The following is a 111,181-nucleotide window of genomic DNA, read 5'->3' on the forward strand; positions in this document are numbered from 1 at the left end:
GCGGCCGCTGCTGCGCCACCCGCACCCAAAAGACCCAACCCGGCGATGGCCCACGCCGATGTCGCGCCACTGACCACGCCGGTGCCGGCGATCAACTCATCAATCGAGGTGATTTCGTCAAAGGTGAAGCCATTGAACGACTCAGCGCTGTACTGCGCCTGCCAGAGCGCGCCGTCCTCATCTTGAAAGACCATGTCGCTGGCCAGCCCGTCCGGGCCGGTATTGAAGAAATGGGCGACTTGAATCTGCTCGCCGTTTTTGAGGTGGACGATCAAGTCCTGACCATTTCGGGTGACCGATGCCACCTGATTGGGTGCGACCGGCATTTGAACGACAGCGGGATCTTTCAGTTGCAGATTGCCCCAGGCACGGGCGTCGATTTGAGAGGTGACCTTGTCAGCAACGACGATGTTTTCCATTTCCAAATCCCTTTTCTGCTTTACGAAAAACAACTACGCGACAACATCTCGGGCGTTGGTGTGTTTTCGGAAGCTGCACGTCAGCTCACGTCCAGATCTTCTTGTCGTCCGGAGCAGGTGCGTCCTGCTCCTGTGTGGCAAAAACATTAGTTTGGATCCACGCGACTTCAACGCAGAGGTTTTGGCGGGGTAATGGACGACCTCTGAAAACGGCACGTAACCGGTTGTCTGTAAAGGGACTTCGTCGACAGACCGTGAAGGTGCCATTAGTCGACTCGAAGGATGGCTCCGCTGGAGTCCATCCGAACGATGGGTTCGCTTCGGATGGGTGTACCCGTATGGTTAATGCGCGAAATCCGGATCGGCCCGACCTTTGATGCGTTCAATGGCCGTTCGCGCCGACTCGTGTACAGGCCAACCTTGAAGAATTGCAAAGGTCACCTCAAAGAAGGTGAACCCTAACAGCAGAACGCTGGCGCCCTGTATGACTGCATACAGTTGCCAGATCGCGAACAGGATTCTGGCCACCGGCCTGGTCGCGCCGACCTACGGCCGTGGGCTGGCATTGGCCCGCGGCACTTGGTCAATCCTGACGGGGCAAACTGGCGGACCCTAACCCCAACTCATCCAGAAGCCACTTCTTGAACACCTCCGCCGCCTCGTGCCGGGTTCTTCGTTTTGGATAGACGAGGTAGTGGCCGATGTACTGCACGTCATGGGTCACGGCCCGCAGCGGTGCGACCAGGGTGCCTCTTTCCAGCTCGGTCTGGGCCAGCAGGGTCGACTCCAGGACCACCCCCATGCCGTTGCTGGCGGCGGCGATGGCCATGATGCTGCGGTCGAAGCGCAAGGCGTAGTGGTGCGGGGACATGAGGTGGTTGGCCTCGAACCAGCCTTTCCACTGCAGCATCTGTACATCGCACTGAATCAGCCGATGCTCGTAAAGGTCTTGCGGGGTGCGAATGCTTCGGGCCAGTTCCGGGCTGCACAGTGGCGTGAGGTGCTCGACGGCCAGCGGGACTTTCTCGATAAGGCTCGATCGCGGCTCGCCATAAACGATGTCGAGGTCGAAGTCGTCGTTTTCGAATTGCGCGTAATCGGTGCTGGCCGAGAAGCGCAGGTCGATGGTCGGGTGGGCCTGGACGAAACGGGCCAAGCGCGGCATCAACCATTGCATGCCGAAACTGGGCGCGGTGTGCAGGCGCAGAGGCGGGGGTTCATCGCTGCTGGCCAGGACAAATCCACGCTGCATTTCCTCCAACCCCCGTTGCACGTGCTCCATCAGCAGTCGGCCCTTGGCCGTGAGGTTGACTTCGCGGGTGGTGCGTTCGAACAACTGCAGGTCGATGGATGCCTCCAGCTTGCGAATCGAATGGCTCACGGCGCTCGGGGAAATGCCCAGCTCCTGGGCCGCCTGAATGAACGACCCTGACCGGCCTGCAGATTCGAACACCCGCAGCGCTGACAGCGGCACCCGGCGAAGCTGCTGAATTAATGAATTCTGCTCACTCATTGCTGCAAAAATGTCCTTTGTAAGGGGCTATTTGCCGATGATAGGTTGATTGCACATCGCTTGCAGGCCATTTGATGAATTCGAAACATCAATTGGTTGCCTGCTGACGATGGTGTCACCCCTTAATAAAAATAAGCAGGACTCACGCATGACAACACGTTCTCAGGCCGCCGACGCAGGCGCAGCGTCGCTGCATCGCGTCGCCCGGCACGCCTGGCGCATCCGGCGTTTCGCATTACGCATGGGCGAAGTTCAAGGGCAGGGTTATGTCGGGCAGGCACTGGGCTGGGCCGATGTACTGGCCACTGCCTATTGCTACGCCATGAACGTTCGCCCCGGCGAGCCGTCATGGGAGGGCCGTGACCGCTTTCTCTTGTCACACGGCCACTACGCGATTGCGCTCTACGCCGCGTTGATCGAAGCGCAAATCATCCCCGAAAGCGAATTGGAGACCTACGGCTCCGACGACAGCCGCCTGCCGATGTCGGGCATGGCGAGCTACACCCCCGGCATGGAAATCTCCGGCGGTTCCCTCGGCCAGGGCCTGCCGATCGGCGTGGGCATGGCACTGGGGCTGCGCATGAAAGGCAATCCCGCGTGGGTCTTCAACTCGATGTCCGATGGCGAACTCAACGAGGGTTCGACCTGGGAAGCCGCGATGTCGGCGGCCCACCATGAACTGGGGAATTTGATCGCCCTGGTCGACCTCAACCAGCAGCAGGCGGACGGCAATTCCCGCGAGATTCTGGATTTCGAACCGCTGGCGGACAAATGGCAGGCATTCGGCTGGCATGTGCAGCGGGTCGATGGCAACGATCTTGCGGCGGTCATCGCCGCGTTCGATCAAGCCATGGCAGTCAAAGCGGCCCAGCCGCGGGTCATCCTGTTCGACACGCTGATGGGCAAGGGCGTGGACTTCCTGGAAACCCGCGAAAAAAACCATTTCATCCGTGTCGAGCCGGAGGAGTGGCAGGCCGCGATCAAGGCTCTCGACGCGCATTACGAATCGAGGAGTGCCTGAATGAACCTGCCAACCGCTCAAAAACCGCGCCTGACCACTTCGGCGATGATTGCCTCGATCGCCAGCGAAGGCCAGCGCACCGAAGCCGCACCGTTCGGCCACGCGCTGGTGGCCGCCGCGCAAAAAGATCCTCGGATTGTCGGCATGACCGCCGACTTGTCGAAATACACCGACCTGCACATTTTGGCTCGCGAGTTTCCCGAACGGCACCTGCAAATGGGCATGGCCGAACAACTGCTGATGGCCGCCGCAGGGGGGATGGCGAAGGAGGGGCTGATCCCCTTCGCCACCACCTATGCGGTGTTTGCCACGCGCCGTGCCTATGACTTCATTCACCAGGTGATCGGCGAGGAGCACCTGAACGTCAAGATCTGCGCCGCGCTGCCAGGCTTGACAACCGGCTACGGCCCCAGCCACCAGGCCACCGATGACCTGGCGCTGATGCGCGCGGTGCCGGGCCTGACCGTGATCGACCCCTGTGATGCGCTGGATACGGCCCAAGCCGTGGCCGCCATCGCCGAATACACCGGCCCGGTGTACATGCGGTTGTTGCGGGGCAAGGTGCCCATGGTGCTGGATCAGTACGACTACCGGTTTGAACTGGGCAAGGCCAGCCTGCTGCGGGATGGAAAAGATGTGCTGATCATCTCCAGCGGCATCATGACCATGCGTGCGCTGGAAGTGGCCGAACTGCTGGACGACGGCAGTGCCGAGGTCGCGGTCTTACACGTCCCGACCATCAAGCCGCTGGACGAGGCCACGCTTGTGCGCGAATGCCAACGCGGCGGGCGCTTGGTGGTGGTGGCCGAGAACCACAGCACGGTCGGCGGCCTGGGTGAAGCGGTGGCGCTGGCCCTGCTCAAGGCGCGGATCAGCCCGGTGTTTCGCCAGATCGCCTTGCCGGACGCCTATCTGGACGCCGGTGCGCTGCCGACCCTGCATGATCGCTATGGCATTTCCACTCAAGTCATGGCGGAGAACATCCGCCAGTGGCTGGTATAAGGAGCGCGAAAATGAACGTTGCTTTTATTGGCCTCGGGGCCATCGGCCTGCCTATGGCGCGGCAGATCCAGCAAGCTGGCCATGGGCTGATCGGCATCGAGTTGAGTGAAGCGAACCGCGCGCTGGCGCTGACGCATGGCATCGAATCCAGCGCTGACTGGCAAGCGGCCAGTGATGCCGATGTCGTCGTGGTCATGGTTGCCACCCCCGCGCAACTCGACGCGCTGGTCAGTCAATGCGGCCCACTGAAGCCTGGGCAGCACTGGGTGGTGATGAGTACCGTCGGCCCGGCCTCGGTGCGCGAGCAGGCCGCGCGTCTGCGAGAAAAAGGCGTGCAGGTGGTCGACGCTCCCGTCACCGGCGGCGTCGCGCGGGCACAAACCGGTAGCCTGTTGATATTTGCGGCCGGTCCGGCGGCCGCGGTCGCCCATGTCGAACCGGTGTTGCGAAGCATGGGCAAGGTGCGCAACGCCGGGCTGGAGATCGGCGATGGTCAGGCCATCAAGGTGGTCAATCAGCACCTGTGTTCGGTGCACCTGGTGGCGGCTGCCGAGGCGTTGAGCCTGGCGCGATCGCTGGGTCTGGACCCGGGACGGGTACTGGATCTGGTGCAGCAGGGCGCAGGGGGATCGTGGATGCTGTCCGACCGTGGCCCGCGCATGCTCGAAGGCACCGACACCCAAGTCACCAGCATGGTGGACATTTTCGTCAAGGACAGCGGGCTGGTCGCTGACGCCGCTCAAGGCTGTGGCGCGGCCGTACCGCTACTCGACACCGCTCACGCGCGGTTTTGCCAAGCGGCCGAGTCGGGCCTGGGCAAGCGTGATGACAGTCGAGTGATCGAAACCTGGGCGCCCTAGCCGGTACCGCAAGACAGTACGTTTCAACGCAGCGGGCAGGCCCGTTCTGCCCGTCACTACAACAATAAGATCCCGGAGTTTGCCATGAGCGAATCCACCCAAGCCTCACCCGAGCAGAACAATGCGGGAAAAGTCTCCTTCGCCTCCATGATCGGTTCGGCCGTGGAGAGTTATGACTTCTTCATCTACGGCACCGCCGCCGCCGGCTGGTTTGGCCAAGTGTTCTTCCACACCACAGAGCCGATCGTCGGTATTCTGGCCGCGTTCGCGACCATGGCGGTGGGCTTTTTCATGCGCCCTCTGGGTGGCTATCTGGCGGGGCATTACGGCGACCGCCTCGGGCGCAAGACCGTGCTGCTCTGGTCGTTGCTGGCCATGGGCGGGGCGACGGTCCTTATCGGTGCCTTGCCCACCTATGCACAGGCCGGCGTGATCGCGCCGATTCTGTTGATCTTGCTGCGGATGATTCAGGGCATCGGCTTCGGCGCGGAGTGGGGCGGTGCCGTGCTGATGGCCTGCGAACACGCGCCCGCCCATCGTCGCGGCTTCTTCGGCGCGGTGCCCCAGATCGGCATTCCCCTGGGGCTGCTGATGGCCAACGGGGCCTTTCTGCTGTCAGCCATGGTGTTCGAAGGCGACTGGGTCTGGCGCGCGCCGTTCCTTGCGTCGGTGGTGATGGTCGCGGTGGGCATGTGGATTCGCCTGAGCGTCAGCGAGTCGCCTGAATTCGAAAAAGCCAAGGCGCAGAATGCGCTGATCAAGCAGCCTGCACTGGAAGTCATTCGCAAGGACTGGCGCAAGGTCTTGCAAATCGCCGGCCTGCGCCTGGCGGAAACCGGCGGCTACTACCTGGCCACCAGTTTCATGCTGTCCTACGTGTTGCTGGCGGGGATTGCCACCAAGCAAAACGTGCTCTGGGGCACGATGATCGGTTCCGCGATCGGGCTGGGCAGTCACCTGTTCTACGGCGCGTTGAGCGACCGCATCGGACGCAAACCGGTGTTTCTGATTGGCTCGCTGTTCACCATCGTGTTCGGCATCCCGATGTTCATGATGATCAACACCGGTATCGTCCCCCTCATCATTGTGGCCGTGGCCATGGCGTTGATTCTCAGCCATGACCCGATCTTCGCGGTCGAGGCCAGTTGGTTCACCGAGCAGTTTCCGGCCAACGTGCGGTCCTCCGGGATTTCCCTGGGCTATAACTGCGCGTCGCTGGTGGCCGGTACGCTACCGTTCATCGCCACCGCGCTGTACGCCAAAGTGGGCTGGATGGGACCGGCGCTGCTTTTCAGTTCGCTGGGCGTGGTGTCCACCTTGTGCGCGATGAAGATGCGCGAGACGGCCCCGGCGGTGGCCAAGGAGCTGCCCACCGCGCGCACCAATCCGGTGGGGTCTCAGGCGCTGCAATAAGCGTTGCTTCGCCGCTTCGGCGCGGGTGCCAACATCTCTCGCGCCGTTCGGGCCCGCCGGGCAAAGATCATCGGAACGAATGCCATCCAGCCCGTGTCAACCCAGTTCCATGACCCCAAAACGGAACTGCCATGAGCCAGATCAACAAGGTCAGCGACTCCCTGACGGACGACCTTTACCGCAAAACCCGCGATCAACTGAACACCTTCATCAATGAGACCAACGCCTTGCTCGCCGCGGGCGATGCCTTGCATCAGGATCGAACCGCCCTGGCGCACAAGCGGCTCACGGCGTTCCTCGAGCAGGCAGAGCGCTCCGTAACCGAACCGGCGTCCGCCCCTTCACCCGTCGCCCACTGGCTTGAGACGGGCCGTGACTACGTCAAGGCTCATCCCTGGCAGGCGGTCGGTGTGGCAGCCGGGCTGGGCATTCTGGGCAGCCTCTTGCTGCGGCGTCGCGGCTGAGTCGTGCTGAGGAGACTCGGTCATGCGACGTCGTGGCGTCCCCGTAACGCGTCCAGGGACGGGCAGGCGGTTCTGGCTGTCTACAGCCTTCACCGCCCCCACGGAGGCGCTCGGATTTCATCCTCAGGATCAACTGAATGACGGTCTGGCCCATGCCGTGGGCATCGAAGGGTTGGGGCTCGGCTCGATGTCGGCGGCGTGGTGGGTCAGCAGGCAAAGGGGGGCAGGCATGAGTGTGGACGAAGACGCAGTCCGCCAACTGGCACAACTGATTTGGGAAACCGAGGGCAGGCCTGAGGGACAAGAGGCCCGACACTGGGAGATGGCGACCAAACTCGCGGAATCGGCCGCGATGGCCCCTGCGCGTGGCCTGCACCGACCGCGGGTGGGCGTGATGTTTCCCGACCCGGGCAACAGCGACGACGATCCGCCCATCGATCCGTGAGTCGGCGCAGCGGCTCTTGAAGCAGAGCTTTACGCCCGGTCCGCTTTCAGCGCCTGCAGCAGCGCGTCGGCGAACCCTTCCGAGGCGATGAAGTCCAGTGCCTGGCGCAGCTTCACCGTCTCTTCGGCGCCGAAGGTTTTGTCGAACATCTGCGAAACCCGCTCCGATACCTTGCGGGCCTCCTGATATTTGCGCTTGCCGGCAGCGGTCAGCAGCACGCGCCGGCTGCGGCGGTCGGCCTCATCGACCTGCAACTCCACCAGGCCATCGCGCACCAGCGGCTTGAGCGTATGGCCCAACGCCGACAAGTCCATCACCAGAGCCTGCGCCAGGTCGCGCATGCGCGGCTCGTCGCTGCGGGCGATCTGTGACAGAAGTGAATACTGGGTGGCCTTCAGGCCGCATGCCTGAAAGGCTTCATCGTAGATTTGGCCCAGCCGACGGGACGCCCGGCGTACCGAGCCATTGGCGCAACTGCTGGCCATGACGGGATCTGAACAGAATGTCGCGTGTCTCAAGGCCGTAACGCTCTTCACTGGCGGTGGATAGCGGGGATTATGCCTGCCCCTGCGCAACGGACAAGGTTTTTCAGGCCGCCGCTAAGTGACACGGTGACGCACCGCGTCAGGCCCGCTGCTCGGCGAACGGCGCCTGCTGGCGGCGCGCGTCCACCAGCGCCCAGTACCACATGCCCAGCCCGCCAAAGGTCAGCGCGGCCGCCGCATAGCCGGTGGCCGGAAGACCCAGGCCCAACGAAATCACGATGCCGCCGACCCATGGGCCAATGGCGTTGGCCAGATTGAACGCACTTTGCACCAGCGCCCCGGCCAGTGACTGCGCGTGCGGGGCAACGTCCATCAGACGCGTTTGCAGGATCGCGGCCAGGCCCACGCCACAGCCAATGAAAAACACCAGAGGGATCAGCAGCCAGAGGTTTTCGGTGGCGGCGGGGTAGAGCATCAGCACCACCGCGGTGAAGCCCAGGGAAATGCCTGCCGCGCGCATCGTTGCGCGGTCCGCCGCCCAGCCGCACACCAGATTGCCGACCGTGGTCCCGAGCCCGAACACGGCCATGACCAAGGGAATCATGATCCCCGAGGTGCGGGTCACTTCGATCAGCGTCGCCGCCAGGTAGGTGTACACGCAGAACACCCCGCCGAAGCCAATGCCGGCGATACCCAGCGTCAACCAGACCTGACGCGAACGCAAAGCGCCCAACTCGCGCAGCGGGCTGGCGTCGGCCTGCGCCGGTGAAAGCGGTGCCAGTGAGCGAATCAGCAGCGCGGTGATGGCCGCCAGCCCCGCGACGATGCCGAGGCCCCAGCGCCAGCCAACGGTCTGGCCGATCCAGGTGGCGAATGGCACGCCGACGATGGTGGCGATGGTCAAGCCGAGAAATACCCTCGAGACCGCCTGTGCCCGTTGATTCTTGGGCACCAGCGAGGCCGCCAGCAGCATGGCGACGCCGAAATAGGCGCCATGGGGAAAACCACTCAAAAAGCGGAAGAACACCAGCCAGGGCAAGGAGGGGGCGATTGCGCTCAGGGCATTGGCGACGCCAATGAAAGCGGCCAGCATGACCAGCAAAGCCCGGCGCTCCAAGCGGACCCCCAATACCATGATCACCGGCGAGCCCACCACGACCCCCAATGCATAGGCGCTGATGGCATGGCCGGCCAATGGCTGGGTGCTGTGAAACTCGCCAGCGATGAACGGCAAGAGCGTCATCGACGCGAATTCGGTGGTACCGATGGCGAAAGCGCCCATGGCCAGGGCAAACAGCAGCCAGCCCATGTGGAAATCGTGGGGAGCATCAGTCTGGGTCATAAAAAGGTCAGGAGGATGAGTTCGAGGGTCGGTGCTTCGTTATACCTGAAACCGGTTACAGATCCATCCGCCACCGGACACCAGGTTGGGATTCGCCGTTGATGCGCTCAGGGGGCAGATGCCATGCGTGTTCGCAGGAGCGCTTTCACCGCCGGCCATTCGTCGCCGATGATGCTGAACCGCACCGAGTTGCGCTTGCGACCATCGGGCATGATGCGTTCGTGGCGGACGATGCCTTCCTGAGTGGCGCCGATGCGCAGAATGGCCGCCCGGGATTTCTCGTTCAATTCGTCGGTGGTGAATTGCACGCGCACGCACTCCATGACCTCGAAGGCGTAGCTCAGCATCAGGTATTTCATTTCTGTGTTCAGGCCCGAGCGCTGGACCGATTGCCCCAGCCAAGTGTGACCGATCTCCAGCTTGCGGTTCTTGCGGTCGATTTTCCAGAAGCGGGTGCTGCCGACGATGCGACCGGTGTCGCGGCGCACGATCACGAACGGCATCACCGAACCCGCCGCGCGTCCCGCCAGGGCGGTGGCGATGTACTGCTCGACGGTAGCGGGGCCGGGAATGACCGTGACCTTCATGTCCCATAGATTGCCGTCCGCGGCAGCTTCCAGCAGCTCCCCCGCATGGGCGGTCTGGAGCGGCTGCAACGCTACGGCGCTGCCGGTGAGGGTGATCTGTTCAGTGGGTATCACTTCAGTGCTCATGGGCCAGGGGGTCCTGTCTTCAACTTTTGGGCTTGTTGTCTGGCAAGGGGGCTCCCTTGGGCCACAGCATCCAGATCTGCCCTTGCTGTTTCATTTTGCCCGCCAGTTCGCCCGCGGCATCGCCGGTGCCCCAGAACATATCGGCGCGCACTTCGCCCGCAATCGCGCCCCCGGTGTCCTGGGCGGCCACCGGACGCACCAGCGGCGACCCGTCCGGACGGGTCGACGACAACCAGAGCAGGCTGCCCAGTGGAATCACCTTGCGATCGATCGCCACGCTGTACCCGGCGGTCAACGGCACGTTGAGCGAGCCGCGCGGCCCTTCGTCGCTGTCCGGGCGCAGGGTGAAGAACACGTAACTGGGGTTGCTCCCCAACAGCTCGGGCACGCGCTCGGGGTGGGCAATGGCCCAATCGCGGATACGACCCATGGACACTTCGTCCTTGGTCAACTGGCCCTGTTCCACCAGCCAGCGGCCCACGGGTTTGTACGGGTAGCCATTCTGGTCGGCATAGGCGATGCGCAATTGCCGACCGCTTTCGAGCTGAACGCGGCCCGAGCCCTGGATTTGCAGGAACTGCAGGTCGATAGGGTTTTCCAGCCACGCGAGGACCGGGGCGTTGACGCCTTTTTCGCCGATGGTGGCTGCATCGTCATAAGGACGCAGGACACGACCGTCGAGGCGACCGCGCAGGCGCTTGCCTTTGAGCTCGGGGTACAGGCTGTCCAGGTTGACGATGATCAAGTCCTCGGGGACGCCGTAAATGGCGACCGGGTGTTGGTCATTGCGCTGCTCGCTGCCTTTGTAGATGGGCTCGTAGTAGCCGGTGATCAGCCCGTTGGCGCCGTGCTCCGACGAGCGCAGGCTGTAGACCTGAAGCGTGTTCTTCAGAAAGTCGCGCACCGCCGCCGGGTTCTGCGGCACCTGCGCCGCTTGCGCGCAGGTGGGGCCCCAGACCGCGTCCTTCGCCAGCCGCTTGCAGGCCGAGAACCAACTGTTGAAACCCGCCATCAGGTCGACGTCGTTGACGGCGGGCAGTTTGTCCCACTCGACGCTGACGTAGGTGGTGGCCTCGGCAGGCTTGGGTTTGGGTGCACCGCCATCGCAGGCTGCGAGCAAGGCGATCAGCGGAGCGAGGCAGAAAAGAAAGCGGCGCCAATGCGGGCTTGGGGTCATCACGCGGAGCGGTCCTGGAAACATGTGAAGTCGGCTAGCTTGGTGAAAGGCGACGGCGCCGTCAAATCCGCGCGCCACTCCGGGCCGGAAAACCGAATGGCGGGCAGCCGTGTTCAGCGCGGATTGACTCCGCTCGCCGCACTTTTTTCCGATTTGCCGCTCTATGCAGGGCGGGGACGCTGCGATTGACGCGGGTCCAGTGGGTTGAAGCGTGTGATCGATGGTGTGTGTTGCTTCTGGGTTCTTCATGCGTTCGCGCTCGCGGGCGCTGCTCGCGTTCGGGCTCATGGCGCTTTGCGCGGTCGGTTGTACTCGACAGGATGGGCGCGACGTGGCGACGCAACTCAGTGAAACCCGGCCTCAGGAATTTTTTCAGACCAGCGTCGACCGGATGGCCACCCTGGCCATGCACGACAACCTGGAAAGCCTTTACCTGTTGATGAGCAAACTGTATTTGCGCAATCCGGCACAGTGGCGCAAATCCGGCTTCGTCGACGCGCGCGCCGCTGAACGCAATGTGCGCTTGGCCATTGAACAGCAGAAGCCGTTGCCGCAGTTAGGCAACCGTCGGGACCTGGCAGCCCTCAGCTACGCATTGAGCCCTGAGTTCCTGGGCGATCGGGTCGGCGCCTTCATCTACGCCATTGGCAGCATGCTGGTCACCGCCCATGGCGGACGGCTCGAATTCTTCATGACTGACCAGATCAACCCGACCTTCGTCAACAACGCCGCCCGCAACATCGAGAAGGCCACGTGGTTGCTTGGCCAGCGACAAAACGCGAACGGCGAGTTGATGCTGTTCTCCAACGAAATCACGGAAGAGGGCAGCAACCTGAGCTTTGCCACGGAATTTGGAAAAATCGTCGCGCGGCTTGACCTGCTGACCCAAATGCTCGACGAGCGCTATCGGCGAATTGGCCTCAATTACGCGCAGAGCCTGTTGTTCCTCAACTTCCTGCCGGTGCAGTGACAGTCGGTGCGTCGTGTGGATCAATAACTCTCGCCGCGGATGTATTCCTGCATTTTCTCGATCAGGCGTGCCTGTTCGGCGATGGCTTCCTTGACCAGGTCGCCGATGGACAGCAGTCCCACCAACTGACCGTTCTCCACCACGGGCAAGTGGCGCAAGCGGTTATCGGTCATGATGCCCATGCACGCATCCACTTTGTGCTGCGGGGTGATGGTTTTCACATTCCGGGTCATGATCTCGCTGACCGGCGTGCCGACCGACGCGCGTCCTTCCAGTTCCATCTTGCGGGCGTAATCCCGCTCGCTGACGATGCCGACGATCACCGCACCATCGACCACCGGCACGGCGCCGATGTTCTTCTCGGCCATGAGCTTGATCGCGTCGATGACCATCTGATCCTGTGTGACGGTGTGAACTTCACCCTGGTGCTTTTCTTTGAGTTTCAGTAGTTCGGCTACGGTCGTCATGCTGGCCTCTCCGGCGCGTATTTGTGAGCGCGGCCACGCCAATCGGGCCGTGTGTACAGCATCGTAGAGAGATCGGATTCCAGCAAGTTTGGAAGCGCCGCGCAGATGGCAAAAAGCGTCATCGCACGACACCCGGGTGTCGCCGCTTGAAGCCTATAGGCTACGGGCCAGCCCCGGCATCGCCGAGCGTTTCGGCGGCGTGACCGTTTTCAGCAGATGAGGCATTTCCCGCGCCTGGCGGATGAAGCCCTGAACACCGTGCACGAATGCAGCTTCCGACAGGCCCTGAAGCGCCATGTGCGTGCATAGCCGGAGGTCGTTGCGGGGGGCCAGTGCCAGCCAGCACCCGTGCAGCGCGTCCGTGTCGAAGTTCAAGCGCAGCAGATGTTCATACGTGTCGGGCGTCGAACGTAGCGGCAGCTTGCAGTGCAGCACCGCGACATCGCCCGCGGGAGGCATTTCGATGATGGCGACTTCACGGTCCTGATCGAACAGCGCGCAAACGCCATTTTCCAGACCCAGTTCGGTATTCAAATGCCTGCCCAGTGCGGCAAGCAGGGTGTCCGGTGTGCTCATGAGGCTGTCCTTGTGCGGTCGGTTCGTTCCTGAGTGGTCTCACCGGCCCACGGGTTCCCATTCCCAGGCCGTCAGATGGCCCGACGCCTCACGGGCGCGGACGTCGCGGCCGGGACACCACCGATTCGATATTCTTGCGCCCGATCAGCAGCGGGCTCTTGGCCCTCCGGGAGGCCGGCATCTCGGCCAGCCATTTGAACATCACCAGGCAATCCACCAGACCATGGCGCGCATGGCGATAGGCGCGAGGCAGGCGACCGACCGTCTCGAAGCCGAGCTTGGTCCACAGCGCCACGGCCACGTCGTTGGTCGACACCACCGAGTTGAACTGCATCGCGCTGAAGCCGCTGTCCACCGCCAGTTGCTGCGAGTGTTCGCACATCGCCCGTGCTACGCCACGACCGCGGGCCTGGTCGGTGACCATGTAACCGCAGTTGCACACGTGGCTACCGGGGCCGGCGGCGTTGGCCTTGAGGTAATAGCTGCCGAGCAAGACGCCGTCTTCTTCAGCGATCAGTGTGTGCGGCGGGTATTCGAGCCACAGGTGCTGGGCTTGCTCGTACGTCAGGTCGGGATCATAGGCGTAGGTTTCCTGCGCCTTGATCACGGCCTGGAAGGTCGGCCAGAAGCGTTCGAAGTCTTCGGCCGTCATGGGGCGAATCTGGATCATGGAGGGTCCGGTCGGTCGAGGTAATAACACAAGGGGGCGAGCGACGGGGGCCTGCGGCCAGAGAGCGGTGGCCATGCAACTCGCCACCGCCGGCCCGTGGACCACCTATAAACGCATCACGGTCGCGGCTCAGGACACCACGCGGTAACAGGGCACATAGGCCGCGCCGCCCGGCAGCTTCATCCGGTGCTGCTCGACGAACGCCTGCAACAGCTTGTCCAGCGGCTGCATGACTTCGGCATCGCCGTGAATCTCGTATGGGCCGTGCTCTTCGATCAGGCGAATGCCCTTGTCCTTGACGTTGCCCGCCACGATGCCTGAAAACGCCCGGCGCAGGTTGGCCGCCAGTTCATGGGGCGGCAGGTCGCGGCGCAACTGCAGGCTGGCCATGTTGGCGTGGGTCGGGTCGAACGGACGCTGGAAGCTTTCCTCGATCTTCAGCAGCCAGTTGAAGTGAAAGGCGTCGGCCCGCTCGCGTCGGAACTGGCGAACCTCGGCCAGCCCGGCAACCATTTGCCGCGCGACTTCGGCCGGGTCGTCGATGATGATCTGGTAATGCTTGTGCGCTTGCGCACCCAGGGTCGCGCTGACGAACGCGTGCAGTTGCTCCAGGTAGGGCGCGGTGCTTTTCGGGCCGGTGAGAATGACGGGGAAGGGCAGGTCCTGGTTGTCGGGGTGCATCAGGATGCCCAGCAGGTAGAGGAATTCTTCCGCCGTGCCGGCGCCCCCCGGGAAGATGATGATGCCGTGGCCAACCCGGACGAAGGCTTCCAGGCGTTTTTCGATGTCCGGAAGGATCACCAGCTCATTGACGATCGGGTTCGGCGCTTCGGCGGCGATGATGCCCGGCTCGGTCAGCCCCAAGTAGCGGCCACCGCTGATGCGTTGTTTGGCATGGGCGATGGTGGCGCCTTTCATCGGCCCCTTCATCACGCCCGGGCCGCAGCCGGTGCAGATGTCCAGCTTGCGCAGGCCCAGTTCGTGGCCGACTTTCTTGGTGTATTTGTACTCCTCGGTGTTGATGGAGTGGCCACCCCAGCACACCACCATCTTCGGCTCGACGCCCGCCCGCAGGGTGCGAGCATTGCGCAGCAGGTGGAACACGTAGTCGGTGATGCCTTGCGACGATTCCAGGTCGATGCGCTGGCTGTCCAACTCGCTTTCGGTATAGACGATATCGCGCAGGGCGCTGAAGAGCATTTCCCGCGTGCTGGCGATCATCTCACCGTCGACGAAGGCGTCGGCGGGCGCGTTCAGCAGCTCCAGGCGCACGCCGCGGTCCAGTTGATGAATGCGCACCTCGAAGTCCTGGTAGGCTTCGAGAATGGTTTTGGCGTTGTCGACATGCGCGCCCGTGTTGAGGATGGCCAGGGCGCACTGGCGGAAAAGACTGTACGTACTGCCTGAGCCAGCAGCGCTCAGTTGTTGGACTTCACGTTGTGAAAGCGTCTCCAGGCTACCTTTTGGACTGACCGAAGCGTTGATTACCTGTCTTGGAGCCATTCTGAATTCCTTGAAAGCAATGCCCCCCGCATGAGTCGGCGGAGGCATGTGGACAGTGAATGAAAACGCCATTCACCCTGGCGGCCATTTTTCACATCGGTCGGTCAGGAAAGCAAATGTTGTGCGGAAAATCTTTGGCGACCTTGTGAACGGGCAGGTGCGCGGTGACGATCCGTGACTTTTGATTTTCCACGCCCCCCGGTATGCTGCACCTCGACGTCAGACGCCCGTGACCACGCCGCCCTTATGATTTTCAACTTCGCGATTTTCCTCTGCACCCTGATCGCCATGGAGGGTGTCGGTTTTCTTGCGCACAAGTACGTCATGCACGGCTGGGGTTGGTTTTTGCACCGTTCTCACCACGAGGAGCACCTGGGCGCGTTCGAAACCAATGACGTTTACCTGCTGGTGCTCGTCGTGGTGGCCGTCGGTCTGATCGTCCTCGGCCACAACGGCCATGACCCGCTGCAGTGGGTCGGCGCGGGCGTCGCCGCTTTCGCGCTGATCTATATTCTGGTCCACGACGGCATCGTTCACCGCCACTGGCCGTTGCGGCCCCAGCCTCGCAATCGCTACCTGCGCCGGCTGTACCAGGCCCACCTCATGCACCACGCGGTCAAAGGCCGTCGCAACAGCGTTTCGTTCGGCTTCCTCTACGCGCCGCCCGTCGCCACGCTGCAACGGCAACTGCGCGAAATGCGTCGGAAGGAGCCAGCCCCTACCGGCGAGCGCACAGACCGCCGCGGTACGCCCATCCACCTTTTCATCGCTTCGGGAGACTCACGTGACGCCATCGAAAGCACAACAGGCAACCGCTAAAACGATCACTTACAACCGTCCGGACGGCAAGTCGGTCAGCGGTTACCTGGCTAGTCCGGCGAACAGTCAGGGCGCCCCGGCCATCGTGGTGATCCAGGAATGGTGGGGCCTCAACGATCAGATCCGCGGCGTGGCGGACCGATTGGCCGCTGCCGGTTACCTGGCGCTGGTCCCGGACCTGTATCGGGGCGAAATGACCGTCGAGGAAGAAGAGGCCCATCACCTGATGAGCAAGCTCGACTTCGCCGATGCCGCCACCCAGGACATCCGCGGCGCGGTGCAGTATTTGAAGGACCACACGCCCAACGTGGGCGTCACCGGCTTCTGCATGGGCGGTGCGCTGACGTTGCTGGCGCTGAACTTCATTCCGGAGCTGTCGGCAGGGGTGGTGTTCTACGGCATGCCGCCGCTGGAGTACCTCGATCCGCAAGCGATCAAGGTCCCGGTCCAGGCGCACTGGGCCACTCAGGACGAGTTCTTTCCGGCCGAAAACGTCGACGCGCTGGAGGCGAAGTTGGGCGAGGGCGGGGTCGACATCGAGTTCCATCGGTATCTGGCCCACCACGCCTTCGCCAATGAAACCGCCGTCGGCCCGGGCCGTATTGCGGGCACCCAGTACGACCCGGTGTGGGCGCAACTGGCTTGGGACCGCGCATTGACCTTCTTCGGCCGTACGCTCTGGAAGTGACCGCAACGCGGTGCCTATCCATGAGCGGTTTGCACCTGGATACGGCGCCGCCCGCCTCAAGCGGGTTCACTGAGGTGCGGTAACGCGCCTCATCGCAGGTGCTCTGGCGGAATGGCGTAGGTGCCGACCACATGCGCCACGGCGTCGGGCGACCCCTCGGCGTACAGCGAGACCTCGCCAATGGCCAGGGTCTTGCCGACTTTCATCAATTGGCACTCGGCGATGATCCGGCGCTCGGCTTGCGGTTTGCGCAGGAAGTTGATGGTCAAGCTGGTGGTGACCGCCAACGGGACGATGCCGATCGCGCCAAGCACCGCAACGTACAACGCCACATCGGCCACGGCCATCAAGGTCGGGCCTGACACCGTTCCCCCTGGGCGCAGATCCGAGTGATCGATGGCCTGGGAAACGGTCGCGCTTTGCTCGCCGACGTCCTCCACCACGATCCGGGTCTGCGGAAATTCCCGTGCGATGAATGCCGCGATTTCGTCCTTGCTCGCCATGGGCCTCTCCCGAATGAGTCGAAGCCGCAAGATTTGATGAGGCCCAGGGCAATTGTCAACGAGGGCGAGCGTGAAGAGGGTGTGACAGGCTTTGCGGCTCAGCCGCCAGGGGAAGCCACCTTCGTGCGACAGGGATCTTTCGGCGGATTTCGGCTAGTCTAGCCGTTCGATTCGACGGGTCACGGGCGGTGACGGAGCAGGGTGCATGGGCAAGCTGGTTATCGGTATCGATCTGAGCACGACCACCTGCAAGGCCATCGCCTGGGATCTGCAGGGGCGGCTGGTGGCTCAGGCGCGGGCGCCTCTGGCCCTGGCTCGGCCTGGCGTGAGTGCCTACGAGCAGGACCCTCATGACTGGTGGCGAGCGACGCAACTCGCAGTCAGGCAACTGCTGCCCCTGATCGCGGACCACGCCATCGCGGCGCTATCGGTGGTCAACCAGCGTGAAACCGTCGCGGTCACCGACGCGGACGATGGCTTGCTGCGCCCGGCCATTCTGTGGCTCGACGAGCGCCGCAAGCATGAGGTGGCAGCGCTGTGCCAGCGGGTGGGCCACGACCGTTTGCACCGCATCACCGGCAAACCCCACGACTGGGCGCCAGCCATCTACAGCCTGGCCTGGTTGGCGGAGGCCGAACCCGAGATGTTCGGCAGGATCCGCCACGTGTACGAACCGCATGCGTGGCTGGTGCGGCAGTTTACCGGGCAGTTTGTGACCAGTTGGGCCAGCGCCGATCCGTTCGGCGCGTTCGACATTCATCAGCACCGCTGGGCCGACGATGTCCTGCAGGCGTTGCCCATCGCGTTGAGCCCCGAGTGTTTCCCCCTTGCGCTGGCACCCGGTTCAGTGCTGGGCGTGGTGTCTGCCCATGCCGAGGCGTGCACCGGGCTGCCGGCTGGCACGCCGGTGGTCGCGGGCGGGGGCGACGGTCAGGCCGGTGGCCTGGGAATTGGCGTGGTCAGCCCCGGCACGGCGTACCTGAATCTCGGCACGGCGATCGTGTCCGGGGTGTACGCCAGCCAACCGAAGGTCGACGATGCTTTTCGCACCCTGTGCGCCGTGGATCGTGAAGGCTACGTTCTTGAAACGTCCCTGCGCTCCGGCACGCTGCTGATCAACAGCCTGCTCAAGCAGTTCTTCGACATCGACGTGGGCGCCCACCCCGAAAGCCTCGTGCGGCTGGAAGTGGAGGCGTCACGCGTGCCGCCCGGCAGCGCCGGTTTGATTTTGCTGCCGTACTGGAACGGCGTGATGAATCCGTACTGGGATCAGGATGCGCGAGGCTGCCTGCTGGGCCTGTCGCCCGATCACGGGCGTGCCGAGATCTACCGTGCGGTGCTGGAAGGCATCGCGTTGGAGCAGGCCGTCGCGACCCAGCGGATGGTCGAAGCCACCGGCGAGCCGGTGCACACCTTCGTGGCGATCGGTGGGGGAGCGGCGAGTCGGCTGTGGTGTCAGATCATCGCTGACGTGACGGACCGGCCGGTGATCCGCGCCAGCACTCAGGAAGCTTCAAGCCTGGGCGCAGGCATCGCCGCTGCAGTAGGCGCGGGTAGCTACCCCGATTTTGCCAGTGCCGCACGGGTGATGACCCAGGGCGGCGAAACCTTCGTACCCAACCCGGGGTTGCGTGAATTTCATCGCGAACTGCTGAGCCTCTACCGCGAGTTATACCCCCGCCTGCGCGACCTCTATCCGCGCCTGGCTCGACTCAACCTGCGCTGAAGCCGCCGTCCACGGTCAGGGTCACACCATTGACCATCGCCGCGTCGTCGCTGAGCAAAAAGGCGATGGCCGAGGCGATTTCGTCGGGTTGGACGAAACGTCCCAACGGTATGCGCGAGAGCATCGAAGCGGATTTGGCCGGGTCACTCCAGGCCTTTTCGGCCATTGGCGTCAAGGTCACCACCGGGTTGACGCTGTTGACCCGAATGCCATGACGCCCCAGCTCCACGGCCATGACCCGGGTCATGGCGTCCAGCGCGGCTTTGGACGCGCAATAGGCCAAATGATCGGGCGTTCCCACGGCGGCGGCCAAGCTCGAGACATTGACGATGGCGCCGGGCCGACCCCGGCGGATCAGGTCGCGCGCCACCGCCTGAGCGACCACCATGGGGGCTCGGGCGTTGACGGCCATCAGGTGATCGAAGGTTTCGACCGACGTGTCGAGCACCGATTCCAGCTCCACCACTCCTGCGCAGTTGACCAGCAGATCGATGGGCAGCGTGTTTTCGACTGCCGCTTGAGTCGCTGCCGCGTCGGCCAGATCGACCACCAGGGTGCGTTCGCAGTACGCCAAATCCGCCGGGTTGCGGCCCGCCGCTATGACCTCGGCGCCGCAGCGGCTGAGCCACTGCACCGTTTCCCGGCCAATGCCTTTGCCGGCGCCGGTGACCAGAATGCGTTTGCCCGTGAAATCGTGGGTTGCCATGAACATCTCCCAAGGGTCAGTTGTCGTGCGATCCGCTGGCAGCGCCGAGCAATTCGAGGGCAGCGCTCTCATCGATGACCAGCTCATGCACCACGTTGCGCAGCAAGACGGCGCGAATGATCTGCGCCTTGTAGGGCCCACCCGATACCAGCACGACCTTCTTGATCTTGCGCAGGTCTTCCGGGTCCAGCGAAATCGCACGGCGGTTCAGCGGGTGGTTGACCTCGATCCCGTCGCGGTCCAGCCAATGTCCGAGCAAGTCGCCCACCGCACCCGCGGCCCGCAGCGAGCGCGCGTCCTGTGGGTTGACCAGCCCCAGTTCGAGCATCAGCGAACGCTCGCTGAGGTCGCCCACGGTCAGCAACGCCACGTCGGCGTTGCGCGCTTTGCCCAGGACGTCCTGAACCGAAGCCTCTTCCAGGATCATCCCGCGATAGGCCTCGGAGGGCGCGAACAGCGGCGCGGCGAGGTAGTAGTAGGAGCCGCCGAACAGGGTGGCGAGGCTGGACGCGATCTCCACCGTGTTGTTCGCCGAGCCGTAATGCAGGCCCCCCAGCAGCGAGACCACCTTCATGTTCGGCAGCGGTCGGCCCTGCAGCTCACGCACCGCCTGACGCAAGGTACGGCCCCACCCGACGGCGATGGTGCAACCGTCTTGAAGGTACTCCTCGATGCTGGGCGCTACGCCAACGCCGAGCACGCGGAAGATGGTCGATGGATCGTCCGGGGAGGGCACGACGGTCACGCGTTCCAGCCCGAAATGCGCCTGCAGCCGGTCTTCCAGTTCGATGCAGGATGCCAGCGGCGAGTTGATCCGAATCTGGACCACGCCGGTTTCGCGGCAAGTCGCCAAGGCTTTGTTGACCCGCACGCGGGTGATCCCCAGGCGATCGGCAATCTGCTGTTGGGTCATGTTGTTGACGTAGTAGTACCAGGCGATGCGAATGTTCAGTTGATCCTCGGCGCTGACCGGGTCGGCGTCGGGGATCGTTTCCGGGTAGCGATTCTGCACGGCAGTGTCCTTGGCGCTCGAAGCGAGGGCGCCTACTTTACAGCGCCCATGGTCAGACCTTGTACCAAATGCTTGGAAACCATCAACGCGAAGATGATGACAGGGAACACGATCAAGGTTCCGGTGGCCATGATCTCGCCCCAGGGCAAGTCGTAGCCGCTCATGAAGCTGGTGGCGGTGACCGGCGCCGTGCGTGCGACATTGCGGGTCAACACCAGGGCATAGAGCAGCTCGTTCCAGGAAAAAATGAACGAGAAAATGGCCGACACCGCAACGCCGGGCATGGCCAGCGGCAGGGCGATCCGCCAGAAGATAGTAAAGCGCGAGGCACCGGAGAGACGCGCGGCTTCGTCCAGGTCCTTGGGTACGCCGCGAAACTGGTCGGTGCAAATCCACACCACAATCGGCAGGTTGAACGTCAGGTAGACCAGGATCAGCACCAAGTGGGTGTCGATCAGGCTCAGGCTACGCGCCATGAGAAAAATGGGCAGCGCCACGACAATCGGACTGAGCATGCGGTTGGTGATGAACCAGAACCACAGGTCCTCCTTGCCGCGGAATTCAAAACGCGCCAGCGCATAGGCGGCCGGCGTGCCGAGACCGATCGCCAGCACCGTGGTGCACACGGCAACGATCAGCGAATTGCCGAGACTGTGCAGCACGTCGCGCTCGAACAGCACCTTGACGTAATTGTCGAGGTGCGGGGTAAAGGCCCACACCGGAGGCGATGCCAGCGCTTCGGCCTGGGTCTTGAGGCTCGTGGCGACCATCCAGTAAAACGGAAATACCGCGAACAGCACGATGGCCAGCAGCCCCACGACATGCCAGGCGTTGACTTTCATGCCGGGGCGAACCTGCCCGGGGCGAACCTGCTCGGGCGCAGCCACGGTGTGTGCAGCGGAAACGGTGGCCATGTCAGATCTCCCGGTAGACGAATTTGATGTACAGGCGCGCAAGCACGATGGTCAGGATCAACAATAGAATCGCCTGGGCCGAGGCGATGCCCTGATCGAACACACGGAACCCCACCCGCTGAATGTAAACGCTCACCAGCTCGGTCGCCGCACCGGGGCCCCCTCGGGTCATGGTGAATACGGTGTCGAACATCTTCAGGATGTCAGCGGTGCGCAAAATCAGAATAACCGTGGCGCTGGGCAGCAAGAACGGCAGTTGAACGTAGCGCACGATCTGCCAGCGGCTGCGGGTTTCCAGGCGGGCAGCTTCTTCGATTTCGTTGGGCACCATGGTCAGCCCGGCCAGCAGCACCAAGGCGCAGAACGGCGTCCACTGCCAGATGTCCATCAAGGCCACGGCGATGAAGGCGTTGGTGGTGTCTCCCAGCCATTCCACCGGACCCGCATCGAGCATCGCCAGCAGGGCATTGGCCACGCCGAAGTCGCGATTGAAGATCAGCCGCCCGATCAGGCCCGCCACCGCAGGGGCGGTGGCCAGCGGAATCACCAGGCTCATGCGCGCGAGCAGCTTGACCCCGGACAGGCCGGGTTTGTGCAACAGCAAGGCGATGATCAGGCCGAGGGCGAGTTGGATCGGCACCACCGTGATCAGAAACAATCCGGTGCGCCCCAGCGCGCTCCAGAAGGAAGCATCTCCCAAAACGGTGAGGTAGTTATCGAACCCGATGAAAGGGGTCGCATCCTTGGGGCGGGCGAGGTTGTACTGGCGGAAGGAATTGACCAACGCGAAGACGGTCGGGAAGATCCCGATCAGCGCCAGGGCGACGGTGGCCGGCGCCAGAAAGGAAAACGCTGCCCGGGTGTTGTTCCACAACGTAGGGAACACCGGTTTTTTAGGGCTGGACATACAGATGGGTTTCTCCGGAGATCAGCTTCAGCCGCAGACATAGGGGCATGGGTGGCCCGCGATCGAGTGCCTGGCAACCGAACGCAGGCCTGCCACGCGCCGACGGCCTCTTGGCCGAAGGGCGGGGCGTGCACCGGTTATTTCAATAGCTTGACCTTGCCATCGTAGTAACCCGCTTTCTTCAGGATGTCCTCCATCTTCGTCCCGATGGCCTTGGCCCCGGCTTCGACGCTGGTCTTGCCCAGCATGATCGCCGTGCCGTTTTCGCCGACCACTTCGGAGATCTCCGGCCACTGCGGGAAGCGCGGACGGTAGTCAGGCACGCCGCCCTCCCACGACGTGACCATGGGCTGTACGAACGGGTATTTCTTCTGCACGTCCGCGTCTTTGTAGACTGACATCCGGCCACTCACGCCACCGGCTTCCAGGTACGGTTTGGCCATCGCCTCGGAGGTCACCCACTGAATGAACAGCCAGGCCGACGCTTTCTTTTTCTCGTCGGCGCTGGCATTCACCCCCAGGGAGAAACCGCCCAAGGCTGGCTTGAGGCCCGCAGGCCCCTTCGGTTCGGTGGCCACCCCCAGGCAATCCGTGATTTTCGACTTGGCCGGGTCTGCCAGGGTGCTGTAGAACGCTGACCATTCAGTGATCATCGCGACCTTGCCTTGGGCGAGGGCGTTGACCGCTTCGATATGGTCATAGTCGACGATGCCCGGTGGCATGAACTGCATCAGGTCCTGGCGGAATTGCAGACCTTGCTGTGAGGCTTTGGAGTTGAGGTTGGATTTGAAGCCGGCGTCCAGCAGCGAACCCCCGAACGGCCAGAGGAAGCGCATGAAGCTGTCGGCGGACTGGGTTTCACCTCGGCGCGACTGCAGTGCGTAGGCGTAACGGTCCTTGGCCTTGTCGGTGAGCTTGGGCGCGTAGTCCTTGAGCAATTCGTCCCAGGTCGCAGGCGGCTTGTCGAAGCCGGCTTCCTTGAGCATGCACTTGTTGTAGAACAGCAGGCCTGAGTAGTTATCGAACGGCAGGCCGTAGGTCTTGCCGTCCCAGCCGCCAAAGGATTCCAGCAGGATCGGGAAGAAACCGTCGAGCTTCAAGTTCGGGTCGGCGAGCTTGGCGTCCTGAGTGAACGTGGTGATCGGTTCCAGCCAGCCATTGCCCGCGAACTCGCCGATCCAGACCACATCCGTGAGCACCACATCGAGCGGCTCACCGCTGGTGAACCTCAGCACTTCCTGCTCGCGGGTGTTTTCGTACGGGACGATTTCGTAATTGACCTTGATTCCGGTCTTTTTCTCGAATTCGGGCAGCAGTTTGATCGCCGCTGCGTATCCGGGACGGTCGAGGAAAATCGCCTTGATTTCGGTGCCCTTGTAAGGGGCCGAGGCTTCTTCCAGGGTCCAGGCCTGCGCGGCGTTCGAGCCTGCCGCCGCACTCAGGGCGACGGTCAAGGCAAGGGCATTCCATACCAGCTTCTTCATTACGTGACCTCTTTATTGTTGTTGATGAGGGTTACGCGGTGTCTGCGCTGACGCGCGTGTTCAGTCCGGGTGAGGCAGCACTACGGTTTTCAGTGCTCCATCGAGAAAGGCTGCGGGATAGCTGAAGGCTTCGCTGGCCTGTTCCAGGTCGAAGCGATGGGTGACCAGGCAATCGACGTCCACCGCGCCCTGGGCCACCAGTTGGATGGCGCGCTCGTAGACATGGCCCATGCGTCGGGACAGGCGAATGTCCAGCCCCTTGCGCCGCAGCACGGAGGCGCTCAGGGGGGCGTATTGATCGCCGTCGGGAATGCCGACCAGCACCACCCGGCCACCGATGCGGGCCGCGTGCGCGGCAATCTGAAAACCTTCAGGGGCGTTGGTCGCTTCCAGCACCAGATCGACGCCACGGCCACCGGTCCATTCGGCGATCGCGGCGTGATCGGCAGCAACCTGGTCGGCCCCCAGTTGCCGGGCCTTCTCGGTGCGGTAGTTGATCGGGTCGATGGCATAGACGGCTTTCTTGCCCAGCATCCGGGCCAGTTGCACCAGGCACAGGCCGATGGGGCCACAGCCGATGATGGCCACCGTTTCGAAGAGTTTCTTGCTGCCTGCCAGGTCCATGGCGTGAATCGCCACGCCCAAGGGTTCCAGCATGACGGCTTGAACCGGGGTGAAGTGATCCGGTACAGGGTAGACCTGACCCGGCGAGACGACGATGTACTCGGTCATCGCGCCGTGGGTGTGGGGCGGGGAACCGAGAAACTGCACGTTGGGGCACAGGTTCACATGGCCGCGCTGGCACCATTCGCAATGGCCGCAGGGTTTGGCCGGATCCACTGCGACCAGTTGCCCGGCCTTCAGGCCGAGCGTCGGGTGGTCGTCGACGACGCGTGCGGCGAACTCGTGGCCTGCGATGAATGGCTGAGTGATGCGGGCGTGGCCAATCGCGCCCTCCTTGAAGTAATGCAAATCGCTGCCACAGACGCCGACAGCGCTGACGCGAAGCAGAATCTCGTCGCCAACCGGCACCGGCACCGGCTTTTCGCCGATGCGGATGTCGCGGATGCCGTGGATGTAGGCCGCGCGCATCGCTTCACTCCTTGACATTTGTATTTTTAGAATTACAAATGATCCTAGAGCGAAACTTCTGGCTGTCAAGCAGGACGACGCAATCCGACCTGACTCCGGCGCAGTCGGTCCAGGCGGAGACACGAATGTTCGGACCCACACAACAATAATTCAGGGGACACGATTTTGACTGAGCTCAGTTTGAGTGGCGTCGAGAAAGCCTATGGCGACATCAAGGTGTTGCATGACATCCACCTGAGTATCGAAAGCCGCGAGTTCGTGGTCTTCGTCGGGCCATCGGGGTGCGGTAAGTCGACGTTGCTGCGTTGCATCGCGGGGCTGGAGAGCATCACCCAAGGCCGGATCCGAATCGGCACGCGGGACGTGACCTACCTGGAGCCTGCGGACCGTGGCGTGGCAATGGTGTTTCAGTCGTACGCGCTGTACCCGCACATGTCGGTGTACGACAACATCGCCTTCGGCCTGAAAATGCAGAAAACCCCTAAAGCGCAGATCGACGCCAAGGTGCAGCATGCCGCGCGGATTCTTCAGCTCGAACCGCTGCTGGCGCGCAAGCCCAAAGCGCTGTCCGGCGGGCAACGCCAACGCGTGGCGATCGGGCGCGCCATCGTGCATGAGCCGGAAGTCTTTTTGTTCGACGAGCCGCTGTCGAACCTCGACGCCTCCCTGCGGGTACAGATGCGCATCGAAATCGCCAAACTCCACGCCGACCTCCAGGCCACCATGGTCTATGTGACCCACGATCAGGTCGAAGCCATGACCCTGGCCGACAAGATTGTGGTGTTGAACAAGGGAGGCATCGAGCAGGTGGGTTCGCCACTGGAGCTGTATCACCATCCGCGCAACCGCTTCGTTGCGGGGTTCATCGGCTCGCCGCAGATGAGCTTTCTACCGGTTCAGGCGCTCTCAGCCACAGCCGAAGGCGTTCAGGTCGAACTGCCGGGGGGCGGGTATTTACGGGTGCCGGTCAACGGCGAGAGCGTCAAGGCAGGGGATTCGCTGACCCTGGGGTTGCGTCCGGAGCACCTGTCCGAAAACGCAGCGGGCGATGCGCAGATTCCGATCAAAGCGTTGGTGGTCGAGCACTTGGGCGGAGAGACGTTCATCCATGGCCAGACGCCTGGCGGTCACGATTTGATGATCAAGGGTGACGGCCTGTCACAGGTTGCCGTCGGGCAGGCGTTGTCGATCGGCGTGGCGGGTCCGCGCTGTCACCTGTTCGACGGGCAAGGCCAGGCGCTGACGCACCTGCGGCATTTCACCGAGCAGGGCCCGGAAACCGAGCGACACAGCCCTGCCCGGGTATTTCCCTGAAGGTCAGCATTGTGGTCGGCCCGGTTCAGCCGACGACGGAATCCCAGCGTATTTTCCGTTCGATGTGGCAGGGTCAAAACGAGTGAGGGGTGATCGGCGGGGCGTTTGCATGAGCGTCGCCGAAGGCCGATTACTCACTCGTGGAAAAATGGAGTTCGGCCGTTTCTCCGCCACGCGCGGCGCGCTATGCTTCACGGCGATTCCTCAGCGTTTCCCGACACCACTCCATCACTTGTCGACGGTCACTTGCGTTGTTCCGACTCTGCCGCGGGCGCGGTCTTGGCGCTGCGAAGCCGTGAGCGGGTGCAGGGCCGCTCGCCTTACGCAAAAGGTTCGACGATGCGTTTCATCTACCTTTCGATCTGCCTGGGCATCGCCAGTATCCCGACCCACGCCATTGCCATGGAAACCCCGCCGCAGCCCGAGGCCGTCGTCGACAAGGCCCAGGCGCTAGAGGAGAAGGCTGCCGAAAAAGACGGCTCGCCGCCGGCCGTCCCCAGAAGCGAAACCATCAGCCGGGCCGAAGCCCAGATCGTGGACCCCGCCGGTGCGCAGCCGGTGGATGATGCGCTCGTTTGCCTGTCGCGCACCCTCTATTGGGAGGCCAAGGGCGGTACGGACGCGGACATGGAAGGGGTGGCCGATGTGGTGCTCAACCGCCTCGGGCATGAGGGCTACCCCAGTACCATTTGCGCGGTGGTCAAGGAGGGTGCGGATAAAAAAGCCTGCCAGTTTTCCTGGTGGTGTGACGGCAAATCCGATCAGGTCAAGGAAGATGACCGTTATGCCGCCGCCAAGGAAATTGCCCGCAAGGCCCTTAACCAGCAATTACCCGACCGCACCCGGGGAGCGATGTATTTCCACGACCGTCACGTGAAGCCCGCTTGGGCGTCGACGTACGTCAGGACGGCCGAGACCGAGAAATTCCTGTTCTACAAACCTCAGGACGGAAAGGCGAAATGATGCGGCAAGGTGCAGCGGGGGGGCTCCGTCGCTAAACCCTTTTTACGCGCGAGGAGGCGGAGTCCGTGGGGGGCGGGCCTCGAAGGCGGCCCTATTGCTGCACGCCGAACAGGGCCGTCCAGTAGATCCCGGCATCGCTCTTGGGGTCCACCGCGTAAGCCGCGCCCAGTTCCTTGAACGCGGGATTCATGATGTTGGCGCAATGCCCGGGACTGGCCAGCCATCCTTCCACGACCTTGCGCGCACTGTCCTGGCCGGCGGCGATGTTTTCACCGATGGCCTGGCCGATGTAGCCTGCCAGTTCGGCGCGGTCCCCTGGCGTACCGCCGTTGCGGCCTTTGTGGTCGAAGTAGTTGTTGTTGGCCATGGAGCGGGTGTGGCCTTCTGCTGCGCTCGCCAGTGCGTCATTCCAGCTCAGCGGTGAGGCCGGGCCGTAAGGCTGCCCGCCGCATTGATGAGGGACACTGCGGGCAGCATTGATCAGGCCGAGCATTTTCTGCCCTTCGGCCTGAGCATTGCCGAGGCCGCCGGCCAGCAGCGGCCGGGCCAGCACGATACGCCAGTCGCGGTCGTTACGGCTGACGCCGATGTCGACGAACTGTGGATTGAGCACCACTTGGCAGAAGCTTTCCTGTATCGCCTTCATCGCCGCCGGTGCATCACGCGGGCCGGACAGGCTGATGGCTTGCACCGAGACCATGGGGTAGGAGGCCCGGGCCAGCATGGGTTGCAGGTCCACCGCGCCGCTGGCCGGCAGGTTGAGCCGGGGGTCGATGTTCAGCGGTGGAAGCTCCTGGGACACCACGTTGGCGCAGGGCTGGGCCTCGCTGCGATAGGTGTTGATGGTCTGAATCAACTGGGATTCTTCGCTGGCCAACGCCGTCCCGGTCGCCACCAGCAGCCACGAAACCGTCGCCAGGCGAATGAATGATGTGAAGCGCATGAAGATCTCCCTTGAACTGGCTGCCGCCATGATGCGCGATTTTGCCTGAGTCGAAATAGTCTGAGCCGAAGATTCGGCGGAGGTTGCAACGCGATGGCCGCTTTTTGCAATCCCGACCGAAAAACGCCTGTGAAGGGAGGTGCGCCAACGGGTAGCGGTTCATCTTCGCGCCCACTTGCATCGCCATTCCCGGCAGGCATGACTGATATGGCCGTCGGCTGTCTACTGGGGGTAGCCGGGACTTGAGAGGATGAACTCACCACCTGTTCATCACCCACAAGGAATACATCATGACCCTGCAAGCCACCCTGGACGCCTTCAAAGCCGATTTCGTCGCTGGCAAGCCTCCGTACAACGCACCGCCTGAAGTGCACGCAATCATGAAGCGTGCCACCGACCAGTTGATCGCGTCGGGTCAGGCCGAGCGGGCGTTGGGCGTCGGTGACAAGGCACCGGTGTTCACACTGAACGACCCGGATGGCAACCCGGTGTCCTCCACCGACCTGCTGGCCAAGGGACCGCTGGTCATCAGTTTTTACCGGGGCGTCTGGTGCCCATACTGCAACATGGAACTGCAGGCCCTCCAAGCGGCGCTTCCCGAGTATCTGGCCCTCGGCGCGAGCCTGGTGGCGATCTCTCCGCAGGTGAAAGCCAACAGCCGCAAATCGGTACGCCAGAATCACTTGACGTTCCCGATCCTCAGCGACATCAAGAGCGAGGTCGCCCATGCGTTCGGCTTGCGCTTCAACCTGCCGGATTACCTGATCGATCTGTACAAGGGCTTTGGCAATGACTTGCCTACGTTCAACGATGACCCGGCCTGGGTGCTGCCGATGCCAGCGCGTTTCGTCATCGGTCAGGACGGTCTGATCAAGTATGCCGAGGTCAATCCGGATTACACTCAGCGCCCTGAACCCACGGATCTGCTGCCTGCACTGCGCGGCTGATCATCACCTTCGCGCAACGCCGTCACCGTGGGTGGCGGTGTTGTGCGTTGAGCTTCTGGCTGAGAAGGAGCCTGAATGGATCGTCTGGCGGCAATGGAAACCTTTATCTGCGCGGTGGAAACCGGCTCGTTTTCGGCGGCGGCCAAACGTCTGGGGGTGGGCCAGCCTGCGGTGTCCAAGTCCATCGCTTCGCTGGAAGAGGCGCTTGGCACGCGCCTGTTGTTGCGGACCACCCGTGGCCTGACGCCCACCGAAGCCGGACAGACCTATTACGAGGCGGCGTTGCTAGCCGTCGACCAAGCCAACGCCGCCGATGCCGCGGTTCGCGGAATCGGTGCGGGGTTTTCGGGACGGCTGCGGGTCAGCGCGCCGGTGACCTTCGCCAGCCTGCGGATCATGCCATTCCTGGGGCCGCTGCTTCAGCAGCATCCGCAACTGACCATCGAGATGGTGCTGGACGACCGAAGCGTCGATCTGGTGGAAGAGGGGATCGACGTGTCGCTGCGGATGGGCGTGCTTGCGGACTCCTCGATGACCGCGAAGAAAATCGCGCAGGGGCGACGGAGGATCCTCGCCACCCCGGCGTATTTCGAATGCCATGGCTTGCCGAAGCATCCCGATGACCTCGCCAGCCATCACGCGATCCTCTATCACCGCGGCGGCGGTGGCGAGACCTGGGCAATGGGCAACGGCGATGAACAGCGCACCGTGACCATGGCGGGGCGCCTGAAGGTGTCGGCGGCCGAGGGCGTGCGCGCCGCGGTGAAGGCCAACCTCGGTCTGGCCATGGCTTCGGAGTGGATGTTCGCTCCCGAACTGGCCCGCGGTGAGGTGGTGACGGTACTCGATGACTGGTCGCTGCCGCCGATCGACCTCTGGGCCGTGTTCCCCGCAGGTCGCATGACCAGCGCCAAGGCCCGGGTGTTCGTCGATTATGTGGCGACGTTGATGGCGCATTGAGCCGAGACAGGCGCCAGGCTTCTGTTTTCCTCGAATGCCCCATGACAAGCGCTCGCGCTTGTGCGCAAATGCCTGCTCCGGGCGACTACCGTGGGCAGAGCGAACGATGCAATTGGAATGGCTGGAAGACTTCATCGAACTGGCGCGCACCCGCAGCCTTTCCCGGGCGGCGGAGATTCGTTGTGTGACGCACCCGGCCTTCGGGCGGCGCATTCGTGCGCTTGAAGATTGGGTCGGGGTCCCGCTGATCGAGCGTAAGCAACCCCTGTCGCTCACCCCCGCGGGGGTATTGTTTCTGGACGCCGCCACCCAGTCGATGGAACTGCTGCTGGCAGCGCGCGCGCAGTTCCGCCATCTGGGCATGAACCGTGACGAGCCGCTGCGCATTGCCACGGGGCGAACCTTGGCCCGGGTGTTTTTCCCGGACTGGTACCAGTCGCTGCACGATCGGATCGGCGCCTTTCCCGTGTCGTTGGTCACCGGCGGTGCCCAGGAGGCGATCGCCAAACTGACCGCCGGGGAAGTTGACCTCCAACTGATTTTTTCCAGCCCCTTGACCCGGATCCTGATCGACAGCGAACGTTTCGACTCTCGAGTGCTGGCTCAGGAAGAACTGCTCCCGGTCAGCGCACCGGATGCGCAGGGCCGCCCCTTGTTCTCGATCCAGACGGACAGCGAGCTGTCGAGCATCCCTTGGCTGGGTTTTTCGCCGACGCTGTCGTTGCGAGGCGTTTTGGCCCAGCACCTGGCACGGCTGCCTCACCGGTTGGCGTTGCGGATGATCTATCAGGCCGATTCCTACGAAGCGATCCTGGAGATGGCACTGCGCGGTGGCGGGTTGGCGTGGCTGCCGGGCATGGTGGTGAAGGAGGCATTGGCCGCCGGCGAGTTGCTGATCGCAGGTGACCCGGAGATGCGCATCGGTTTCGACATCTCGCTGCATCGGTTGCGCTCGAACCGCAGTGAGCGGGTGATGAGGGTCTGGGAGGCATTGAGCCCGGAGCCTCAAACGGCCTAGGCCTCCGCTTCAAACAGGCGGATGCCGCCGACCCGCACAGCAGCACGGTGCACTGTTCTTGTGCGGGGCAGAACAATCGACATGCCCTCGGCCAGCGCCGACCCCCATCGCTGCGGCCCCGTGCCGAATAAGCTCAAGCCTGTGCCCAATCGGCAATTGTCCTGCTTCCACGTCTGATTCACTGTGGCCTTGGGCCGGATGGCCAATGAAGGCGCAGACCTTCAATCGCCGTCCGGTTGTTTTCACCCAATAAAAAACTGCCATCGGTTCGCATGCCCTGCGTTCGCGAACGTGATCGTCAACAGTGAAACAGACCCGGAAGCCACTTTCATGACCCTCCATTCCTCTACCGTGAATACCGTTGCGAGGCCCGCTCGACGAGGCCCGTGGAAAGAAATCGTCGCGGCCAGTTTCGGCAACGCACTGGAATTCTACGACTTGCTGATCTACGGCTACTTCGCGGTGGTCATCGGTAAGTTGTTCTTTCCGTCGGACAATGAAACCACCTCGCTGCTGCTGGCCGTCGGCTCGTTCGGCATCTCGTTTCTGATGCGACCGCTGGGCGCCCTCGTGTTGGGTTCCTACGCGGACCGCGCCGGACGCAAGGCGTCGTTGACACTGTCCATCCTGATCATGCTCGTTGGCACCGCGCTGATTACCTTCACCCCGTCGTACCAGCAGATCGGTCTGGCGGCGCCTTTGCTGATCATCGTTGCCCGGATGTTGCAGGGCTTCTCCACCGGCGGCGAATTTGGTGCGGCGACGGCCTTCATGGTCGAGCACGCCGATGCCAGCCGACGCGGCTTCTTCGCCAGTTGGCAGTTGTCGACCCAAGGCCTGGCGACGGTATTGGCCGCTGGGGTCAGTGCGCTGCTCAGCCATGTGCTGACTGACGTGCAGCTCAACGATTGGGGCTGGCGCGTGGCCTTCGGTATCGGGCTGCTGATCGGGCCGGTCGGGTTCTACATCCGCAGCCAGATCGACGAAACCCCGGATTTCCAACAGGTGGCGACCCGATCCGAAGAGAAGACCCCGTTGCGCGATGTCTTGACCAAAGGCCGCGACAGCCTGCTGCTGGCCATTGGCGTGGTCGCAGGCGCAACGGCGTTCAACTACGTGCACAAGCTGTACATGCCGACCTATGCCCTCAAGCAACTGCAGATCGCGGCCACTTCTTCGTACCTCGGCGCGTTGGTCACGGGGGTGACGCTGATGTTGATGGCGCCGGTGTTCGGCAGCCTGTCGGACCGCTACGGGCGCTTCCGCGTGCTGACCTTGGCGTTACTGATCACCGGGCTGTCGTCGTACCCGATGTTCCTCTGGTTGAACCACTTTCCCAGCGTTTCGACGTTGCTGTGGGTCCAGGCGGTGGTGGGCGTCTTGATCGCCGCGTGTCTGGGGCCGATCCCGGCCATGCTCGCCGACATCTTTCCCACCCGTATCCGCGGCACGGGCCTGGCGCTGAGTTACAACTTCTCGGTCACGCTGTTCGGCGGTTTTGCGCCGCTGATCGTGACCTGGATGATCGAGGCCACGGGCAGCAAGCTGGCGCCCAGCTTTTATGTGATGGCCACGTCGCTGGTCAGTGTCATTGCCGTGATCCTCCTGGGCCGTCGCATGCATCGGCACGCGCCAGCCTGAACCCCCTGACATCTTTCAACGATCCACGCTGCCGACGGCCCAGGCGAGGCCCCGGTCTGCGTCAGCCATTGCCTGCTGGAGACTGATATGAAAACCCTTGAACACGTACGTGCCGCGTTGAAGCCTTACCCGATCGAGGTCGAGTTTCCCGATATTCGGCGGTGGGAAGCCGGGACTCACGGCGTCGATTACGTGCATACCTTCGACAGCGGTGTCGCCGGGCCCCACGTAATGATCATGGCACTGACCCACGGCAACGAGGTCAGCGGCGCGATCACCGTGGACGCCTTTCTCAAGCGTCAGTTGCGTCCAATCAGGGGGCGTTTGACCCTGGCCTTCGGCAACGTCGAGGCGTACCACCGCTTCGATCGGCGCGACATCGACGCGACCCGTTATCTGGACGAAGACATGAACCGCGTCTGGCTGCCCGAGAAACTGGACAGCGACCAGGATTCGATCGAGCTGCGTCGGGCGCGGCAGTTGCGTCCTGTGGTGGAGACGGTCGACCTGCTGCTCGACATTCATTCGATGCATGAGGAAGCCCCACCGGTGATGATGTGCGGTGCTCAGCACAAGGGCCGCGCGTTCGCCGCGACCCTGGGTGTTCCGCAAACGGTGGTGGTCGACGCCGGGCACGCCAATGGCCGACGCCTGCGGGATTTCCGGGGGTTCGATGATCCGGCCAGCCACAAGAATGCGCTGCTGATCGAAACCGGCCAGCACTTCTCCCGGCGCAGCCAGGACGTGGCGCTGGACACCGCGGCTCGCTTCCTGTCGACGACCGGAGCGGTGCGGCACGAGGACGTCGTCGAATTCCTGGGGCCGGAGAATCCGGGGCCACAGCGTTTTCTGGAGGTCACCTGCCCGGTGGTGGCGCGGAGCATGGATTTCAGTTTCGTCGAGGACTTCCGCGGCCTGGAAGTCATCGAAAAGGCGGGGACCGTCATCGCCTGGGACGGCGAAACCGCCATCGTCACGCCCCATGACCACTGTGTGTTGGTCCAGCCTTCCTTGCGGCATCTCGGGGTGGGGGTGACGATGGTACGGCTGGCGAGGATCCTGGATGAGCAGCCACCGCGGCTGACGTTCTGACGCCATGTGCTGAACGGACCGTGGCTCGGCAGGCCGTGCCGCATCGGTATACCGATGGTTTGGCCGGAACAAGGTATGATGTGCACGCTCGCCATCCATCAACGGGATGTCGGGCTGCCTTTACCGAAACAGGAATGCCATGTTCACCCTCACTCGCCTCGACACACCTCCACCGGAATTCATCGACAGCCAGATCATGCAGATGGTGGTCGATTACGTGACCGACATCAGCATGGTCGGCATTGCTCCGAGCAATCCGTTGTATCCGCTGTATCAATACGGCGTCGGGCATGAGGTGCACCAGTACCTGCAGGCCATGGACGGTTCGCGGGGGTTTCCGGTGGAGCTGATCGTGGCGCTGGACGCCGAAGACCCTTCGCAGGTTTCGGGCTTTCTGCTGTACCTGCCGACACAAGGCGATCCCGAGGCCTGTTCGGTGGCCTACATGGCCGTCAGGGCCGATCGGCGCCGTCAAGGCATGGCACGGGCGATGCTGGCAGACATGCAGAGGCGTTATCCCCACGCCGAACTGGCCTGCTTCGTTCACAAGGTGCCGTATTTCGAAGCCATGGGTTTTCAGGTGCTCAGAGCGCGCGGCCCGCAGGTGCTGATGAATACCCGGCACTATCAGAGCGAAGGGCAAGTGGCCGTGTTGGACACCGCGCCCATTTACACCTCCGTGGAAGTGCGACAGATCCACGCCTACCTGCTCAACCAGCACGGAAAGCGGGCGATGACCGACGCGGAGAAACAGCGCGATCGGCACATGGACCAGTTGACGCGCCAGGCCCGCGTGTTCGTGCAGGAGCGCTCGGGACGCTGAAGCGTCCAACGGCCTGCGCGGTTTTGTCGCACCCGGTCATCATGCCCCCTTCCATGAGCCTGCCTGCGACGATGTAGAATGTGGCCCCATGAAATTCGTTCGAACTCACCAACCGCTCATCGCCTGGATCCTGTACGGCTTCATCCTGTTCAGCGGGATGGTGTGCAGCCTCAGTCATGGGCAGATGCTGCGCGCCTTCAACCAGTTGCCGCCCGGTGTCGATTGCAGTGAGCACCACGCGGTGGCGGGGCAGTCGGATCTGGCCAGCATCGGTGAGCATGCCCAGTTGATGAAGCTGTCGATGACCGACTGCGCGTTCGCCGGCACCGTGGCGCTGGCGGTGGTGTTCTTCCTGGGTCTGGGGCGTTGGGCGCGTAGACCCAACGCATCGATGCCGCGTTCGGACCATCGTCTACGCAGGCCGCCCCGAGACGCTTTCCCCGGGTGGGCACCCCAGGCGCCCTGAACCTGCCGCCGCGCTTGCACGCCATTTAGCGTCATCCTGCGTGCCCCGTTCTGAAGGGGCAGCGGGGTGGTCAAAGGTCGGCATCGACGCCGACCGCTTCAGAGAGTTCGTCACATGAATCAATTATTGACCCGTCGTCAGGTGCTGGGTGGCATGGGCATCGTCGGCCTGGGCCTTCTCGCAGGCTGCGATGGTTCCACCACTGCGCTGAATTTCAAACACGGCAAGGATCTGAGCAACGAAATCCGCGGCCGCACTTTCAAGCTCACGGACACTCAAGGCGAGGTCAAGACCTTGTCCAGCTTCCGTGGCTTGATGCCAATGGTGTTCTTCGGTTTTACCCAGTGCCCATCGGTCTGCCCGACCGCACTGGCGCGTGCCGCGCAGATCAAGAAGATCATGGGTGAGGACGGCCGCACCCTGCAGGTGATCTTCATCACCGTCGACCCTGAGCGTGATACCCCGCAGATCCTCGACGCCTACGTGAAGCAGTTCGACCCGAGCTTCGTTGCCCTGCGGGGGACGCTTGAACAAACGCAGCAGGTCGCCAAGGAATTTGGCGTGTTCTACGAGAAGGAACCGATTGGCGACACCTACACCATGTCCCATACCGCCACCAGTTTCGTGTTCGATTCGCGGGGTAATCTGCGTCTGGGGCTGTCACCTTCGCTGTCCGCCAAGCAATGCGCGGAAGATTTGCTCACTGTCATGGAGGTCTGCTGATGACCGGTTTGTTTTCATCCTTCGTTTCCGGCCGTGCCGCGCGCCGCGCTTTGGCTGTGTCGTTGTTGGCCGGAGTGAGTCTTTCCGCCATGGCCCAGACCCGCGTGGAGGATCCCTGGGTGCGCACCACGGTACCAGGGCAGCCGTCTTCCGGCGCTTTCATGCGCATCACGGCGCAGACCGACAGCCGCTTGCTGAGCGTAGCGTCGCCGGTCGCCAGCGATGTGCAGGTGCATGAAATGAGCATGAGCCATGACGTGATGCGCATGGGCCCCGTGGATTCGGTTCCGCTGCCTGCGGGCAAGACCGTGTCGCTCGATCCGGACGGTTATCACGTCATGCTCATGGGCTTGAAGGGGCAGATCAAGGAGGGCGACCAAGTGCCCCTGATCCTGACCATCGAAAGCGACGGTGGCGTGCGGGAAACCCTGCAGGTCAGCGCCCCAGCCCGGTCGATGCACGATGCGATGAACATGGGGCACGATCACGGCGACAGCCATTGAGCGCAGCCTGAGCGCGGACGGCGGCGGGCCCTGCACACGCCTGCCACCGCCCGCGTGTCGAACGCTGTCGAGGCCCCGGGGGCTCGACGTCAGTCCGAGAACATTCCTAGCAGCAATACGCCGTTCAAGCCCACGATGAGCAGGGCGATCGCCCACGCCAGGGCGGTCAGCACCGGCCCCGTGACGAAATTGCCCATCAGCTTGCGGTCCGAGACGAAGTTCACCAACGGAATGATGGCGAAAGGCAGTTGCATCGATAGAATCACCTGACTCAACACCAGCAACTTGGCGGTGCCCTCCGCGCCGTACAGGCTGGTGATGACAATCACCGGGATGATCGCCAGGCCCCGGGTCAGCAGCCGCCGCACCCAGCCGGGCAGGCGCATCTTGAGAAAACCTTCCATCACGATCTGCCCGGCGAGGGTGGCCGTTACGGTCGAATTGATGCCGGAGGCCAACAGCGCCACCGCAAAGAGCGTTGAAGCAATGCCGACCCCGAGCATAGGCGACAGCAGGTGATAGGCCTCCTCGATTTCCACCACATCCGTTTTGCCCGCCTTATGAAACACCGTGGCGGCGGTGATCAGGATCGCCGCATTGACGAACAACGCCAGTGTCAAGGCGATGGTGCTGTCGGTCACTGACCAGCGCAAGCCGAGACGGCGGCCTGCTTCAGTGCGCGGGTAAGCCCGAGTCTGGACGAGGGAGGAGTGCAGGTAGAGGTTATGGGGCATGACGGTGGCGCCGATGATGCCGATCGCCAGATACAACGCCGCCGGGTTGGTGACGATTTCGGCCTTGGGAATGAAACCGCCCAATAGCTCGGCCATGTCAGGCTGGGCGAGCACCATCTGGATCGCGAAACAACTGAAGATGATCAGCAGCAACGCGATGACGAAGGCCTCCAGGGCGCGGAAGCCTCTGCCCATGAGCAGGAAGATCAGGAAGACGTCGACCGCCGAAATGACCGCGCCCCACACCAGGGGAATACCGAACAGCAGATTAAGGGCAATCGCGGTACCAATGACCTCGGCGAGGTCGCAGGCGATGATGGCGATTTCGCAGGCCAGCCACAACGCAATGCACACCGGACGGCTGTAGCGTTCGCGGCAGGCGCGCGCCAGGTCCCAACCGGTGACGATGCCCAGGCGAGCGGAAAGGGCCTGCAGCACGATGGCCATGAGGTTGGAAAGCAGGATGACGGACAGCAACAGGTAGCCGAACTTCGAGCCACCGGCCAGATCGGTTGCCCAGTTGCCAGGGTCCATATAGCCCACGGCAACCATGTAACCGGGCCCGGTGAATGCCAGCAGGCGCTTGAGCCAGTTGCCCGTCTTGGGCAGAGCGACACTCGCGCCGGGCATGCCGCCACCCAGGGTGTCATCGCCGGGTTCGGCCCGGTGTTTGATCGGCTGCATTGCGTGTCTTCCGCTCAGATAAAGCTGGTCAGGCGCTCACGCATTCAGGCTGAGCGAGTGGTTCGATGGGGAAACGTCATGGGGTTGATCCGAAGACGTTTGAGTCCTCCTCGCGTTTAGTCAGGTCGCTGCTCCGTTCCGCGGCGAGAGCCCAGTACGCCTCAGGGATCTCCGGAGTGCCCGCGGAACCGGCAGAAGCCGTTGCGACTATCGATGTCGACTGGCGTCGGTGAGCGTTGGTTTCAAGTATTTGCTACGCCAACGGACCGGCTGCAACGACCGTCAGGCCGCTGCAGCTTCGCGCCGCGCAGGTCGCGCCGCACAGGTCAGGCGGACTGGAGCGACTTGGCGATGGCTTCGCTGAACGGGGGCAGGTCGTCCGGATTGCGCGATGTGATCAGCGTCCAGCCGTTGGCACCGCATTGTTTGACCTGTTCATCGACCCATTCGGCGGCGCCGGCGTTGAGCAGGTCGGGGCGCACGCTCGGGTAGGAGGTCAGGGTCTTGCCTTTCACCACGCCAGCGTCGATCAACAGCCAGGGGCCGTGGCAGATGGCAGCGATGGTCTTGCCCGAGCTCGCAAAGTCACTCACCAAGCGCTGTGCGTCGGCGTCCTGACGCAAGGTGTCGGCGTTGACGGTGCCGCCAGGAATGACAAGTACGTCGTATTCACCGGCAGACAACCCGGCCAGACGTGTGTCGGACGTGACGCGGGTGTCCTTCTCGGTGTCCTGAACGAAGGTCTGGGTTTCTCCACCCTCGATGGAAGCATGGGTGACGGTGGCGCCCAGGTCCTTCAGCGTGTTCAAGGGTTTGAGCAACTCGTCCCGCTCGATGCCAGTGTTCGAGGTGATGATCAGGACTTTTTTGCCAACCAATTGCGTGCTCATGGGGTGTCTCCTCTGATTGAACCGTGACCCGACGAAACGGGCGTTGTCGGATTTCAGAGGAAGGGGCAGAGGTGAAGTTCACCCTGATTGCATCACCGGTGTGCAGAGCCGTGCCAGCCTACAGGCAGTCGCGGGCGGCTTTTTCCAGCGCGCTCTGCCCGAAGGCCGATGCCAGCGGGGCGCGCTGGTACAGAAATACCCGCGTATTGGGGTTACCTTTGAAAACCTCGAGGATGTCGTCCTGCGCGACTTTGCCCGAGACCAGCAATTTGTAGTGGCCTTTGCTTTCGGTCAGGGTCGTTGAAGGTTTCAAAGCCTGCCATTTGGGCAGGACGCATTGCGCATAGTCGCTGGCGGTCTTGGGCGTTTCCAGATCGACAGACGGGTTGTTCGGGGTGGAGCCGCAGCCGGCGAGTGACAGGGCCAGTGCGCTTGTCAGCAGTTGAATTCGCATCTCTTTCATCCTGAAAAAATAAGGGGCGCATCAGGAACACGCAAAGGTGAATAACGCCTGTCCACGGGTGTCAGGCATGACTATTCCGCCAGTGTTCTACAGCGATCGATGTAAGAGGGGGGCATCGTTATCGGGTGCAGGAAGTGCGCTCATTGGCAACCCTGGAGTGCCCACCTTCAGTGTTTGGCGCGTATGTTGACGAGGTCGCTGGAAAATGAAAAGAGCGCCCAGGAAATATCTTCGGCGGAGGCGTTTGCCGACCGATCCTGAACGCTGCAGGGGCGCGGGATGCCTGTTCGCCCCGACCGGCTTGCTCAACGATCATCTGGCTGTCGAGAGCAGCCGGCCAGGGTAGGTCCTTTTTACCGATTGCGCGTGACCCGCCAGACGGTGTTGGCCAGGTCGTCAGCGATGATCAACGCGCCGCGAGGGTCGACCGTAACCCCCACGGGCCTGCCACGCGTCTTGCCGTCGGCCCCCCGGAATCCTGTGGCGAAGTCAACTGGCTCGCCGGTCGCCGCGCCGTTGTGGAAGGGTACGAACACCACCTTGTAACCCACAGGATTGTCACGGTTCCAACTGCCGTGTTCGCCCACGAAGGCTCCGTCACCGAATGCGCCACCCATGGCAGGCGTGGAAAAATCCAACCCTAGCGCGGCCACGTGTGAGCCCAGGCTGTAGTCCGGTTTGATGGCCGAGGCGACCTTCGCCGGGTCTTGCGGCTGGGCGCGGGTATCGACGTTCTGGCCCCAATAACTGTATGGCCAACCGTAGAAGCCGCCTTCGCGAATGGAGGTCAGGTAGTCGGGCACCAGATCTTCACCCAGCTCGTCACGTTCGTTGGCGACCGCCCACAACCGCTCGGTGCCCGGCTGGATTTTCAAAGCTGTCGGATTGCGCACGCCGGTCGCGTAAGGTTTGTGCGCGCCACTGCGGGCGTCGATCTGCCAGATTTGCGCGCGGTCCAATTCGACGTCCATCCCGCGCTCGGTCACGTTGCTGTTGGAGCCAATGCCCACGTACAGCGTCTGACCATCCGGGCTGATGGCCAGTGACTTGGTCCAGTGGTGGTTGATCCTGGACGGCAGCTCGGTCACGGTCGTCGGGGCGGCGCTGGCCTTGGTCTGGCCTTCGGTGTAGTCGAAGCGCACCAGAGCGTCCTGATTGGCCACATAGAGCTTGCCTTGCGCGTAAGCCAGGCCGTAGGGCGCGTTGAGATTCTCCGCGAACACGGTGCGCAGCTCGTACTTCCCATCGCCATCGGCGTCACGCAGCAACGTCAGGCGGTTACCGCCTTTGACTTGCGTGTTGCCATGGGCCTTGATGTAACCGGCGATGACGTCCTTGGGGCGCACCTTGGGTGCATCGGCACCGCCACGACCTTCGGCGATCAGAATGTCGCCATTAGGAAGCACCAGGGTCTGCCGTGGGATGCGCAGGTCCGTGGCAATGGCCGAAATGCTGTAGCCGTCGGGAACCGTGGGTTTCTGATCGCCCCATGGCGCCGGCTCGGCGATTTTCATGCTGGGCAGCAGACCGCGTTCGGCCTGCGGCATTTTCGGGTCGGCACCGTGGGTCTGAACCGTGTCCTTCTCACTCCCACATGCGCTCAGCAGCAGCGCCGAACTCAGGGCTGTCAAAACCAATGCGGATTTCATTGCGCACCTCCCACGCGGGTCGCGACCGCGTTCGGACGAGAAAAGCCGATCCAGGCGGACGCAGCCGCGAGCACCGCCACGACCACCGACAGCATCAGGCCCGTTGGCATCACGGCCCAAGCGTCCTTGGCGTGTTCGAACGCATTGATCCAACCCAGTGCCCATGTCGCCAGCAGCACCAGGAAATACGTCATCGGCTGCCCCGACTTCGGGGTGGCGCGCAGCAGGTTGATCAACGCGAACAGCAGCGCCAGGCCACCGAGCAACATGCCACCGGCAATCAACCACGCGGCAAAGTTGCTCCATTGAATGAGGTAGGTGTTGTAGTAAGCGATGTCACTCAGTACGGCACCGAGAAACAGCGCAACGGTGCCTCCCAGCAGGATTGAGTGCAGCGGGCCGGGTAGGCGTCGGTAGGGTAGCAAGGCGGTATCGGTCACGATGGCTCCTTATCGTTCAGTCACCTCGGGCAGGGTCGGCGCGAAGACGCCACTCCCACTTGCGCGGACTGCGCGATAAAACTGATCGTGAGCTCAAAGCGATAGTTCAAAGAGATTGCCACGTCGGGCAAGAGGCTGCGTCGATCAATGCCTGGCCGACTCGGGGTTCGAGAAGCCCGTGTCTGCCAGGCGTCGATTCAAGCGCCGCTGTCAGCTTCCGGAGCTGCCTGCGCCCGAAGGGGTCTTGTTGCCAGGGCTCGAGTTGCCGCCACTTCCGGCTTCCCCTCCGGAGCCCGGCAGGGCCGTGCCGTTGGTATTAGCACCGTTGGTGCCTTCAGGACGGGAGGATTTGTCGGAGTGGGTCGAATGGTCCGTCGACGGCGCGCTCATGGTGCTTTTGGACGTGTCACTCGATCCGCTGTCGTTGGTGGCGGCCATCACCGGCAGCGACAGCAGGCAGGTCAATCCGGTCATCGCGACCGCGTAGCTCAGTTTCTTGTTCATGTCGTACGCCTCGTTCACACAGGGCAGATAAGAAGATGGCTGACGGGGCCGCCAGCCGCTCCTGCCATGTGACCCGGCGCCGTACGGGGCTGATCGAAGAAAATGAAATCGGGGCGATAAACGGTCATGTGCGGTCGGTGCGCTGAAAGAATCAGAACGTCGCAGGGGTGTTGATCCACAGGATGCGCACGACCCGATCCGTCGCATTGCGATAACCGTGAGGCACGCTGCTGGGGAAATGGAAGGAATCGCCCTCATTGAGCGTGTAGGTCGCTTCGCCGAGCGTTAGGTCCAGGCTGCCTTCGATGATGTAGCCCATTTCTTCGCCCGCATGCTCGATCATTTCACTGACCATGCCTGGGGAGACGATGTGGATGTCGCCCTGCAGCAAGCCGCCTTTTTGCGGGTGGGTGATGCGCTCCAGGTCGATATAACCCTTGCGCGCTTGAGCGAAACGGCTGACCTGACGGGCACCGGCGCGCAGCACGGGCTCTTCGGACACCCACTCTTCCGAGGTCAGCTCCGACACGTTGCTGCCCAAGGCGATGGCCAAGCGGTGCAGCATGGCAAGGGAAGGCGATGCGGTGTCGTTTTCCAGTTTGGAAATCAGGCTTTCCGAACAACCAGCGGCTTCTGCGACCTGCTTGAGGGTCAACCCGGCGACCTTGCGGGCGTGGCGAAGGCGGACGCTCAAGCTGGGCAATCCCGCTGAATGCAGAGATTTGGGGGCTGGCGGATGGCTGGCTTTGGACATGCATTCCTCGATGAGCACAATCGCATGAAGTGGGCGACAGGCATCCTAGGGGGACGGATGCCTGCCGTCTACTGGGGGGCTGATCAGGCGTGAACCGAGAAGCTCACCTCGACCGGGTTCAGGTCGTTGATCGGCACGATGTCCTGCGGGCAGGCGGACATGACCACGACCACGTCCATGTTGGCGCGGATTTCGACGTAGTCGCCCGCTTTCGAAACCGGCGGCAGCCACTCGATGGTGTAGTCGGGTTTGACCGGGATGTTCATCCACAGATTGAACGGTTGCGGGACTTCGTGGGAGCGCAGGCCGATGGCTTGCAACGCCAGCCGCATGTTGTCGGCGCAACTGTCATGGTAACCCTCGACGCCCAGGTTGGTGTAACGGTGCAGGTCGCACGCAGCGATCAGCGTGTCGTGGATACCCGGCGAGGTGTCGGTCAGCAGGGTGCCGATGGTGCGGCGGCGGTTGCTGAACAGCTCGTCACCGACCTTCGGAATGATGCCGTTGATGTGGGCGCGGGCGTGCTCCATGGACAGGAATTCGCTCATGTCCTCGCTGTTGAACAGCCAGGTGTCGCAGACCTGGGTGCCGTGGGTGTTGACGATCTTGATCACTTGCCCGGCCTTCAGGCGCACGGCGCGGCCGCAACGGGCGGGCACCGTGTAGCGCTGGTCGAGGACCGGAGTGCCGTCCGCCGATATCGGCTCCTGCAAGGTTGCGTTGATGCCCAGTGAAGTGCCGTTGTCGGGCTGGCAGCAGGCAGGGAAGTCATGGCTATGGGTGATGGGGTTCATCTGGGTTTCCTTATGTCTTGAATCAGCGTTCAGTTCAGGGTTGTTCAGCCAGTGCAACGAGGCTCCAGGCGAGTGCCCGGACGCCCGCTTCCAGTTGCGCGGGTTCGGTGTATTCCAAGGGGTTGTGGCTGATGCCGTCGCGGCTGGGCACGAACAGCATGGCCGTGGGGCAATGCTCAGCGAGGTACATGGCGTCGTGGAACGCGCCGGAGCGGATCGGCTGCCAGGCCAGACCCGTGGCGTTGCAGCCGTGTTCGAGCACTTCGATTACCCGGCTGTCGAAGGTGGTCGGCGCATGGTCGAACAGACGCGTCAGTTCGGCATCGCCGGGCAGGCACGCGCCCAGATCGGCATCGAAAGCATCGAGCACCGCCGGGTCGGAATGCCGAAAATCGATGCTGAAGGTCACTTCGCCGGCGATGGTGTTGATCGCGTTGGGATGAACGTTCCAGCGTCCGAACGTGAGGCGCTTGTTCTCGCCGGCCAGCCGCTCGGCCAATGCGTCGATGGGGCCGAGCGCGGCGGTCGCCATCAGCAGGGCATCGCGGCGCAGCGCTGTCGGCGTGGTGCCAGCATGGGCCGACGCCCCCCGGCAGCGCACCTGGTACCAGCGCACGCCCTGAATCCCGTGTACGACGCCGAGCGGGACACCTGCCTGTTCCAGGACCGGGCCTTGCTCGATGTGCAGTTCGACGAAGGCGTGCGTCGCGATTTTTGCCCGATGTGGCAAATCGGCGAAGCGTTGCGCGTGGGCATCGAGTGCGGCGCCAACAGTGACACCGGCGGCGTCCTGGTGGCCGCGATAGTCCGTCAGCCGTGCCGGCTCGACATAGGCACTGGAACCCATGGCCCCTGGGCTGAAGCGGCTGCCTTCTTCGTTGGTCCAGACCACCAACTCGATGGGGCGGAGGGTCTGAACGTTCGCATCGGTCAGCGCATGAAGGACTTCCAGTCCGGCCATCACGCCATAACAACCATCCAGCGTGCCGCCGGTGGGTTGGGTGTCGATGTGGCTGCCGGTCATCACCGGCGGCAGGTCCTCGCGGCCTTCGCGGCGGATGAACAGGTTGGCGCAGCCATCCGTCCAGACCGCGCAGCCGAGCTTTCTCGCTTCGGCAATCAGCCAGGCTCGGGCCTGAAAATCGTCTTCCGAGAGTGCCTGGCGATTCATCCCGCCGTGGGTGCCGGGGCCAAAGGTGGCCAGAGTGTCCAGCCAGTGTTGCAAGCGCGTGGCCGACACGGCTTGCAAGGTCTTGTCAGCGATCATGGGATGACCTGCGCGCGAGGGGTGAGGCTGCGGTTGAACCACGGTTTGAGAAATTGCTGCAGACGCTCGGTCTCCGGGGCGTTGAACAGCGGTTCGGGGGCGCCGGTCTCGACGATGCGTCCGGCCTCCATGAAGACCACCTGTGACGAAATCTGCGCCGCGAAGCTCATTTCGTGGGTCACCATGACCATGGTCATGCCGTCGTCGGCCAGGCTGCGAATCACCTGCAGCACTTCCTCGACCAGTTCCGGGTCCAGTGCCGACGTCGGTTCGTCCAGTAGCATCAGACGGGGCTTGACCGCCAGCGCTCTGGCAATCCCGACCCGTTGTTGCTGGCCGCCGGACAGCCGGGCAGGGTAGGCGTCGGCCTTGGCGCTCAGGCCGACCCGACCCAAGGCCAGATCGGCCAGGGTGCGGGCCTCATCCTTGGCCATCTTTTTGCCCAGCACCAAGGGCGCCATGACGTTTTGGCGCACCGTCATGTGCGGCCACAGGTTGAATTGCTGGAACACCATCGATACCGGATGGCGGACTTCGTCGACCCTGGCCTCGCTGTCACAGTCAGCGGCCGCACGCCCGGTGCCGCTGTAGCCCAATAACTGGCCGTCGATCCAGACTTCGCCTTCATCGTAGCGTTCCAGAAAGTTCATGCAGCGCAGGGCGGTGGTCTTGCCCGAGCCAGAGGGGCCGATCAGCGAGACGATTTCTCCGGGGGACACCCGCAGGTCGAAGCCGCTGAGCACGCGATGGGCGCCGTAGGATTTGCCGACACCGCGCAGCTCGAGAAGGGGCAGGTTACTCATAGGTCAACCTCGCAAATGACGGGTCATGCGCTGGCCCAGGGCGCGAGCCAGGGCGGCGACGGTGGACGTCAGCAGCCAGTAGCTCAACACCAGCAAGGCGTAGGGCATCACGTAGGAAAAAGTGGTGGAGACGATGCGCCCGGCCGTCAGGGTCAGCTCGGGAACGGTGATGATCGACGTCACCGCGCTTTCCTTGATCGTCAGGATCACCTGATTGCCCAGCAGGGGCAGGGCGAAGGCCATGGCCTGAGGCGCCTGGATGTGCCAGAACACCCCGCGCTGGGAAATGCCGTGGGCCCGCGCCGCTTCCACTTGGCCGAGGGGAACGCTGGCCCAGGCCGAGCGAAACAGCTCGGCGAAATAAGCGCCGCTGTAAACCGCCAGGGACAGAATGCTGGCTTCCACCGCCTCCAGCCGCAGGCCGATGACCGGCAGGCCGAAGTAGATGATTGCCAGTTGAGCCAGAAACGGCGTGCCTCGGACCAGCCAGACATAGGCACGGTAGAGCGCGGCGAAACCGGGCAGCGCCAAACGCAACGCGTTGAACGCGAACCCCAGGACCAGACCGGCTCCGGCCGCGGCCAAGCTGATGCCCAGCGTCACCAGCAAGGCTGTGCCGAAGTCCGGTAGGTAGCTCATTAATTCATGCATCAGGTGCGCTCCCGCCAACGGCGTTCCAGCAGGCTGCCCAGCAGGCTCAACAGGCTGGTCAGCGCCAGGTAAAACACGGCCATCACCAGGTACACCTCAAGCGGGCGGTAGGTTTGGGAGACCAGTTGCTGGCTGACCCGCATCAGGTCGGTGATGGAGATGACCGAGACCACCGCAGACACCTTGATGACGTCGATCAGTTCGGAGATCAGCGCCGGGGACGTTAGCCGCAGGACTTGGGGCAGCTGAATGTGAACCAGCGTGTTGAACCTGCCGAGGGCGAATACGGAGGCAGCCTCCATCTGGCCCTTGGGGATGGCCGCAAATCCGCTGCTGAGGATCTGCGACTGATAGGCCGCCGTGTTCAGCGCCAGCGCCGCTGCGCCAGCCACCATCGGCGGCACGTCCAGGCCGAGCGCCGAGGGCAGGTAGAACAGCAACAGCAGTTGGGCGAGCACGGGCGTTCCGCGAAAGAAACTGACGTACACCCGGGTAAAGGCCACGCCGCCGCGACTGCGCCCGTGGGCCAATAGATGAAGCAGAACCCCGAGCACGAAGCCCAGCAGCATCCCGACGGTGCACAACCACAGAGTGGTCAGCGCGCCGTCAAGCAAGGCGGGCCCATACAACGCCAAACGGCTGCCGAAATCGTTCATCATCGGCGGCTCAAATGGTGGGGACCGGCATGGCGTCGGTCGGCAAGTCCATGGTGAAGCCGAACCATTTTTCCTGAAGCTTCTTCAGCGTGCCGTCTTGACTGGCCCGCGCGATGCCGTCGCTGAACAGTTTGACCAGCGACGCGCTGTCCGCGTCTTTGCGACCGACCCAGCCGAAATACGTGGTCGGGCCGACCATTTCTGGCAACGTGGCGAACAGCCCTGGCCGTGCTTTCATCAACGGGCCCAGGTTGGACAGCGACTGTGCGACGCCGTCGAGGCGGCCGTTGGCGAGGTCGGCATAGGCTTCGTCGAAACTCACGTATTCCTTGATGCGCTTGATGCCCGGCTGGCCTTCACCCTTGAGTTTGACGTCCAGCGCTTGCAGCACGGCCAGTTGGCCGGAACCCGCCTGCGAGCCGATCACCCGGCCATTCAAGTCGGCCAGGGTGTTGATGTGGCTGTCGTCGGCGCGCTTGAGCAGCGCCACGGTGGATTCGGCAATCGGCACGGTGAACGCGAACTGATCGAAACGGGCCTTGTTAACCGTAACCGAAGTCACCACGAAGTCGAACTTGCTGCTGTCCAGCCCCGGCAGGATGCCCTGGAAGGGCAGGTCCAATTGCCGGACTTTCACACCCGGCAGGTCCGCATCGAGGACGTAGTGCATCAGGTCGGCGCCGTAGCCGACGATCTTGCCGTTCTCCACCGATTCGAAGGGCGCAAAGCGCGCCTCGGTGGCCACCACGATTTCATGTTTCTGCTTGATCCGTTGCAGCAGATCATCGGCATGGGCCATGGACAGGGTGCACAGTGTGACCAACGATAAGGACAAGGCTTTGAGCGTGAAACGAATCATTCGGTAATCCCCTTGAATGGACCGTATTTTTATTCAAGTAACTTGAATGAAATTACAAAGGCATGAAGCATGCCAACCCGTCAGGGCCGTTGAACTGGGGTTAAGGGAGGTATGCGCGGGCCGCCGTTGCCCCGAATCTGCGCAAGGAGCGGGGAATTGCGTCGATGTGGTGCATCGGTGAGCCAGAGGTCCGGCGCGCGACGCGCCGTGCCGCCGGGACGAGGTGGGATCAGTTCAGGCAGTTGACGTGCTTTTTGAGCGTGCGGCGCACGTAGTAGTCGAAAGCGGCGCTATGACGTGTGGGACGGGATACCCAATCGTGGGCTTCACGGCCCAGGTGCGGGGGGATGGGGCGGATCTGCCCTGCAGCCATCGCCAGCAGTTGCAGCTTGGCTGCCCTTTCCATCAGGATCGACAGCACACAGGCCTCTTCGACGCTGACGCCGGTCGAGAGCTGGCCGTGGTGGGAGAGCAGGATCGTGCGCTTGTCACCGAGGGCACCGGAAATGATTTCACCTTCCTCGTTGCCCACGGGCACCCCCGGCCAATCCTTGAGAAACGCACAGTCCTCGTACAGGGGAGTAAGGTCCATGTGCGACACTTCCAGCGGCACCTCCAACATCGACAATGCCGCGACATGTGTCGGGTGGGTGTGAATGATGCACTGCGCATCGGGCCGCGCGCGGTAGACCCACGTGTGAAAGCGGTTGGCCGGATTGGGCATGCCGTGGCCTTCCACGACGTCGAGGTCTTCATTGACCAACAGCAGGTTGCTGGCGGTGACTTCATCGAAGCCCAGCCCCAATGCTTGAGTGTAAAAGGTGCCGGGTATCGAGCCGCGAGCGGTGATCTGCCCCGCGAGGCCCGCGTCGTGACCGTTTTCGAACAGAATGCGGCAGGTCAACGCCAGCTTCTGGCGCAGGGTCCAGTCGCCGGCTTTTAACGTACTATCCATCTGCGCGTTGGAGCGCGTCATCAGTTGTGCTTTGGAGAGGTCCAGTGTCTTGGCCATGGGCATGCCTCGGCGCGAATGTTCATATGAAGCGCGTTCGAGTCGAACGCTGCGTGAATGACACAAATTCATACTAATGACACAAGGTGTCATTGACAACGCACCCGTTTACCGTCTGACGGAAAAGATCGATCCATGTCCATCCGCTTGAAGCTGCTGCGAAAAAAAATGGGCGTCACCCTCGAAGCGTTGGCCGAACGCTCGGGCATGACCAAAAGCTACCTGTCCAAGGTCGAGCGGGGGCTCAACACGCCGTCGATTGCCACCGCGCTGAAGCTGGCCAGAGCGCTGCACGTCAATGTCGAAGCATTGTTCAGCGAGGCCGATGCTGACCCGGACGCTTACAGCCTGGTGCGCCGCGACCAGCGCCAACTGCTCGGACGCCCCGAGCAGGACGCGGCTTATGCGATGTTGGCCCGCCCGATGAGCGACCACAACTTGCTGCCGTTCATGCTGTGGCCCCCCTTCGACTTTGCCGGCACCACTTTCAAGGAGCATAGGGGCGAGGAATTTCTGTTCGTCCATGAGGGGCGGGTCGAAGTGGATTTCATGAGCGAAACCGTGATTCTCGAGCGCGGCGATGCCTTGCACTTCAATGCACAGAAACCCCACCGCCTACGGTCACTGGGCGACGTCCAGGCGCAGTTGCTGGTGGTGGTGCACAGTGAACCGGACGATTCGGCCACACGGTGAATCCCGGCTTCAGGCCGGGTTCCGGCGCTCCATGACTTCAGCCAGCACGGCCAGATCCTTCTCGCCATCGCCCTCGGCGACCGCTTCACGCAGATGGCGCTGAACCACCTCAGCGCCGGGTAGGGTGACGTTCACCTGGCGGGCAGCGGCCAGGATCAAATCGACATCTTTGAGCCCGAGCACGGCCTTGAACGCGGCGGGCTCGTAACGGCGTTCACCGATCAGCGCGCCATAGCCCGAGTACACCGGGCCGGTGAAGATCGTGTTGGAGACCAGGTCCACCAGGTCCGCAGGTTTGAGCCCGTGTCGGCTGACGAGCACAGCCGCTTCGCCCATCGCCTCCACCGCGGCCACCAGCAGGAAATTGGTCGCCAGCTTCATGGTATTGGCGGCCGAGGCTTTTTCGCCCAGACGCCAAGTCTTGCGACCGATCAGATCAAGCAGCGGCTGCACCTTGTCGATGGCCTGTGCAGGGCCAGCAGCCAGGATGTTCAGTTGCCCAGCGGCTGCGACATTCGGGCGGCCCAGCACCGGGGCGGCAATGTAGTCAATGCCTTGAGCGCGGTGCAGTTCGGCCAGTTCATCGGCGAAGTCGACGGCGATGGTCGCGAGGTTGACGTGGATCAAGGGGCCTTTGAGCCGTGACAGCAGGCCCGAGTCCAGCACGACTGCGCGCAGGGCCTTGTCGTCAGCGAGCATGCTGAACACGACCTCGGCAGCGAATGCCTCACCCGGATCGGCGACTGCGTGGGCACCGAGCTCGACCAGCGGCCGCGCGGCGTCAGGGGAGCGGTTCCAGACCTGCACAGTGTGCCCGCCTTTGATCAGGTTGGCGGCAATCGCCTGGCCCATGTTGCCCAGGCCAATAAAACCAATGTTCATTCGCGTGCTCTCCAGTTGTGATGACGATGGGGACTGACTGTAGCACTGAGATCCGACGCGGGTGGTTTCGCGTGAGTGTAATGAAGGCGACCTCGAGTCATCGGTCAAAGCAGAACAGCAGGCTTTCCGGCTGACCGGGAACGTCATCCAGCACGCCGCACGGTTTCATACCAAGCTTCACGAGAACCTTGATCGATGCTGCGTGATCAGGGCGCACCACGGCCCACACACGCCGGACCTCGGGCCTGGCGAAGGCGTGGTCGAGCGCCTGCCTGCCCATCTCGGTGGCGTAGCCCTGGCCCCATGCTTCAGGGGCGAAGCGGTAGCCCAGGTTGAGACGCAGCTCGCCCAAATAATCGTAGTGCGCCACCCCACCGAAACCAATCACGTGCTCGGGGGTGTGTTGCACGGCGATCGCCCACCAGCCGAACCCGTGTCGTTGCCAGTGTTCAATCCAGTGGGCGAGCAGGGCGTGCGCTTGCTCGACCGATTTCATCGGCCCGGCGGGGTTGAATGACTGGGTGCGTGGGTCGCTGTAAATGGCGAACAATCGGGCGGCATCATCGGCTGTCGGCGGTCGGTAGATGAGTCGGGCGCTGGGCGTTGTCATGGGGAGGCTTCGAGTGGTGGGCAGGCCGCCCAACCTACCATTTCGTGAGGCCAAGCGGCACGGCCTTCGACCTAGGGGGGATGCAGTCAGAGTATTCGGCGCTCGCTTTGGATGGCCGATCCGATCTGCGGGTGATCGTCGCTGTCTCGGCATCTGAATCGGACGCGCCGGTAATTAGAGCATTGATTGAACGGCAGGGCTCTCGAAGCCCTGCCAGCGCGCCGCGCTTGCTTGAATGGAGAAGCCAGCGTCAATGCGTTGATCCAGCTGCATGCCGCAACCGTTAGCCGCCCGCTCCGCCGGCACTGGAGGAGCCGCCGCTTGAACCGCTCGAACCACTGCCTGTCGAGCCGCTGCCCGTGGTGTCCCCGCCAGGCAGGTCCACACCGTTGCTGCCGCCGGTGCCATTGCTCATCGAACTGGAATTCATGCCTCGACGGATCCCCATGGCCGGATCGCCCTTGTCCATGTCGGTGCCTTGGCGCTGGATGTCGTTGCCTTGGGTGCGTGGGTCGAGGCCGGTCTGAGAGGGGGGGGCGCCCATCTCGGGAGTGGCCGATCCGGCCAGTGCGGTGGCCGATCCACATACCAGAACGCAGCCCAGCGTCAGTGCAGCAAATGAGGTCTTCATCGTGTGATCTCCGTGTCTTGGGTCCTGTTCTCCGTTGGGCGTTCCAGGATCGGATTAAGTGCCATCACGGCGACAAGCGGCAGTCGTTGGAAGAACCCCCTGCAGAATTCACGTCTGCAACCGCAATGCGAGAAGGGAAGCTGGGCCGCGGAGGACGCTGTGCAAAAAATTTGCATATTCAGAGGCTTAGTGTGAAAAAAGCCGTTGACACACTTTGGAATATCCGTAGAATGCCGCCTCACAGCAGGCACGTAGCTCAGTTGGTTAGAGCACCACCTTGACATGGTGGGGGTCGTTGGTTCGAGTCCAATCGCGCCTACCAAACAAAATCCGCTCTGCTGGGCGGTGTCGAAAAGGGCGAATCCTATGATTCGCCCTTTTTTTTATTGCGGCGATTCGTGCCGTGCTCTCCCTTCCCAAAGCCCCACTCGTCGGGCTTCGACCGCGCCGTTCCGATCCTGAGGCGCTTTCTTCCATCGAAAAAAATCCTGAATTTTCAAGCTGTCGGCTGGACCTTTTGCCACGATGCGCGATCATGAGTGCATGGTTATCCAAAGGAGGTGCTTATGTTAAGTCGGTCACTGACCCTCGCCGCGCTGTTGGCCGTTGCCACTCCCCTGCTGGCGGCCGATGCCGATACACCACTGGCTCAGGAGCGCGGCAAGGCTCGTCCGTTGATCATCATTGCCTCGAGTTCGGTCGACCCGACGCTCACCAGCCTCAAAAAGCAGTTCGATGAACCGGCCAACAAAGAAGGCTTCGCCAAGCGCAGCATGGTGCTGTACACCGTCGTCGGGCTCGCCGGTCAGCGTAATGGCAAGGAAATGGACGCTCAGTCGACCATGGCACTCATTCGCGAGCTCAAGCTCGGCGTTCTGGACAAGGATCAGGCGCAAGTCATCCTGGTGGGCAAGGACGGCGAGAAGAAGATCGACCATAAAGGCCCCATCGATCCCAAGGAAATCTTCAGCACCATCGATCAGATGCCGATGGCCGAGAAGGAAGCGGCTGCACCGGCCCCCGCGCCTCCTGCCGCCGAACCCAAGGCCGCTTCCCAAAGTGGCAAGCCGACCAAGGCAGGCAAAGGTGCGCCCGCGGCACCCCCGCCTGGCCTGGATGACTGAATGTCGGCTAGCGTCTGGTCAGCATTGCCGCACCCTCGATCCTGTCGCGGAACTTCGGCGGGGTGCGCCTTGCTGTTAAGATCGCTCCTTTTCGAGTGAAAGGACTGTCATGAAACACTGGGCGGGAGCGGTAGCGCTGGCGATGCTGGCGGGTTGCACGAGCATGAGTGAAGTGCGTTCGGCCGGGCCGGCACAGGTCTATTCGAGTGAGAAGCCAGCCGCGGCTGTCGCCGAATGCATCAAAGTGAGCTGGGCCAACGTGCAGCTGTTTGGAGATGTTGCCGACGTGTTCATGGAAAATGGCAAAGCCGGTGATTTCACGGTGTACACCACGGAAAGCGAGTACTTTGCCGACGTCAGCGGCAAGGGGGGTGCGACGACGATCAACTTCTACGCCAAACCCGGCGCGAAGGTGATCGAGCAGCGCGGGGCGGTGGTCGCCACCTGCCTCTGATCCGCTGACTGAATGCCCTGAGGCGCCGGTGTACGGTGCGTCAGGGCTTGTTCAAACTGTCACATCGGCGGAGTGACGCCATTCTCTCCCGCGGAAATCGACAGCGCTGTCAGTGTGCCGTCAGCGTCTGGCTGGGCTTGCAGCACCACTTTTACCCCAGGCTTGAGCAGGCTGCGATCCGCGGGCGTCAAGCTGACGATGGGGACGTCATCCGGAATCACGATTTTCTTCTGACCCCCTTTGTAGTTAACGGTAATCGTGCGTCCGTTGCTGGTGACCAGATCGCCCACCGACCCGTTTGTCATGGTGCTGTCCTTGCCCAGGTCAAACGCGCGGTGGCCGTCGCCGGTGCCTGCCATCTCGGGCGGGAAGACGTGAACTTCCAGCGCCTTGAGGGTGCCATCCGCTTGCGGGATGGCCGCCGAGCCCACATAGCTGCCCGGCTTGATGTCCGACACCTGGGCAAGCCTCACAGCGCGCACTTGGGTCTTCTCAGTCAACCTGACCTGGACGTCCTCCCCCCGATTGCTGTGAATCTTTAACGCGTCGCTTTCGACGGCGGTGATGGCGCCGCGTACGCGCGTGGGCTTGCCGTCGTCGGCGTGGGCAGCAGGGCCCCAGAGCAATGCCGAAGCCAGCAGCCCCGAGAGCAACAGCGCGCCCTGTGATCGTTGGGTGTTTTTCATTGAGGCGTTGTCCTGTGGAGGGTAGGAAGTAGAAGGGTAGCCTCATCCCACTGCGCGGTGGGTGACATTGCTGTCAGAAACGGACAGCGCAAGGGCTAAGCGGAGCGGGATGATCAACGTGTAATGCCCGCTGTACATAGGCTAGTTGCATGGTTCACTCGAACTCGCTTGCGCACGTGTGCGTCGGCCTGTTCATGGGGGCTGGAGGCGTCGTTCTCCACCTTGTTGGTGGCGAAGAGGGTGGATCATCGGGGGCAGCGACCGACCCGCCCCGGTCAAGGCGGAATCGAGTATCGAGAGCAGCTTTCCCGGACATCGCGACGACCCCTGCCTGATAGGGTGGCGCAAGCAGAATGCGGAGTTACTCGGCCTCGGCCAGCGCTGGTGAAAGGCATGCGCCATCGTCAAGATGGCGCACGCCTGGGCGGTCAAGGCTGCTGCAGGGAGAGCGTGGTGTTCGCCAGCTTTGGCTGGTTGAACATGCTGACCAAGGCTTCATCCAGGATCGACGACGCGCCCCATGGACGGGAGTCGTTGAGGATCGCCACCACGACCCAGGTGTTGCCGTTGCTGTCGCGGCTGAAGCCGGCAATGGCCCGTACGGTATTCAATGTGCCCGTCTTGATGTGCGCTTCGCCGCGCAATGCAGTGCGCTTGAGGCGTTTGCGCATGGTGCCGTCCATGCCCGCCAGCGGCAGTGAGCTCATGAACTCGGCTTGATAAGGGCTGTTCCAGGCTGCCTGAAGCATTTGCGCCATCTCTCTGGCGCTCACACGTTCTGCGCGGGACAGGCCCGAACCGTTTTCCATCACCAGGTGCGGGGCAGTGATGCCTTTTTTCGCCAGCCACTGACGGATCACCCGTTGCGCCGCCTTGGCGTCGTCACCGTCGGCTTCATTGCGGAATTCCGACCCCAGGCTCAGGAACAGTTGCTGGGCCATGGTGTTGTTACTGAATTTATTGATGTCGCGGATGATTTCCGCCAGGTCCGGCGAGTAGGCCTTGGCCAACAGCTTGGCGCTGCCGGGGACCACGTCCAGACGGTCCTTGCCCAGGATTGTGCCGCCCAGTTCCTGCCAGATCGCGCGCACGGCGCCTGCGGTATAGGTCGGGTGATCGAGCAGCGACAGGTAGGTCTGCGAGTTGCAGCCATCCCCCAACTGACCGGACACCGTCACGGTAATGCCGCCATCGGTGTCGGGCACCGGGTTGTACAGCACGTCGCCCGTGCATTTGTTGGACGCCAGGGCCTTCACCTGGTTGTTGATGTGAATGGCCGCAATCGGCGGTTCCACCGACACCAGAATCTTGCCGCCGTCATTGCGGGTCACGAAGCGCAGCGCCTTCAGGTTGACCATCAGGGCGTCGGGGCGGACCAGGAACGGTTTGTTCTTGTCGTTGCCGTCGTCGTCGAACACCGGCAATTGCGGCTGGATGAAATGACTGCGGTCCAGCACCAGATCGCCGGTGATCTGCTGCACACCGTTGGCCCGCAGATCACGCATCAGCAGCCAGAGCTTTTCCATGTTGAGTTTCGGGTCGCCGCCACCCTTGAGGTAGAGGTTGCCGCGCAGGACACCGTTGCTCAACGTGCCGTCGGTGTAGAACTCGGTTTTCCACTGGTGGGTCGGGCCGAGCATTTCCAGCGCGGCATAGGTGGTGACCAGCTTCATCGTGGAAGCCGGGTTGACCGAAACGTCGGCGTTGTAGACGGTCGGGGTACCGGGACCCGTCAGTGGCAGCAGCACCAGCGACAGGGCGCTGTTATCGAGCTTGCTGGCCTTCAGCGCTGCTGCGACCTTGGGCGGCAGCGCAGTGTTGACCGGTGCAGCGGAAACGGACAGGGAAAACGGCAGTAGCAGGGAGGCGAACAACAGCGGACGCAAAGATTTGATCATTCAATAAAACCCTACTGCAGAAAGAGGGGAACAATGAGGGGATGAATTCCCTCGTGACCTGAACAGGGACCGGAACCCGAAGCTGTTTGTCGCGGAAAATGGAGGGTCGCCCGATCCTGTGCGGCATTATGCCCCAAGGTGGCGTGACTTGCGCCGGGAAACCGCCGTCAGAAGCGGCTATTTTTGTAGGTGCCTGGCTGGGGGCGTCATGAACGCGTTGAAAGGCGTTCGTTGCGCCGAAGGATCAACGTCGGCTCCGGGCCATTCCGCGCCCCCATGAAAAAACCGCCCCAGGGGGCGGTTTTCGTCGGCGCGTGCAGCGGGCGGATCAGGAAGCCGGATTGATCGGCTTTTCCGGGTACCAGGCGTCCAGCAGCGGGCTGACTTCGACTTTGGTCACTTCGCTGCGGCCCTTGAGCCAGGCTTCGACGGTGGCCCGTTGCTCTTCGGTGACCGAGCCGCGTTCTGCCAGGCAGACCAGGCCGTAGTCGTCACCGCCTACGTAATCCAGGCCATTGGCGTCCATGGCTTCGGTCAGGAATGCGTCGAGGAAGGCGTCGATCGCCTGGTCGTCCAGACCCTCTTTGAATTCCAGATTGAGCTCGAAGCCCAGTTCCTGGAACTCGTCAACACAGAGTTTTTTGCGCAGACGACGGGAGCGGTTAGTGGCCATGAAGCATTCCTCTTAGGTAATTTCGGGGCGCAGTCTACCAGCTAACCCCGGCGGCTGCCTCTTCCTTGATACGCCGCGGCGATGACGCAGGTCATGGACAGTCATTCGTCCGCCGAGCCGTGAAGTACGATCCTGCATCGCAGCCGTAAGGTGTCCGGGCGTCATGAGCCGCGGGTACGCTCGTTGCGCCGACGCAGCGCTTCCATGGTAAGCAATAGCAGCAGTGCGCTAGCGACCATCAGGGTGGCGGCGGCGGCAATAGTCGGGTTCAGGTTTTCCTTGATTCCGGCAAACATCTGGATCGGCAACGTCTTCTGCGCCGGGGTCGAAAGAAACAGCGTCACCACGACCTCATCGAACGAGGTGGCGAACGCCAGGAGCGCGCCGCTCAGCACGCCGGGTGCAATGAGGGGGAGGGTGATGCGCCGAAAACCGTACCACGGCGAGGCGCCCAGGCTCGCAGCCGCTCGAGTGAAGTTGCGATTGTAGCCCTCCAGAGTGGCGTTCACCGTGATCAGCACGAAGGGCGCGCCGAGCACTGCATGGGCGATCACCAGGCCGGTGTACGTATTGAGCAGACCCAGACGGGCAAAAAAGAAATACAACCCGACCGCGACAATGACCACCGGGGCGACCATGGGCGAGATTAGGATCGCCATGATCAGTGCCTTGCCTTTGAACTCGCCCCGAGACAGGCCCACCGACGCCAACGTCCCCAGAACGGTCGCAAGCAACGTGGCGAGGGGGGCGATTTTCAGGCTATTGCCCACGGCCTGCATCCATTCGCCGGAGCCGAAGAACTCTCGGTACCACCGCAGCGACAGACCACTGAGGGGGTAGGTCAGGAAGGAGCCTTCGTTGAACGACAGCGGCACGATCACCAGGATGGGCACGATGAGGAACAGCAACATGCAGAGGCTGTACAGGCTCAGCAACGGGCGCAGCAGGCGCATCTCCCAAGGATCGACATTTTTCATGGCAGGTTCCTCAGGCAGGTGTGTGCGCGGAGCGTGACACTTTGGTGTACACCCAGTACAGCAAGAGCACGATGATCAACAACTGGCTGCTCAGGGCCGTCGCCATGCCCCAATTGATGGTGGTGTTGGTGTAGTAGGCCACGAAATAACTGATCATCTGATCGCCGGGGCCGCCCAGCAACGCGGGGGTGATGTAGTAACCGATCGCCATGATGAACACCAGCAGGGCACCCGCGGCGACGCCGGCGTACGTCTGCGGCACGTACACCCGGCGAAAGGCGGTCAGCGGGTGAGCGCCGAGTGAAATTGCTGCATTGGTGTAGCGCGGATCGATGCCCTTCATCACTGCGTACAGCGGCAGGATCAGAAACGGCAGAAGGATGTGAGTCATCGAAATCAGCACGCCGGTTCGATTGAACACCAGCGCCAGGGGTTTCTCCAGCACATGCAGACTCATCAGCGTGTCGTTCACCAGGCCGCCGGATTGCAGCATCACGATCCAACTGGCCGTGCGCACGATCAAGGATGTCCAGAACGGCAGCAACACGAATATCAGTAACAGATTGGCGCGCCGGGGAGGCTGGCGAGCCAGCCAGTACGCCAATGGGTAGCCCAGCACGACACACAGGAGCGTCACCAGCCCCGCGATCGCCAGTGAGCGTTGCAAAACTTCCAGGTACAATGCCTTGCCTGGGTCGACCGGGCGAATCTGGCCCGCTTCGCGTTTCAGATCGAACGCCGACAGCCAGTAAAGGCTGGTATAGCGCGCCCCGAGTGCTTTGAACGTGGCCCAGGTTTGAACGTCATCGAGGGCTGGAACCGCCTGGCGCAAGCGTTCGCGCAGGGGTTCGCCAGGGGCAGGCAGTTTGCTCAGGACTGCCGCAGGGATGCTGCGCAACGCCTGGCTTTCATAGCCCAGGCGTCGGTTCAACGCAAACAGTTGCCCCCGACTTCGTGCGTTGCGCAAGTCTTCAGCGAACGCGCCGAACACCGCTTCACCCGGCACCGCCTGGCCGTCCCACTGTGCCAAGAGCGACAGTGTGCGGGGGAGGGCGGTGGCCACTTCCGGGTTGTCGACGCTGCGGGTCAACAGCCCGCCGATGGGTGTCAGGAAGCCCACCAGCAACAGCGTCAGCAAGGGTAAGAGCAGCATGATGGAGCGCCGTGTGTGGCTACGCCGCGCCGCGCGGATCCGCCAGGCAAGGTCGCGAGGCGCATTGGCAGGCATCGGTGGTTCCAACGTCAGGGCGTCAGGCATGAGCGACTCCTCGTCACAGCAGTGTCGGGTTTGGGAAGGGTGGCGTTCAGCGCGCGGCCCAGGCGTTGAAGCGCTGTTCCAGTTCTTCGCCATGGTCGATCCAGAACTGTGTGCTCACCTGCAGCCCTTTCTCGATATCCGGCAGGTTTTTCTGCGTGTTGGCGTCCAGCAGCGCCATGGCCTGTTTGTTGGTAGGGCGATACGGAATGGTCTCGGCGAACACTTTCTGCTGTTGGGGCTGGCTGACGAAAGCGATGTACTGCTCACCCAGGGCCTTGTGCGGCGAGCCCTTGACGATGGCCCAACTGTCGAGGTCATAGAGGCTCTGGTCCCAGACGATGGTGAAGGCGTGCCCCTCATTCCGGGCGCTGGTCACGCGACCGTTGTACGCGGTGGTCATGACCACGTCGCCTGCCACCAGCCATTGCAGCGGTTGGGCGCCAGCCTCCCACCATTGAATGTCGTGTTTGATCAGGTCGAGCTTCTTGAACGCCCGGTCAACGCCTTCCGGGGTCGAGAGCACCGTGTACAGATCTTGCGGCTTCACCCCGTCGGCGAGCAGGGCAATTTCCAGCGTGAACTTGGCGCTTTTGCGCAGCCCACGCTTGCCGGGAAAGGTCTTGGTATCCCAGTAAGCTGCCCAACCGGTCGGGGCGGTTTTCAGTTTGTCGGCGTTGTAGGTCAGAACGGTCGACCAGAAGTACATGCCGATACCGCACTCGCTGACGGCGCTCTTTTCGAATTGCCCTGGTTCGCCAATCTTGCTCCAGTCCAGGGGCTCGAACAGGCCTTCGGAACAGCCGCGTACCAGATCAGGGCTTTCGACTTCAACGACGTCCCAACTGACCTGGCCGGTTTCGACCATCGCGCGGATCTTGGACATCTCACCGTTGTATTCCCCGGCCTGGATGGTGCCCTTTGCGGTGGCATTGAAGGGCTGGTAGAACGCTTTGTCCTGCGCCACCTTGGCGGCGCCGCCAAACGAGATGACGGTCAGCGGTTCAGCGGCGCTCGTTGAGCCGGCGGACGTGAGGAGGGCGGTCAACAGGGTCATTGCAGCAAATGGCTTGAGCATGGCGAGTTTCCTGAGGCATCGAGGTTCGGAGGTTTAGGCAGGGGTCGCATCCAGCGCCGAGGCATCGGCGCTGTGCCAACAGACAGAAAGGCAATGACCTTCGCGCCAGAGCGGTTGCATCTGGGCGATGGGCACCTTGACGTTGAAATCGGGGTTGTCGCCCACGCGCAGCCGGATGCGCACGTGGTCACCCAGGTAAAGGCATTCTTCGATCCGCCCGCTCAGGCGGCTGTCATAACGCTCATCCCCATCCAGGGTGACCCGTTCGGATCGGATCGACAGCGAGGTGCGGCTGCCGTCGACCAGTCCTGGCGTGCGACGTGCGAACACCTGCTGACCGGCGTCCAGGCGTACGCGACACCGGTCGGGGTCGAGCGAGTCGAGTTTTCCGGGCAGCACGTTGGTATCGCCCATGAAGGTGGCGACGAAGGTATTGGCAGGACGCTCGTACAGCGCCTGCGGGGTGTCGACCTGCTGAATCACCCCATCGTTGAAGATCGCGATGCGATCAGACAGCGTCAGCGCTTCGGACTGATCGTGAGTGACGAAGACCACGGTCAGGCCGAGCTCGCGATGGAGGCGGCGGATTTCCAGCTGCATCTGTTCGCGCAATTGCTTGTCCAGCGCACCCAGCGGCTCATCCATCAACACCAGCCGTGGTTCGAACACCAGCGCCCTGGCCAGTGCAATGCGCTGCTGCTGGCCGCCTGACAATTGGCTGGGGTAGCGGTCAGCAAGTTCGGACAGGCGCACCATCTCCAGCGCCCGCTTGACCTTCGCGCGGATGTCGTGCCGGTTGATCCGTCGCACTTCCAACGGAAAGGCCATGTTTTGCGCGACGGTCATGTGCGGGAACAAAGCATAGTTTTGAAACACCATGCCAATGCCACGCAAGTGCGCGGGAACGCTTTCGATCGCCTTGCCGTCCAGGTAGATCCTGCCTTGGGTGGGGCTTTCAAAGCCGGCGAGCATCATGAGGCTGGTGGTCTTCCCGGAGCCGGATGGGCCGAGCAACGTCAGGAATTCGCCCTGCGTCACGTCCAGGTCAAGCTGTTTAACCACTGTCTTGAAACCGTCGTAGCTCTTTTCCACGCCTCGAAAACTGACGAAGGCCTCTGCGTTGCTGCGGGTCATCTCAGGTTCCCCCCCCCGTATATTCAAAACATGATGCATCATGTTCGAAGCAGAAATTGTGCCACTCCTTCACGCCCATCATTTCCTCGGGTTTTACTTCAAATCGTCCGGGAAATGCACCGCGGCTGTGCTGCGGCGCCCTGTTTGAGACCGTGGCACCGCTACCAACCTTGGTCGACCCGGGTTAAAGACCACTCATGCGCGACGAGGCGCAGCGCTACCGCGCTTGCCCTACCGCTAACCCTGGAAGTCAAGGCAGTTCGGCCAATGTCGCACTCAACCGTTCCAGCAGCAGGTCGGCGTGCTCGCGGGTGAACACCAGTGGTGGACGAATTTTCAGCACATTGCTGCGCGGCCCCGTGGCGCTGATCAGCACCTGTCTGCGTCGCATACCGTTGACCACGTGGCTGGCCAATGCCGTGGCAGGGAGGCGTGTGGCGGGCGAGTCGATCAGTTCGACGCCGATGAACAAGCCTTGGCCGCGAACGTCCCCGATCGCAGGGTGGCGGACAGCAAGGTCATGCAGACCTTGTCGAAGGTACTCGCCGACTCGCTGCGCGTTGGCCTGAAGGTCTTCCTGGCGCAGGACGTCGAGCACCGCCTGGGCCGCCTTGCACGACACTGGATTCCCACCGTAAGTGTTGAAATAGCGTTGCTGATGGCCGAACGCGTCGAACAGCTCGGCGCGTCCGACCACGCCCGCGACAGGGTGGCCATTGCCCATCGGTTTGCCCAGGGTGACCAGATCGGGAATCACGCTGTCGCACTGGAATCCCCAGCGGTGCGCCCCCGTGCGGCCGAAGCCAGCCTGCACCTCGTCGGCGATGTAGAGACCGCCTGCCGCACGTACCCGTTGCGCGGCCTGCGCCAGCTCACCCTGGCTTGGCGTGAAGACGCCGTCGCTGGAAAAGATGCTGTCCGTCAGCAGCGCGGCAGGTCGGATGCCGTGCGCGCGCAGATCCTCCAATGCTGCGGTGACGCTCTCAACGAAGGTATTGCCGCGGTACGTATCGGGCGCATCGATCAACCTGACATGGGAGGCGGTCGGCAGGCCGGTCGCCAGGGACGGAGAAAGTTGCGCCAGCAGGTTCGACACGCCGTGGTACGCCCAGCGCGTCACGAGCATCCCGGTTCCTCCCGTCACGCATTGCGCCACCCGCAACGCCAGATCGTTGGCCTCGCTGCCGGTGCAAGTCAGGGTGAGGTTGTTCAAGGGTGGGGGAAATTCGCTGAGCAGATCCTCCGCGTAATCGACGATGGAGGGGTGAAGGTAGCGGGTGTGGGTGTTGAGCAACGCACTTTGCTCGGCGATAGCCTGCACCACCGCCGGATGGCAATGGCCGATGGAGGCGACGTTGTTATAGGCGTCCAGGTGAGGCGTGCCGTGCTGGTCATACAGCCAGACACCCTCACCTCGTACCGGAGCGAAGGGCTCTTCGTAGAACAGCCGGTAACTTGCGCCCAAGGCTTGGCGACGACGGGCGAGGAGTGGGGTGGCTTCGGTATTCACAGGGCCTCCGGTGTGCAGGCGTCTATCAGGCTTTGGGTCAGTGCCCCGCTCGGCAGGGCCATCAATCCCTGCAGGTTGCGCCAGGTCACCGACAGATTGCGCAAAATGTAGGCGCGATTCTGCGGATACAGCGAAGCGCGCCACTGGGCGATGGTGATTGCCATGGCCATGCGCGTAGCAATCAGATCGCCCAAAATGTTCAATTCATCCGGCAATAGGGGGATGTGGGCGTTGTAGGCCGCGGTGAAGGCCTTGATTCGCCAGAGTGGATCGGTCGAATCAGCGTCGAACTGGTAGGACAGGGCAGTCCCCAGTTCATTGACCAAGGGCGCGTACAAGGCGTCACCGAAATCGATGATCGCCGCCACGCGCGTCCCGGTCTCGCGGTCGAGGATCACATTGTGTGGGTTCAGGTCGTTGTGAATCACTTGGGCCCTGAGCGCCGATAGGCGCGGCTTGACCTGGCGCTCATAGTGGTCGAGGAGGGTCGTCACCAGGGGGCGCTGCGCTTGGTCCAGAAAAATGAGGTGCGGACGTACGCGTTCCGCGTGGCCAACGTCCCACAGCAGGTAACGGTGGGCCGCCGGTGGCGCAAAGCCTTTCAGGGCCAGGTTGACCTGTGCGAGGGTCGCGCCCAGTTCGTGCATCAGCGCCACGCTGGGAGTGCCGAGATTTTGCGGGATACCGTCAAGGTAGCTGACGGCTCTCACCGTCAGTGCCTGCTGGGCGATGAGCACGCGGGCTTCGAAGTCCCCTGTCCGGGCGGCCAGTACGCGAGGAACGGGCAAGTGTTTGCCCTGGCGTTCGATGTACACCAGTGCGTCGGTCTGAAACCGCGTCACCTCGCGGGCTTCAGCAGGGTTGACGAACTTCATGACGAAGGCGCCACGGCTGTCCCGGATCAGAAAGTTGAGGTCCCGCTCTCCGTCGAGTTGCTCGATCGGTCCACGTAAGCCGTACTGATCAAGGGCAACCCGCTCCGCTTCGTGGAGACTCACCCGCGGTACTTCGGTAGTCATCAGTTGTGCGCAGAGAGAAGCGGACTTTGCCGTGTCAGACATGCTGACCACCGTTGACATGGATCTCCGAGCCGTTCACATAGGACGCGCCACTGGTGCACAGGAAATAGATCAGCGATGCGACTTCTTCGGGTTTGCCCAAACGGTGCATCGGAACGAGGCGTTCGACCATTTCTGCGGTGCCAGGGGAAAGGATCGATGTATCGATCTCACCAGGTGCGATCGCGTTGACGCGCACGTCATGACGGCCAAAGTCGTAAGCCATTTCCCGCGTCAGTGCGGAAAGGGCGGCCTTCGACGTGGAGTACGCCACGCCCGCAAAAGGATGCACCTTCGAGCCGGCGATGGACGTTACGTTGATGATACTGCCCTTGGCGGCTTTCAATTCGTCAAACAGGCCGCGGGCGAGCAGGGCGGTGGAAAACAGATTGACATTGAACACTTGCACCCAGGTGGCATAGTCCGTTTCCAGCACCCCCAGACGGCTGCCCTCAGGCCCCTTGGGGGACACCCCGGCATTGTTGACCAAGGCGTCCAGACGTCCGCCGAGCCTAGCCTTGATATCAGCGAGGCTGTCCGTGACGCTTTGGATGTTTTCGAGGTCCAGGTGGATGTGATTCAACAGGCCCTCGGCCCAGGGACACTCGGCCACCCAGTCGTGGCGGGACGCGGTGAAGACTTCCCAGCCGGCTGCGTTGAAATGTTTCACGGTGGCGTGACCGATGCCTCGACTGGCACCCGTCAACAACAGCTTCTTTTTCTCGCTCATGAGCCTGCTCACTCGTTAGTGAAGTTTGATGCATCATGTTTTTTGAGTGACCTGTATGTCAATCAAAATCCTTGCGGAAAGCTATTCGGCCAATGCTTCCTGACTGACGGCGATGAATTCGAGCATTTTCTGATTGCCGTCGAGGATGTCGGTCTGAATGGCATGACGCGCCGCCGCCGGGTCCTGATTGCGTAATGCGTGAAGCACTTCCTGGTGGTGCTCGATCGCCATGGTCAGCGAGAAGTGAACGTAGGCCTGGGCGATCAGGGGACCCGCGCGCATCCACAAACTGTCGATATACCCCCGCAGCACCGGCATGCGAGCCGTGTCGGCCAGCAGGAAGTGAAAATCACTGTTCAACCGTAACGCTTGCGTCAGGTCGTTGTTATTGATCGCTTCGAGGTTCGACTGGATGTTGGCCTCGATTCGCTGCAGGTCGGCACTGGTCGCGATACGTGCGGCTGTTTCGGCCCCGAGGCCTTCAAGGTTCAGACGCAGGGTGCGGATCTCCAGATAGGCTGCGCTGTCGAGCACCGGGACGCGAATGTCCTTGGGCGTCTTCAACACCAGTGCTTTCTCTTTGGCCAACTGCAGGATGGCGTCCCTGACAGGAGTCACGCTGGTGCCCAGCTGACTCGCCAGCTCCCGGATGCGCAGCCGGTCATCGGGCTTCAACCCGCCCGTGATCAGCGCATTGCGCAATTGGGCATACACGTTGCTACCCAGATAGGTGTGGTTGATGGCGTCGAGTGGGTAGGACATGGGTCACCAGGTGAAGTGGGCATTGCAGGCGCGACTATACAACATGATGCATTAGGCGATGAACTTTCCCTGCTCAGCACGCACCTAGCCTCGACGGTGCTGGAGCAATGCTTTCTCGAGGGTTTCCATGGCGACTTTCAAGGCTTGCCCGCACCGCTCGATGACGGCGATCGGCTCGCCGGCGTCGCACTCCTGCTCAAGCTGCGTGCACAACGCAATGACTTCGTTGGCGCTGATGATCCGGGCAGCACCCTTGATCTTGTGGGCTGTGTCGTGAATGCCCTGCCGATTGCCCCGTGAAATCGCCTCCCGCAATTCGTTGGCGTCGTCACGGCAACTGCTGATCAGCTGTTTGATCAAGTGCTCGATCATCTCAGGCCGATCGCCGGTCAACGTCACAATGCTGTCCATTTCAAAGGGGAGCTGGCTCGCCTCCGGTGCCTTCGCTGCAGGCGTGGGGGGGATGCGCGCGAGGCGGTCATTGAGTGCGGTCAGGCTGATGGGTTTGAACAGGCAGTCGTCCATGCCGGCGTCGCGGCAGCGCTGCTTTTCTTCGGGTTGGGCATTGGCGGTGAATCCCAGCAGGGTGCACGGCGTCCGGCCGGTCGCGTGCTCCTGGCTGCGAATCGCACGCGCGAGATCGTACCCATTCATCACCGGCATGTTGCAGTCGACGATTACCAAGTCGAAATGGCGGGCCTGCCACCGCTCGAGCCCTTGGGCTCCCTGCTCGGCCACGTCGCAACGATGCCCCAGAAACTCCAGCTGCTGACACAGCAGCAGACGATTGGCAGGGTGATCGTCGACGACCAGAATGGCCAGTGTGGTCCTTTCGTTTTCGGTGTGATCCCTCATTGCCGGGGTGGTGGCCACGGGCTCGAGACAGGTCAGGTCGAAGATCATCTCTACCCGTGTTCCCTGGCCGGGCTCGCTGTCGAGTGTCAGGGTTCCGCCCATCATTTCGCACAGGCTGCGACAGATGACCAAGCCAAGCCCCGCGCCGCTGCGAGCCATTTGCCCCGTGTTGTCGGCCTGGGCGAAAGGGGCGAACAGGCGCGCCTGATCCGCTGCGCTGATGCCGATGCCACTGTCCTGGATCGCCACGTGCAGGCGGACCTGTTGCTCGCTGGCGGCCTCTTCGGCGTGAAGCGTGATGCGGATCTGGCCCTGAGGGGTAAACTTGATGGCATTGCTGATCAGGTTCGAAAGGATCTGCTTGAAGCGCAACGGGTCGATCAATACGTCCAGATTGACCCGGCTGTCCAGGTCCAGATGCAGTGTCAGGGCCTTTTGTCGGGCCAGACCGTCGAACACCCGCACGACGGACTCCGCGAGCGCTTGCGGATTGGCCCGTTCGGGGCTCAGTGTCAGACGGCCCGACTCGATTCGCGCGATGTCGAGGATGTCGCCGATCAACTCCAGCAGGTCTCTGGCCGAATCGTACGCGACCTCGAGCGCCGGACGATCCAACTGTCCTTGGTCGGCGCGTTTGAGCGCCAGTTCGAGCATGCCGATGATGGCATTCATCGGGGTACGGATCTCGTGGCTCATGGTGGCCAGAAAGGTACTTTTGGCACGGTTGGCATCGTCCGCTTGCTGCTTGGCACTCTGCAGTTGCTCGATCAACTGGCGTCGCTCGCTGATGTCGATCCAGCCACCGATGATGCCCTGCACCTTGCCCAGTGAATCTCTGAACGGGAGGATCCAGTGATAGATGGTCAGGGGGCGGTCGTCGATGTGCAAGGAGCGGTCGAGAATCAACGGAACGCCGTCGGCCATCACCTGACGATAATCCTCAACGTATTGCCTGGCTTCCTGAGCATCGCTGAGCACACCTTCGAGAATGCTTTTGCCGATCACGTCGTCGCGCTGGGCGGAGAACGCTGTCAGATAGCTTTCGTTGCACATTTGCAGCAGGCCGTCGCGATCCCGGACGTAAATGGGATGGGGAGTGCCGTTGACCATGGCGCCCATGAATTCCAACTGATCGTTGAGCGCGCGCTCGGCTTTTTCACGCTGTTTGATCTGGCGCCGCATCCACGCATTCCACGCCAGCGATCCGAGCAGCAGCAGGCCGGCGCCGGCGAGGATCTGATAGACCAGCAACTGATAATCCTGCCAGGCGCCGCGCCCCGCAGGGATGTAGGTCCGCCAGCGATTGTTGATGACGGCCAGGTCCTCGGGCGCAATGCTCGACAGCGCCTTGTCGATGATGCTGCTCAGTTCCGTGGCATTGCGGGAAGTGGCCATGGCAATGCGGGCGGGCTCCTTTCCGACGGTCACGCGCATTTGCAACGTATCCTGCAACCCGCGGGAAGCAATGAAATAACTGGCGCTGAACAGTGACGTGATCGCGCCCTCCACCCGGCCATGGGACAGCATGTCCAATGCCTGGGCCGGGTTATCGACCTCCACCGGATAGATGTGCGGATAACTCTTCTGAAGGTAATCCAGCGTCGGACTGCCGAGGTTGAGCGCCACGCGCTTGCCCTCCAACTGGTCCAGATTGGAGGGGCTGGAAGGGTCCTTGCGCGTGACCAGAACGAACGCGCTGTCCATGTAAGGGCGACTGAAGCTGAAGCGGTTTTCCCGCTCGTCGCTGGGCACCATGGCGCCGATCAGGTCGGCCTGGCCCTGGCTGAGCCGGTTCATCATCTCCCCCATCCCAGGCGCATGGGAAACCTCGAAGCGGAGTCCGGTGCGCAGCCTGATCAGGTCCAGTAGATCGGCAGTGACGCCGCGGAAGTTGCCGCTCGTATCGAAAAAGGTCAGCGGCGCGTACGCGTCGTTGATCACCACGCGTACGGTCGGGTGTTGCGCGATCCAGCGCTCTTCTCGCTGGGTCAGTTGCAGTTTCTGGTCGGTCAGGTGCCGGTCTGCGCCAGCGCCCCAACGTTTGGAGATGGCGATCCGTTCATCGATCGGGATGCCCTTGAGGACCTTGTTGACGATGTCCAGCAGGGCAGGGTGGTCGGCGTTGACCGCGAAGCTGAAGCCGTTGGGTTCATGTTTGCCGAAGTTGGCCATCTGCACGTTGTTCAGGTAGCCCTTGCTGATGACATAGTGTGTGGAAATCGCGTCGCCGAGAAAGACGTCGGCCTGGTTGAAGGCCACGGCGTTGATCGCGCTTTGGAACGAAGGGAAGGTCTGGAGGCGCGCCTTGGGGTAGAGGGCGCTGATGTCTTCGGGTGGCAAGTAGTGGTAGACCATGCTCAGGCGCAGGCCATTGAGACCATCGTTCAGCCCTCGGGACTCACCAGTGCGGGTGACCAGTACCGGTTGGTCCACGGCATAGGGCGAAGAAAGCCGTATGTTCCTTGCGGCGGCTTCGTAGCCGTTGGCGCTGCCGAGCAGGTCGATCTCTCCTTTGAGCAGGGCTTCCATGGCCTGATCGCGGGTCTCATAGCGCAGCACTCGAATGGGAAGATCCAGCGCCCTGGCCAGGATGCCCGCATAATCTGCCGTCAGGCCTTCATAGTCATGGCCGGTGGGCGTCATGTCGAAGGGTGGGTAATCTGGCGCCGAAGTGCCGAGCACCAGTTCGCGTTGGCTGCGTACCCATTGCCATTGAGCCCGGTCCAGCGCGACATCCATGTGCGCAGGGTTGGAGCGGCTCAAGAGGGCGTAGCGTTCAGCCGCTGTGGCTTGTAACTGCGCAACAAGGCTCAGGCATACGAACGCGATGATTGTCCAATAATCCTTTATTCCCTTCGACATCCTGTTTCTCACACTAAAGAATTGCGTTTTGCCATCTCGATAAGTTCTACCAGGGTCTTGGCTTTCAGTTTATGCATCAGACGGGTCTTGTAGGTGCTGACGGTCTTGTTGCTGAGAAACATGCCTTTGGCAATTTCCTTATTGGTTCGTCCTTGGGCGAATAATTGGAGAACCATCAATTCCCGATCGTTCACCAGCTTGAAGCGCTCCAGTTCGTGCGGATCACCGCCGAGATGAGTGGCCGTGCCGAGTGCCTGACTTGGAAAATAATTGTAGCCGGAAAGAACCGCCTTCACCGAACTGACAAGTTCGCTGAGGTCTTCCTGTTTGCAGACATAACCGGCCGCGCCTGACTGCATGCAGCGTATCGCAAACAGCGTCGGCGCCTGGGCAGTCAGGACCAGGATTTTCGAGGGAAGGTTCATCGCGTTGAAGCGGGCCAACACTTCCAGCCCGTCCAGTTTGGGGATGCTGATGTCGAGGATGATCAGGTCGGGCATGCATTCGCGGACCATTTGCATGGCGTCGACCCCGTTGTCCGTTTCGCCGACGATGTCGTAATTTTCATTTTCCAGCAGCATGCGGATGGCGAGGCGAATGACGGGATGATCATCGATGATAAAAACTGAGTTCATAAGGCAATCCATAACAGGCAGCGAAGAGGGTGCGCACGTTTTCCCAGCGGTGTGGGCGCGCGCATGAACATAATCACGCGATGGCTGAATATAGGAAGAGTCCTACAAAAATAAGAGTATTGCCGTACGTCAGTGCTCTTATCGCCCATTGGCGTTTAAAAATTGGCACCGATTCTGAGTGAAAAAAGTTATCAGTGAAAGCGTGTTTATTTCGATTGGGAATGTTCCTACATGTGCATAAGGGCGGTACTACAAATATTAAACACGCCGAATTCCGCGCGCAGTAATAACCGCGTTTAACGGGAGGCGGTAAAAGGCTGAATGGTGGCGTTATTGGGCGAAGAAGCGCGGCAGCGAACAATAAGATGCTGCGTATCGATCAGCAGTCACCGTATCGGGACGAAATAAGTTGCAATAGCTCCAGTGTGTTCAAGGGTTTCGATAGGCACCCGAGTAATGGAACGCCTCTTTCGACTGCCGCCCGGGTGAGATCTTTCAATTCGGCGTTCTCCAGCCCACTGAGCAACACCGCGTGACTCACCAGTTTGCGCTGAGTGGCAATGTCGATGAGCTCGGTGCCGCTCATGTCCGGCAGGCGCTGGTCGCACAGCAGCACGTCATAGGGCTTGGCGCTGCGCTCCAGCGCGACCAGCGCTTCTTCGGCATTGAGCGCGGGGGTCACCCGATACAGGCCATGGTTATTGAGCAGGATCTGCAGCGCGATGAGCTGAAACGGATGATCCTCTACCAACAAGATTCGAAGCGTGTCTGTGGGCATTGAAAGATTCCAGGCGGGGGCAGGGCAACCGAAGCGCTTGTGCGCTGAGGATCGCATGGGCAATTGCTGTGATAGAGGCGCCGTGGACGGGTGTCGGGGCCGGTCCACACGGCATTGTGGTCGGCGGATTATTCGACAGCGCATTGGAGTCGGCGATAGGACTCCTCTCGTCAACGTGTAGGACGTTTCCGAAGATGGCGTTTTCCTTTCTGGAAACACCCAAAAGAAAAGCCCGATCTCCAGTCGGATTTCGGGCTTTATGCGATCAGGGCATTCTTTAAACGGGGCTCGAGCGCCCCGTCATCTCACGCGCCATCTCACTGGCGTAGCTGTCGGTCATGCCGGCGATAAAGTCGATGACACGCAGGAACGAGGTGTGCAGGGGCCATCGGGGGTCCGGCGCGTTGTTTCCCAGTAGATCGAGGATGCGTCGGCTCTTGAACGAGGGGGTGTGCCCACCGTACTGCTCCAGTGCCGCTCCGCAGAACGCATTGAGCAGGATTTCCAGCGTGGTGTAGGCGCCGATCTCGTGGAGCGTCTTGCGCTTGTCCTGGAAGATTTTTTTGCGGGCCATGTCTTTTGCGCTGAGCACGCAACGCTTCGCGGGGCCCTCCATGTGCTCGACCAGGTCGCCCTGAAGCGTACCGGCGAGCAATGCGTCCTGCTGCTCCACGAACGCCCGCGCGGCGGCGTTGGTCAGGTGCTCGATGGCCTTGCCACGCAAGATCGCCAGTTTGCGGCGACGCGAGTCATCCGGGCCGAGTTGCCGGTAGGTTTCGGGCAAGTCGTCGCCCACCAGGCCCAGCAGCAACGACTCGACTTCCGGGTAATTGAGCAGCTCCATTTCCAGGCCATCTTCGAGGTCGATCAATGCATAGCAGATGTCGTCCGCAGCCTCCATGAGGTACACCAGCGGATGGCGCGCCCAGCGTTGGTCCTCGATCTGCGGCAGCCCTAATTTATGGGCGATCTGTTCGAGGATCGGCAGTTCGCTCTGGTAGCAGCCGAACTTGTGCTTTTTATAGCCCAGCGAGTCGGCGTGACGGGCGGTCCACGGGTACTTGAGGTACGTGCCAAGTGTGGCGTACGTCAGGCGGGTCCCTCCTTCGAACTGGTGATACTCCAGTTGCGTCAGCACACGAAAGCCTTGGGCATTGCCTTCGAAATTGAGGAAGTCGTTGCGCTCAACGTCGCTCATCGCATCCAGCCAGCCACGTCCTGCGGCTTGTTTGAACCAGTTGCGGATCGCATCTTCTCCCGAATGCCCGAACGGCGGGTTGCCGATGTCATGGGCCAGGCAGGCCGATTGAACGACCATGCCCAGGTCACTCGGGTCGCACCACTCGGGCAACGCGCTGCGCAGGGTCTCACCGACACGCATGCCCAATGAGCGGCCCACACAGCTCACTTCGAGAGAATGGGTCAGGCGTGTGTGGATGTGATCGTTACTGGTGACCGGGTGGACTTGCGTCTTGCGGCCCAGGCGACGGAACGCGCCGGAAAAGATAATGCGGTCGTGGTCTTTGTGAAACGGGCTGCGCCCCAGTTCTTCCGGGCTGTGCAGGGTTTTGCCGAGACGCTCGCGCGTGAGCAGGGTGTGCCAATCCAAGGCCGGTACTCCAACGGGTGATGACCGGCCTAGCTTCCCGGTTCGTGTATCGGGCTGCAAGCAGAAGATGGCCTGGGTGGCGCGTCAAAAGCCTGCGGCGTCGACGTCAATCAACAGCAGACGCTGGCCATTGTCGAAAAACTGGCCTGCTGTCAGGCAATACTGATTGCTCGTGGCGTCGCGGTAAGTGTTGGACAGGGTCAGTCGCCGCTCATGCCAGCCTTCAGCCAGTAGATGATAGAAGTAGGGCCGCCACGACCAGTTGTGGCCCAGATAGCGGGCGTCCGCCAGCCAGGCGCCTTGGCGCCATTCCAGGTTGGGCGTGAGTTGTGTTCCGTGGCGGTCGCATTGGTAGAACCGCAGCAGCCACGGGAACTCCTCGACGTTCGGTAAATCACTCAGTGGCGCGTTGCCTTCGGCCCAGCGCTGCAATCGTGTCATGAGTTGGCTGAGCTGCTTGCGCAGGTTCATCAAGCGCTCGCGCTCGACCACTTTTTCCATGACGTAGCGATCGCGCAACTGGGCAAATCGCTCGACGAACGCATCGGCGGCGAAAAAGTGCTGTTCGGCCTGGGCGAAGAGAAAGCCCTGCACGTACCGCGATCCGCACTCCAGCGCGAAATGCAATTCGGCTTCGGTTTCCACCCCTTCGGCGATGATCCAGCAACCGGTCTTCTCGGCCATCTGAGCCAAGGCTTTGACCACGTCACTGCTAGGACCGCCCCTCGCCGCCGCCTGAAACAGACGCATGTCCAACTTGAGAATATCTGGCTGCAAGGCCAACACCCGATCCAACTGGGAGTAACCCGCTCCGAAGTCATCGATGGCGATTCTGGCGCCGGCTTCTCGATAACGCGCGACCACGTCGCTCAGGCGCTGGCTGTCGCCACCCAGTTCAGTGATCTCGAACACGATGCGATGAGCCGGGATGCCATGTCGCTTGAGTTGCAACAGGCTGGGCAGCGACTGCCCTGGGCGAAGGCGGCTGATCCAGCGAGGGGAAATGTTCAGGCTCAGGAACCAGTCGCTCGGCGCCTCGTGCAGACGGCTGAGCGCATCGTCTCGGATCAACCGATCCAGCCGACGCAGGTCGGCGGCGGGATGTTTGGGGTCGGCGAACAGCGGGCCGACTGACAGCAATCGGGCGTCTTCCTGGCGCAGGCGTCCCAAGGCCTCTATCCCTGCAATACGACCGGTGGCGGTATCGATGAACGGCTGAAAACAGGCTAGCGGTTGCCCATCGATCACATGGCCTCCTCAGAAAATATTGGCTTTGTTATTCAGGCAAAAAAACACGCCCCGACTCGACATGACCATCGAGGCGGGGCGGATGAAATTTATTTGCAAGAATGCAGCCAAATGGCCATCTCAGTGGCGACGGCCGGAGGTCTGCAGGATCAGCCGGATGATAGGCAGCACGCTGGCGCTGAATTTGATCAGCCGAGTCACACTTCCAGCCTGTTTGCTACGCGCTCGTTTTCCCGTGAGAAACCCGAGCAGCGAGACGAGACCCACTCCCCAGAGGGGACCGTGCTTGATACCCAGTGAACCGGGCAGGTCATGCGCCATGCCACGCATCCGATGCAGGGGACGCATCAGCTGCGCAGACTCGTGACGTATCTCCTGACGATGCATTTCCATGCGCAGGCGGATCAGCGCCTTGCGCAACTCTCGACGGTTATGGGTTTGAGGCGAGTCGGGGTGGCTCATGGCATCAGTCGCTCACGATCATTGGCCAGTTCTTCCAAGGTGGAATGAAAGGGCGAGGATTCATCGAAGATCGCGGATCTCAGCCGCATCGCGCAGAACAGCGCTGCCAAGGTGTAGAACGCACACAGGCCGATGATGCCGCTGAGCCGGTAGGTGTCCCACACCAGAATCAACAGCAACGCGGACAGCCCGATGAGCAACAACAGTGCGAACACCAAAGCCAGGCCCGCGAACAGCAGGAGGCTGACCGTACGAGCCTTTTGCTCCTGAAGCTCGATGCCGAAAAGCTCGATGTGGCTGTGCAGCAAACCGAGAAACGCGGCACCGAGACGGCGCGGCGAGGAGGATTGATCCGGGGCGGATGGACCTGTTTCCACTGTCATAGCCTTTAACGCCTTGTGGCCAGCAGACCCAGCAGGAAGCCTACGCCAGCGGCGATACCTACCGATTGCCAGGGATTGTTCTGAACGTATTCTTCGGTGGCGACGACCGCTTCCTTACTGCGCTCGCGCAGCGTGGCTTCGGCCAGTGCCAATGTTTCGCGAGCGCGCAGCAGACTCTCCTGAATCTGGTCCCGCAGCTCATCGGCCTGTTCTCCTGCCAGAGACGCCGTGTGCGCCAGTAGCTTTTCCGTGTCGGCAACCAGTGTCTGGAAGTCTGCCATCAAAATATCCTGGGCTTTCTCTGGTGTCGGGCGAGCCATGGTGTTCTCCGTTGAGGTGGCAATAATGGTTTTCGAGTATGGCCTATTTGCGAAGGTTCATTCCAATTGCCACATTGAGCGCCGGTACAGTTTTTGCTTTTCGGTGGTGCGCCAGTGAGGCGGCTTGCCCTAAAGGAGGGCGTGCGCATCGGCGGGACCGCTGATAACTGGACAGCTAACTCAAAAAATCAACACTCATGCCCCTGTGGTCATCGTCCTTCTCCTAATGTGGTGCGCCGTTTCGGTACGTGCTGCATTTTCCTGCGCAAACTTGGTGCGTTTGAGCGGTGGGTTTCGGTGCTTGACGCAGGGCCGTCGTCATCTTGCAGGCCTGCCCCTCGATGGAAAATATGCAAAGTGCGGTAAATACCCTGGTTCACAGTTCCAACACCCTGTTCCTTCTGATCGGTGCCGTCATGGTTTTAGCCATGCACGCGGGTTTCGCCTTTTTGGAAGTCGGCACCGTTCGGCAGAAGAACCAGGTCAATGCCTTGTCGAAAATCCTCAGCGACTTCGCCGTATCGACCCTCGCTTATTTCTTTATGGGGTACTGGGTGTCCTATGGCGTGAGCTTTCTGCAGCCAGCCAGTGCCCTGGCTGCCGATCATGGTTACGCCTTGGTGAAGTTTTTCTTTCTGCTGACGTTCGCTGCGGCGATCCCGGCCATCATCTCGGGGGGTATTGCCGAGCGCGCGAAATTCACTCCGCAACTCTGTGCGACGGTGCTGATCGTCGCCTTCGTCTACCCGTTTTTCGAAGGCGTGGTGTGGAACGGCAACTTCGGCATCCAGGCTTGGTTGTCGCGCAGCTTCGGCGCCGGTTTTCATGATTTCGCCGGGTCGGTCGTGGTGCATGCCGTAGGGGGCTGGCTGGCGTTGGCCGCGGTCACGCTGCTCGGGGCGCGTAACGGTCGATACCGCGACGGTAAGTTGATCGCTTATCCGCCGTCGAGCATACCCTTCCTGGCGCTGGGGTCGTGGATTCTCATCGTGGGTTGGTTTGGCTTCAACGTGATGAGTGCACAGACGCTGGCAGGCGTCAGCGGTCTGGTCGCCGTCAACTCGTTGATGGCGATGGTAGGGGGGACGGTCGCCGCCTTGCTGGTCGGGCGCAATGACCCCGGCTTTTTGCACAATGGCCCCCTGGCCGGACTGGTGGCCGTGTGCGCGGGCTCCGACCTGATGCATCCGGTCGGCGCGCTGATCACTGGCGCGGTCGCCGGCGCGTTGTTCGTCTGGTGTTTTACAGCGGCTCAGGTGCGTTGGAAAATCGACGACGTGCTGGGTGTCTGGCCGCTTCACGGCGTGTGCGGCGTCTGGGGTGGACTCGCCTGCGGCATCTTCGGCCAGGTCTCCCTCGGAGGCTTGGGTGGCGTCAGCCTGGTCAGCCAGATCATCGGCAGCCTGGCAGGGGTGTTCATCGCGCTTGCCGGTGGGTTTGGGGTCTATGGCCTGATCAAGCAGTGCCTGGGCCTGCGTTTGACGCAAGAGCAAGAGTTTTACGGCGCTGACCTGTCGATCCACATGATCGGGGCAGTCAGTCACGATTGAGCCTGAGCTTCGTCCCAACGTAACGCTCGACCGAGCTGACCATTGGCTATGCTTGTCGGCAAAGCGAGTGGGCAGGGCAACAGCAGCCCTGCCTCTCGACTTTCCTGATTTGTCGTCGCCCTCATGGGCACGTCTGTTGTAGGAGAAGTCGATGGAGCGAATCTATTCCCTTCAAGCGCTGAGGGGCGTGGCGGTGCTGGGGGTGGTGCTTTTCCACATGACCGCCGTCGAGGGCAAATATGCCGGCGGGGACGTTCTCCTCCCGCCCTGGCTGGATTTCTTCCAGTTGGGAGTGGACCTGTTCTTCATCATCAGTGGTTTCGTGATGGTGATTGTCAGCCGTGGGCGTTTTCAGAAGGTGGCCGAGTCCAAACGCTTTCTCTTCAACCGAGCTTCGAGAATCTACCCCACATACTGGCTTTATTTCTTTCTGACGTGGGTGGCGGTGTGGTTACAGCCGAGCCTGGTCAACAGCACGCATGGCTCGTCCAATCTGCTGATGTCCTTTCTGTTGCTGCCCAACGACAAGGTGCTGCTGGTCATGGTGGCCTGGTCGCTGCTGTTCGAACTATGGTTCTACCTGGTGTTCACTGGCCTGATGCTGTTTCGCGAACGATGGCTGCCGGTGTTTCTGGCGGCGTGGGCGTTGTCATTGATGAGCTTCAACAGCGTCGACACCTGGCAGGACTACAACGCCGCATTGAAAATCGTTCTTCATCCCTACGCGCTGGAGTTCATTGTTGGCGTCGCGCTGGCGCTGCTTTTTTACAGTCGCCATTGCGCACGGATCACCACGCCGATGATTTTCGGTGCACTCGCGGTAGCGCTAGTACCCGGGGTGGCGCTGATTGGGTATTACCGGCTGTTCGACGAGCAGGGCATGTTGCGCATGTGTGCAGTCGGCGCCGTGTTCGGCGTCCTGGTCCTGGGGCTGGCCCTGCTGGAGCGTCGCCGGCAGGTGAAGATGCCTTCGTCGTTGGTGGCGGTGGGAGACATGTCGTACACCCTCTACTTGTCGCACCTTTTGGTGCTGGGTGTCGTTGGCCGCTTCTGGCAGTTGTTCGGTGGTTGGCCGAACAGCCTGTTGGACAACGTGCTGTTCACCCTGGTCATGCTGATGGCGGTGCTGTGTTACGGCTGGGTGGGTTACCGCTGCTTCGAGAAGCCGCTGCTGGACCTTTCCAATGATTTTTCCCGACGTCGCTTCCGGCTCGACGCTATTCCAGGGCGGGCCTAAACTGGCCGCAGTTCGTGAAATTCTCTGGAGGGAGGTTTTTCCTCATGCCGCCGGAATGTCAGCTGTTCAGCACCGTGGGATGCCACCTCTGCGAGGTCGCCGAGGCGGAGCTCATGACGCTCGTCGAGCATGGCCTGATGGTGGAACTGGTCGATATCGCAGACAGTGACGCCCTGACTGACGCTTACAGCCTGCGCATTCCAGTACTGCGCCGTGTGGACACCGGCGCCGAGCTGGACTGGCCGTTCGACACCGGTCAGGTGGTGATGTTCTTGAGGGACTGAGCGCTCGAAGCGGTTCAGTCGCAGTCCTCAAAGGTATTGGGTGTCGACCACCATCGCCTTGGCGACGGCTTCTTTCTGGGCTTCGGTCATGCCGTCCCAGACATGCACCTTGGCGTAGTAGCCAAGCCCCGCGACGATGTACAGGCTCAGCGTGAAAATGATGAACACCGACATGAAGGTCCAGCGACCGACGTCATGTTCTTCACCCGAAAACGACTGCGAATAGTTGTCCTCGCTTTCGGCCGGCGTACCGGTGGACAGGCGTTTGATCCATTGAAACAGTTGAACCAGCATGGCGTAACCTCAAGTTTGCAAAACGAAATCTGTCGTGGGCCAAGAGCAACGGGTGCGTTCAGGGCCGACGCTACGGTTCGGCGGTCGCGCAGGGCGCGGGGTGCAAACGCTGAAAACGAAAAAAGCCCGTCGAGGACGGGCTTTCTTTTTATGGAATTCAGGTCTGGCAGGGCTTTCGGGTTCGATCACGAAGATGTTCGTGGTCGTTCGGTTTCGCCCCTGCGTGCCGATTTAGCAACATTTTAGAACAAAGGAATGCCAGCGGCTACCGTCGTCATGTAGATGTCAGACAACTGGTAGTGGATTGCGCTGCGACATAACGTCGCGTGCCAGCATGGCTCGCGCCTGACGGCCGCTTGAGGGGATAATGCTGTCTCTTCACGCCATGACCTCCGAGAGACCCATGTCCGATTCTGCATTCCTACCCGCCACCAGCCAGGCCAGCACCCTGTATCTGCCGCCAGGCCCCTGGCTGACGGTGCTCGACTGCCTGTGCGCGCGCTTTAGTGCGATCAGCCGAGAGCAATGGGTGGACCGCTTCCTAAGGGGGCGTGTGCTCGACGGCCAGGGCCAGCCCGTCGCGCTGGATCTGCCGTACCGTGAAGGGCTGCGCATCCACTATTTCCGCGAAGTACCCAACGAGACGCCGATCCCGGTCCAGGAGCAGATCCTTTACGCCGATGAACACCTGGTCGTCGCGGACAAACCGCATTTTCTGCCGGTCACCCCGTCCGGCGAATACGTGGAGCAAACGTTGTTGCGGCGCTTGATTCGCACACTCGACAATCCGCACCTGGTACCGCTGCACCGTATCGACCGCCACACGGCTGGGCTGGTGCTGTTCTCGGCCAACCAGGGCAGTCGTTCGGCCTATCAGGCGTTGTTCCCGACGCGACGCATCGAAAAACGTTACGAAGCCATTGCGCGTGCGCTGCCAGCACTGGCGTTTCCCCGCGTCCATAAAAGCCGATTGGTGGATGGCGAACCTTTTTTTCGCATGACGGAAGGGGACGGGCCCAGCAACACCGAAACCCGGATAGAGGTCTGTGAGCGCCACGGCGAACTGTGCCGTTACGGATTATTTCCGGTGACGGGCAAGAAGCATCAATTGCGCGTGCACATGGCGGCGCTGGGCGCACCGATCTGCAATGACCCGTTTTACCCCGAGGTCGTGAAAGACGCTGTCGACGACTATGACAAGCCGCTGAAGCTGCTGGCGCAAGGGCTGCGCTTTACGGATCCGGTCACCGGCCAGGCGCGGGCTTTCGAAAGCCGCATCGCATTGGCTTGGTCTTGAGGGTGCCGACTGGACACACGCTGGCCAAGACTTTTCAATGACCCTGCCAGTGGGCCGTCAACGGAGGGTGGTTCCCGGTCACTGGGTCGCTGTTCGGAAACGGCAGACGCGCGATGCGCTCGATCATCGCCTCGGTCGGCGCCTCCCGGCAGATGTCCCAGTTCTGGCCCGGCGGATAGCCGCCCACCACCAGGAAATCTTCGCTGGCCGACAACCGACAGTGGCCCGTCCCGGCAGGCAACAGCACGACATCACCCTTGTTCACGGTGACCTCCACGCCCTGTGGGCCTCCCAGGATCAGCCGTGCGCTGCCCGCGGCGAAGCCGAGTACTTCATGGGCGGTGGAGTGGTAGTGGTGATAATCGAACACACCGTCCCGCCATGCCGGTTTCCAGCCATTGCGGGTGAACAAGGCTTCCATGGCCGAAGCGACATCGCCATCGGTAACGACGTCGCGGTAATGCAGCACCGGTAGGATCGGATTGTTCGGTACCCAGTCATTGCGCTGCAATAGCAGTGTCTCGAGCGCGTGCATCGTTTTTGCTCCAGCGAACCCCGTCGGCAATACCCAGGCGACGGCGCCGACGGTCAGTGCCTTTGAAATGAGTGCGCGCCTGTGCCATGTCTTCATCGTGTTCCCTCTGGTCTCCTGACCGCGGACGCGCGCGTCACGTTCCCTCACCACCGCCTACATTGAACCCTTGCACGACAGGCGGGGTCGTTTGATTCGTGCCCTTGCAACAAAGGTCATTTGTACCTGCCCAGCTGTTTTGGTGGCGGAAGACAGGGCGATAATTTCGCCGATTGGATGTCCAGACGTGGCCCACGAAGGGCCGAAGAAGAGGTTAGAACAATGATGACGGTACAGCGCCTTGCCCTGTTGATGACCGCCGCGGCCTTGCTCGGCGGCTGCGGCGAAAACGCCAAATTACCCTTTCAGGCAGGCGTTGGCCCCAAGCCACAGTTGCCCGAGCCGACGCAGTCGTTGATTCCGACGGTGAAGGTGTCAAAGGCCGTGGGTTGGCAGGGGACCCATGCGCCTGTCGCGCCACCCGGTTTCAAGGTGCAGGCGCTGGCGGACCGTCTTGAGCACCCGCGCTGGTTGTACAAACTGCCGAATGGCGATGTGCTGGTAGCAGAAAGCAACACGCCGCCCAAGCCGGAGGGGACTACCGACGGTGGTTCAGGCCTGATGGCCTGGGCCAAGCGCACAGCGGCTGGCATCGTGATGTCGCGGGCAGGGGCGGACGCGCAGAGCGCGAATCGCATCACCTTGCTTCGCGACGCCGATGGCGATGGCAAGGCTGAGGTGCGTACGGTCTTCATCAGTGGGCTGAGTTCGCCGTTCGGGATGGCGCTGGTGGGCAACGAGTTGTACATCGCCAATGCTGACGCCGTGGTCAAGGTGCCTTATCAGGATGGGCAGACCGAGATCACCGCCACGCCGGTCAAGGTGACTGACTTGCCTGCCGGCATCAATCACCATTGGACCAAAAACATCGTTGCCAATGGCGACGGCAGCAAGCTGTATGTAACGGTCGGGTCCAACAGCAACGTCGGCGAGAATGGTCTGGAAGCCGAAGAGGGCCGCGCCGCGATCTGGGAAGTCGACCCCCGGACCGGCCAGAAACGTCTGTTTGCCAGTGGCCTGCGTAACCCCAACGGTCTGGCCTGGAAACCGGGCACCTCGGAACTCTGGACAGTGGTCAACGAGCGGGATGAGATTGGCAGCGACTTGGTGCCCGATTATCTGACGTCGGTGAAGGACGGCGCGTTTTATGGCTGGCCCTGGAGTTATTACGGCAGTCATGTCGATGCGCGCGTCCAGCCACCGCGTCCTGACAAGGTCAGCCAGGCCATCGCGCCGGACTACGCGCTGGGCACCCACGTTGCGCCGTTGGGCCTGACGTTTTCGGACGCCCAGGGGATGCCGCAGAACTTCTCGAACGGCGTGTTCGTCGGTGAGCACGGTTCGTGGAACCGCAACCCGCAGTCAGGTTACAAGGTGGTGTTCATCGGCTTTCAGGATGGCAAGCCGACAGGCATGCCGATCGACTTTCTCACGGGCTTTCTGAACAATGAGGGCGAGGCCCAGGGCCGCCCCGTGGGGGTCATTCTCGATCAGCAAGGCGCGCTGCTGGTGGCGGATGATGTGGGCAATACGGTATGGCGAGTGAGCCAGGCGCGCTAGGCCCGACACTCCCACGCCCGGTCCACGCATCGCTGCGAATGGCGGGGCCGGGCTGTTCGTAGGGGCTTGATCAGGGCGTGGCTGGCCCAGGCAACGCCGCCGTCAAACCGGCGTTGGAGGCAGGGGCAACTTGTGCTGTACTGCGCAGCGCGCCTGTTGTCTCTCACTCCGCCGTTGGATGCCCCATGAGCTTGCTTTCTTCTCCCCATCGTCATGTGCTCGGCATGTGGCTGATGGTCGGTGTGGCGTTTGTGTTCGCCAGCCACGATGCTGTCTCGAAAACCATGATCCTCGTGCTGCCTGTCGTCTTCGTGGCGTGGGCGCGTTATTTAATCCATACCCTGATCGTGACCAGCCTGATCATCAGGGAAAAACGCCAGCGGGCCTTTCACACCCGCAGGCCGGCGCTGCATCTGGTGCGGTCCTTGTTCCTGTTGGGTGACAGCCTGACCTTTCTATTCGGGCTGACGCATGTGCCGCTGGCCGAATCGACGGCGCTGGTGTTTTTAGCCCCGGCTTTTGTCACCCTGCTGTCTCCACTGGTTTTCGGCATCCACGCCGACCGCCTGCAGTGGCTGTCCGTGATCGTCGGATTCATAGGTGTGCTGGTGGTCATCAATCCCACCCGCGAGGGGTTCTCGCTCTGGATGCTGTTTCCACTGGCCTCGGCATTCTGTTTTGCGGTCTATCAAGTATTGACGCAGCTGGCGGGCGAATCGGACAGCCCCTCGGTGTGCAGCTTTTATGTGGGCGTGTTCAGCACGGCGATCCTGAGCCTGGTGGTGCCGTTCTTTTGGGCCACGCCTAGCCTTTCCCAGTGTGCCATGCTGCTGATGCTGGGCGGATTGGGGATGACGGCGCATCTGCTGATTTCCAAATCCTATGTTTATGCGTCGTCATCGGTCCTGGCCCCATTGGGGTACTTGCAAATCCTTTTCGCTGCCGTGTACGGCGTGGTGTTTTTCGACAGCTACCCGGTGCTGTCCTCATCGCTGGGAATGGCGCTGATCTGCCTGAGCGGCCTGCTGGTGTATTTCAAGCGCGTGCCCCTGACTCTGACCGAGTGATGCCCCGGCCCTTCAGCGGGAAAAGCGGCGCGCCCCGACGACACAGAGGATGACGCCCACGGTCACGCCCACCAAGGCCACGCTCACGTCTTCGTGCAGCAGTGTGGCAGCCAGTGCCAGCCCGAAGAATGGCTGGAGCAACTGCAACTGGCCGACCGCGGCGATCCCGCCCTGCACCAGTCCCCGATACCAGAAGACGAAACCGATGAGCATGCTGAACAGCGACACGTAGCCCAGGCTGATCCAGGCCGCAAGACCGACAGAGGCGAACGACGCGGGCGCGTTCAGCCAGGTCAGCACCAGCATCATTGGCAGTGCCAGCACCAACGCCCAGCAGATCACCTGCCACCCGCCCAGCGTCCGTGAGAGTTTTGCCCCTTCGGCATAGCCCAGCCCGCAGGCAAGGATCGCCAGCAGCATCAGCAGGTCACCGACCGGAGAAGCACTCAGGCCCTGCGCCAGGGCATAGCCCACCACCAACGCGCTGCCAAGTCCGGAGAATGCCCAAAAGGCCGGGCGTGGTCGTTCACCGCCCCGCCATACGGCGAACGCGGCGGTGGCCAGCGGCAACAGGCCGACGAAAACGATCGAGTGCGCCGAGGTGACGTACTGCAAAGCCAGGGCCGTGAGCAGCGGAAAGCCGATCACGACCCCCAGGGCGACGATGCACAGCGGCCACACTTGGGATGCGGTGGGGCGCCGTTGCTTGAGCAGCCACAGCAAGCACAACGCGACCGCTCCGGCGATGGAGGCGCGTGCGACCGTCAGGAATACGGGCGCGATGTCCTGCACGGCGATCCGCGTGGCAGGCAACGAACCGCTGAAGATCAGCACGCCGATCAGGCCGTTGAGCCAGCCGCTGGATACGCGTGGGCTGGGTAGATGGGAGCGAGACAGCGGCGATGCATGTTCCATGGCGTGGTGTCCTAGTCGTGATTGCGTGGGCGAAAGCCTAAGGTGCAGAATCAGGACAATCAAAGAATTGTCATGGATACATTCCTTATGCCACCTGCGCGCTACAAAACCTTGGTAGATCGCTTCGCCCATGACATCACCTCCGGGGCGCTGGCACCGGGGACCCGGTTGCCGACCCATCGACAACTCGCCGAGCAGGAAGGGGTCGCGCTGGTGACTGCATCTCGCGTCTATGCCGAGCTGGAGGCGATGGGGTTGGTCAGCGGTGAGACGGGGCGGGGGACTTATGTGCGGGAAATCGCCTTGCCTCTCAGCCATGGGGTCGATCAGCAAGCGCCGGGCGCCGGTGTGCTGGACCTCAATTTCAATTACCCCGCGCTGCCGGGCCAGGGCGAAATGCTGCGCACCGGCTTGCGTCAACTGGCGCTCAGCGGTGATCTGGACGCCCTGTTGCGCTATCAACCTCACGCCGGGCGCGGCCATGAACGGGCCTGCTTTGCCCGTCACTTGGCGGAGCGGGGTCTGCAGGTCAGTTCGGATGAGGTCGTCATCGTCAGCGGAGCGCAGCACGGGCTGGCGGCGATTGCCATGGCGCTGCTCAAGCCCGGCGATGTCGTGGCGGTGGACGCGTTGACCTATTCGGGGTTCAAGGTGCTGGCCGAGGCCCTTCGCATTGAAATGCTGCCGATTCCCTTGACCGATAACGGCCCGGACTTCAATGCGCTGGAGCGCCATTGTCGCCTGCGACGTGTCAAAGCGGTCTACGCCATGCCCACGCTGCACAATCCCATGGGCTGGGTGCTGGATCAGGCTTGGAGGGCGCGGTTGGTGAGTCTGGCACGCACGCATGGGCTGATGCTGATCGAGGACGCCGCCTATGCGTTTCTGGCGGAGGATCCGCCGCCTGCGCTGCGCACGTTGGCGCCGGAACTGACGGTGTACGTCTCGGGGTTTTCCAAGAATGTCGCCACGGGGTTGAGGGTCGGGTATGTCGTGGCGCCTTTGCGCTGGGTGGCGGCCATCGAGCGTGCCGTCAGAGCCACGACCTGGAACACGGCGGGCGTCATGACCGCGCTGATCTGCCAATGGATAGAGGACGGCACCGTCGCCCGCCTGGAGGCGGAAAAGCGCGAGGACGCCAGGGCCCGACAGGCGGTGGCGCAGAGGCGGTTAATTGGGCTGAACCTTATCAGCCATCCCGCCTCGTATTTCATATGGGTGCCGTTGCCGGAAGAAGCGCGGGCCGATCAGGTGGCAATGGAATTGCTCGAGATGAACGTTGCGGTGTCGACCGCCGAGCCCTTCGCCATCTCCAGCCCCTTGCCCCATGCCATTCGCCTGGCACTGGGGTCGGTGGACAAGGCGGCGCTGGATGTTGCATTGGGTAAAGTGCGACAGGTTCTGGGCAACTACGGTGTTTAGTCAGTCGGTTGGGTTATAGGGGAAAGTTGTTTTATTCGATAAATCGTAAAGGACTTTCTCTGCGCGCCTACCATTGGCGAAATCGATAGTTAACATCATCGATCACGTGTTCTTTTTTTTCTGTAAAGGAGCAGGATAGAGCCATGTTGAATTGTTTGCGAAGGACACCTGCGATGAGAATTTCCACTTTGCTGACGCTTGTCGCCGTATTGACCGGTGGCCTGGTAGCCGCGGTGCCCGCAAGCGCCGCGACGTCGGCAGCCGACGAACCGATTTGCCACTTCATGCCCATGGCAGACAGCGGTGTGGGCCTGAGCAAGTCGCAGTCAGTGGGCGTTCTTTACAGCGAAAATACCGTCGCTACCTTGAACTACCTCGAGCACTATCACGCGGTCGCCGTGAAGGGGGTCAAGAACGGTGCGCTGGATTCGCGTATTCGCGAAGCGTTCGTCAACAGCTCTGATCCAAAGTTGGCCATCGACTGGCTTAAAGCATCCATTGCCAAGGAATTCGCGTCGGTCACTGTCTATGACAATCTGGACGCGCTCATGAAGGCACGACCCGATGTGGTCGTCATGCTCGACACCTATAGCCAATTGGTTACCCAGCGCAACAGCAAGGTTGAAGCGCGGTTCGTCGCCAAGTTTTATGACGCCAACCTTCAATACATTGGCAAAGCCGAAGGCTTGGGCACCCAGGAGCTGAGCTCGGTGTGGGGGCATGACAAGGCGGCCCCGGAAATTGCTGCGCAGATCAACCAGCAGCGTGAACTGCAAGTCGATGCACTCAAACGGTTCGACATGTCGCTCAAGGCGCTGGTGACCTCCGGTGAGGTGGCGCAGGTGGCGGGCAACTGAGCAGGTGACGTTCCCTTGGGATGCCCCGTTTTGGCTGATTCCACGGGATGCCATGCAACCGCCGATTCCGGCTTGATCCTGAACTTAATCGTCCCGCTTGCCCCCTAACTCCCGACGGCTGCCTGTGCAGCGCCAACGGAGGTGATGACCTTGAGCAAGCAAGCCCTTTGCGAACGCTACCTCGGCTACATCGACTGCCTGAATCGCCAGGACTGGTCCCATCTGGGGGAATTCGTCGCGCCCGATGTCCATTACAACGGCCAGCGCATCGACCTCGCCGGTTACCAGGCGATGTTGGAAAACGACTTCCGGGCGATACCCGACCTGCGCTTCGTTGTTGATCGGTTGATTGCCGATCCACCCCATATTGCCGCGCGGCTGTGCTTCGATTGCACGCCCATCGGTGACCTCTTCGGTCTGCCGGTCAACGGACAGCGGGTCCGTTTCACTGAAAACGTGTTTTATGAGTTTCAGGAAGACCGGATCGTCAACGTGCACTCGGTCATCGACAAAGCGGCAGTGGCCCTGCAACTGCCCGTCGCGTCGAGGAATGACCGCTAGCTCCTGCAGAACCAGACGGTTAGGATAGCCATTCGCAATCATTGGTCGTTGCGTGTCGCTGCTGTAACCGTCGCTCTCAGGTGTCTGCATGTTCAAAACCAACTTCGCCGACTGGGCCGCCACCCGCCGCAGTCGTCAGTTGATCCTGCGTCTTTTCCCGGCGATCTGCGCGCTGTTGCTGTTGATCGGCCTCAGTGGCTTTCTGCTGGTGCAGAATGCCTTGAATCAGGACCGCGATGTCCAGCAGCGCTCGCGTATCTTCATTGCCCGCACCCTGGAGCAAGTGCGCAATGAAGTGGGGCGCAACATCATCAACTACGCCAAATGGGGTGAGGCGTACAAACACCTGCACATGACCGTCGACAAGGTCTGGGCCGATGATCAGCGCAACGTCGGTCCGATCCCGTACGAACTGTATGGCTACAACGGCGTGCTGGTCATCGACGCTCGGGACCGGACCCGCTACGCAGTGATCGATGGCAAGCCTTCGATGATTCAGGCGGGCGACTGGCTGGAAGGCGATCTGGACGGTCTGGTGCGCGACGTGCGATTATCGACGCAAAGCAACGACGGCCTGGTACGTGCGTTCAGGGTCGCCGGGGTGCCCGCGCTGGTGGCGGCGGCGACCATCAGTCCTGAGTCCGACCCCACCATCCAGCCGGTTCCCGGTCCGGCCTCGGTGATGATGTTCGTCACCATCTTGGACCCTGTGAAATTGAATCACCTGAGCGACACCTACGGCTTGCCGAGTATTTCCCTGTATGAGCGGCCGGAGCCGGGCTACGACGTCATGCCCTTGCTGGAATCGACGATCCTGTTGAAATGGATGCCGCCGCGACCCGGCATGGCTTTACTCAAACAGACCCTGCCGCTTTTTATTTCCGGCGTTCTGCTGCTCGCGGTCGTTCTCGCCATGCTGGTGCGCTACGCCTGGACGCTGGCGCGACAGATCGACGCGCAGTTCCAGGCGCTGCATGCCAGCCAACTGGAACTCAGCGGCAGCGAACAGCGTTTTCGCCAACTCTCGTTGCACGATTCGTTGACGGGGCTGGCGAACCGCTTCCGCCTGCATCAGTTTCTCGACGAACACCTCGGCCACCCGGTGACCTGGCCGTTGACCGTATTGAGCCTGGACCTCGATCGTTTCAAACCTATCAATGACGCGTTGGGGCACGCTGTCGGTGATCGCGTGCTTCAAGAAGTCGCCCGGCGTCTGCAGGCCCACGTGCACGAAGGCGACATGGTGGCGCGGTTAGGCGGGGACGAATTCATCGTGGTGCTGGTCGGCGAAGTGGGCGAGGGCGACGTCGTGGCGCTGTGCAGCCGGCTGGTCGAGGAGGTGTGCCGTCCGATTGAGGTGGAAGGGCAGACCGTGTTCATCGGTACCAGCATCGGCATCGCCCGGGCCCCCGCCGATGGCCACACCGGCGCAGAGCTGTTGAGCATGGGCGACATCGCCCTGTACCAGGCCAAGGCGGCGGGCCGCAACACCTGGCGGTTCTACGTCGACAGCATGAAGACCCACTTGCTGGCGCGTCGACAGTTGGAGCACGAGCTGCGCACGGCATTGCTGAACGATCAACTGTGCGTGCACTACCAGCCGCGCTACGCAACGGTCGACGGGTCGCTGCGCAGCCTCGAGGCGCTGGTGCGATGGCAGCACCCGGAGCGGGGCCTGTTGCCGCCGGACGCCTTCATCACGCTGGCCGAAGACACCGGTCTGATCCAGCCGTTAGGGCGCTGGGTACTGGAACGGGCCTGCCGTGATGCGATGGATTGGCCCCCAGAGGTTGGCCTGTCGGTCAACCTGTCCCCCGGCCAGTTGGCCGACCACGAAGACATCGTCGCCGTGGTCGCCCAGGCCCTGCACGGCAGCGGCCTGTCTGCGCGCCGTCTGGAGCTGGAAATCACCGAACGGGTGCTGCTGGACCACGCCCAAGGCGCGAAGGCCGCGTTGACCGCGCTGCGTACGCTGGGAGTGCGCTTGAGCCTGGACGATTTCGGCACGGGTTTCTCATCCCTTGCGTATTTGCGCCAATACCCGCTGGACGGCATCAAGATCGACCGCAGCTTCATTGCTCACCTCACAGAGCGGGGCAATGATCTGGCCATCGTCCAGGCGATGATCGACCTGGGGCGTTCGCTGGGCATGACCGTGACCGCGGAAGGTGTGGAAACCCAAGCCCAGTTGGAATGCCTGCGGCGTCACCCCTGCGATGAAGTGCAGGGCTTTCATTTCAGCCGTGCGGTTCCAGCGGATCAGTTGGCGCCCCTGTTCGGTCGAGCGCCTTCGACCTCTACCGGCTAGCCGAGACCGCGTTCGTCCAGTCGCGCAACCGGTCTTGCAGGTGCGGGATGGCGTCTTCCATCGCCAGGTAGGCGTCGACGGTACTGATACGCCAGCGCTGGCCTTCATCGCCGAAGGTGATCTGGCCGAACAGCCCCGACGGAACCTCGGCCACCATGAACCAGGTGTCCAGGCCATTGTTGCCCGCGCCCCGATAGACCCGTCGGTAGACGATCCAGGCCGGGTTCAGGGCCAGGCCGAATTCTTCGTATGCTTCGCGCAGGGCGCATGCTTCGGGCGTTTCATCGTGTTCGCGTCCGCCTCCGGGCAAGTCCCAGAGCCCGGGCCAGGGAATGCTGGGTTTGTCGTCACGCTGGTAGATCAGCAATTGGTCATCGCACAGTAGCGCGATCTTGGTGCCGGAAAAGGCTGGGTGCATGGTCGTTTCTCTGATTGAAATGTGATTGAGGCGCCCCAAGGTAACCCGATACCCCGAACCGCTCCGATCTCATGCCGGTCCGGTCATGACCCGTGGCAAAGGTTTGCCGCGGGCCACGGCGCCCCCAACAGTGACCCACTCTAGAGGTTTGTTTCATGACGAAAGACGCATACGTTCCGCCCAAGGTCTGGAAAAACGAAGCAGCATCCGGTGGGCACTTCTCCAGTATCAACCGCCCGGTGGCGGGCCCGACCCATGAAAAAAACCTGCCTGTGGGCAAGCAGCCGTTGCAACTCTACTCGCTGGCGACCCCCAACGGTGTGAAAGTCACCATCCTGCTCGAAGAGCTGCTGGCGCTGGGCAAAACCGACGCCGAATACGATGCGTGGCTCATCCGCATCGGCGAGGGCGACCAGTTCTCCAGCGGTTTTGTCGACATCAACCCCAACTCCAAGATTCCCGCCTTGGTCGATCACAGCGTCGAACCGCCGATCCGGGTGTTCGAATCCGGCTCGATCCTGCTGTACCTGGCCGAAAAATATGGTGCGCTGTTGCCCACCGATCCGGCAGGCCGCACCGAAACCCTGAACTGGCTGTTCTGGCAAATGGGCGCGGCGCCTTACCTGGGGGGCGGTTTCGGTCACTTCTACGTGTACGCGCCGGAAAAGTTCGAATACGCCATCAACCGTTTCACCATGGAAGCCAAGCGTCAGCTGGACGTGCTCGACCGTCGTCTGGCCGAGAGCCGCTACCTGGCCGGTGACAGCTACACCATCGCCGACATTGCGGTCTGGTCCTGGTATGGCCAAGTGGTGCGCGGTACGGTCTACAACGCCGCAGAATTCCTCGATGCGAAAAGCTACACCCATGTCCAGCGCTGGGCCGAAGAGATTGCCAATCGCCCGGCCGTGATTCGCGGGCTGCGGGTCAACCGCACCTGGGGTGACGAGGACAAACAAGTGCCCGAACGGCATTCCGCCTCGGACATTCGCTGACATCGGGGGCGTTTCCCCTCAGCCTCCGGCTGGCCCCAGGTGACGGGTCTCCCGCTCACCTCCGGCGCGCCGGAGGTTCATCTCACCCGCACCCTGTTCATCAGGCGCTCATCCCGCACGCCTGAGCGGCGACTCTGTCGGCGCCGCAAGACTTTCCGCTGAAAAACCGGATAATGGCCGCCATTCGTTTTTCGCTGCCGGTACCCCCCATGGAAATCAAGGTCAACTTTCTCGACAACTTGCGACTCGAAGCCAAGTTCGACGACTTCACGGTCATTGCCGACCAGCCCATTCGCTACAAGGGTGATGGCTCGGCGCCGGGCCCGTTCGACTACTTTCTCGCGTCGTCGGCCTTGTGTGCGGCGTATTTCGTCAAGCTGTATTGCCAGACGCGCAATATCCCGACCGACAACATCCGGCTGTCGCAGAACAACATCGTCGACCCGGAAAACCGCTACAACCAGATCTTCAAGATTCAGGTCGAGCTGCCAGCCGACCTCTCGGAAAAAGACCGCCAGGGCATCCTGCGGTCGATCGATCGCTGCACCGTGAAAAAGGTCGTGCAGGCCGGGCCTGAGTTCGTGATCGAGGAAGTCGAGAACCTCGACGCCGACGCGCAGGCGTTGTTGATGCCGGCGCTGCATGAAGCGGGGGGCGCCCCGGCCAACACTTACATCCTCGGCAAGGACCTGCCGCTGGAGCAGACCATCGCCAACATGTCCGGAATCCTCGCGGAGCTGGGCATGAAGATCGAGATCGCCTCGTGGCGCAACATTGTGCCCAACGTCTGGTCGCTGCACATCCGGGATGCCCATTCGCCGATGTGTTTTACCAACGGCAAAGGGGCGACCAAGGAAAGTGCGCTGGCCTCGGCGCTGGGCGAGTTCATCGAGCGGTTGAACTGCAATTTCTTCTACAACGATCAGTTCTGGGGCGAAGACATCGCCACCGCCGAATTCGTCCATTACCCCAACGAGCGCTGGTTCAAACCAGGCCCGAACGATGAATTGCCAAGCGAAATTCTCGACCCGTACTGCCTGAAGATATTCAACCGTGATGGCGAACTGCGCGGCTCGCACCTCTACGACACCAACTCTGGCAATACCCAGCGCGGCATCGTGTCGTTGCCCTTCGTGCGGCAGTCGGATGGGGAAACGGTCTATTTCCCATCCAACCTGATCGAGAACCTTTACCTGAGCAACGGCATGAGTGCAGGCAATACCCTGGCCGAAGCCCAGGTGCAGTGCCTTTCAGAGATTTTCGAGCGGGCCGTGAAGCGCGAGATCCTGGAGGGAGAGATCGCCTTGCCGGATGTACCTCTGGACGTGATCGCCCAGTACCCGGGCATCCTGGCCGGTATTCAGGGGCTGGAGGAGCAAGGCTTCCCGGTGCTGGTCAAGGACGCCTCGCTGGGGGGCGAATTCCCCGTGATGTGCGTGACGCTGATGAACCCGCGCACCGGCGGGGTGTTCGCTTCGTTCGGCGCTCACCCAAGCTTTGAAGTGGCGTTGGAGCGCAGCCTCACCGAGTTGCTGCAAGGCCGTAGTTTCGAAGGCCTCAACGACTTGCCGCCTCCGACCTTCGAAGGCCAGGCGGTCATCGAACCGAACAATTTCGTCGAGCATTTCATCGATTCCAGCGGCGTGGTGTCGTGGCGTTTCTTCAGTGCCGCGGCGGACTACCCGTTCGTCGAGTGGGATTTTTCCAGTGAAGGGGAGGATGCCAACGCACTGGAGGCCGCGACCCTGTTCGGCATTCTCGAGGGGATGGGCAAGGAAGCGTACATGGCCGTTTACGACGACCTCGGCGCCAACGCCTGCCGCATCCTGGTGCCGGGTTATTCGGAAATTTATCCGGTGGAAGACCTGATTTGGGACAACACCAACAAGGCCCTTGAATTCCGCGCCGACATCCTGAACCTGCACAGCCTGAGCAAGGTCGGCCTGAGAACCCTGGCCCAGCGTCTGGAAGCTAGCGAGCTGGACGACTACACCGACATCACCACGCTGATCGGCATCGAGTTCGACGACAACACCGCGTGGGGGCAGTTGACCATTCTGGAACTCAAGCTGTTGATCTACCTCGCCCTGCAAAAGCACGAGAAAGCCAAGGACCTGGTGGAGGCGTTCCTGCAGTACAACGACAACACCGTCGAGCGCGGCCTGTTTTATCAGGCCGTGAACGTGGTGCTGGAAATTGCGCTGGACGAGGACTTGGAACTGGCCGACTACGAGGTCAACTTCCGCCGGATGTTCGGTGACGAGCGAATGGACGCGGCGATTGGCTCGGTGGACGGCAGCGTGCGTTTCCATGGCTTGACGCCGACCAGCCTCAAGCTCGAGGGGCTCGACCGTCACCTACGGTTGATCGACAGCTACAAGAAGCTGCACGCAGCGCGAGCGAAGGCGGCAGGGTTGAACTGAGCCGTCTGCCCGGCGCTCGCGACGCTTCGTGCCAGGGCGTGGGCTGTCCGGGCCACCTTCAATCTACGGGACGGCGCACAGCGCGGCCGTCCCCTTGCCGAGCAGAATCGATGAACCGACGCAAAAAAATCGCCCAGCTACTCAAGGCCCACGCCAAGAAGGCCAATGCCAAGCTGGCCCCGCGCAGCACCAAGCCGCGCTACATCAGCAAGGCGGACCGGGCAAAAATGGACGCAGAGGCCGCTCAAGCACCCGTCACCCCTGAGGCGTGACCGCGGCTTCTTCGAGCATTTGAGCGACCGCCGTCAGCGCCAGCCGGTAGCCCCGCGCGCCCAGCCCGGCGATCACACCGGTTGCGGCCTTGGACACGTAGGAGTGATGGCGAAAGCTCTCGCGCTTCCAGATGTTGCTCATGTGCGCTTCGATGATGGGGCCTTCGAAGGCCAACAATGCATCGAGAATCGGTACCGAGCTGTAGCTGAGTCCGGCGGCATTGATGATCAGCGCATCGGCCTGCTGAAGCGCCTCCTGTATCCAGTCCACCAAAACGCCTTCGTGATTGCTTTGACGAAATTCGAGGCTCAACCCCAGCTCAGCGGCGTGGGCCTGGCAACTGGCTTCAATGCTGGCGAAGCTCTCGCTGCCGTAAGTCCCGGTTTTGTCCAGTCCGTAGAGGTTGGCGTTCGGGCCGTTGAGAAAGTAAACCGTGTGCGGCATGGGTAACTCCTGAAGCTTAGACAAAAGGACGGGTGGCGAGCATGGCCGGATGTTGGTCGAACACAGCGAACCAGGTCGCCGTCGCGGGATGGCTCTTGCGCCAATCGAGCCCTTCGAAACGGAAATCCAAGTACCCGAGCGCGCAGCCCAGGGTGATCACGCCGATGTCGTCCGGTTGCGTGCTCAACCTGTCGGCCTGGTGTTCCACTTCGGCCAGGACGGCGGTGATCTTCGTCAGTTGCCCTGCGGTCCAGTCATCCCATTGCTTGGCCGTTGGCCGGGCGACGGCCTCATAGCGCGCCAGCAACGCGGCGTCGAGCAGTCCATCGCCCAATGCCTGGCGCACCAGGCTGCTCCAGCGCCGTTCGCCGTCGCGCGGAAACAGGCTGCCGCCGGCCAGGGTGTCGAGGTATTCGCAGATCACCCGACTGTCGAACAAGGCGAGGCCTTCGGGTGTCTGCAACGCGGGCACCTTGGCCAAGGGGTTGAACCGGGCGATGCGCTCGTCACGAATGACGGGGTGGGCGGCGGATTCGAGCTTTTCGATCCGCTCGGCCAGCCCCAGGCAGTGGGCAAAGACCATTACTTTGCGCACGTAGGGGGAGGTGGAGGCGTAATACAGCTTGAACGTCTCCATCATGCCGACTCGCTGGCGGGCTCGGGCATCAACAGCACCTTGCCCAGATTGGCGTTGCTTTCCAGCAGACGATGGGCGGCGGCCGCCTCGCGCAGCGGCAGGCGGTCGTGGATCAGCGGTTTCACCTTGCCGCTGGCCAGCCATGGCAGCAGAAAGTCCCGAATGCATTCCGCGATTCGGGCTTTTGCCGCCAGGCTTTTTGGTCGCAGGGTGGAGGACGTGAGGGTCAGGTTTTTGCGCATCACGATCTGCAGGTCCAGTTCGATCTTCGCGCCCTGCAGGAATGACAGGCTGACGTGGCGACCGCCCATTGCCAGGGCGTCCAGGTTGCGGCTGACATAGGGGCCACCGACGTTGTCCAGCACCACGTCGACGCCACGGCCTTCAGTGCACTGCGCGACCACCGCGACGAAATCTTCCTGATGACGGTCGATGGCACGCCACACTCCGAGCTTTTCCAGCAGCGCGACCTTTTCCGGGCCCCCCGCAGTGGCGATGACCCGAGCCCCCACGGCATGGGCGCACTGCACGGCGAAGCTGCCGACGCCACTCGCGGCGCCGTGGATCAGCAACGTATCGCCCGATTTCAAGCGGCCCAGTTCGAACAGGTTGTGCCACACGGTAAAGGCGGCTTCCGGTACCCCGGCGGCGTCGACCAGTGGCAAATTCTGGGGAACGGGCAGGCATTGATCGGCAATGGCCACGCAATACTGTGCATAGCCCCCACCGCTGAGCAGCGCCATCACTCGATCCCCCAGCGCAATGTTGTTGACACCTTCGCCGACGGCCACCACCACACCGGCAACCTCCAGCCCGAGGATGTCCGTGACGCCGGGCGGCACCGGCAGGCCGCCACGCTGCAGCAAGTCCGGGCGGTTGACGCCCGATGCGGCAACGCGAATGAGCACCTCGCCAGCGTGCACCGTTGGCAGTGGACGCTCGACGCACGCGAGCACATCGGGGCCGCCCGGCTGGGTGGCGACGACGGCCAGTGCGGACGCTGGAAGAGGGGGAAGGTTTGCAAAATAGTTCATGGCGCTCTCAGGTTCAGTTAGGGGGCGCCGTTGCCGGGCTGAGCATCAACGGCAAAGGCGCAGGCACCGTCGCTGTCGATGCTCAGCCCGGCAACGGCGCCCACGGGCCAGCGGGTCTGGGCATCGCTGCCGGGCTGTCGTGCCAGCAGGCGATCCGGGCCCAGCGCCGGGGCGTCGAGTTGGATGTCGACGTGGTCACCCTGAAACACATGGGCGACCACAGTGGCGCTGAGGCGAGTGTCGGCGCCCAGCGGTTCGAGATGGATGTGTTCGGGTCGCAGGTAAAGATCCAGGCGCGCACCGACATCGGCTTGCACCTGCTCGGCAGGCAACCGCAGAACGCTGTCGCCGAGGGACACCTTCGCACGCTCGTCACGGCTCAGGTAGCGGCTCGGCAAGACGTTGACGTCGCCGACGAAACGGGCCACGAACGGGTCTTGAGGGTAGCGGTAGATGGCGTCCGGTGGCCCGGCCTGGTGCACCCGTCCCGCCCGCATCACCACCACGCGGTCGCTCAGGCTCAAGGCTTCGCCCTGATCGTGGGTCACGCATACGGTGGTCATCCCCAAGCGGCGCTGAAGGTCTTTGAGCTCGATTTGCATCGCCAACCTCAACGGTTTTTCCAACCCTGCAAAGGGTTCGTCCAACAGCAGCAGCCTGGGGCGAATGGCCAGTGCCTGAGCCAATGCCGCCCGTTGCCGTTCGCCACCCGACAGGTCGCGAAAGGGCCGCTCGGCGTGGGCGTGCAACCTGACCAGCGTCAACACCTGTGCGACACGGTCGATGATCTCGGTTTCGCCGACATCGCGCCTGCGCAATTCATCACCGATGCTTGCGGCAATGCTTTGGCCCGCAAGCTGTGCATCCCACTGGGGTGGGTGCTGGTTGACGATGCCGATTTCACCGAGCTGGCTGTGTGCATCGCCCGCCCATTGGCCGTCTAGAATGACCTGGCCCTGGTCGGCCGTGCACAGCCCCGCCAACAGATTGAGCAGGGTGGTCTTGCCGCAGCCCGAAGGCCCGATCAGGGTCACGAACTCACCTTCGTGGATCCTCAGCGACACGTCGTCCAAGGCCAACGAGTCGCCGAATCGCTTGCTCACGCGCTCCAGTTGTACCGCAAACGGCGCACCGGGTGCTGACGCCAGGGTGGCGAGTTCACGTGGGTCGATCGGGAAAGGGGCCATGGACACTCCGCAGGGGCAGGGCTGGGATCAGGCGCCGGTCCAGTCGTCCGGGATGACGGCGATGACGTCGATTTCCATCAACCACTCGGGCTGGCCGAGGCCGGAGATCACCAGGCCCGTGGAAATCGGGAACACCCCCTTGAGCCATTTGCCGATCTCCCGGTACACCGGCTCGCGATAACGTGGGTCGATGATGTAGGTGGTGGTCTTGACGATGTGAGAGAGGTCGGAGCCAGCTTCCTCCAGTAACTGCTTCACGTTCTTCATGGCCTGCTCGGCCTGCGCCCGCGGATCGCCCAGCCCGACCAGATTGCCCTCGAAATCGGTGCCGATCTGTCCGCGCACGTACACGGTGTTGCCGGCGCGAACCGCTTGGCACAGATCGTTGTCCAGCGACTGATTGGGGTAGGTTTCCTTAGTGTTGAACATGCGAATGCGCGTGTGGGTCGGCATGGGTGCAGCCTCGTGATCGGTGAATGGCCCCAGCTTCACACTGGCCCCGAATGGGATAAACCAGCATTTGTCAGGGGTAATGGTTAGGAAAAACCGAAGTCGCCTTGATGCCCTCCGGCCGCACCACCGACACAGGGCGATGGCGGGCCGAACCGGGGCGGCAGGCTTCAGGACGGCGCGTAGGCCATGTAGTCGTTTTGCAGCACGATGTGATCCGCGATGTATTTAGCGTCGTGCCACACCCCATAAATGAACGACGAGGCGCGGTTCACCAGGTTGGGCAAACCGAGGAAGTAAATACCGCTTTCGGCACAGATGCCGCGCTTGTGGAAGGGTTCGCCCCGGTCGTCGAAGGCGTTGACCTGCAGCCAGCTGAAATCGAATTTGAAGCCGGTGGCCCAGAGAATGGTGGTCACGCCGGCTTTTTCCAGATCCAGGCTCAGGACCGGGTCGATCAGGCATTCGGGGTCAGGCAGCAGCTCCCAGGCTTCGGGTTCGGGCGGGAAGGGCAGGCCGTTCTGTTCGATATAGGCGTCCGCGTCGCGCAGCACGTCGAAGTAGGCGCGGTCACCTTCGGCGATGTTCTCGGCCAGGCCGGGTTCGAACGTCATGACACCGTCTTCGTAAGCCTTGGTCAGGCCGACCAAGGTGATGCCTTGATGGGCCAGGCGGCGGAAATCGACGGTCTTGCCACCGTCATAACCGCTGACGGCAAACGCGACGTGCTTTTTCTTTGGCGTGATCCGCACCTCGTCCCACAGGCCCAGCGCGCCCAGCCACCAGCAGTAGTCACGGCCACGATAGGCACGTGGCGGCCGGTAATGCTCGCCCACTGACAAGTAGACTTGCTTGCCCGCGCGTCGCAGTTCTTCGGCGATCTGGGAGCCCGACGCGCCGGCACCGACCACCAGCACGGCGCCCTCGGCCAGTTGGTCCGGATTCTTGTAAGCAGACGAATGCAGCTGTTGAACGCTGGCGTGCACCGGCACGATGGGCGGGACTGCCGGACGCTGGAATGGACCGGTGGCGGCCACCACGTTCGAGGCCTCGATGACCCCTTCGGAGGTGGTCACTTTGAAGCCGGGTCGACCGACGTGGCGTTCGACCTTCAGCACCTCGACGCCGGTGCGCACTGGCGCTTTGAGCATCTGGACATAGGCCTCGAAATAATCGGCCATGCGCTCTTTGGGCGGGAAGGCCTCAGGCGAGATGTTCTCGAATTTCATGCTCGGGAAGCGGTCGTGCCAGGCCGGGCCGTTGGCGACCAGCGAATCCCAGCGCTCGGAGCGCCAGCGTTCTGCGATGCGGTTGCGCTCCAGCACGATGTGCGGCACACCCATCAGCGTCAGGTGTTCGCTCATCGCGACGCCCGCCTGGCCTGCGCCGACCACCAAGGTGTTGATTTTTTCCACTGACATTTGAATTTCCTAAAGAGAATCGACCCTGATCGGTTTCGCCGATGCTCATGCACCGACGGCAGTCCAAGGCACAGGCGCCTTGGCGACTTCATTCATCCACGGCGTCAGTGTGAGGAAGGGGATCCCGTATAGGAATTCTGCTTTTTGAACGTAGAGCTTAGGAAAAACCGAACCCTGCCCAAGCGCTGGAAACCCGATGATGGCAAATCGTCGCAGAAGTGACGTCACCGGGTTCGAGCGGCATGAACCCTGCAAATGAACCTGCCAGTGAAGCTTGCACATGAACTCGGACAGAGACCCTGCAAACAGATCCCCGGCGCCATTCGGTCGCTCATTCAAACGGTGGGCGCCGAAGTGCGCCTATCGGCTCAAGCTGTGGAGGGCGTGATGCTCAGTCGTATTACCCAACGCCAACTGGAATATTTTGTCGCCTCGGGAGAAGCAGGCAGTATCAGCGCCGCGTCAGAGCGCATACACGTTTCGTCGCCGTCGATTTCAGCGGCCATCACCCATATGGAAGCCGAGCTCGGCATCCAGCTGTTCGTCCGCCATCACGCGCAAGGCATTTCCCTGACGGCGGTCGGGCGGCAGGTGATGCACGAGGCCAAGCTGATCCTCGAACAGATGAGCAACCTCTACACCATCGCTTCGGAATCCCTGAACACCGTGCGCGGCCCGCTGCGGGTCGGTTGCCTGCATTCGCTCGCGCCCATGATCACCCCTGAACTGGTGTTCGGCTTCGGCCGTGCGTTTCCGGGGGTGCGCATTTCCCAGATCGAAGGCGACCACGAACAACTGTTGGAAAAGCTACGCAGTTCCGAGATCGACATCGCCCTGACCTACGACTTGGTGAGCAGCGATGACATCGATTTCCAGCCGCTGGCCAAGCTGCCGCCTTACGTGCTCGTCGGCGAGCATCACCCGCTGGCCCACTTGCCGGCCGTCAGCGTTCAGGACTTGGAACATCACTCTATGGTGCTGCTGGACATCCCCTGGAGCCGGGAATATTTCCTCAGTTTGTTCATCCCGGCAGGAATCACCCCCAACATCGTGATGCGCTCCAGCAACCTGGAAACCATCCGCTCCATGGTCGGCAACGGCATCGGCTACACCATTGCCAATGCCCGACCCAAGGGCAACATTTCGCAGGACGGCAAGCGCCTCGTGCGCATTCGCATGGCCGGCGGCCTGCATCCCTTGCAACTGGGTTATGCCACTGCCCGCAACGCACAGTTGTCCCGCGTGGTGGCGGCATTCACTGAACGCTGCCGCATGTTCGTGTCGGATCAATACATCCCCGGCATGGCCGCGCCCAGCTTCTTCGACCCTCACGCGGTGAAGCCCACCCGCGGCGCAGAGTGAAGATTGCGCACCACTGTCGATCATCCGGAGCCGCCCTCGCTGCTTCGGATTTTCTCGCCCCAGTCGTAAATCAGAAACGAATTTAAGCCACCTCGCCGGGCCTGCAGACTGCAGGCATCGAACACCCCAAGGATGACTCAGGACACGCCGCACCAGAAAGCGGCGCCCGCCGGAGCGCGGATCTGCCAGTGCATCCTTGTGGTGCGCGGCAGTGCCGGTGCGACATTGCATCGGTTCTGCCTACTCACTGGCGCGGTTAATCCTAATTGACCGGGAGCGACCCTCTCCACGAATCTCGTTTCAACGGTGCGCCGGGTAGCGGGTTCTGACGGAACGCCCCCGGTTGCACATTCAGATTGATTAGTTGAGCGCGGCGACGATGACTTTTGACTGGAATTACATGTTTGGTTTGCTCCTCGACGCCGAGTTCTGGCGTGCGACATGGACCGTCATCAAGCTCAGCTTCGCCACCTGGATTCTCAGTATCGTATTCGGCTTCTTCGTGGCCTTGGCCAAGCAATCGAAGCGCCCGGCGCTGAATGCACCGGCGCGGGCCTACATCTGGTTGTTCCGCAGCATCCCGCTGCTGGTGCTGCTGATCTTCGTTTATAACGTGCCGCAGGCGTTCCCATCGGCCTCGGTCGTGCTGGGCGATCCGTTCTGGGCAGGCTTGCTGGCGATGGTCATGTGCGAGACCGCCTACGTGGCGGAGATCCATCGTGGCGGCCTGCTGTCGATTCACAAAGGTCAGACCGAGGCCGCAAGAGCGCTGGGCCTGCGCTTCCTGGGCACGCAGTGGCGGGTGGTCATTCCGCAGGCGCTGCGTGTGGCGTTGCCGTCGTTGGCCAACGAATACATCTCGATCGTCAAACTCAGTTCGCTGGTCTCGGTGATCTCGCTGACCGAGATTCTCATGGTCGGCCAGCGCCTCTATTCGCAGAACTTCCTGGTCATGGAGACCATGGCGGCGGTGGCGTTCTACTACGTTCTGATCGTCACCGTGTTCGATTACCTGCTCAAGCGTCTGGAGCGCCACCTGGACGTCACCCAGCGCAACGTCTCGCGCACCCCGGATGCTGAAGTGCTGGCGCTCGCCACCCAGCCGAGCAAGGCACAACCGCGTCCGGCAACCACCGGTGTCGAAGCGCCCGCGTTGCAGGCCAGCCGCTTGCACAAGGCCTACAACGATGTCGAAGTGCTGGGGGCAGTGAGCCTGAAGATTCAACCCGGAGAAGTGGTGTCGGTGATCGGCCCCTCCGGCTCCGGCAAGACCACGCTGATTCGGCTGCTCAACGGCCTGGAGCAGATCGACAACGGCGACATCCAGATCAACGGTCAGCCGTTCATTCACCTGAACAAGCGGGGTGCGCAGAAGCCCGAGTACGTCGAGCACGCCGAACACCGCCTGAACATCGGCATGGTGTTCCAAAGCTTCAACCTGTTTCCACACCTCAACGTGCTGGACAACCTGCTCATGGCCCCGCGTTACCACCGCATGGGGACGCTGGCCGAGCTCAAGCAACAAGCGTACGCGCTGCTGCACAAGGTGGGCATGCTCGACCATGCCTGGAAGTACCCGAGCCAGCTTTCCGGTGGTCAGCAGCAACGCGTGGCCATTGCCCGCGCGCTGATGATGCGTCCGCAGATCATGCTGTTCGACGAACCGACTTCCGCCCTGGACCCGGAGAAGGTCAACGAGGTGCTGCAAGTCATCGAGGCGCTCGCTCAGGACGGCATCACCATGGTGATCGTCACCCACGAAATGAACTTCGCCTTCAAGGTTTCCGACCGCATCGTCTTTATGGAGAAGGGGCGCGTGGTCTGCGACGACAAACCCCAGGTGTTGCGAAACGGCCATAACCCCCGGGTCGACGCGTTCCTCAAGGACGTCTCGCTGGCGTGACCCCCTCATCGTCAAGTTTTGGAAAAGGTAAGCACATGATCGAGCAAGCGCAGATTGAACAGTTTCACCGCGACGGCGTTCTGGTGGTGGAGGGGGTTCTCTCGGCCGAGGAAGTGGCGGCGTTGCAGCACGACTTCGACCAATGGGTGGAGGAGAGCCGCAGCCATGAGCAAGGCTGGGGCGAGACCATCGATGGCCGGGCACGGTTCGACCTTGAGGGCGACCATCGCGCCGATCATCCGTCGCTGCGCCGGGTCAGTTCGCCGACCGAGATCTCGCCCGCCTATTTCCGGGTGGCGCTGCAGTCGCGCATGGCGCAGATCGCTGCTCAATTGATCGGCGGCAGCGGGGCGCGCTTCCACCACAGCAAGATCAACTCCAAGCTGCCGCACACCGCGACCCAGGTAAAGTGGCACCAGGACTTCCTGTTCACGCCTCACAGCAACGACGACATTGTCACCGCGCTGCTGATGGTCAGCGAAGTCACGCCGGAAAACGGCCCGCTGAACGTCATTCCCGGCAGCCACAAAGGGCCGCTGTGGTCGCATTGGCATGACCAGCGCTTCACAGGCGCGGTCGATGACCAGGTGGTCGCCGAGCACTGCCAGGCCCCGGTGGCCTGCTTCGGTCCAGCCGGTTCCGTCTGCTTCATGCACACCCGTTTGCTGCACGCTTCAAGCCCTAACGAGACCGAGCTGCCGCGCACTCTGTTCATCGGCGTCTACGCCGCAGAGGACGCACTGCCATTCGGCGAAAACCCTCTGCCCAGCAAGCACGCCGGCCTGATGGTGGCCGGCGAAGAAAGTGGCCTCGTGCGTTCCACGGCCAATCAGGTGCGATTGCCGCAAAAGCCGCGCGGCGCCTCTTTCTTCGTTCAGCAGGCCGGACAAGATCAAGCTTCTGCCCAGGGGATGTGAGAAAAGTCGCTCAGTGAATGTCAGGCAAGGTGAAACAGGTGAGGTCGCGCATGTCTATGCGCCCCCCGAGCCTGTTTTCCCTGCAACCTGACAGCGCACAGTCACTTTTCCTGCAATGCCTCAACAACCTTTAACCTTGCGGGGATACACCATGCACAAGTTTGTTCGCCCAATTGCTTTGAGTCTGGTTGGCGCAGCGGTCGCCATGACCTCGTTGGCCGCTTCGGCCTTCCAGCAGGAAGGCAAGCTGATCGCCGGTTCCGACGTGACCTTCTTCCCCTACGAGTACATGGACAACAACCGTCCGTCCGGCTTCGACATCGAGTTGCTCGACGGATTGGGCAAGATCATGGGGCGCAAGGTCGAAACCGTCGACACCCGTTTCCCAAACCTGATCACCGGTTTGCAGGGCGGGCGCTTCGACGTCACCAACTCCTCGATGTACATCACCGCTGAGCGGGTCAAAGTCATCGACATGATTCCGTACCTGAAAAGCGGCGAATCAATCCTCGCGGTCAAGGGCAGTGACTACCAGCCCAAGCGCCCGGAAGACTTCTGTGGCCACAAGATCGGCTCCATGGCCGCCACCTCCTGGCTGCAGCAGATGCACAAACTGTCGGACGAGTACTGCGTCAAGAACGGCCTGAAACCGATCGCCATCAGTGAATACGCCACTGACCCGCAAACCACTCAAGCGATGCTGGCACACGCGGTCGAAGCACAGATTACCGATGCGGCCGTTGCCCGTGGCGTGGTCGACAAGCTGGGCAATCGCGTGGTGATCTCTTCCGATACCCTGATCTACCCGGTGCTCAACGGCTTCGGTGTGAAGAAGGGCAATGACGAGGTCAAGGCCGCGCTGGTCGACGCCTTGGCCAAATACTCGAAAACGCCGGAATACGCGGCCTTGCTGAAGAAGTACAACTTCCAGGCGCCGACCGATGCGGACATCGCCGAGCTGATGCCTAAACCCTGACCGGAACTGAGTGCGTGCCGCGCTGCATCGGCGGCACGTCGGAGAGCGACCCATGGCGTTATCGATTGAAGAACAGGCGCGCATCGACCTGGCCGCGACGTTTCGCATCGTCGCGCACCTCGGGATGCACGAGGCGGTGGCCAACCATTTCAGCGCCGCGGTCTCGGCCGACGGCAAACAGTTTCTGATCAACCCGAAGTGGAAGCACTTTTCCCGGATCCGCGCCAGCGATCTGCTGTTGCTGAACGCCGACGACCCGGCCTGTGCCGCGCATCCGGAGGTGGACGCGACGGCATGGTCGATTCACGGGCAGATACATCAGCGCTTGCCGCACGCGCGGGCTGTGCTGCATTTGCATCCGGTCTACACTACGGCGGTGGCCTGCCTGGCCAAGCCTGAGGTGTTGCCGGTCGATCAGAACACCGCCCGCTATTTCAATCGGGTGGCGGTCGATGAAATGTACGGCGGCATGGCCGACACCGAAGCGGAGGGCGCACGGCTGGCCGGGTTGCTGGACGGCAAGCGCCGCTTGTTGATGGGCAACCACGGCGTCATGGTCATCGCCCCGGACATTGGCGAGGCCTTCGACGACATCTGGACACTGGAGCGGGCATGCCAGATCCTGGCGACGGCCTGGTCGACCGGGCAACCGTTGCGGGTGCTGTCTGACGAGGTCGCCGAAAAGACCGCGAAAGGCTGGGAAAAGATCACTGATTTTTCCCGTCGCCATTTCGAGGAAATGAAGCAGCTGATGATCGACGCGGACCCTTCGCTGCTCGACTGATGTCAAATCCGCCAGCGGGCGGCCCAGGCCAAAGATTCAGGATTCGGAAGGCGTGAGCAACTCGGATATCTCGATCAGATTCAGGTCCGGGTCGCGGACATACACCGAGCGGATGGGGCCTGTGGCGCCAGTGCGTTGAACCGGCCCCTCGACGATCGGCCATTGCTCGGCCTTCAGGTGCGAGATCACCGCGTCGAGGCCGATGCTGGCGATGAAGCACAGATCCAGCGCTCCCGGCACCGGAAGGTGAGCCTTGGGCTCGAATTCGCGACCGCGCGCGTGCACATTGATTTTCTGTTGACCGAAACGAAAGGCCAGCCGGCCATTGCCAAAGGTTTCCGGGTGCATGCCCATGACCCGTACATAAAAATCCTGGCAGGCCTGGACATCGATGGTGGTCAGGACGAGGTGGTCGAGATGGTCGATCATGGTGAACTTCACTCTTGGCGTTGAGAGGCTGAGAGTGAAGCACGGGGGCAGGGTGGCCGTCTTCAGCAGAGTCGGACCGTCGCCGCTAAAGATGGCGTGCGGCAGCCAGGTGTCAGGCTGCCACGGGGGAACAGGGATTAGCTCCTCAGGTCGGTTCGTTTATCGCCACAGGGCACTTTCTGCTTTTCATCCGGGTGGAACTCACCCTTCACGGCCAACTCGCCCAAACGCTGTGTCAGCGCGCGCTCGACCGTTTCGACAGCCTGAGCGTCGTTCAGGTCGTCGACCAGCAGCCATAACCGAGGCAGGTTTTGGAAAAAGGGGTCGTCGATCTCGACGTCATCCGTCAGGTCCCGTTCCATGCGCCAGATGCATTCGCGTTGAGAGGTGTGCGGGTCCTGCGGCCAGGTTTCCGAGGTGGTCAGCCAGACTTCATAGAAGTCGTGAAGGTTGGTTTCTTCCAGTTTTTCCAACGGTACGAATGTGTTCACGGCGTCACCTGTCTACGAGTGAATTACGCGGCAGCGTGGATTTCGATGCCTGCCCCCCGCGCCGCTGACGGCAGCGCAGGCGTTCACCTTAGGGCCTCACAGGTCCGGGAGAGTTCCATCGATTTGCCCGCACAGGGACAGGCGTCATGTGCTGGGCAAGTCGGGGCGAGGAACGCCCTGCGGGGGTAACTGAACAATGACCTCCAGGCCACCGCCGGCGCGCGCGGCCAGGCGCAGGCGCCCTCCATGCTCCAGAACGATCGCACGCGCGGCTGGCAGCCCGAGGCCCACGCCGCCGGTGTTCCTGTTGCGTGAGGCCTCCAGACGAAAGAACGGTGCGAAGACCTGCTCCTGGTATTCGGGCGCGATGCCAGGGCCACGGTCGGCGATGCGAATCTCGATGCAATCGGTTCGAGCGTCCAGGCTCATCACTGGCTCGCGGCCGTATTTGGCGGCGTTGTCGATCAGGTTGACCAACGCACGCTTGATCCCAACAGGCCGCCCCCAGTAAACGAAGCGCGGCACGCTGTTCAGCCCGACCTCGACACCGGCGTCCTTGAAGTCGTCGACGAGGGTGTGCAACAGCTCCGCCAGGTCGAAGGCGGTGGCCGGTTCAAGCCGTGCATCGTCGCGAAAGAAGTTCAGCGCCGAATCGACCATCGCTCGCATTTCGTCGACGTCACGGAAGAGCCGCGCTTGCTGCTCCGGGTCGTCGATGAATTCGCCACGCAAGCGCATGCGGGTCAGCGGGGCGCGCAAATCGTGGGAGATGGCCGCGAGCATCTGGGTCCGGTCGTGCAGGAAATGCTGGATTTGCGCCTGCATGGCGTTGAAGGCGACGATCGCCTGGCGAATTTCCTGCGGGCCGAGCTCAGGGATCGGCGGGGCCCTGAAGTCTGTGCCGAAGCGTCGAGCCCCCTCGGCGAAGCGCTCCAACGGTGTCGCCAGGTAGCGTGTGGCGATGAGAACCACCAGCAAGGTCGAGGACAGCATCAGCGCGAACACGATCAAGTTGCGATAGACCGCCGAAAGCCCCCAACTGCGGCTGGGCACCGAATACATCACCCACGAGCCATCGCTCAGTTCGAGCAGCAGCGCGTAACGCCCTTCACCTTGGGTGGACCAGTCGCGGGGTTCGTAGGCTTCTATGCGGGCGTCGGGCCGGTTCAACAACTGGCGCAGCAGCGGGGCGCCGGAGCGGAAGTCCGGGTCATCGATGGTTGGCAGGCCTGCATCTTCGTGGCGGGGCAGCCACTGGGCATCGAAGGCCTGATCACGGGTCGCATTCGCGAGCGCCGGCCGCTGTTCACGGGGCACGGCGTCGATGATGCGGGTAATCGCCGCGACTTTTTCCATCAGGCCGGTTTCCGTCAACGGTGGCCTGGCCCATACCCCGCCCAACAAACTGAATGCGCCATTCAAGGCCAGCGACGTCAGCATCGCGGCCAGCGTGGTCAGGGCGATCCAGCGCGCGACGGTGTCGGCCGGCCGCCATCGCCTGGCTTCGACCCACGCCTTGCGGTTCATCGGCCCACCACGTCGGGGGTGAACAGGTAGCCCACGTTGCGGATGGTGCGAATCATCGGCGTGCCCGCCAGATCGGCTTCGAGCTTGCGACGCAAGCGGCTGACCTGCACGTCGATGCTGCGGTCGAAGGCGTCGTGGGTCTCCCCGCGGGCCATGTCCAGCAATTGTTGACGCGACAGTACGCGGCGCGGGTGCTCGGCGAACACCAGCAACAGCTCGAATTCCCCTGCCGACAGCGGAATCATGACGTTGTCCGGTGAACGCAATTCGCGGCGGGTGACATCCAGATGCCAACCGGCGAACGCTAGGATCGGGCGCGGGGTGTCCAGTGGCGCACTGCGTGTATCCGACGTCCTGCGCAGCACGGCGCGTACCCGGGCCAGCAGCTCGCGGGCGTCGAACGGCTTGGTCAGGTAGTCGTCTGCCCCCAGCTCGAGCCCGACGACCCGATCGCTCGCTTCGCCAAGCGCCGTCAGCATGATGATCCCGGCGTCGTACTCGGCACGCAGCCGCTGGCACAGCAGCAGGCCGCTGGTGCCCGGCAGCATGACGTCAAGAATGACCAGGTCGGGTGCGCGCCGCGCCACGGCCTGCCACAGGGCTGCGCCATCGATGGCGACCTCGACGCTGTAGCCATGGCGCACGAGGAATTTCTGCAACAGGGCGAGGACTTCAAGGTCGTCGTCGACCAGAATCAAATGGCTCACGATGGACAGGCTGCCGGACGGGAAACAGGTGCCTATCTAAAATCATTCAGCGGTCGGCGTCATATATTTCAATCCGGAAACAAAGCGACACCCTTGCAAGAATCCAGCAATCATCGGGCAAACAATCGCGGGCAGTCTCGGCAGCAGTCCTTGTCGAGATGCCCGCATGCCAACGCTCAATGCTGTTCCGCCCTGTGTTCGTATCGTCACCCTCGGGGCTCTGGCGCTCCTGGCCAGTGCCTGCACCACGCAACCTCCTTCCCCGGCAACGTCCTGCGAGCAGGTCGACTATGAGGTGCACGATCCCGCCGAAACCGTCAACCGCGGGATTTTTGCTTTCAATCGCACGGTCGACGATTACGCCCTGGCGCCGGTGGCCCGTGGCTATCGGCACCTGCCGAGCGTCGTTCAAGCGGGGGTGCATAACTTCGTCGCCAACTTCGGCGAACCCAAGGTCTTCATCAACGATGTGTTGCAGGGCAATGCCCGGCGCTCGGTGAACACCTTGGGGCGGTTTGTCATCAACACCACTGTGGGCCTGGTCGGGCTCATCGACGTTTCTGGCAAATTGGGCATCGAGCGGCACAAAGCCGATTTCGGGCAGACGTTCGGCGTCTGGAGCATCGCCAACGGCCCCATCGTCGAACTGCCGTTGCTCGGCACGGCCAACCTGCGGGACGCCACCGGCAAAGTGCTGAGTTTTGCGGTCAACCCCTTCGGCGACAACAGCGACACCGTGGAGACGCTCAGCACCGTCAACACGGTGGGAGGCATCGTCGACGGGCGCGCCGAGACGCTACCGGTCACTGACAAGCTCAAGCAGGCGCCGGATTATTACGTGGCGCTGCGCGATGGCATGGCGGCAAAACGGGCACGCTTCGTCGATGAAGGTCGCGCGGGGGCAAGCACTTCGGCGGGCAGCCCTTGTGGCTCGGTCAATGGCGATTGACCTGCCGTCGGGAGGGCCCGTCATCAGGGGTGTGGATGCGGATGTGTCGGGCGCGAGGGGCGTCGGGCACGACCCGCAAAAGGAACACGATCAGCAGGCCGTTTTCGAACGTTGCGCCCTGCACCTCGATGTGGTCCGCCAGGTGAAACACCAGGCGAAACGCACCCTGAGCGATGCCTTGATGCAGATAGGTGGCGCCGGCGTCGACTTGGCGCTCGGCGCCGCAGACCGTCAGGACGCCTTTTTCCACCTGCAGGTCCAGGTCGTCGGCGGACAGGCCGGCGGCGGCGATGACCACCCGGTAATAGTCGTCACCGTAGCGTTCAACGTTGTGAGGGGGGGAGCCCATGGCGGTTTCGCTGTGCAGCGCTGATTCGAAGAACGCGTTGTATCGATCGAATCCCACCGATTGACGGAACAGAGGCGCCAGTGATCGAGACGCGAGTCGCTAAATCGGCTACGCACACTAAGCAGTAAGGCTCATCGGTGGAAAAAAACAAGCGCGGCGCCCACTTTTTCAAGCCCTGCCCACTGCCGCCGGACTTAACGGGCGTTCGAAGATCGCCAGCAGGTCCTCGACCGTGCTCTCCACATAGAGGCCTGCGCGATAGGCCGGCTTGAGCGCGTCGCCGCCTTGGACCACCGCATCGGGGCGCTCGACGAAGCGCCCGATCACTTGAAAGTCTCGATCGAGCACCAGCACGAATGGGATGGCGACCCGCTCCAGCGCCAGGTGCGTTTTCAAAGCGTCTTCGGCGCGCGCCTTGGTGATGATCGACAATGTGACGGACGGCGCAAAGCGTTGCAGGCTGTCCATGACGGCGAGGTTGATCTGGCAATCCGGACACCACATTTCACCGGCCGCCAAGAGAAAAAAAGCGTCATCCAGCGCTGCCAGACGGTGTCGCGTCCCGGCGCTCAACGCATCCGGCGATGCCAGCTTTCGCTGAACCGCCCGCACGGCGTCGATCTCATCGGGCAGTCCGTGGCGGACGAAGTCGTCGAACGTTTGCCCGATAGCAAACAGGTCCTGGTACGAGGTCATGATCAAAGGCTCATTGGCAAATGCGATGGTTCATCCCACCAGAAACGGACGGCCACCGCAATCTGATCCCGGCTCGTTGCTCGAAACTGTCGTGGCATCAGGCTGACGGCCCCGATTTGCGCACATGGTCGACCAACGCCCGCAGCTTGGGTGCAAGGTTGTGGCGGTTGGGGTAGTACAGGTAGAAGCCCGGAAATGGCGGCAGGTATTCGTCCAGGACGGTGACCAGTTCGCCACGTTCGAGATAGGGGCGGAAGGTGTCTTCGATACCAAAGGTGATCCCGCCGTCCGCCAACGCGGTTCGCACCATGAGCAGCATGTCGTTGGTGGTGATTTGCGGTGACACTGCCACGTCGAACGCGCGGCCGCGGTCACTGAACTCCCAGCGCCAGGGCGCTACGTCCGGTGCACGGCGCCAGCCGATGCAGCGATGGGCCGTCAGGTCGCGGGGGTGCTGAGGCCTGCCGTGGCGCGCCAGATAGGCAGGGCTGGCCACGGCCATCTCCCGCTGTTCACCTGTGACGGGAATGGCAATCATGTCTTGTTCGATCACTTCGCCGAGCCGCACACCGGCGTCGAACCCCCGCTCGACGATATCGAAGGTTTCATCCGTGACGGTGACGTCCAGCGACACCTCGGGGTAAGCCTCCACGAAGCCTGCGATCAGCGGGCCATCCAGGAAGCGCTCGGCGATCGAGGTCACGGCGATCTTCAGCAGGCCTCGGGGCGGCCCTTTCAAGGCTGCGTCGTCGAGGGCGCAGGTCAACGACGCCAGCGCTTGCGCCGTCTGTTGATACAACGCCTGGCCGGCCTCGGTCAGCCGCACGTTGCGGGTAGAGCGCTGGACCAGCGACACCCCGAGGCCGTCTTCCAGCCGACGAATGCTCTGGCTCACTGCCGAGCGGGTGACATCCAGCCGTTCGGCGGCGGCGCGGAAACTGCTCAGTTGCGCCACGGCCGCAAAGGCCTTCAACAAATTGAGATCCGTCTTCATCGGTAAGCAACTCATAGGTCGGCATGTCATTGGTTAGCAACGCTAACCCATTCAGTCAGTTCTGGAGGACTTATCGCGACAGTCTGGGTTGGTTACCGTATTCGTCAACCTCACTGACACAGGTAATTTTCCATGACGATCGACAAAATCATCCTGATCACCGGTGCTTCCAGCGGTATTGGCGAAGGCATCGCTCGTGAACTTGGGGCTGCCGGTGCAACGCTGCTGTTAGGGGCGCGGCGTACCGAGCGGCTGCAGGCACTCGTCGATGAAATCAACGCCGCCGGCGGGCAAGCGGAATATCGTCGGCTGGACGTCACCGACAAGGCTGATGTCGAGGCCTTCGCTCAGCACGCCCGCAACCGCTGGGGGCGGGTGGACGTCATCATCAACAATGCGGGCATCATGCCGCTGTCGCCCATGGCGGCGATGAAAACCGAAGAGTGGGACCGCATGGTCGACGTCAACATCAAGGGCGTGCTGCATGGCATTGCGGCGGTATTGCCGGAATTCACCCGGCGTCGAGCAGGGCACGTGATCAACATGGCCTCCGTGGGTGCACTGACGGTCTCGCCGACGGCGGCAGTGTATTGCGCCACCAAGTTCGCGGTGCGCGCGATCTCCGACGGGTTGCGTCAGGAGTCGCCCGACATCCGCGTGACATGTGTCCACCCCGGTGTGGTAGAGAGCGAACTGGCCTTGACCATCACCGATGAGGTCGCCAAGCAGGCGATGGAAAGCTACCGGGCGGTCGCGCTGACGCCGGACGCCATTGGCAGGGCCGTGCGCTATGCCATCGAGCAGCCGGACGACGTCGACGTCAACGAAATCGTTGTACGGCCGACGCGTTCGGCTCAGTGAAGCGCGGCGTATCGACCCGGTGGCATGCCGACATGGCGGGTGAACGCGACGCCAAAGGCGCTGACCGAGCGGTACCCCACGCGGTCGGCGATCTCGCTGATGGCCTGTTCGCCCTGGCGCAGCCAGCGTTTGGCCAATGCCATGCGCCAGGTCAGCAGGTACTCCATGGGCGGCATGCCCACTGCACGGCCGAAGGCTTCGAAGAACGCTGAGCGCGACATGCCCGCCGCGCTGGCCAGTTGCGCGACGTTCCAGGGTTGAGCGGTCTGTTCATGGATGCGGTGCAGCGCCAGCGCCAGCTTGGGGTCGGACAGCCCGCGCAACAGGCCGGGCGAGAGCGCGCTGGAGCCCGTCGAGCGCAGGGCTTCGATCAGGAGGACCTCGAGCAACCGTGCCAGCACAATGTCCCGCGCCGGCCGTTGCGCGCGCGCTTCATCACCGACCAATTGCACCAGTGTGGCCAGCCGTTGCTCGCCCCGAACATGCACCCAGCGGGGCAACAGCGGCACCAGCAAGGTGGCGTCCTGTGAGCCGAACACGCAATGGCCCACCAGCATGCGCACCGTCACCGGCGCCTCGGGATCACCCACGCGCACGCCGCCGGGGATCGGGGTCAGCGGTGAAGTGATGGCTTCGTCTGCGGCGGGTGGCAGCCGATCAAGGCTCGATGTGGAGAAGGCGCGCGCGGCAGGGATCAGCACGAAATCACCCTCCGTCAGGGTCATGGTGTCTTCGTCCTCGGCGTTCTCCACGGTCAGTCGACACGCGCCTTCCAGCACAACGAAATAGAAGGGACGCCCGGTCTCCGAGCGCCTGACCGCCCAGGGCGCGGAAGCAATCACTCGTTTTGAAAAGGGCGCTGTCGGCTGCAGCAACGAGACGACTTCTGCCAAGGGGTCGACCATCTGGACTGTCTCGACAAATAACAGGACGTTGAAGTGTATTCCGTCTGGCAACTTCGTTCTATGGTGGGCTTGTCCCTCATTCCTTGGAGTTTGCACATGACCACCGCTTCCACCGTCTTGATTACCGGCTGTTCGTCTGGCTTTGGCCTGGACATTGCTCGTTTCTTCCTCGACCAGGGTTGGAATGTCATCGCGACGATGCGCACGCCCCGGGCGGATCTGTTCGAGCCTTCGGAGCGCTTGCGTTTGTTGGCACTGGACGTGACCGACAGTGGCAGCATCCGACGCTGCCTGGAAGAAGCAGGCCCTATTGAT

116 protein-coding genes, 1 tRNA gene and 1 pseudogene (1 of these 118 cut by a window edge) are annotated in these 111,181 nt (G+C 62.2%); 46 read left to right on the top strand and 72 right to left on the bottom strand.

The features are described 5' to 3' along the window. Positions 1-419: BapA prefix-like domain-containing protein (locus DBP26_RS15840; protein ID WP_146752954.1), on the bottom strand; the 419-nt coding region annotated here is incomplete at its 3' end. Between the two features lie 583 nt (positions 420-1,002). Beyond that, a complete protein-coding gene (locus tag DBP26_RS15850) occupies positions 1,003-1,932 on the bottom strand; it encodes a LysR substrate-binding domain-containing protein (RefSeq protein WP_256600832.1) in 930 nt (309 codons plus the stop codon). A 148-nt stretch (positions 1,933-2,080) separates the two neighbouring features. Here DBP26_RS15850 and DBP26_RS15855 point away from each other — a divergent pair, with 148 nt between their 5' ends. From DBP26_RS15855 to DBP26_RS27365, 6 genes and pseudogenes are all read left to right on the top strand, one after another. Further along, on the top strand, positions 2,081-2,953 hold the full coding sequence (locus DBP26_RS15855; RefSeq protein WP_108238482.1) for a transketolase: 873 nt from the start codon (positions 2,081-2,083) through the stop codon (positions 2,951-2,953). Then, positions 2,954-3,955, top strand: a complete 1,002-nt coding sequence (locus DBP26_RS15860; RefSeq protein ID WP_108238483.1) for a transketolase C-terminal domain-containing protein — start codon at positions 2,954-2,956, stop codon at positions 3,953-3,955. It abuts the gene before it with no gap. A gap of 11 nt (positions 3,956-3,966) precedes the next feature. Beyond that, positions 3,967-4,815 carry an NAD(P)-dependent oxidoreductase gene (locus DBP26_RS15865; protein WP_108238484.1) on the top strand — a complete coding sequence of 283 codons (849 nt, stop codon included), beginning with the start codon at positions 3,967-3,969 and terminating at the stop codon, positions 4,813-4,815. An 84-nt stretch (positions 4,816-4,899) separates the two neighbouring features. Continuing rightward, a complete protein-coding gene (locus DBP26_RS15870; protein WP_108238485.1) occupies positions 4,900-6,228 on the top strand; it encodes an MFS transporter in 1,329 nt (442 codons plus the stop codon). Positions 6,229-6,359: 131 nt separating this feature from the next. After that, positions 6,360-6,692: a DUF883 C-terminal domain-containing protein gene (locus tag DBP26_RS15875; protein ID WP_108238486.1), complete on the top strand. Its 333-nt coding sequence runs from the start codon at positions 6,360-6,362 to the stop codon at positions 6,690-6,692. 229 nt (positions 6,693-6,921) lie between these two features. Next, positions 6,922-7,059: pseudogene (locus tag DBP26_RS27365) on the top strand (DUF2934 domain-containing protein); the annotation flags it as partial. 107 nt (positions 7,060-7,166) lie between these two features. Here DBP26_RS27365 and DBP26_RS15885 read toward each other — a convergent pair. From DBP26_RS15885 to DBP26_RS15900, 4 genes are all read right to left on the bottom strand, one after another. Further along, the gene (locus tag DBP26_RS15885; protein WP_108238487.1) at positions 7,167-7,622 is read right to left on the bottom strand and encodes a MarR family transcriptional regulator; all 456 of its coding nucleotides are present in this window, start codon (positions 7,620-7,622) and stop codon (positions 7,167-7,169) included. A 139-nt stretch (positions 7,623-7,761) separates the two neighbouring features. After that, on the bottom strand, positions 7,762-8,964 hold the full coding sequence (locus tag DBP26_RS15890) for an MFS transporter (protein ID WP_108238488.1): 1,203 nt from the start codon (positions 8,962-8,964) through the stop codon (positions 7,762-7,764). Between the two features lie 107 nt (positions 8,965-9,071). Next, a complete protein-coding gene (locus tag DBP26_RS15895; RefSeq protein ID WP_108238489.1) occupies positions 9,072-9,677 on the bottom strand; it encodes a GNAT family protein in 606 nt (201 codons plus the stop codon). 19 nt (positions 9,678-9,696) lie between these two features. Further along, positions 9,697-10,854: an MltA domain-containing protein gene (locus DBP26_RS15900; protein ID WP_108238490.1), complete on the bottom strand. Its 1,158-nt coding sequence runs from the start codon at positions 10,852-10,854 to the stop codon at positions 9,697-9,699. A 247-nt stretch (positions 10,855-11,101) separates the two neighbouring features. Between DBP26_RS15900 and DBP26_RS15905 the strand changes: the two genes are divergently transcribed. Then, positions 11,102-11,824, top strand: coding sequence for a hypothetical protein (locus DBP26_RS15905; protein ID WP_108238491.1), 723 nt, complete (start codon positions 11,102-11,104; stop codon positions 11,822-11,824). Positions 11,825-11,844: 20 nt separating this feature from the next. Here the strand turns inward: DBP26_RS15905 and DBP26_RS15910 are convergent, their stop codons facing one another. The 4 genes from DBP26_RS15910 to ppnN form a co-directional block, all read right to left on the bottom strand. Then, positions 11,845-12,291: a CBS domain-containing protein gene (locus DBP26_RS15910; protein ID WP_108238492.1), complete on the bottom strand. Its 447-nt coding sequence runs from the start codon at positions 12,289-12,291 to the stop codon at positions 11,845-11,847. Between the two features lie 153 nt (positions 12,292-12,444). After that, on the bottom strand, positions 12,445-12,867 hold the full coding sequence (locus DBP26_RS15915; RefSeq protein WP_108238493.1) for a type III secretion system chaperone: 423 nt from the start codon (positions 12,865-12,867) through the stop codon (positions 12,445-12,447). An 88-nt stretch (positions 12,868-12,955) separates the two neighbouring features. Beyond that, on the bottom strand, positions 12,956-13,537 hold the full coding sequence (locus DBP26_RS15920; protein WP_108238494.1) for a GNAT family N-acetyltransferase: 582 nt from the start codon (positions 13,535-13,537) through the stop codon (positions 12,956-12,958). A gap of 129 nt (positions 13,538-13,666) precedes the next feature. Beyond that, positions 13,667-15,040, bottom strand: coding sequence for a nucleotide 5'-monophosphate nucleosidase PpnN (ppnN, locus tag DBP26_RS15925; protein ID WP_108238495.1), 1,374 nt, complete (start codon positions 15,038-15,040; stop codon positions 13,667-13,669). Between the two features lie 246 nt (positions 15,041-15,286). On the opposite strand from ppnN, the gene DBP26_RS15930 reads away from it, so the two are divergent. Beyond that, entirely contained in the window at positions 15,287-15,859 is a 573-nt protein-coding gene (locus tag DBP26_RS15930; protein WP_108238496.1) for a sterol desaturase family protein, read from the top strand. Then, a complete protein-coding gene (locus DBP26_RS15935) occupies positions 15,825-16,547 on the top strand; it encodes a dienelactone hydrolase family protein (RefSeq protein WP_108238497.1) in 723 nt (240 codons plus the stop codon). The genes DBP26_RS15930 and DBP26_RS15935 overlap by 35 nt, the downstream gene beginning before the upstream one ends. An 89-nt stretch (positions 16,548-16,636) precedes the next feature. Here DBP26_RS15935 and DBP26_RS15940 read toward each other — a convergent pair whose 3' ends face one another. Then, positions 16,637-17,050 carry a PaaI family thioesterase gene (locus DBP26_RS15940; protein WP_108238498.1) on the bottom strand — a complete coding sequence of 138 codons (414 nt, stop codon included), beginning with the start codon at positions 17,048-17,050 and terminating at the stop codon, positions 16,637-16,639. Between the two features lie 205 nt (positions 17,051-17,255). On the opposite strand from DBP26_RS15940, the gene DBP26_RS15945 reads away from it, so the two are divergent. Further along, positions 17,256-18,776: an FGGY family carbohydrate kinase gene (locus DBP26_RS15945; RefSeq protein WP_108238499.1), complete on the top strand. Its 1,521-nt coding sequence runs from the start codon at positions 17,256-17,258 to the stop codon at positions 18,774-18,776. Here DBP26_RS15945 and DBP26_RS15950 read toward each other — a convergent pair. The 6 genes from DBP26_RS15950 to DBP26_RS15975 all read right to left on the bottom strand — a co-directional run bounded on the left by DBP26_RS15950 (position 18,763) and on the right by DBP26_RS15975 (position 24,891). Continuing rightward, a complete protein-coding gene (locus DBP26_RS15950; protein ID WP_108238628.1) occupies positions 18,763-19,482 on the bottom strand; it encodes an SDR family oxidoreductase in 720 nt (239 codons plus the stop codon). The genes DBP26_RS15945 and DBP26_RS15950 overlap by 14 nt on opposite strands. Positions 19,483-19,498: 16 nt before the next feature. After that, a complete protein-coding gene (locus DBP26_RS15955) occupies positions 19,499-20,494 on the bottom strand; it encodes a sugar-binding transcriptional regulator (RefSeq protein ID WP_108238500.1) in 996 nt (331 codons plus the stop codon). 32 nt (positions 20,495-20,526) lie between these two features. After that, positions 20,527-21,408: a carbohydrate ABC transporter permease gene (locus DBP26_RS15960; RefSeq protein WP_218565101.1), complete on the bottom strand. Its 882-nt coding sequence runs from the start codon at positions 21,406-21,408 to the stop codon at positions 20,527-20,529. Between the two features lies 1 nt (position 21,409). After that, complete coding sequence (locus tag DBP26_RS15965; protein ID WP_108238501.1) at positions 21,410-22,315, bottom strand: sugar ABC transporter permease; 906 nt, start codon at positions 22,313-22,315, stop codon at positions 21,410-21,412. Positions 22,316-22,452: 137 nt separating this feature from the next. Then, positions 22,453-23,799, bottom strand: a complete 1,347-nt coding sequence (locus DBP26_RS15970; RefSeq protein ID WP_108238502.1) for a sugar ABC transporter substrate-binding protein — start codon at positions 23,797-23,799, stop codon at positions 22,453-22,455. A gap of 60 nt (positions 23,800-23,859) precedes the next feature. Continuing rightward, positions 23,860-24,891, bottom strand: coding sequence for an alcohol dehydrogenase catalytic domain-containing protein (locus DBP26_RS15975; RefSeq protein ID WP_108238503.1), 1,032 nt, complete (start codon positions 24,889-24,891; stop codon positions 23,860-23,862). A gap of 165 nt (positions 24,892-25,056) precedes the next feature. Between DBP26_RS15975 and ugpC the strand changes: the two genes are divergently transcribed. Continuing rightward, complete coding sequence (gene ugpC, locus DBP26_RS15980; protein WP_108238504.1) at positions 25,057-26,205, top strand: sn-glycerol-3-phosphate ABC transporter ATP-binding protein UgpC; 1,149 nt, start codon at positions 25,057-25,059, stop codon at positions 26,203-26,205. Positions 26,206-26,544: 339 nt separating this feature from the next. Beyond that, complete coding sequence (locus DBP26_RS15985; RefSeq protein WP_108238630.1) at positions 26,545-27,168, top strand: cell wall hydrolase; 624 nt, start codon at positions 26,545-26,547, stop codon at positions 27,166-27,168. Between the two features lie 91 nt (positions 27,169-27,259). Here the strand turns inward: DBP26_RS15985 and DBP26_RS15990 are convergent, their stop codons facing one another. Further along, entirely contained in the window at positions 27,260-28,111 is an 852-nt protein-coding gene (locus DBP26_RS15990; protein ID WP_108238505.1) for a CAP domain-containing protein, read from the bottom strand. Between the two features lie 290 nt (positions 28,112-28,401). Between DBP26_RS15990 and DBP26_RS15995 the strand changes: the two genes are divergently transcribed. The 9 genes from DBP26_RS15995 to DBP26_RS16035 all read left to right on the top strand — a co-directional run bounded on the left by DBP26_RS15995 (position 28,402) and on the right by DBP26_RS16035 (position 36,284). Further along, positions 28,402-29,058, top strand: a complete 657-nt coding sequence (locus tag DBP26_RS15995; protein WP_108238506.1) for a peroxiredoxin-like family protein — start codon at positions 28,402-28,404, stop codon at positions 29,056-29,058. A gap of 75 nt (positions 29,059-29,133) precedes the next feature. After that, the gene (locus tag DBP26_RS16000; RefSeq protein ID WP_108238507.1) at positions 29,134-30,018 is read left to right on the top strand and encodes a LysR family transcriptional regulator; all 885 of its coding nucleotides are present in this window, start codon (positions 29,134-29,136) and stop codon (positions 30,016-30,018) included. Between the two features lie 106 nt (positions 30,019-30,124). Next, entirely contained in the window at positions 30,125-31,036 is a 912-nt protein-coding gene (locus tag DBP26_RS16005) for a LysR family transcriptional regulator (RefSeq protein ID WP_108238508.1), read from the top strand. Between the two features lie 330 nt (positions 31,037-31,366). Further along, on the top strand, positions 31,367-32,677 hold the full coding sequence (locus DBP26_RS16010; RefSeq protein ID WP_108238509.1) for an MFS transporter: 1,311 nt from the start codon (positions 31,367-31,369) through the stop codon (positions 32,675-32,677). Positions 32,678-32,764: 87 nt separating this feature from the next. Next, entirely contained in the window at positions 32,765-33,769 is a 1,005-nt protein-coding gene (locus tag DBP26_RS16015) for a succinylglutamate desuccinylase/aspartoacylase family protein (protein ID WP_108238510.1), read from the top strand. A 139-nt stretch (positions 33,770-33,908) separates the two neighbouring features. After that, entirely contained in the window at positions 33,909-34,592 is a 684-nt protein-coding gene (locus tag DBP26_RS16020) for a GNAT family N-acetyltransferase (RefSeq protein ID WP_108238511.1), read from the top strand. 88 nt (positions 34,593-34,680) lie between these two features. Then, positions 34,681-35,058, top strand: a complete 378-nt coding sequence (locus DBP26_RS16025; protein WP_108238512.1) for a hypothetical protein — start codon at positions 34,681-34,683, stop codon at positions 35,056-35,058. A 114-nt stretch (positions 35,059-35,172) separates the two neighbouring features. Next, positions 35,173-35,781 carry an SCO family protein gene (locus tag DBP26_RS16030; RefSeq protein ID WP_108238513.1) on the top strand — a complete coding sequence of 203 codons (609 nt, stop codon included), beginning with the start codon at positions 35,173-35,175 and terminating at the stop codon, positions 35,779-35,781. Continuing rightward, on the top strand, positions 35,781-36,284 hold the full coding sequence (locus DBP26_RS16035) for a copper chaperone PCu(A)C (protein ID WP_108238514.1): 504 nt from the start codon (positions 35,781-35,783) through the stop codon (positions 36,282-36,284). The genes DBP26_RS16030 and DBP26_RS16035 overlap by 1 nt, the downstream gene beginning before the upstream one ends. Positions 36,285-36,373: 89 nt before the next feature. On the opposite strand, the gene DBP26_RS16040 is transcribed toward DBP26_RS16035, so the two are convergent. From DBP26_RS16040 to DBP26_RS16105, 14 genes are all read right to left on the bottom strand, one after another. Next, positions 36,374-37,648 carry an Nramp family divalent metal transporter gene (locus DBP26_RS16040; protein ID WP_218565105.1) on the bottom strand — a complete coding sequence of 425 codons (1,275 nt, stop codon included), beginning with the start codon at positions 37,646-37,648 and terminating at the stop codon, positions 36,374-36,376. Between the two features lie 380 nt (positions 37,649-38,028). Further along, positions 38,029-38,592, bottom strand: coding sequence for a type 1 glutamine amidotransferase domain-containing protein (locus DBP26_RS16045; RefSeq protein WP_108238516.1), 564 nt, complete (start codon positions 38,590-38,592; stop codon positions 38,029-38,031). Positions 38,593-38,710: 118 nt separating this feature from the next. Further along, complete coding sequence (locus DBP26_RS16050; RefSeq protein ID WP_108238517.1) at positions 38,711-39,046, bottom strand: hypothetical protein; 336 nt, start codon at positions 39,044-39,046, stop codon at positions 38,711-38,713. A 362-nt stretch (positions 39,047-39,408) separates the two neighbouring features. After that, positions 39,409-40,704: a sorbosone dehydrogenase family protein gene (locus tag DBP26_RS16055; RefSeq protein ID WP_108238518.1), complete on the bottom strand. Its 1,296-nt coding sequence runs from the start codon at positions 40,702-40,704 to the stop codon at positions 39,409-39,411. Next, a complete protein-coding gene (locus DBP26_RS16060; protein WP_108238519.1) occupies positions 40,701-41,144 on the bottom strand; it encodes a DUF2231 domain-containing protein in 444 nt (147 codons plus the stop codon). Before DBP26_RS16060 ends, DBP26_RS16055 begins: the two co-directional genes overlap by 4 nt. 210 nt (positions 41,145-41,354) lie before the next feature. Next, positions 41,355-41,648, bottom strand: coding sequence for a hypothetical protein (locus DBP26_RS16065; protein ID WP_108238520.1), 294 nt, complete (start codon positions 41,646-41,648; stop codon positions 41,355-41,357). 151 nt (positions 41,649-41,799) lie between these two features. Continuing rightward, a complete protein-coding gene (locus DBP26_RS16070) occupies positions 41,800-42,402 on the bottom strand; it encodes a cupin domain-containing protein (protein ID WP_108238521.1) in 603 nt (200 codons plus the stop codon). An 83-nt stretch (positions 42,403-42,485) separates the two neighbouring features. Further along, on the bottom strand, positions 42,486-43,196 hold the full coding sequence (locus tag DBP26_RS16075; RefSeq protein ID WP_108238522.1) for an urea carboxylase-associated family protein: 711 nt from the start codon (positions 43,194-43,196) through the stop codon (positions 42,486-42,488). Positions 43,197-43,230: 34 nt separating this feature from the next. Continuing rightward, positions 43,231-44,463 carry a M20 family metallo-hydrolase gene (locus DBP26_RS16080; protein ID WP_108238523.1) on the bottom strand — a complete coding sequence of 411 codons (1,233 nt, stop codon included), beginning with the start codon at positions 44,461-44,463 and terminating at the stop codon, positions 43,231-43,233. Continuing rightward, positions 44,460-45,266 (bottom strand): amino acid ABC transporter ATP-binding protein, encoded by an 807-nt coding sequence (locus DBP26_RS16085; protein WP_108238524.1) that lies wholly within the window; start codon positions 45,264-45,266, stop codon positions 44,460-44,462. Before DBP26_RS16085 ends, DBP26_RS16080 begins: the two co-directional genes overlap by 4 nt. Before the next feature lie 3 nt (positions 45,267-45,269). Then, complete coding sequence (locus DBP26_RS16090; protein ID WP_108238525.1) at positions 45,270-45,917, bottom strand: amino acid ABC transporter permease; 648 nt, start codon at positions 45,915-45,917, stop codon at positions 45,270-45,272. Further along, the gene (locus tag DBP26_RS16095) at positions 45,917-46,576 is read right to left on the bottom strand and encodes an ABC transporter permease subunit (protein WP_108238526.1); all 660 of its coding nucleotides are present in this window, start codon (positions 46,574-46,576) and stop codon (positions 45,917-45,919) included. The genes DBP26_RS16090 and DBP26_RS16095 overlap by 1 nt, the downstream gene beginning before the upstream one ends. A 7-nt stretch (positions 46,577-46,583) precedes the next feature. Further along, positions 46,584-47,432 carry a transporter substrate-binding domain-containing protein gene (locus DBP26_RS16100; RefSeq protein WP_108238527.1) on the bottom strand — a complete coding sequence of 283 codons (849 nt, stop codon included), beginning with the start codon at positions 47,430-47,432 and terminating at the stop codon, positions 46,584-46,586. Positions 47,433-47,661: 229 nt separating this feature from the next. Next, positions 47,662-48,444 (bottom strand): aldolase, encoded by a 783-nt coding sequence (locus tag DBP26_RS16105; protein ID WP_108238631.1) that lies wholly within the window; start codon positions 48,442-48,444, stop codon positions 47,662-47,664. Positions 48,445-48,579: 135 nt separating this feature from the next. On the opposite strand from DBP26_RS16105, the gene DBP26_RS16110 reads away from it, so the two are divergent. Continuing rightward, entirely contained in the window at positions 48,580-49,137 is a 558-nt protein-coding gene (locus tag DBP26_RS16110; protein ID WP_108238528.1) for an XRE family transcriptional regulator, read from the top strand. A 9-nt stretch (positions 49,138-49,146) separates the two neighbouring features. Here DBP26_RS16110 and DBP26_RS16115 read toward each other — a convergent pair whose 3' ends face one another. From DBP26_RS16115 to DBP26_RS16125, 3 genes are all read right to left on the bottom strand, one after another. Then, on the bottom strand, positions 49,147-50,019 hold the full coding sequence (locus DBP26_RS16115; RefSeq protein WP_108238529.1) for an NAD(P)-dependent oxidoreductase: 873 nt from the start codon (positions 50,017-50,019) through the stop codon (positions 49,147-49,149). A 97-nt stretch (positions 50,020-50,116) separates the two neighbouring features. Continuing rightward, positions 50,117-50,629, bottom strand: coding sequence for a GNAT family N-acetyltransferase (locus DBP26_RS16120; protein ID WP_108238530.1), 513 nt, complete (start codon positions 50,627-50,629; stop codon positions 50,117-50,119). Positions 50,630-50,912: 283 nt separating this feature from the next. Continuing rightward, positions 50,913-51,260 carry a hypothetical protein gene (locus DBP26_RS16125; protein ID WP_108238531.1) on the bottom strand — a complete coding sequence of 116 codons (348 nt, stop codon included), beginning with the start codon at positions 51,258-51,260 and terminating at the stop codon, positions 50,913-50,915. A 245-nt stretch (positions 51,261-51,505) separates the two neighbouring features. On the opposite strand from DBP26_RS16125, the gene DBP26_RS16130 reads away from it, so the two are divergent. The 3 genes from DBP26_RS16130 to DBP26_RS16140 all read left to right on the top strand — a co-directional run bounded on the left by DBP26_RS16130 (position 51,506) and on the right by DBP26_RS16140 (position 52,838). Continuing rightward, positions 51,506-51,582: transfer RNA gene (locus DBP26_RS16130), tRNA-Val, on the top strand. A 244-nt stretch (positions 51,583-51,826) separates the two neighbouring features. Next, a complete protein-coding gene (locus DBP26_RS16135; protein WP_108238532.1) occupies positions 51,827-52,384 on the top strand; it encodes a DUF4174 domain-containing protein in 558 nt (185 codons plus the stop codon). Between the two features lie 109 nt (positions 52,385-52,493). Beyond that, a complete protein-coding gene (locus DBP26_RS16140) occupies positions 52,494-52,838 on the top strand; it encodes a 2-oxoacid ferredoxin oxidoreductase (RefSeq protein ID WP_108238533.1) in 345 nt (114 codons plus the stop codon). 59 nt (positions 52,839-52,897) lie between these two features. Here DBP26_RS16140 and DBP26_RS16145 read toward each other — a convergent pair whose 3' ends face one another. The 19 genes from DBP26_RS16145 to DBP26_RS16235 form a co-directional block, all read right to left on the bottom strand. Beyond that, entirely contained in the window at positions 52,898-53,524 is a 627-nt protein-coding gene (locus DBP26_RS16145; RefSeq protein WP_108238534.1) for a DUF5666 domain-containing protein, read from the bottom strand. 428 nt (positions 53,525-53,952) lie between these two features. Then, entirely contained in the window at positions 53,953-55,422 is a 1,470-nt protein-coding gene (gene dacB, locus DBP26_RS16150; protein ID WP_108238535.1) for a D-alanyl-D-alanine carboxypeptidase/D-alanyl-D-alanine-endopeptidase, read from the bottom strand. Positions 55,423-55,750: 328 nt separating this feature from the next. Beyond that, on the bottom strand, positions 55,751-56,095 hold the full coding sequence (locus tag DBP26_RS16155; protein WP_108238536.1) for a YggL family protein: 345 nt from the start codon (positions 56,093-56,095) through the stop codon (positions 55,751-55,753). A 161-nt stretch (positions 56,096-56,256) separates the two neighbouring features. After that, positions 56,257-57,048, bottom strand: a complete 792-nt coding sequence (locus DBP26_RS16160; protein WP_256600875.1) for an ABC transporter permease — start codon at positions 57,046-57,048, stop codon at positions 56,257-56,259. A gap of 34 nt (positions 57,049-57,082) precedes the next feature. Next, positions 57,083-58,330 carry an ABC transporter permease gene (locus DBP26_RS16165; protein ID WP_108238538.1) on the bottom strand — a complete coding sequence of 416 codons (1,248 nt, stop codon included), beginning with the start codon at positions 58,328-58,330 and terminating at the stop codon, positions 57,083-57,085. A gap of 46 nt (positions 58,331-58,376) precedes the next feature. Further along, entirely contained in the window at positions 58,377-59,384 is a 1,008-nt protein-coding gene (locus DBP26_RS16170; RefSeq protein ID WP_256600873.1) for an ABC transporter substrate-binding protein, read from the bottom strand. 54 nt (positions 59,385-59,438) lie between these two features. Next, a complete protein-coding gene (locus tag DBP26_RS16175) occupies positions 59,439-60,539 on the bottom strand; it encodes an ABC transporter ATP-binding protein (protein WP_108238540.1) in 1,101 nt (366 codons plus the stop codon). 250 nt (positions 60,540-60,789) lie between these two features. Next, positions 60,790-62,049 (bottom strand): aminotransferase class III-fold pyridoxal phosphate-dependent enzyme, encoded by a 1,260-nt coding sequence (locus DBP26_RS16180; protein WP_108238541.1) that lies wholly within the window; start codon positions 62,047-62,049, stop codon positions 60,790-60,792. After that, a complete protein-coding gene (locus tag DBP26_RS16185; protein WP_108238542.1) occupies positions 62,046-63,110 on the bottom strand; it encodes a phosphotransferase in 1,065 nt (354 codons plus the stop codon). Before DBP26_RS16185 ends, DBP26_RS16180 begins: the two co-directional genes overlap by 4 nt. Continuing rightward, the gene (locus tag DBP26_RS16190; protein ID WP_108238543.1) at positions 63,103-63,837 is read right to left on the bottom strand and encodes an SDR family oxidoreductase; all 735 of its coding nucleotides are present in this window, start codon (positions 63,835-63,837) and stop codon (positions 63,103-63,105) included. Before DBP26_RS16190 ends, DBP26_RS16185 begins: the two co-directional genes overlap by 8 nt. Positions 63,838-63,918: 81 nt before the next feature. Beyond that, on the bottom strand, positions 63,919-64,599 hold the full coding sequence (locus DBP26_RS16195) for a GntR family transcriptional regulator (RefSeq protein WP_108238544.1): 681 nt from the start codon (positions 64,597-64,599) through the stop codon (positions 63,919-63,921). Positions 64,600-64,683: 84 nt separating this feature from the next. Then, complete coding sequence (locus DBP26_RS16200; RefSeq protein ID WP_256600871.1) at positions 64,684-68,193, bottom strand: transporter substrate-binding domain-containing protein; 3,510 nt, start codon at positions 68,191-68,193, stop codon at positions 64,684-64,686. A 131-nt stretch (positions 68,194-68,324) separates the two neighbouring features. After that, the gene (locus DBP26_RS16205) at positions 68,325-68,951 is read right to left on the bottom strand and encodes a response regulator transcription factor (RefSeq protein WP_177411065.1); all 627 of its coding nucleotides are present in this window, start codon (positions 68,949-68,951) and stop codon (positions 68,325-68,327) included. A gap of 379 nt (positions 68,952-69,330) precedes the next feature. Continuing rightward, entirely contained in the window at positions 69,331-69,729 is a 399-nt protein-coding gene (locus tag DBP26_RS16210) for a response regulator (protein WP_108238547.1), read from the bottom strand. Positions 69,730-70,006: 277 nt separating this feature from the next. Further along, entirely contained in the window at positions 70,007-71,338 is a 1,332-nt protein-coding gene (locus DBP26_RS16215) for a deoxyguanosinetriphosphate triphosphohydrolase (RefSeq protein ID WP_108238548.1), read from the bottom strand. A gap of 84 nt (positions 71,339-71,422) precedes the next feature. Further along, positions 71,423-72,586, bottom strand: a complete 1,164-nt coding sequence (locus tag DBP26_RS16220) for an EAL domain-containing protein (protein ID WP_108238549.1) — start codon at positions 72,584-72,586, stop codon at positions 71,423-71,425. Positions 72,587-72,706: 120 nt separating this feature from the next. After that, positions 72,707-73,048: a hypothetical protein gene (locus DBP26_RS16225; protein ID WP_108238550.1), complete on the bottom strand. Its 342-nt coding sequence runs from the start codon at positions 73,046-73,048 to the stop codon at positions 72,707-72,709. Continuing rightward, entirely contained in the window at positions 73,045-73,431 is a 387-nt protein-coding gene (locus DBP26_RS16230; RefSeq protein ID WP_108238551.1) for a phage holin family protein, read from the bottom strand. The genes DBP26_RS16225 and DBP26_RS16230 overlap by 4 nt, the downstream gene beginning before the upstream one ends. Positions 73,432-73,436: 5 nt before the next feature. Further along, positions 73,437-73,751, bottom strand: a complete 315-nt coding sequence (locus DBP26_RS16235) for a YqjD family protein (RefSeq protein WP_108238552.1) — start codon at positions 73,749-73,751, stop codon at positions 73,437-73,439. 341 nt (positions 73,752-74,092) lie between these two features. Between DBP26_RS16235 and DBP26_RS16240 the strand changes: the two genes are divergently transcribed. The 3 genes from DBP26_RS16240 (at position 74,093) to DBP26_RS16250 (ending at position 76,822) form a co-directional block, all read left to right on the top strand. Then, positions 74,093-75,301, top strand: coding sequence for an ammonium transporter (locus DBP26_RS16240; protein WP_108238553.1), 1,209 nt, complete (start codon positions 74,093-74,095; stop codon positions 75,299-75,301). A gap of 151 nt (positions 75,302-75,452) precedes the next feature. Beyond that, positions 75,453-76,538, top strand: a complete 1,086-nt coding sequence (locus DBP26_RS16245) for an acyltransferase (RefSeq protein ID WP_108238554.1) — start codon at positions 75,453-75,455, stop codon at positions 76,536-76,538. Positions 76,539-76,582: 44 nt separating this feature from the next. Further along, a complete protein-coding gene (locus DBP26_RS16250; protein WP_108238555.1) occupies positions 76,583-76,822 on the top strand; it encodes a glutaredoxin family protein in 240 nt (79 codons plus the stop codon). A 27-nt stretch (positions 76,823-76,849) separates the two neighbouring features. Here DBP26_RS16250 and DBP26_RS16255 read toward each other — a convergent pair whose 3' ends face one another. Beyond that, the gene (locus DBP26_RS16255; protein WP_108238556.1) at positions 76,850-77,116 is read right to left on the bottom strand and encodes a hypothetical protein; all 267 of its coding nucleotides are present in this window, start codon (positions 77,114-77,116) and stop codon (positions 76,850-76,852) included. Positions 77,117-77,519: 403 nt separating this feature from the next. Between DBP26_RS16255 and DBP26_RS16260 the strand changes: the two genes are divergently transcribed. Further along, positions 77,520-78,413: a pseudouridine synthase gene (locus DBP26_RS16260; RefSeq protein ID WP_108238632.1), complete on the top strand. Its 894-nt coding sequence runs from the start codon at positions 77,520-77,522 to the stop codon at positions 78,411-78,413. 34 nt (positions 78,414-78,447) lie between these two features. On the opposite strand, the gene DBP26_RS16265 is transcribed toward DBP26_RS16260, so the two are convergent. Further along, positions 78,448-78,948 carry a cupin gene (locus DBP26_RS16265; protein WP_108238633.1) on the bottom strand — a complete coding sequence of 167 codons (501 nt, stop codon included), beginning with the start codon at positions 78,946-78,948 and terminating at the stop codon, positions 78,448-78,450. A 321-nt stretch (positions 78,949-79,269) separates the two neighbouring features. On the opposite strand from DBP26_RS16265, the gene DBP26_RS16270 reads away from it, so the two are divergent. After that, on the top strand, positions 79,270-80,604 hold the full coding sequence (locus tag DBP26_RS16270; protein ID WP_108238634.1) for a sorbosone dehydrogenase family protein: 1,335 nt from the start codon (positions 79,270-79,272) through the stop codon (positions 80,602-80,604). A 185-nt stretch (positions 80,605-80,789) separates the two neighbouring features. After that, complete coding sequence (locus DBP26_RS16275) at positions 80,790-81,671, top strand: DMT family transporter (protein WP_108238557.1); 882 nt, start codon at positions 80,790-80,792, stop codon at positions 81,669-81,671. A gap of 12 nt (positions 81,672-81,683) precedes the next feature. On the opposite strand, the gene DBP26_RS16280 is transcribed toward DBP26_RS16275, so the two are convergent. Then, on the bottom strand, positions 81,684-82,586 hold the full coding sequence (locus DBP26_RS16280) for a DMT family transporter (RefSeq protein WP_108238558.1): 903 nt from the start codon (positions 82,584-82,586) through the stop codon (positions 81,684-81,686). Positions 82,587-82,673: 87 nt separating this feature from the next. On the opposite strand from DBP26_RS16280, the gene DBP26_RS16285 reads away from it, so the two are divergent. The 4 genes from DBP26_RS16285 to DBP26_RS16300 all read left to right on the top strand — a co-directional run bounded on the left by DBP26_RS16285 (position 82,674) and on the right by DBP26_RS16300 (position 87,734). Next, positions 82,674-84,008 carry a PLP-dependent aminotransferase family protein gene (locus DBP26_RS16285; RefSeq protein WP_108238559.1) on the top strand — a complete coding sequence of 445 codons (1,335 nt, stop codon included), beginning with the start codon at positions 82,674-82,676 and terminating at the stop codon, positions 84,006-84,008. Positions 84,009-84,181: 173 nt separating this feature from the next. Further along, entirely contained in the window at positions 84,182-84,865 is a 684-nt protein-coding gene (locus DBP26_RS16290) for an ATPase (RefSeq protein ID WP_108238560.1), read from the top strand. A 150-nt stretch (positions 84,866-85,015) separates the two neighbouring features. Further along, positions 85,016-85,426, top strand: a complete 411-nt coding sequence (locus DBP26_RS16295) for an ester cyclase (protein WP_108238635.1) — start codon at positions 85,016-85,018, stop codon at positions 85,424-85,426. 88 nt (positions 85,427-85,514) lie between these two features. Beyond that, positions 85,515-87,734 carry an EAL domain-containing protein gene (locus tag DBP26_RS16300; RefSeq protein WP_108238561.1) on the top strand — a complete coding sequence of 740 codons (2,220 nt, stop codon included), beginning with the start codon at positions 85,515-85,517 and terminating at the stop codon, positions 87,732-87,734. Here DBP26_RS16300 and DBP26_RS16305 read toward each other — a convergent pair. Further along, positions 87,724-88,152 (bottom strand): NUDIX hydrolase, encoded by a 429-nt coding sequence (locus DBP26_RS16305; protein ID WP_108238562.1) that lies wholly within the window; start codon positions 88,150-88,152, stop codon positions 87,724-87,726. The genes DBP26_RS16300 and DBP26_RS16305 overlap by 11 nt on opposite strands. Before the next feature lie 155 nt (positions 88,153-88,307). On the opposite strand from DBP26_RS16305, the gene yghU reads away from it, so the two are divergent. The 3 genes from yghU (at position 88,308) to DBP26_RS16320 (ending at position 91,842) form a co-directional block, all read left to right on the top strand. Continuing rightward, complete coding sequence (yghU, locus tag DBP26_RS16310) at positions 88,308-89,147, top strand: glutathione-dependent disulfide-bond oxidoreductase (protein WP_108238563.1); 840 nt, start codon at positions 88,308-88,310, stop codon at positions 89,145-89,147. Between the two features lie 209 nt (positions 89,148-89,356). After that, positions 89,357-91,570, top strand: a complete 2,214-nt coding sequence (locus DBP26_RS16315; RefSeq protein ID WP_108238636.1) for an OsmC domain/YcaO domain-containing protein — start codon at positions 89,357-89,359, stop codon at positions 91,568-91,570. A gap of 110 nt (positions 91,571-91,680) precedes the next feature. Further along, positions 91,681-91,842 carry a DUF2986 domain-containing protein gene (locus DBP26_RS16320; RefSeq protein ID WP_108238564.1) on the top strand — a complete coding sequence of 54 codons (162 nt, stop codon included), beginning with the start codon at positions 91,681-91,683 and terminating at the stop codon, positions 91,840-91,842. On the opposite strand, the gene DBP26_RS16325 is transcribed toward DBP26_RS16320, so the two are convergent. The 6 genes from DBP26_RS16325 to DBP26_RS16350 form a co-directional block, all read right to left on the bottom strand. Beyond that, positions 91,826-92,287: a type II 3-dehydroquinate dehydratase gene (locus DBP26_RS16325; RefSeq protein ID WP_108238565.1), complete on the bottom strand. Its 462-nt coding sequence runs from the start codon at positions 92,285-92,287 to the stop codon at positions 91,826-91,828. The genes DBP26_RS16320 and DBP26_RS16325 overlap by 17 nt on opposite strands. Before the next feature lie 16 nt (positions 92,288-92,303). Further along, a complete protein-coding gene (locus DBP26_RS16330; RefSeq protein WP_256600803.1) occupies positions 92,304-92,927 on the bottom strand; it encodes a glutathione S-transferase in 624 nt (207 codons plus the stop codon). Continuing rightward, positions 92,924-93,958 (bottom strand): NAD(P)H-quinone oxidoreductase, encoded by a 1,035-nt coding sequence (locus tag DBP26_RS16335; protein WP_108238567.1) that lies wholly within the window; start codon positions 93,956-93,958, stop codon positions 92,924-92,926. Before DBP26_RS16335 ends, DBP26_RS16330 begins: the two co-directional genes overlap by 4 nt. 17 nt (positions 93,959-93,975) lie before the next feature. Then, on the bottom strand, positions 93,976-95,145 hold the full coding sequence (locus DBP26_RS16340; RefSeq protein ID WP_108238568.1) for an ABC transporter ATP-binding protein: 1,170 nt from the start codon (positions 95,143-95,145) through the stop codon (positions 93,976-93,978). A 27-nt stretch (positions 95,146-95,172) separates the two neighbouring features. Continuing rightward, positions 95,173-95,598: a RidA family protein gene (locus DBP26_RS16345; RefSeq protein WP_108238569.1), complete on the bottom strand. Its 426-nt coding sequence runs from the start codon at positions 95,596-95,598 to the stop codon at positions 95,173-95,175. 167 nt (positions 95,599-95,765) lie between these two features. Next, positions 95,766-97,016: an NAD(P)/FAD-dependent oxidoreductase gene (locus tag DBP26_RS16350; protein ID WP_108238570.1), complete on the bottom strand. Its 1,251-nt coding sequence runs from the start codon at positions 97,014-97,016 to the stop codon at positions 95,766-95,768. 387 nt (positions 97,017-97,403) lie between these two features. On the opposite strand from DBP26_RS16350, the gene DBP26_RS16355 reads away from it, so the two are divergent. The 5 genes from DBP26_RS16355 (at position 97,404) to DBP26_RS16375 (ending at position 102,958) form a co-directional block, all read left to right on the top strand. Next, entirely contained in the window at positions 97,404-98,378 is a 975-nt protein-coding gene (locus DBP26_RS16355; RefSeq protein WP_108238637.1) for a LysR family transcriptional regulator, read from the top strand. A 379-nt stretch (positions 98,379-98,757) separates the two neighbouring features. Next, on the top strand, positions 98,758-100,281 hold the full coding sequence (locus DBP26_RS16360) for an amino acid ABC transporter permease/ATP-binding protein (protein ID WP_108238571.1): 1,524 nt from the start codon (positions 98,758-98,760) through the stop codon (positions 100,279-100,281). Between the two features lie 35 nt (positions 100,282-100,316). Next, positions 100,317-101,198 (top strand): phytanoyl-CoA dioxygenase family protein, encoded by an 882-nt coding sequence (locus tag DBP26_RS16365; protein ID WP_108238572.1) that lies wholly within the window; start codon positions 100,317-100,319, stop codon positions 101,196-101,198. Between the two features lie 151 nt (positions 101,199-101,349). After that, positions 101,350-102,174, top strand: coding sequence for an ABC transporter substrate-binding protein (locus DBP26_RS16370; RefSeq protein WP_177411066.1), 825 nt, complete (start codon positions 101,350-101,352; stop codon positions 102,172-102,174). A gap of 52 nt (positions 102,175-102,226) precedes the next feature. Further along, positions 102,227-102,958, top strand: a complete 732-nt coding sequence (locus DBP26_RS16375; RefSeq protein ID WP_108238573.1) for a class II aldolase and adducin N-terminal domain-containing protein — start codon at positions 102,227-102,229, stop codon at positions 102,956-102,958. 36 nt (positions 102,959-102,994) lie between these two features. Here DBP26_RS16375 and DBP26_RS16380 read toward each other — a convergent pair whose 3' ends face one another. The 4 genes from DBP26_RS16380 to DBP26_RS16395 form a co-directional block, all read right to left on the bottom strand. Then, positions 102,995-103,387 carry a VOC family protein gene (locus DBP26_RS16380; protein ID WP_108238574.1) on the bottom strand — a complete coding sequence of 131 codons (393 nt, stop codon included), beginning with the start codon at positions 103,385-103,387 and terminating at the stop codon, positions 102,995-102,997. Between the two features lie 137 nt (positions 103,388-103,524). Continuing rightward, on the bottom strand, positions 103,525-103,878 hold the full coding sequence (locus DBP26_RS16385) for a hypothetical protein (protein WP_108238575.1): 354 nt from the start codon (positions 103,876-103,878) through the stop codon (positions 103,525-103,527). 144 nt (positions 103,879-104,022) lie between these two features. Further along, the gene (locus tag DBP26_RS16390; protein ID WP_108238576.1) at positions 104,023-105,405 is read right to left on the bottom strand and encodes a HAMP domain-containing sensor histidine kinase; all 1,383 of its coding nucleotides are present in this window, start codon (positions 105,403-105,405) and stop codon (positions 104,023-104,025) included. After that, a complete protein-coding gene (locus tag DBP26_RS16395; protein WP_108238577.1) occupies positions 105,402-106,112 on the bottom strand; it encodes a response regulator in 711 nt (236 codons plus the stop codon). Before DBP26_RS16395 ends, DBP26_RS16390 begins: the two co-directional genes overlap by 4 nt. Positions 106,113-106,278: 166 nt before the next feature. On the opposite strand from DBP26_RS16395, the gene DBP26_RS16400 reads away from it, so the two are divergent. Further along, positions 106,279-107,061, top strand: coding sequence for a VacJ family lipoprotein (locus DBP26_RS16400; RefSeq protein ID WP_108238578.1), 783 nt, complete (start codon positions 106,279-106,281; stop codon positions 107,059-107,061). Here DBP26_RS16400 and DBP26_RS16405 read toward each other — a convergent pair. From DBP26_RS16405 to DBP26_RS16415, 3 genes are all read right to left on the bottom strand, one after another. Beyond that, the gene (locus tag DBP26_RS16405) at positions 107,048-107,491 is read right to left on the bottom strand and encodes an Hsp20 family protein (protein ID WP_256600870.1); all 444 of its coding nucleotides are present in this window, start codon (positions 107,489-107,491) and stop codon (positions 107,048-107,050) included. The genes DBP26_RS16400 and DBP26_RS16405 overlap by 14 nt on opposite strands. Before the next feature lie 87 nt (positions 107,492-107,578). After that, positions 107,579-108,106, bottom strand: coding sequence for a thioredoxin family protein (locus DBP26_RS16410; RefSeq protein WP_108238579.1), 528 nt, complete (start codon positions 108,104-108,106; stop codon positions 107,579-107,581). A gap of 97 nt (positions 108,107-108,203) precedes the next feature. Further along, positions 108,204-109,100: a LysR family transcriptional regulator gene (locus tag DBP26_RS16415; protein WP_108238580.1), complete on the bottom strand. Its 897-nt coding sequence runs from the start codon at positions 109,098-109,100 to the stop codon at positions 108,204-108,206. 132 nt (positions 109,101-109,232) lie between these two features. On the opposite strand from DBP26_RS16415, the gene DBP26_RS16420 reads away from it, so the two are divergent. Then, complete coding sequence (locus DBP26_RS16420) at positions 109,233-109,961, top strand: SDR family oxidoreductase (protein ID WP_108238581.1); 729 nt, start codon at positions 109,233-109,235, stop codon at positions 109,959-109,961. On the opposite strand, the gene DBP26_RS16425 is transcribed toward DBP26_RS16420, so the two are convergent. After that, the gene (locus DBP26_RS16425) at positions 109,955-110,866 is read right to left on the bottom strand and encodes an AraC family transcriptional regulator (protein WP_108238582.1); all 912 of its coding nucleotides are present in this window, start codon (positions 110,864-110,866) and stop codon (positions 109,955-109,957) included. The two genes, DBP26_RS16420 and DBP26_RS16425, sit on opposite strands and share 7 nt — an antisense overlap. 96 nt (positions 110,867-110,962) lie before the next feature. On the opposite strand from DBP26_RS16425, the gene DBP26_RS16430 reads away from it, so the two are divergent. Continuing rightward, a protein-coding gene (locus tag DBP26_RS16430; protein ID WP_108238583.1) for an SDR family oxidoreductase crosses the window boundary here: on the top strand, positions 110,963-111,181 show its 5' portion. It continues 546 nt past the right edge of the window; only the first 219 of its 765 coding nucleotides appear in the window; its start codon is at positions 110,963-110,965; the stop codon falls past the right edge of the window.

This window comes from Pseudomonas sp. RIT409 (assembly GCF_003052515.2).
GTDB lineage: Bacteria > Pseudomonadota > Gammaproteobacteria > Pseudomonadales > Pseudomonadaceae > Aquipseudomonas.

Coding starts and splice junctions, on each gene's coding strand:
- DBP26_RS15895 (WP_108238489.1), bottom strand. CDS start 9,677: ATGAGCACTGAAGTGATACCCACTGAACAGATCACCCTCACCGGCAGC.
- DBP26_RS16235 (WP_108238552.1), bottom strand. CDS start 73,751: ATGGCTCGCCCGACACCAGAGAAAGCCCAGGATATTTTGATGGCAGAC.
- DBP26_RS16055 (WP_108238518.1), bottom strand. CDS start 40,704: ATGAAATCCGCATTGGTTTTGACAGCCCTGAGTTCGGCGCTGCTGCTG.
- DBP26_RS16415 (WP_108238580.1), bottom strand. CDS start 109,100: ATGAAGACGGATCTCAATTTGTTGAAGGCCTTTGCGGCCGTGGCGCAA.
- DBP26_RS16070 (WP_108238521.1), bottom strand. CDS start 42,402: ATGTCCAAAGCCAGCCATCCGCCAGCCCCCAAATCTCTGCATTCAGCG.
- DBP26_RS16375 (WP_108238573.1), top strand. CDS start 102,227: ATGGCGTTATCGATTGAAGAACAGGCGCGCATCGACCTGGCCGCGACG.
- ppnN (WP_108238495.1), bottom strand. CDS start 15,040: ATGGCTCCAAGACAGGTAATCAACGCTTCGGTCAGTCCAAAAGGTAGC.
- DBP26_RS16265 (WP_108238633.1), bottom strand. CDS start 78,948: ATGCACGCGCTCGAGACACTGCTATTGCAGCGCAATGACTGGGTACCG.
- DBP26_RS16300 (WP_108238561.1), top strand. CDS start 85,515: ATGTTCAAAACCAACTTCGCCGACTGGGCCGCCACCCGCCGCAGTCGT.
- DBP26_RS16075 (WP_108238522.1), bottom strand. CDS start 43,196: ATGAACCCCATCACCCATAGCCATGACTTCCCTGCCTGCTGCCAGCCC.
- DBP26_RS15890 (WP_108238488.1), bottom strand. CDS start 8,964: ATGACCCAGACTGATGCTCCCCACGATTTCCACATGGGCTGGCTGCTG.
- DBP26_RS16420 (WP_108238581.1), top strand. CDS start 109,233: ATGACGATCGACAAAATCATCCTGATCACCGGTGCTTCCAGCGGTATT.
- DBP26_RS16380 (WP_108238574.1), bottom strand. CDS start 103,387: ATGATCGACCATCTCGACCACCTCGTCCTGACCACCATCGATGTCCAG.
- DBP26_RS16200 (WP_256600871.1), bottom strand. CDS start 68,193: ATGGATGTCGCGCTGGACCGGGCTCAATGGCAATGGGTACGCAGCCAA.
- DBP26_RS15970 (WP_108238502.1), bottom strand. CDS start 23,799: ATGAAGAAGCTGGTATGGAATGCCCTTGCCTTGACCGTCGCCCTGAGT.
- DBP26_RS16190 (WP_108238543.1), bottom strand. CDS start 63,837: ATGAGCGAGAAAAAGAAGCTGTTGTTGACGGGTGCCAGTCGAGGCATC.
- DBP26_RS16205 (WP_177411065.1), bottom strand. CDS start 68,951: ATGAACTCAGTTTTTATCATCGATGATCATCCCGTCATTCGCCTCGCC.
- DBP26_RS15950 (WP_108238628.1), bottom strand. CDS start 19,482: ATGGCAACCCACGATTTCACGGGCAAACGCATTCTGGTCACCGGCGCC.
- DBP26_RS15965 (WP_108238501.1), bottom strand. CDS start 22,315: ATGTCCAGCCCTAAAAAACCGGTGTTCCCTACGTTGTGGAACAACACC.
- DBP26_RS16120 (WP_108238530.1), bottom strand. CDS start 50,629: ATGACAACGCCCAGCGCCCGACTCATCTACCGACCGCCGACAGCCGAT.
- DBP26_RS16035 (WP_108238514.1), top strand. CDS start 35,781: ATGACCGGTTTGTTTTCATCCTTCGTTTCCGGCCGTGCCGCGCGCCGC.
- DBP26_RS16175 (WP_108238540.1), bottom strand. CDS start 60,539: ATGACCCGCAGCAACGCAGAGGCCTTCGTCAGTTTTCGAGGCGTGGAA.
- DBP26_RS16095 (WP_108238526.1), bottom strand. CDS start 46,576: ATGATGAACGATTTCGGCAGCCGTTTGGCGTTGTATGGGCCCGCCTTG.
- DBP26_RS16030 (WP_108238513.1), top strand. CDS start 35,173: ATGAATCAATTATTGACCCGTCGTCAGGTGCTGGGTGGCATGGGCATC.
- DBP26_RS16065 (WP_108238520.1), bottom strand. CDS start 41,648: ATGAACAAGAAACTGAGCTACGCGGTCGCGATGACCGGATTGACCTGC.
- DBP26_RS16330 (WP_256600803.1), bottom strand. CDS start 92,927: ATGATGGAGACGTTCAAGCTGTATTACGCCTCCACCTCCCCCTACGTG.
- DBP26_RS15945 (WP_108238499.1), top strand. CDS start 17,256: ATGGGCAAGCTGGTTATCGGTATCGATCTGAGCACGACCACCTGCAAG.
- DBP26_RS15915 (WP_108238493.1), bottom strand. CDS start 12,867: ATGAGCACACCGGACACCCTGCTTGCCGCACTGGGCAGGCATTTGAAT.
- DBP26_RS16185 (WP_108238542.1), bottom strand. CDS start 63,110: ATGTCTGACACGGCAAAGTCCGCTTCTCTCTGCGCACAACTGATGACT.
- DBP26_RS16360 (WP_108238571.1), top strand. CDS start 98,758: ATGACTTTTGACTGGAATTACATGTTTGGTTTGCTCCTCGACGCCGAG.
- DBP26_RS15875 (WP_108238486.1), top strand. CDS start 6,360: ATGAGCCAGATCAACAAGGTCAGCGACTCCCTGACGGACGACCTTTAC.
- DBP26_RS16135 (WP_108238532.1), top strand. CDS start 51,827: ATGTTAAGTCGGTCACTGACCCTCGCCGCGCTGTTGGCCGTTGCCACT.
- DBP26_RS16110 (WP_108238528.1), top strand. CDS start 48,580: ATGTCCATCCGCTTGAAGCTGCTGCGAAAAAAAATGGGCGTCACCCTC.
- DBP26_RS16165 (WP_108238538.1), bottom strand. CDS start 58,330: ATGCCTGACGCCCTGACGTTGGAACCACCGATGCCTGCCAATGCGCCT.
- DBP26_RS16050 (WP_108238517.1), bottom strand. CDS start 39,046: ATGCGAATTCAACTGCTGACAAGCGCACTGGCCCTGTCACTCGCCGGC.
- DBP26_RS16250 (WP_108238555.1), top strand. CDS start 76,583: ATGCCGCCGGAATGTCAGCTGTTCAGCACCGTGGGATGCCACCTCTGC.
- DBP26_RS16400 (WP_108238578.1), top strand. CDS start 106,279: ATGCCAACGCTCAATGCTGTTCCGCCCTGTGTTCGTATCGTCACCCTC.
- DBP26_RS16170 (WP_256600873.1), bottom strand. CDS start 59,384: ATGACCCTGTTGACCGCCCTCCTCACGTCCGCCGGCTCAACGAGCGCC.
- DBP26_RS16240 (WP_108238553.1), top strand. CDS start 74,093: ATGGAAAATATGCAAAGTGCGGTAAATACCCTGGTTCACAGTTCCAAC.
- DBP26_RS16020 (WP_108238511.1), top strand. CDS start 33,909: ATGTTCACCCTCACTCGCCTCGACACACCTCCACCGGAATTCATCGAC.
- DBP26_RS16000 (WP_108238507.1), top strand. CDS start 29,134: ATGGATCGTCTGGCGGCAATGGAAACCTTTATCTGCGCGGTGGAAACC.
- dacB (WP_108238535.1), bottom strand. CDS start 55,422: ATGATCAAATCTTTGCGTCCGCTGTTGTTCGCCTCCCTGCTACTGCCG.
- DBP26_RS16425 (WP_108238582.1), bottom strand. CDS start 110,866: ATGGTCGACCCCTTGGCAGAAGTCGTCTCGTTGCTGCAGCCGACAGCG.
- DBP26_RS15975 (WP_108238503.1), bottom strand. CDS start 24,891: ATGCGCGCGGCCTACATCCACGGCATCCGCGACATCCGCATCGGCGAA.
- DBP26_RS16090 (WP_108238525.1), bottom strand. CDS start 45,917: ATGCATGAATTAATGAGCTACCTACCGGACTTCGGCACAGCCTTGCTG.
- DBP26_RS16005 (WP_108238508.1), top strand. CDS start 30,125: ATGCAATTGGAATGGCTGGAAGACTTCATCGAACTGGCGCGCACCCGC.
- DBP26_RS16315 (WP_108238636.1), top strand. CDS start 89,357: ATGGAAATCAAGGTCAACTTTCTCGACAACTTGCGACTCGAAGCCAAG.
- DBP26_RS16370 (WP_177411066.1), top strand. CDS start 101,350: ATGCACAAGTTTGTTCGCCCAATTGCTTTGAGTCTGGTTGGCGCAGCG.
- DBP26_RS16195 (WP_108238544.1), bottom strand. CDS start 64,599: ATGTCCTACCCACTCGACGCCATCAACCACACCTATCTGGGTAGCAAC.
- DBP26_RS15995 (WP_108238506.1), top strand. CDS start 28,402: ATGACCCTGCAAGCCACCCTGGACGCCTTCAAAGCCGATTTCGTCGCT.
- DBP26_RS15940 (WP_108238498.1), bottom strand. CDS start 17,050: ATGGCGAGCAAGGACGAAATCGCGGCATTCATCGCACGGGAATTTCCG.
- DBP26_RS16225 (WP_108238550.1), bottom strand. CDS start 73,048: ATGAGCCACCCCGACTCGCCTCAAACCCATAACCGTCGAGAGTTGCGC.
- DBP26_RS15900 (WP_108238490.1), bottom strand. CDS start 10,854: ATGACCCCAAGCCCGCATTGGCGCCGCTTTCTTTTCTGCCTCGCTCCG.
- DBP26_RS16355 (WP_108238637.1), top strand. CDS start 97,404: ATGCTCAGTCGTATTACCCAACGCCAACTGGAATATTTTGTCGCCTCG.
- DBP26_RS15990 (WP_108238505.1), bottom strand. CDS start 28,111: ATGCGCTTCACATCATTCATTCGCCTGGCGACGGTTTCGTGGCTGCTG.
- DBP26_RS16350 (WP_108238570.1), bottom strand. CDS start 97,016: ATGTCAGTGGAAAAAATCAACACCTTGGTGGTCGGCGCAGGCCAGGCG.
- DBP26_RS16085 (WP_108238524.1), bottom strand. CDS start 45,266: ATGAGTAACCTGCCCCTTCTCGAGCTGCGCGGTGTCGGCAAATCCTAC.
- DBP26_RS16140 (WP_108238533.1), top strand. CDS start 52,494: ATGAAACACTGGGCGGGAGCGGTAGCGCTGGCGATGCTGGCGGGTTGC.
- DBP26_RS16155 (WP_108238536.1), bottom strand. CDS start 56,095: ATGGCCACTAACCGCTCCCGTCGTCTGCGCAAAAAACTCTGTGTTGAC.
- DBP26_RS16290 (WP_108238560.1), top strand. CDS start 84,182: ATGAGAATTTCCACTTTGCTGACGCTTGTCGCCGTATTGACCGGTGGC.
- DBP26_RS16270 (WP_108238634.1), top strand. CDS start 79,270: ATGACGGTACAGCGCCTTGCCCTGTTGATGACCGCCGCGGCCTTGCTC.
- DBP26_RS16320 (WP_108238564.1), top strand. CDS start 91,681: ATGAACCGACGCAAAAAAATCGCCCAGCTACTCAAGGCCCACGCCAAG.
- DBP26_RS16410 (WP_108238579.1), bottom strand. CDS start 108,106: ATGACCTCGTACCAGGACCTGTTTGCTATCGGGCAAACGTTCGACGAC.
- DBP26_RS15865 (WP_108238484.1), top strand. CDS start 3,967: ATGAACGTTGCTTTTATTGGCCTCGGGGCCATCGGCCTGCCTATGGCG.
- DBP26_RS16285 (WP_108238559.1), top strand. CDS start 82,674: ATGCCACCTGCGCGCTACAAAACCTTGGTAGATCGCTTCGCCCATGAC.
- DBP26_RS15850 (WP_256600832.1), bottom strand. CDS start 1,932: ATGAGTGAGCAGAATTCATTAATTCAGCAGCTTCGCCGGGTGCCGCTG.
- DBP26_RS16245 (WP_108238554.1), top strand. CDS start 75,453: ATGGAGCGAATCTATTCCCTTCAAGCGCTGAGGGGCGTGGCGGTGCTG.
- DBP26_RS16100 (WP_108238527.1), bottom strand. CDS start 47,432: ATGATTCGTTTCACGCTCAAAGCCTTGTCCTTATCGTTGGTCACACTG.
- DBP26_RS16040 (WP_218565105.1), bottom strand. CDS start 37,648: ATGCCCGGCGCGAGTGTCGCTCTGCCCAAGACGGGCAACTGGCTCAAG.
- DBP26_RS16275 (WP_108238557.1), top strand. CDS start 80,790: ATGAGCTTGCTTTCTTCTCCCCATCGTCATGTGCTCGGCATGTGGCTG.
- DBP26_RS16125 (WP_108238531.1), bottom strand. CDS start 51,260: ATGAAGACCTCATTTGCTGCACTGACGCTGGGCTGCGTTCTGGTATGT.
- DBP26_RS16145 (WP_108238534.1), bottom strand. CDS start 53,524: ATGAAAAACACCCAACGATCACAGGGCGCGCTGTTGCTCTCGGGGCTG.
- DBP26_RS16335 (WP_108238567.1), bottom strand. CDS start 93,958: ATGAACTATTTTGCAAACCTTCCCCCTCTTCCAGCGTCCGCACTGGCC.
- DBP26_RS16325 (WP_108238565.1), bottom strand. CDS start 92,287: ATGCCGCACACGGTTTACTTTCTCAACGGCCCGAACGCCAACCTCTAC.
- DBP26_RS16015 (WP_108238510.1), top strand. CDS start 32,765: ATGAAAACCCTTGAACACGTACGTGCCGCGTTGAAGCCTTACCCGATC.
- yghU (WP_108238563.1), top strand. CDS start 88,308: ATGACGAAAGACGCATACGTTCCGCCCAAGGTCTGGAAAAACGAAGCA.
- DBP26_RS16045 (WP_108238516.1), bottom strand. CDS start 38,592: ATGAGCACGCAATTGGTTGGCAAAAAAGTCCTGATCATCACCTCGAAC.
- DBP26_RS16010 (WP_108238509.1), top strand. CDS start 31,367: ATGACCCTCCATTCCTCTACCGTGAATACCGTTGCGAGGCCCGCTCGA.
- DBP26_RS15870 (WP_108238485.1), top strand. CDS start 4,900: ATGAGCGAATCCACCCAAGCCTCACCCGAGCAGAACAATGCGGGAAAA.
- DBP26_RS16280 (WP_108238558.1), bottom strand. CDS start 82,586: ATGGAACATGCATCGCCGCTGTCTCGCTCCCATCTACCCAGCCCACGC.
- DBP26_RS16160 (WP_256600875.1), bottom strand. CDS start 57,048: ATGCGCCTGCTGCGCCCGTTGCTGAGCCTGTACAGCCTCTGCATGTTG.
- DBP26_RS16105 (WP_108238631.1), bottom strand. CDS start 48,444: ATGGCCAAGACACTGGACCTCTCCAAAGCACAACTGATGACGCGCTCC.
- DBP26_RS16345 (WP_108238569.1), bottom strand. CDS start 95,598: ATGCCGACCCACACGCGCATTCGCATGTTCAACACTAAGGAAACCTAC.
- DBP26_RS16390 (WP_108238576.1), bottom strand. CDS start 105,405: ATGAACCGCAAGGCGTGGGTCGAAGCCAGGCGATGGCGGCCGGCCGAC.
- DBP26_RS15905 (WP_108238491.1), top strand. CDS start 11,102: ATGCGTTCGCGCTCGCGGGCGCTGCTCGCGTTCGGGCTCATGGCGCTT.
- DBP26_RS15885 (WP_108238487.1), bottom strand. CDS start 7,622: ATGGCCAGCAGTTGCGCCAATGGCTCGGTACGCCGGGCGTCCCGTCGG.
- DBP26_RS16260 (WP_108238632.1), top strand. CDS start 77,520: ATGTCCGATTCTGCATTCCTACCCGCCACCAGCCAGGCCAGCACCCTG.
- DBP26_RS16305 (WP_108238562.1), bottom strand. CDS start 88,152: ATGCACCCAGCCTTTTCCGGCACCAAGATCGCGCTACTGTGCGATGAC.
- DBP26_RS15910 (WP_108238492.1), bottom strand. CDS start 12,291: ATGACGACCGTAGCCGAACTACTGAAACTCAAAGAAAAGCACCAGGGT.
- DBP26_RS15985 (WP_108238630.1), top strand. CDS start 26,545: ATGCGTTTCATCTACCTTTCGATCTGCCTGGGCATCGCCAGTATCCCG.
- DBP26_RS16255 (WP_108238556.1), bottom strand. CDS start 77,116: ATGCTGGTTCAACTGTTTCAATGGATCAAACGCCTGTCCACCGGTACG.
- DBP26_RS16210 (WP_108238547.1), bottom strand. CDS start 69,729: ATGCCCACAGACACGCTTCGAATCTTGTTGGTAGAGGATCATCCGTTT.
- DBP26_RS15855 (WP_108238482.1), top strand. CDS start 2,081: ATGACAACACGTTCTCAGGCCGCCGACGCAGGCGCAGCGTCGCTGCAT.
- DBP26_RS16365 (WP_108238572.1), top strand. CDS start 100,317: ATGATCGAGCAAGCGCAGATTGAACAGTTTCACCGCGACGGCGTTCTG.
- DBP26_RS15930 (WP_108238496.1), top strand. CDS start 15,287: ATGATTTTCAACTTCGCGATTTTCCTCTGCACCCTGATCGCCATGGAG.
- DBP26_RS16340 (WP_108238568.1), bottom strand. CDS start 95,145: ATGGCCCCTTTCCCGATCGACCCACGTGAACTCGCCACCCTGGCGTCA.
- DBP26_RS16025 (WP_108238512.1), top strand. CDS start 34,681: ATGAAATTCGTTCGAACTCACCAACCGCTCATCGCCTGGATCCTGTAC.
- DBP26_RS15860 (WP_108238483.1), top strand. CDS start 2,954: ATGAACCTGCCAACCGCTCAAAAACCGCGCCTGACCACTTCGGCGATG.
- DBP26_RS15960 (WP_218565101.1), bottom strand. CDS start 21,408: ATGGCCACCGTTTCCGCTGCACACACCGTGGCTGCGCCCGAGCAGGTT.
- DBP26_RS16115 (WP_108238529.1), bottom strand. CDS start 50,019: ATGAACATTGGTTTTATTGGCCTGGGCAACATGGGCCAGGCGATTGCC.
- DBP26_RS16080 (WP_108238523.1), bottom strand. CDS start 44,463: ATGATCGCTGACAAGACCTTGCAAGCCGTGTCGGCCACGCGCTTGCAA.
- DBP26_RS16230 (WP_108238551.1), bottom strand. CDS start 73,431: ATGACAGTGGAAACAGGTCCATCCGCCCCGGATCAATCCTCCTCGCCG.
- DBP26_RS15920 (WP_108238494.1), bottom strand. CDS start 13,537: ATGATCCAGATTCGCCCCATGACGGCCGAAGACTTCGAACGCTTCTGG.